This window comes from Psychrobacter sp. AT9, assembly GCF_047272965.1.
Classification (GTDB): Bacteria; Pseudomonadota; Gammaproteobacteria; order Pseudomonadales; family Moraxellaceae; genus Psychrobacter; species Psychrobacter glaciei.
Map to the genome: position 1 here is coordinate 1,671,932 of NZ_JBKOTW010000001.1, position 115,343 is coordinate 1,787,274.

At 42.7% G+C, this 115,343-nt stretch carries 84 protein-coding genes, 1 tRNA gene and 4 pseudogenes (2 of these 89 running past the window's edge); 50 read left to right on the plus strand and 39 right to left on the minus strand.

Annotated features, from left to right (window positions below):
* The 3 genes from ACMFL8_RS07075 to ACMFL8_RS07085 form a co-directional block, all read right to left on the minus strand.
* Positions 1 to 848, minus strand: the beginning of a protein-coding gene (locus ACMFL8_RS07075; RefSeq protein WP_413190521.1) for a CoA transferase. The gene continues 1,660 nt to the left of window position 1, outside the view; 848 of the gene's 2,508 nt are visible here — the first part of the coding sequence; its start codon is at positions 846 to 848; its stop codon lies beyond the left edge, outside the window.
* A gap of 234 nt (positions 849 to 1,082) precedes the next feature.
* Complete coding sequence (locus ACMFL8_RS07080; RefSeq protein WP_413190522.1) at positions 1,083 to 2,573, minus strand: CoA-acylating methylmalonate-semialdehyde dehydrogenase; 1,491 nt, start codon at positions 2,571 to 2,573, stop codon at positions 1,083 to 1,085.
* Between the two features lie 59 nt (positions 2,574 to 2,632).
* Positions 2,633 to 3,823 carry an iron-containing alcohol dehydrogenase gene (locus ACMFL8_RS07085; protein WP_413190523.1) on the minus strand — a complete coding sequence of 397 codons (1,191 nt, stop codon included), beginning with the start codon at positions 3,821 to 3,823 and terminating at the stop codon, positions 2,633 to 2,635.
* 241 nt (positions 3,824 to 4,064) lie between these two features.
* On the opposite strand from ACMFL8_RS07085, the gene ACMFL8_RS07090 reads away from it, so the two are divergent.
* Positions 4,065 to 4,835, plus strand: a complete 771-nt coding sequence (locus tag ACMFL8_RS07090; RefSeq protein WP_413190524.1) for an IclR family transcriptional regulator — start codon at positions 4,065 to 4,067, stop codon at positions 4,833 to 4,835.
* A 244-nt stretch (positions 4,836 to 5,079) separates the two neighbouring features.
* Here the strand turns inward: ACMFL8_RS07090 and ACMFL8_RS07095 are convergent, their stop codons facing one another.
* Together ACMFL8_RS07095 and ACMFL8_RS07100 are read right to left on the minus strand one after the other, a co-directional pair.
* Positions 5,080 to 5,694 carry a GNAT family N-acetyltransferase gene (locus tag ACMFL8_RS07095; protein WP_413190525.1) on the minus strand — a complete coding sequence of 205 codons (615 nt, stop codon included), beginning with the start codon at positions 5,692 to 5,694 and terminating at the stop codon, positions 5,080 to 5,082.
* A gap of 138 nt (positions 5,695 to 5,832) precedes the next feature.
* Positions 5,833 to 6,708, minus strand: coding sequence for an MBL fold metallo-hydrolase (locus tag ACMFL8_RS07100; protein WP_413190526.1), 876 nt, complete (start codon positions 6,706 to 6,708; stop codon positions 5,833 to 5,835).
* Between the two features lie 147 nt (positions 6,709 to 6,855).
* Here ACMFL8_RS07100 and ACMFL8_RS07105 point away from each other — a divergent pair, with 147 nt between their 5' ends.
* Entirely contained in the window at positions 6,856 to 7,749 is an 894-nt protein-coding gene (locus tag ACMFL8_RS07105; protein ID WP_413190527.1) for a LysR family transcriptional regulator, read from the plus strand.
* A gap of 499 nt (positions 7,750 to 8,248) precedes the next feature.
* Positions 8,249 to 9,865 carry an NAD(P)/FAD-dependent oxidoreductase gene (locus ACMFL8_RS07110; protein ID WP_413190528.1) on the plus strand — a complete coding sequence of 539 codons (1,617 nt, stop codon included), beginning with the start codon at positions 8,249 to 8,251 and terminating at the stop codon, positions 9,863 to 9,865.
* 154 nt (positions 9,866 to 10,019) lie between these two features.
* Here ACMFL8_RS07110 and ACMFL8_RS07115 read toward each other — a convergent pair.
* Positions 10,020 to 10,378, minus strand: a pseudogene (locus ACMFL8_RS07115) (DDE-type integrase/transposase/recombinase); the annotation flags it as partial.
* Positions 10,379 to 11,031: 653 nt separating this feature from the next.
* On the opposite strand from ACMFL8_RS07115, the gene ACMFL8_RS07120 reads away from it, so the two are divergent.
* The 7 genes and pseudogenes from ACMFL8_RS07120 to ACMFL8_RS07150 form a co-directional block, all read left to right on the plus strand.
* Positions 11,032 to 12,075, plus strand: a complete 1,044-nt coding sequence (locus ACMFL8_RS07120; RefSeq protein ID WP_413190529.1) for a histone deacetylase family protein — start codon at positions 11,032 to 11,034, stop codon at positions 12,073 to 12,075.
* A gap of 86 nt (positions 12,076 to 12,161) precedes the next feature.
* A complete protein-coding gene (locus tag ACMFL8_RS07125) occupies positions 12,162 to 13,253 on the plus strand; it encodes a beta-carotene 15,15'-monooxygenase (RefSeq protein ID WP_194618409.1) in 1,092 nt (363 codons plus the stop codon).
* A 32-nt stretch (positions 13,254 to 13,285) separates the two neighbouring features.
* On the plus strand, positions 13,286 to 14,536 hold the full coding sequence (locus tag ACMFL8_RS07130; RefSeq protein ID WP_413190530.1) for an NAD(P)/FAD-dependent oxidoreductase: 1,251 nt from the start codon (positions 13,286 to 13,288) through the stop codon (positions 14,534 to 14,536).
* A 63-nt stretch (positions 14,537 to 14,599) separates the two neighbouring features.
* Positions 14,600 to 14,938: a RidA family protein gene (locus ACMFL8_RS07135; RefSeq protein ID WP_210539266.1), complete on the plus strand. Its 339-nt coding sequence runs from the start codon at positions 14,600 to 14,602 to the stop codon at positions 14,936 to 14,938.
* A gap of 62 nt (positions 14,939 to 15,000) precedes the next feature.
* Positions 15,001 to 16,668: a thiamine pyrophosphate-dependent enzyme gene (locus ACMFL8_RS07140; RefSeq protein ID WP_413190531.1), complete on the plus strand. Its 1,668-nt coding sequence runs from the start codon at positions 15,001 to 15,003 to the stop codon at positions 16,666 to 16,668.
* A gap of 192 nt (positions 16,669 to 16,860) precedes the next feature.
* Positions 16,861 to 17,832, plus strand: a complete 972-nt coding sequence (locus ACMFL8_RS07145; RefSeq protein WP_413190532.1) for a LysR family transcriptional regulator — start codon at positions 16,861 to 16,863, stop codon at positions 17,830 to 17,832.
* 493 nt (positions 17,833 to 18,325) lie between these two features.
* Positions 18,326 to 18,481, plus strand: a pseudogene (locus ACMFL8_RS07150) (IS3 family transposase); the annotation flags it as partial.
* A gap of 224 nt (positions 18,482 to 18,705) precedes the next feature.
* On the opposite strand, the gene ACMFL8_RS07155 reads toward ACMFL8_RS07150, so the two are convergent.
* Entirely contained in the window at positions 18,706 to 19,506 is an 801-nt protein-coding gene (locus tag ACMFL8_RS07155) for an alpha/beta fold hydrolase (RefSeq protein ID WP_210539269.1), read from the minus strand.
* Positions 19,507 to 20,569: 1,063 nt separating this feature from the next.
* Between ACMFL8_RS07155 and ACMFL8_RS07160 the strand changes: the two genes are divergently transcribed.
* On the plus strand, positions 20,570 to 22,819 hold the full coding sequence (locus ACMFL8_RS07160; protein ID WP_413190533.1) for a LuxR C-terminal-related transcriptional regulator: 2,250 nt from the start codon (positions 20,570 to 20,572) through the stop codon (positions 22,817 to 22,819).
* Positions 22,820 to 22,864: 45 nt separating this feature from the next.
* On the opposite strand, the gene ACMFL8_RS07165 is transcribed toward ACMFL8_RS07160, so the two are convergent.
* The gene (locus tag ACMFL8_RS07165; protein ID WP_413190534.1) at positions 22,865 to 23,608 is read right to left on the minus strand and encodes an SDR family NAD(P)-dependent oxidoreductase; all 744 of its coding nucleotides are present in this window, start codon (positions 23,606 to 23,608) and stop codon (positions 22,865 to 22,867) included.
* A 378-nt stretch (positions 23,609 to 23,986) separates the two neighbouring features.
* Between ACMFL8_RS07165 and ACMFL8_RS07170 the strand changes: the two genes are divergently transcribed.
* The 3 genes from ACMFL8_RS07170 to ACMFL8_RS07180 all read left to right on the plus strand — a co-directional run bounded on the left by ACMFL8_RS07170 (position 23,987) and on the right by ACMFL8_RS07180 (position 27,326).
* The gene (locus tag ACMFL8_RS07170) at positions 23,987 to 24,496 is read left to right on the plus strand and encodes a 2,4'-dihydroxyacetophenone dioxygenase family protein (protein ID WP_194364384.1); all 510 of its coding nucleotides are present in this window, start codon (positions 23,987 to 23,989) and stop codon (positions 24,494 to 24,496) included.
* 543 nt (positions 24,497 to 25,039) lie between these two features.
* Positions 25,040 to 26,386 (plus strand): APC family permease, encoded by a 1,347-nt coding sequence (locus ACMFL8_RS07175; RefSeq protein WP_194618427.1) that lies wholly within the window; start codon positions 25,040 to 25,042, stop codon positions 26,384 to 26,386.
* Position 26,387: 1 nt separating this feature from the next.
* Positions 26,388 to 27,326 (plus strand): acetamidase/formamidase family protein, encoded by a 939-nt coding sequence (locus ACMFL8_RS07180; RefSeq protein WP_413190535.1) that lies wholly within the window; start codon positions 26,388 to 26,390, stop codon positions 27,324 to 27,326.
* A gap of 187 nt (positions 27,327 to 27,513) precedes the next feature.
* Here the strand turns inward: ACMFL8_RS07180 and ACMFL8_RS07185 are convergent.
* Positions 27,514 to 27,615 (minus strand): annotated as a pseudogene (locus ACMFL8_RS07185) (IS5/IS1182 family transposase); the annotation flags it as partial.
* Positions 27,616 to 28,083: 468 nt separating this feature from the next.
* Here ACMFL8_RS07185 and ACMFL8_RS07190 point away from each other — a divergent pair.
* Positions 28,084 to 28,626 carry a hypothetical protein gene (locus ACMFL8_RS07190; RefSeq protein ID WP_413190536.1) on the plus strand — a complete coding sequence of 181 codons (543 nt, stop codon included), beginning with the start codon at positions 28,084 to 28,086 and terminating at the stop codon, positions 28,624 to 28,626.
* A gap of 246 nt (positions 28,627 to 28,872) precedes the next feature.
* Here the strand turns inward: ACMFL8_RS07190 and ACMFL8_RS07195 are convergent.
* The 3 genes from ACMFL8_RS07195 to ACMFL8_RS07205 all read right to left on the minus strand — a co-directional run bounded on the left by ACMFL8_RS07195 (position 28,873) and on the right by ACMFL8_RS07205 (position 30,444).
* Positions 28,873 to 28,948, minus strand: a tRNA-Arg gene (locus ACMFL8_RS07195).
* Between the two features lie 73 nt (positions 28,949 to 29,021).
* Positions 29,022 to 29,816 carry a hypothetical protein gene (locus tag ACMFL8_RS07200; protein ID WP_413190537.1) on the minus strand — a complete coding sequence of 265 codons (795 nt, stop codon included), beginning with the start codon at positions 29,814 to 29,816 and terminating at the stop codon, positions 29,022 to 29,024.
* 79 nt (positions 29,817 to 29,895) lie between these two features.
* A complete protein-coding gene (locus ACMFL8_RS07205; RefSeq protein WP_413190538.1) occupies positions 29,896 to 30,444 on the minus strand; it encodes a hypothetical protein in 549 nt (182 codons plus the stop codon).
* Positions 30,445 to 30,884: 440 nt separating this feature from the next.
* Here ACMFL8_RS07205 and ACMFL8_RS07210 point away from each other — a divergent pair, with 440 nt between their 5' ends.
* From ACMFL8_RS07210 to ACMFL8_RS07225, 4 genes are all read left to right on the plus strand, one after another.
* A complete protein-coding gene (locus ACMFL8_RS07210; RefSeq protein WP_413190539.1) occupies positions 30,885 to 35,384 on the plus strand; it encodes an exodeoxyribonuclease V subunit gamma in 4,500 nt (1,499 codons plus the stop codon).
* A 70-nt stretch (positions 35,385 to 35,454) separates the two neighbouring features.
* Positions 35,455 to 39,981, plus strand: coding sequence for a UvrD-helicase domain-containing protein (locus ACMFL8_RS07215; protein WP_413190540.1), 4,527 nt, complete (start codon positions 35,455 to 35,457; stop codon positions 39,979 to 39,981).
* A 74-nt stretch (positions 39,982 to 40,055) separates the two neighbouring features.
* Positions 40,056 to 42,266 (plus strand): exodeoxyribonuclease V subunit alpha, encoded by a 2,211-nt coding sequence (gene recD / locus ACMFL8_RS07220; RefSeq protein ID WP_413190541.1) that lies wholly within the window; start codon positions 40,056 to 40,058, stop codon positions 42,264 to 42,266.
* 54 nt (positions 42,267 to 42,320) lie between these two features.
* Positions 42,321 to 42,842 (plus strand): MepB family protein, encoded by a 522-nt coding sequence (locus tag ACMFL8_RS07225; RefSeq protein ID WP_413190542.1) that lies wholly within the window; start codon positions 42,321 to 42,323, stop codon positions 42,840 to 42,842.
* Between the two features lie 78 nt (positions 42,843 to 42,920).
* On the opposite strand, the gene ACMFL8_RS07230 is transcribed toward ACMFL8_RS07225, so the two are convergent.
* Both ACMFL8_RS07230 and ACMFL8_RS07235 read right to left on the minus strand, forming a co-directional pair.
* Positions 42,921 to 43,484, minus strand: coding sequence for a hypoxanthine-guanine phosphoribosyltransferase (locus ACMFL8_RS07230; protein ID WP_189582132.1), 564 nt, complete (start codon positions 43,482 to 43,484; stop codon positions 42,921 to 42,923).
* A gap of 90 nt (positions 43,485 to 43,574) precedes the next feature.
* Positions 43,575 to 44,243: a hypothetical protein gene (locus tag ACMFL8_RS07235; protein ID WP_189582129.1), complete on the minus strand. Its 669-nt coding sequence runs from the start codon at positions 44,241 to 44,243 to the stop codon at positions 43,575 to 43,577.
* Positions 44,244 to 44,556: 313 nt separating this feature from the next.
* Here ACMFL8_RS07235 and ACMFL8_RS07240 point away from each other — a divergent pair, with 313 nt between their 5' ends.
* From ACMFL8_RS07240 to ACMFL8_RS07250, 3 genes are all read left to right on the plus strand, one after another.
* Positions 44,557 to 46,239 carry a carbon starvation protein A gene (locus ACMFL8_RS07240; protein WP_210539282.1) on the plus strand — a complete coding sequence of 561 codons (1,683 nt, stop codon included), beginning with the start codon at positions 44,557 to 44,559 and terminating at the stop codon, positions 46,237 to 46,239.
* A 115-nt stretch (positions 46,240 to 46,354) separates the two neighbouring features.
* Positions 46,355 to 46,648 carry a cory-CC-star protein gene (locus ACMFL8_RS07245; RefSeq protein WP_189582123.1) on the plus strand — a complete coding sequence of 98 codons (294 nt, stop codon included), beginning with the start codon at positions 46,355 to 46,357 and terminating at the stop codon, positions 46,646 to 46,648.
* A gap of 51 nt (positions 46,649 to 46,699) precedes the next feature.
* A complete protein-coding gene (locus tag ACMFL8_RS07250) occupies positions 46,700 to 47,725 on the plus strand; it encodes an ArsA family ATPase (RefSeq protein ID WP_210539283.1) in 1,026 nt (341 codons plus the stop codon).
* Positions 47,726 to 47,750: 25 nt separating this feature from the next.
* On the opposite strand, the gene ACMFL8_RS07255 is transcribed toward ACMFL8_RS07250, so the two are convergent.
* Positions 47,751 to 49,373 carry a DUF3482 domain-containing protein gene (locus ACMFL8_RS07255; RefSeq protein ID WP_413190543.1) on the minus strand — a complete coding sequence of 541 codons (1,623 nt, stop codon included), beginning with the start codon at positions 49,371 to 49,373 and terminating at the stop codon, positions 47,751 to 47,753.
* A gap of 66 nt (positions 49,374 to 49,439) precedes the next feature.
* Positions 49,440 to 50,822, minus strand: a complete 1,383-nt coding sequence (locus ACMFL8_RS07260; RefSeq protein WP_413190544.1) for a DUF2868 domain-containing protein — start codon at positions 50,820 to 50,822, stop codon at positions 49,440 to 49,442.
* Between the two features lie 261 nt (positions 50,823 to 51,083).
* Between ACMFL8_RS07260 and ACMFL8_RS07265 the strand changes: the two genes are divergently transcribed.
* Complete coding sequence (locus ACMFL8_RS07265; RefSeq protein WP_413190545.1) at positions 51,084 to 51,851, plus strand: SDR family oxidoreductase; 768 nt, start codon at positions 51,084 to 51,086, stop codon at positions 51,849 to 51,851.
* Between the two features lie 137 nt (positions 51,852 to 51,988).
* Here the strand turns inward: ACMFL8_RS07265 and ACMFL8_RS07270 are convergent, their stop codons facing one another.
* The 3 genes from ACMFL8_RS07270 to ACMFL8_RS07280 all read right to left on the minus strand — a co-directional run bounded on the left by ACMFL8_RS07270 (position 51,989) and on the right by ACMFL8_RS07280 (position 56,242).
* On the minus strand, positions 51,989 to 53,533 hold the full coding sequence (locus ACMFL8_RS07270) for a bifunctional 2-methylcitrate dehydratase/aconitate hydratase (RefSeq protein WP_413190546.1): 1,545 nt from the start codon (positions 53,531 to 53,533) through the stop codon (positions 51,989 to 51,991).
* A gap of 144 nt (positions 53,534 to 53,677) precedes the next feature.
* Positions 53,678 to 54,304, minus strand: a complete 627-nt coding sequence (locus ACMFL8_RS07275; protein ID WP_413190547.1) for a GNAT family N-acetyltransferase — start codon at positions 54,302 to 54,304, stop codon at positions 53,678 to 53,680.
* A gap of 72 nt (positions 54,305 to 54,376) precedes the next feature.
* A complete protein-coding gene (locus ACMFL8_RS07280; protein ID WP_413190548.1) occupies positions 54,377 to 56,242 on the minus strand; it encodes an ABC transporter ATP-binding protein in 1,866 nt (621 codons plus the stop codon).
* 114 nt (positions 56,243 to 56,356) lie between these two features.
* On the opposite strand from ACMFL8_RS07280, the gene ACMFL8_RS07285 reads away from it, so the two are divergent.
* Positions 56,357 to 56,821, plus strand: a complete 465-nt coding sequence (locus ACMFL8_RS07285) for a DMT family transporter (protein WP_189582101.1) — start codon at positions 56,357 to 56,359, stop codon at positions 56,819 to 56,821.
* On the opposite strand, the gene prpF is transcribed toward ACMFL8_RS07285, so the two are convergent.
* The 10 genes and pseudogenes from prpF to ACMFL8_RS07335 form a co-directional block, all read right to left on the minus strand.
* Entirely contained in the window at positions 56,818 to 58,086 is a 1,269-nt protein-coding gene (gene prpF / locus ACMFL8_RS07290) for a 2-methylaconitate cis-trans isomerase PrpF (protein WP_413190549.1), read from the minus strand. The genes ACMFL8_RS07285 and prpF overlap by 4 nt on opposite strands.
* A gap of 80 nt (positions 58,087 to 58,166) precedes the next feature.
* Entirely contained in the window at positions 58,167 to 58,427 is a 261-nt protein-coding gene (locus ACMFL8_RS07295; protein WP_413190550.1) for a Txe/YoeB family addiction module toxin, read from the minus strand.
* 113 nt (positions 58,428 to 58,540) lie between these two features.
* Positions 58,541 to 58,789, minus strand: a pseudogene (locus ACMFL8_RS07300) (type II toxin-antitoxin system Phd/YefM family antitoxin); the annotation flags it as partial.
* 90 nt (positions 58,790 to 58,879) lie between these two features.
* Positions 58,880 to 60,280, minus strand: coding sequence for an NAD(P)/FAD-dependent oxidoreductase (locus ACMFL8_RS07305; protein WP_413190551.1), 1,401 nt, complete (start codon positions 60,278 to 60,280; stop codon positions 58,880 to 58,882).
* 256 nt (positions 60,281 to 60,536) lie between these two features.
* Complete coding sequence (gene acnD, locus ACMFL8_RS07310; RefSeq protein ID WP_413191382.1) at positions 60,537 to 63,170, minus strand: Fe/S-dependent 2-methylisocitrate dehydratase AcnD; 2,634 nt, start codon at positions 63,168 to 63,170, stop codon at positions 60,537 to 60,539.
* 277 nt (positions 63,171 to 63,447) lie between these two features.
* Positions 63,448 to 64,587 (minus strand): 2-methylcitrate synthase, encoded by a 1,140-nt coding sequence (gene prpC / locus ACMFL8_RS07315; protein WP_210539296.1) that lies wholly within the window; start codon positions 64,585 to 64,587, stop codon positions 63,448 to 63,450.
* 91 nt (positions 64,588 to 64,678) lie between these two features.
* Entirely contained in the window at positions 64,679 to 65,329 is a 651-nt protein-coding gene (locus tag ACMFL8_RS07320; protein WP_189582086.1) for a DUF2059 domain-containing protein, read from the minus strand.
* A gap of 101 nt (positions 65,330 to 65,430) precedes the next feature.
* Positions 65,431 to 66,324, minus strand: coding sequence for a methylisocitrate lyase (gene prpB / locus ACMFL8_RS07325; RefSeq protein WP_010200405.1), 894 nt, complete (start codon positions 66,322 to 66,324; stop codon positions 65,431 to 65,433).
* 358 nt (positions 66,325 to 66,682) lie between these two features.
* On the minus strand, positions 66,683 to 67,954 hold the full coding sequence (locus tag ACMFL8_RS07330; protein ID WP_010200402.1) for an NRAMP family divalent metal transporter: 1,272 nt from the start codon (positions 67,952 to 67,954) through the stop codon (positions 66,683 to 66,685).
* A 286-nt stretch (positions 67,955 to 68,240) separates the two neighbouring features.
* Positions 68,241 to 69,251: a LysR family transcriptional regulator gene (locus ACMFL8_RS07335; RefSeq protein ID WP_413190552.1), complete on the minus strand. Its 1,011-nt coding sequence runs from the start codon at positions 69,249 to 69,251 to the stop codon at positions 68,241 to 68,243.
* Positions 69,252 to 69,493: 242 nt separating this feature from the next.
* On the opposite strand from ACMFL8_RS07335, the gene ACMFL8_RS07340 reads away from it, so the two are divergent.
* Complete coding sequence (locus ACMFL8_RS07340; RefSeq protein WP_413190553.1) at positions 69,494 to 70,516, plus strand: hypothetical protein; 1,023 nt, start codon at positions 69,494 to 69,496, stop codon at positions 70,514 to 70,516.
* Between the two features lie 333 nt (positions 70,517 to 70,849).
* Entirely contained in the window at positions 70,850 to 71,827 is a 978-nt protein-coding gene (locus tag ACMFL8_RS07345) for a DUF4062 domain-containing protein (RefSeq protein WP_352309137.1), read from the plus strand.
* A gap of 130 nt (positions 71,828 to 71,957) precedes the next feature.
* Here ACMFL8_RS07345 and ACMFL8_RS07350 read toward each other — a convergent pair whose 3' ends face one another.
* Together ACMFL8_RS07350 and ACMFL8_RS07355 are read right to left on the minus strand one after the other, a co-directional pair.
* Positions 71,958 to 73,085 (minus strand): zinc-binding dehydrogenase, encoded by a 1,128-nt coding sequence (locus ACMFL8_RS07350; RefSeq protein WP_352309138.1) that lies wholly within the window; start codon positions 73,083 to 73,085, stop codon positions 71,958 to 71,960.
* A gap of 118 nt (positions 73,086 to 73,203) precedes the next feature.
* A complete protein-coding gene (locus tag ACMFL8_RS07355; protein WP_413190554.1) occupies positions 73,204 to 73,881 on the minus strand; it encodes a glutathione S-transferase family protein in 678 nt (225 codons plus the stop codon).
* Positions 73,882 to 74,043: 162 nt separating this feature from the next.
* Here ACMFL8_RS07355 and ACMFL8_RS07360 point away from each other — a divergent pair, with 162 nt between their 5' ends.
* From ACMFL8_RS07360 to ACMFL8_RS07380, 5 genes are all read left to right on the plus strand, one after another.
* Complete coding sequence (locus ACMFL8_RS07360) at positions 74,044 to 74,967, plus strand: LysR family transcriptional regulator (RefSeq protein WP_413190555.1); 924 nt, start codon at positions 74,044 to 74,046, stop codon at positions 74,965 to 74,967.
* Positions 74,968 to 74,977: 10 nt separating this feature from the next.
* Positions 74,978 to 75,706, plus strand: a complete 729-nt coding sequence (locus tag ACMFL8_RS07365) for an SDR family oxidoreductase (RefSeq protein ID WP_413190556.1) — start codon at positions 74,978 to 74,980, stop codon at positions 75,704 to 75,706.
* On the plus strand, positions 75,707 to 75,943 hold the full coding sequence (locus ACMFL8_RS07370; protein ID WP_413190557.1) for a DsbA family protein: 237 nt from the start codon (positions 75,707 to 75,709) through the stop codon (positions 75,941 to 75,943). It begins immediately after the preceding gene.
* 66 nt (positions 75,944 to 76,009) lie between these two features.
* Positions 76,010 to 76,294 carry a hypothetical protein gene (locus ACMFL8_RS07375; protein WP_201590524.1) on the plus strand — a complete coding sequence of 95 codons (285 nt, stop codon included), beginning with the start codon at positions 76,010 to 76,012 and terminating at the stop codon, positions 76,292 to 76,294.
* Between the two features lie 156 nt (positions 76,295 to 76,450).
* Entirely contained in the window at positions 76,451 to 77,635 is a 1,185-nt protein-coding gene (locus tag ACMFL8_RS07380; RefSeq protein WP_413190558.1) for a Shedu immune nuclease family protein, read from the plus strand.
* Positions 77,636 to 77,692: 57 nt separating this feature from the next.
* On the opposite strand, the gene cueR is transcribed toward ACMFL8_RS07380, so the two are convergent.
* Together cueR and ACMFL8_RS07390 are read right to left on the minus strand one after the other, a co-directional pair.
* Positions 77,693 to 78,085 carry a Cu(I)-responsive transcriptional regulator gene (cueR, locus tag ACMFL8_RS07385; RefSeq protein ID WP_413190559.1) on the minus strand — a complete coding sequence of 131 codons (393 nt, stop codon included), beginning with the start codon at positions 78,083 to 78,085 and terminating at the stop codon, positions 77,693 to 77,695.
* 106 nt (positions 78,086 to 78,191) lie between these two features.
* Positions 78,192 to 80,654: a heavy metal translocating P-type ATPase gene (locus ACMFL8_RS07390; RefSeq protein ID WP_413190560.1), complete on the minus strand. Its 2,463-nt coding sequence runs from the start codon at positions 80,652 to 80,654 to the stop codon at positions 78,192 to 78,194.
* A gap of 422 nt (positions 80,655 to 81,076) precedes the next feature.
* Here ACMFL8_RS07390 and ACMFL8_RS07395 point away from each other — a divergent pair, with 422 nt between their 5' ends.
* Positions 81,077 to 81,607, plus strand: a complete 531-nt coding sequence (locus tag ACMFL8_RS07395; RefSeq protein WP_413190561.1) for an SMI1/KNR4 family protein — start codon at positions 81,077 to 81,079, stop codon at positions 81,605 to 81,607.
* Positions 81,608 to 81,778: 171 nt separating this feature from the next.
* Here the strand turns inward: ACMFL8_RS07395 and ACMFL8_RS07400 are convergent, their stop codons facing one another.
* The 3 genes from ACMFL8_RS07400 to ACMFL8_RS07410 form a co-directional block, all read right to left on the minus strand.
* Complete coding sequence (locus ACMFL8_RS07400; protein WP_404642340.1) at positions 81,779 to 82,144, minus strand: Imm8 family immunity protein; 366 nt, start codon at positions 82,142 to 82,144, stop codon at positions 81,779 to 81,781.
* A gap of 621 nt (positions 82,145 to 82,765) precedes the next feature.
* The gene (locus ACMFL8_RS07405; protein ID WP_413190562.1) at positions 82,766 to 84,037 is read right to left on the minus strand and encodes a tyrosine-type recombinase/integrase; all 1,272 of its coding nucleotides are present in this window, start codon (positions 84,035 to 84,037) and stop codon (positions 82,766 to 82,768) included.
* A gap of 663 nt (positions 84,038 to 84,700) precedes the next feature.
* Positions 84,701 to 86,017: an SIP domain-containing protein gene (locus ACMFL8_RS07410; protein ID WP_413190563.1), complete on the minus strand. Its 1,317-nt coding sequence runs from the start codon at positions 86,015 to 86,017 to the stop codon at positions 84,701 to 84,703.
* A gap of 194 nt (positions 86,018 to 86,211) precedes the next feature.
* Here ACMFL8_RS07410 and ACMFL8_RS07415 point away from each other — a divergent pair, with 194 nt between their 5' ends.
* From ACMFL8_RS07415 to ACMFL8_RS07480, 14 genes are all read left to right on the plus strand, one after another.
* Positions 86,212 to 86,976: an ABC transporter ATP-binding protein gene (locus ACMFL8_RS07415; RefSeq protein WP_413190564.1), complete on the plus strand. Its 765-nt coding sequence runs from the start codon at positions 86,212 to 86,214 to the stop codon at positions 86,974 to 86,976.
* Positions 86,977 to 87,026: 50 nt separating this feature from the next.
* The gene (locus tag ACMFL8_RS07420; RefSeq protein WP_413190565.1) at positions 87,027 to 88,073 is read left to right on the plus strand and encodes an ABC transporter substrate-binding protein; all 1,047 of its coding nucleotides are present in this window, start codon (positions 87,027 to 87,029) and stop codon (positions 88,071 to 88,073) included.
* Positions 88,070 to 90,211, plus strand: coding sequence for a Fe(3+)-hydroxamate ABC transporter permease FhuB (gene fhuB / locus ACMFL8_RS07425; protein ID WP_413190566.1), 2,142 nt, complete (start codon positions 88,070 to 88,072; stop codon positions 90,209 to 90,211). Before ACMFL8_RS07420 ends, fhuB begins: the two co-directional genes overlap by 4 nt.
* A 357-nt stretch (positions 90,212 to 90,568) precedes the next feature.
* On the plus strand, positions 90,569 to 91,918 hold the full coding sequence (locus ACMFL8_RS07430) for a diaminobutyrate--2-oxoglutarate transaminase family protein (protein WP_413190567.1): 1,350 nt from the start codon (positions 90,569 to 90,571) through the stop codon (positions 91,916 to 91,918).
* 115 nt (positions 91,919 to 92,033) lie between these two features.
* On the plus strand, positions 92,034 to 93,539 hold the full coding sequence (locus ACMFL8_RS07435; RefSeq protein ID WP_413190568.1) for a pyridoxal phosphate-dependent decarboxylase family protein: 1,506 nt from the start codon (positions 92,034 to 92,036) through the stop codon (positions 93,537 to 93,539).
* A gap of 1 nt (position 93,540) precedes the next feature.
* Positions 93,541 to 95,370 carry an IucA/IucC family protein gene (locus ACMFL8_RS07440; RefSeq protein ID WP_413190569.1) on the plus strand — a complete coding sequence of 610 codons (1,830 nt, stop codon included), beginning with the start codon at positions 93,541 to 93,543 and terminating at the stop codon, positions 95,368 to 95,370.
* Between the two features lie 102 nt (positions 95,371 to 95,472).
* Entirely contained in the window at positions 95,473 to 96,867 is a 1,395-nt protein-coding gene (locus ACMFL8_RS07445; protein ID WP_413190570.1) for a lysine N(6)-hydroxylase/L-ornithine N(5)-oxygenase family protein, read from the plus strand.
* 78 nt (positions 96,868 to 96,945) lie between these two features.
* Positions 96,946 to 97,548: a GNAT family N-acetyltransferase gene (locus tag ACMFL8_RS07450; protein ID WP_413190571.1), complete on the plus strand. Its 603-nt coding sequence runs from the start codon at positions 96,946 to 96,948 to the stop codon at positions 97,546 to 97,548.
* Positions 97,548 to 99,062 (plus strand): MFS transporter, encoded by a 1,515-nt coding sequence (locus ACMFL8_RS07455; protein ID WP_413190572.1) that lies wholly within the window; start codon positions 97,548 to 97,550, stop codon positions 99,060 to 99,062. The genes ACMFL8_RS07450 and ACMFL8_RS07455 overlap by 1 nt, the downstream gene beginning before the upstream one ends.
* 120 nt (positions 99,063 to 99,182) lie before the next feature.
* Positions 99,183 to 101,141, plus strand: coding sequence for an IucA/IucC family protein (locus ACMFL8_RS07460; RefSeq protein WP_413190573.1), 1,959 nt, complete (start codon positions 99,183 to 99,185; stop codon positions 101,139 to 101,141).
* Positions 101,142 to 101,145: 4 nt separating this feature from the next.
* Positions 101,146 to 103,269 (plus strand): IucA/IucC family protein, encoded by a 2,124-nt coding sequence (locus ACMFL8_RS07465; RefSeq protein WP_413190574.1) that lies wholly within the window; start codon positions 101,146 to 101,148, stop codon positions 103,267 to 103,269.
* A 97-nt stretch (positions 103,270 to 103,366) separates the two neighbouring features.
* Complete coding sequence (locus tag ACMFL8_RS07470) at positions 103,367 to 104,008, plus strand: RraA family protein (RefSeq protein WP_413190575.1); 642 nt, start codon at positions 103,367 to 103,369, stop codon at positions 104,006 to 104,008.
* Between the two features lie 206 nt (positions 104,009 to 104,214).
* Positions 104,215 to 106,608 carry a TonB-dependent receptor gene (locus ACMFL8_RS07475; RefSeq protein WP_413190576.1) on the plus strand — a complete coding sequence of 798 codons (2,394 nt, stop codon included), beginning with the start codon at positions 104,215 to 104,217 and terminating at the stop codon, positions 106,606 to 106,608.
* A gap of 156 nt (positions 106,609 to 106,764) precedes the next feature.
* Positions 106,765 to 106,998 (plus strand): DUF1272 domain-containing protein, encoded by a 234-nt coding sequence (locus ACMFL8_RS07480; RefSeq protein WP_413190577.1) that lies wholly within the window; start codon positions 106,765 to 106,767, stop codon positions 106,996 to 106,998.
* Between the two features lie 106 nt (positions 106,999 to 107,104).
* On the opposite strand, the gene ACMFL8_RS07485 is transcribed toward ACMFL8_RS07480, so the two are convergent.
* Complete coding sequence (locus ACMFL8_RS07485; RefSeq protein ID WP_413190578.1) at positions 107,105 to 108,055, minus strand: EamA family transporter; 951 nt, start codon at positions 108,053 to 108,055, stop codon at positions 107,105 to 107,107.
* Between the two features lie 168 nt (positions 108,056 to 108,223).
* Between ACMFL8_RS07485 and ACMFL8_RS07490 the strand changes: the two genes are divergently transcribed.
* The 3 genes from ACMFL8_RS07490 (at position 108,224) to ACMFL8_RS07500 (ending at position 113,284) form a co-directional block, all read left to right on the plus strand.
* Positions 108,224 to 109,624 (plus strand): PLP-dependent aminotransferase family protein, encoded by a 1,401-nt coding sequence (locus tag ACMFL8_RS07490; protein ID WP_413190579.1) that lies wholly within the window; start codon positions 108,224 to 108,226, stop codon positions 109,622 to 109,624.
* A gap of 330 nt (positions 109,625 to 109,954) precedes the next feature.
* The gene (locus tag ACMFL8_RS07495) at positions 109,955 to 112,312 is read left to right on the plus strand and encodes an ATP-binding protein (protein WP_413190580.1); all 2,358 of its coding nucleotides are present in this window, start codon (positions 109,955 to 109,957) and stop codon (positions 112,310 to 112,312) included.
* A gap of 33 nt (positions 112,313 to 112,345) precedes the next feature.
* Positions 112,346 to 113,284, plus strand: coding sequence for a response regulator (locus tag ACMFL8_RS07500; RefSeq protein WP_413190581.1), 939 nt, complete (start codon positions 112,346 to 112,348; stop codon positions 113,282 to 113,284).
* A gap of 268 nt (positions 113,285 to 113,552) precedes the next feature.
* Here the strand turns inward: ACMFL8_RS07500 and ACMFL8_RS07505 are convergent, their stop codons facing one another.
* Positions 113,553 to 114,050: a hypothetical protein gene (locus tag ACMFL8_RS07505; protein WP_413190582.1), complete on the minus strand. Its 498-nt coding sequence runs from the start codon at positions 114,048 to 114,050 to the stop codon at positions 113,553 to 113,555.
* Positions 114,051 to 114,252: 202 nt separating this feature from the next.
* Between ACMFL8_RS07505 and ACMFL8_RS07510 the strand changes: the two genes are divergently transcribed.
* Positions 114,253 to 114,924 carry a hypothetical protein gene (locus tag ACMFL8_RS07510; RefSeq protein ID WP_413190583.1) on the plus strand — a complete coding sequence of 224 codons (672 nt, stop codon included), beginning with the start codon at positions 114,253 to 114,255 and terminating at the stop codon, positions 114,922 to 114,924.
* A 145-nt stretch (positions 114,925 to 115,069) separates the two neighbouring features.
* Here the strand turns inward: ACMFL8_RS07510 and rhuM are convergent, their stop codons facing one another.
* Positions 115,070 to 115,343, minus strand: the 3' end of a protein-coding gene (gene rhuM, locus ACMFL8_RS07515) for a RhuM family protein (protein ID WP_413190584.1). The gene runs 722 nt beyond the window's last position; the window shows 274 of its 996 coding nt (coding positions 723–996); the start codon falls outside the window, past its right edge; the stop codon is at positions 115,070 to 115,072.

Genomic DNA, 115,343 nt, shown 5'->3' on the forward strand with positions numbered 1-115,343 from the left:
CCCAATACTTGCAAACAACGCTTGGCGTGATGTTTGTGGCTGGGGCATACAACGTAAAACATACGGCCATCTTTACACATGTAACTGCGGTAAAAAGGATCTAGCAGTTCCTGCAACGATTCGTAGTCCATATTCATGGGAATACCTTCAACGCGGCGACGTTGAATCTCAACTTCACGTTGGGTCAAATAGCGTTCAGGTAAGTTTTCGATATCTATTGAGTTGTAACAAAGGCCTTCCATGACAGCCGCAGCAAGTGGAACTTCAATAGCGTCGCCAAGTCCCGTATTTTCACGTGCTTGTAGTGCAAAAACAACGGAAGAGCCTGCCAGCATTGCGCCATAAGCAGAGGGCAATGGTAGGGGTGAGAACGATGGGTTAATGCCCATGAGCACACGGTTTAAACCCATGTCAGTAAACACGCCCGAGCTCGCTGCCACAATGCTTTCATAGGCACGTAACTCACGGCGATTTTCGTCATTCGATGCAAATCCAGGGATGGACAGCGTGATCAGCTGCGGACGCTCTTTTCGTAGCGCGACCAGATCTAATCCCATTTCTGCCATTTTTCCAGGGCGAAAGCCTTCGATAACGATGTCACTTTCTAAAATTAATTGCCTAGCTTGTGCCAAGCCTTCATCCGTCTTAAGATCGAGTGTTAACATCAATTTATTGCGATTCAATACCGCATTGGCTGGACTGTGCCACTTTGGGCCTGATGGCGGATCTATATGAACCACGGTTGCGCCTAAGTCGCCAAGCATCATACCGACAGCGGGACCAGCAATATATTGACCAAAATCGATGACTTTGACACCCAGTAATGGCAATTCAAAAGTTTCTCGCATAGTTATCTATCCTTAGAATTTTATGGTACGACTATGAAAAATTAGAATTCAGTCAGAGCACTTGCCGGTCGTCCACTATTGGAGAGAGTCAGAAGCAAGCAGCATTTTTTGAATACAAACGACTGCTTTTAAGCGCACTGATTATGCAGTGCGCTTAAAAGGTAAGAGCTTTATAATGTAGCGCCTTTATAATGTAGTGTTCTTAAAGGCTAGCGCCTTGAAAAGGCAGTGCTATTAAGTTGGCATAGAGAACTGTTTTTCTTCTCTCAATGCCGCACTAGGCCAGCGCTGCGTAATGGTCTTACGACGAGTGAAGAATCTCACGCCGTCTGGTCCGTACATGGCCAAGTCACCAAATAATGAACGTTTCCAGCCACCAAAGCTTTGAGACGCTACAGGTACTGGTAGTGGAATATTGACACCAACCATACCGACTTGAATGTTGTCAATAAAGTAACGCGCCGCTTCTCCATCTCTCGTATAAATACAGGTGCCGTTACCATATTCATGGTCGTTTATAAGTTGCACTGCCTCGGCCATGGTCTGCACACGCATCACCTGTAAAACGGGACCGAAAATTTCTGCCTCGTAGCTGTGCATCTCTTTTGTGACATGATCAATCAGAGTAGGACCTACAAAAAATCCATTCTCATTGCCTTCTGGTGCAGCATCAGAGCCATCGATGATGAGCTCTGCACCTTGATCGGCAGCACTTTTGATGTAATCTAAAATCTTAGATTTGTGCGCCGCTGTAATGACAGGGCCAAAGTCGTTGCTCTTATCTGAATGAAGCCCCAGTTTTAGCTCTTTAATAGCAGGCTGTAGGGCCGCAATCATCTTGTCAGCCGTTTCATCACCGACGGCAACAGCAACAGATAGCGCCATACAACGCTCTCCTGATGAACCAAAAGCAGCACCCAATAGTGAGGTGACGACGTTGTCTAAGTCTGCGTCTGGCATGACAATCGCGTGGTTTTTTGCACCGCCTAATGCTTGGCAACGTTTGCCTTGAGCAGCAGCTGTGGTATAGATGTATTCAGCGATAGGGGTCGAGCCGACAAAGCTAACGGCTTTGATATCTGGGTGATGCAAAATAGCATCAACGGCTTCTTTGCCACCATTTACGACGTTGATGACACCATCCGGTAGGCCCGCTTGCTGTAAAAGCTGCGCGATGAAAAGTGTGGCACTTGGGTCACGCTCAGACGGTTTTAGTACAAAGGTATTACCGCACACGATGGCCATCGGGAACATCCACAGTGGCACCATTATAGGGAAGTTAAACGGTGTGATACCAGCGACGACGCCTAGTGGATGAAACTCACTCCAAGAGTCTATATCGGTACCCACATTGCGGCTGTGCTCGCCTTTGAGCAGCTCAGGTGCGCCGCATGCATATTCGACATTTTCAATACCGCGCTGTAGTTCGCCTGCAGCATCGTGTACGATTTTTCCGTGCTCTTCGCCAACCAGTCTGCAGATTTCATCAGCATTTTGCTCTAACAGCTCTTTGAATTTGAACATGACACGCGCACGCTTTAGTGGCGAGGTTTTGCTCCATGCTGGGAAAGCCGCTTTAGCCGCAGCGACTGCTTCGCCGATTGTTTTTTCACCACCCAAAGCGACTTGCTTGCTGACTTCACCCGTTGATGGGTTGTAAACATCTTGAGTTTGGCTGTCATTATTTGACAGGCTGCCATTAATAAAATGTCCGATTATTTGCATAGGTTTAATTCCTTTAAACATGTGAATAATTAATAGGTTAATAGTAAATGAGGGCTTTTTTAACTGACTGAACTCTCAGCAACAGTGTTGTCAGCCCATAGCAAGGTATAGAGTTGAACCATCTCTTCTAGCGTAGGTATTCGAGGGTTGTTGTTGGGTGAACCTGATGCAAATGCTTGCTCGCACATTGTGTTTATTAATGCATCAAAATCTGCTTTTTGCACACCAAACTGTGCCAATGTGGGCACGTGAAGCTCATCATTTAAGCTTTTTAGATAATTGACCAAGCTAACGTTGGCCTGATCATCTGTCTCGCTATGATCCGCTATACCTAATGCACGCGCGCAGTCCGCATAACGGTCAGGCGTACTAGAGATGCCGAACTCTGTAATGGTTGGCAATAGCATCGCGTTTGATAGGCCATGAGGCACATGAAAAAAGGCACCAATTGGACGACTCATGCCATGTACCAGCGCAACCGAAGAGTTGCAGAACGCAATACCTGCTAAGGTAGAGCCCAGCATCATTGCTTCACGGGCGGTTTCATCTTTTCCCTCGTGATAAGCAGTTTGGATATTGGGTCCAATGAGGCGTAGGGCGGCGAGCGCCTGTTGGTCGCTATAAGCATTACGTTTGGGGCTGATATACGCTTCGATAGCATGGGTCATCGCATCGATACCCGTATCTGCTGTGGTACGAGGCGGTACGCTGAGCGTGAGGCTATAGTCGATAACGGCTGCGACGGGCATAAATCCCATACCCACGCACAACAGCTTTTCATTATTAGCCTCATCGGTAATGATGGTAAAGCGTGTCACTTCTGATCCGGTGCCTGCCGTCGTCGGTATGGCAATAATAGGCAAGCCTGCTTCATCAACTTGGCGAGGAAACCTATAATCGCGAATCACGCCGCCAAATTTTCCTAGAATAGCAATGGCTTTTGCACTATCGATAGGGCTTCCGCCACCTAAGGCAATCAGACCATCGTAATCTTGCGCTTTTACTTGAGACACGCCAGCCTCAATAGAGCTTTCAGTAGGCTCTGGCACCGTCTCTGAAAATACATCGGCATTGATTTGTGCTGCTTTCAAAATGGTTTGTATGTTATCGACATAGCCGAGTTTAACCATCATCTCGTCAGTGATAATAAGGGGGTTTTTTACCCCTAAGCTGGCCAATATTGCTGGCAGCTTTTGGCAGGCATCGCGTCCAATTTCCATCGTTCTTGGGAGCAGGATACTGTGTGACATAGTGACTCATCCTTGAATTAATGACTTCAGATATAAGCGTAGTAGTTCGCTCAATCGTCGTACGAGCTATTCACAAAAGTGTATAGTATTTAAATATTAAATTCATATAACGATAAATATCTTATCGATATGTAAAAGGTAACAGAATATTTTTGTAATAGCAAGACGCAAAAGCGTAAATTTTATCGTTATAATGAATAAATTTATTTGCTGCGAGTCAGCCAGAGGTTTAGACCAAACAATGAGCAATACTAAAAAGAAGGGTTCAAGCGTTGAGCGTGTTTTACAGATAGTAGAGGTGCTTGCCGGCTCGCAACGGCCAATGAGTGTGAGCGATCTAGCAGAAACCTTAGAAGTGCCAGTGCCGAGTATGTATCGGTTATTGGATCAACTGCAGAGTCTTGGGTTTGTGCAGTTAGATTTGCCAGGGAAGGTAACCTGTGGAAAACGTACCTATAAGCTTGCCATGAACTTATTGCAAAACAGTGACTTTAAAAATGAAAGGCTAGCGATACTGAACGAGCTGTCAGCGCAAATAGGGGAGACGGTGGGTATTTCGATTTTACAAGACTTAGATGTGGTTTATATCGATCGCGTTATGTCGGATTGGCCGCTACAAATATTTCTGCCTTCGGGCACGCATGTGCCTGTTTGGGCCAGTGCCAGTGGTAAATTATTGTTATCGCAGCTATCGGATGAGAAATGTACACGCATCGTTGAGAAAATGTCGTTACACGCACTAACGACTAAAACTCAAACTGATAAAAAGCAACTGATGCAAACGATAACTGCAACGCGTGAGACGGGAGTAGGCGTGGATAATGAGGAGTTTATTCCAGGAATGGTCGCGTGTGCGGTCATGATTCCTAATGGGGATCAACAGGCATTTGCGACGGTGTTTACCCATGGGCCGACCGTGAGAAAAAGTCTAGAGGAGCTGCTCAGCTATGTGCCTCTTATGCAAGAGGCGGCAAATGAGCTGTCTGTTATTTTCAATCAAAACTATGAATAGACAAGTAGGCGCAAAGCAGGGTGATAAATTACTATGAGTGTTAGTTGATCTTATAGCAAACCCCAGTCAGGACCTAATCACCTTAGTAAGATAAAGAGTAATAAAAAAGGTTGGTAACGCTACATATAATATGGTGTTACCAACCTTTTTTACTGCAAATCATATTTGGTAAGTAACAAGATATTGCATTATCCAACTTAGTATATCTATGATGTCAAAACCATTTGTCGTTTTTACAAACTCGTTAAGATAAAGGTTTGACATAGGTATAGTGCATTATTTGCGGGTTTAGGTGGTTGGGATACTGATCAACACGTTGATAGCCATTATTGTCGTAGTACTGATAAGTGCATAAAGTGTCTGTATGTAATGCATACATACCTGCGCTCTGTGCGACGAGATAAGTCTCAAATGCCTGAATTAGCGTCGCTCCAATACGGTGGCGACGATAATTTGGATCTACACAGAAAAACTGCAGCTCGCTATCAAAATCGATTTTCTTTCGTTTCGCACCAGCCGTTTCTTTTTCCTGTAACTCTCTCAATACTTGTCGTCCTTGTTCAGACAGACGCAGCTTGTTTTCTATCTGATCAATAATGGGCTTATCATCGAATGGTAGCGCCTTATATTGATCTTGTTTAGTGACCCCTATCACCACACCGCAAATAATGTCACCATATTCTGCAACTTGTATAAAAGTAGCATGATGATAGTCTTTAGCTAGAAATAGGGTAGCCAGTTGCTTTAGAACCCGCTTATCTGTGGCGCTAGTAAATACACTCAAATTCATATTGACGACAAAAAGGTCGACAATGGCTGAAAAGTCTTCAGGCGTAGCACGACGATATCGTATTGTCATAAGTTGCTCTCTTTTATCATTAAAAGTACTGGCGTATGCTTCTTGAAAAAGCATTCATACGGCAGCACCTTGACACTAACATCTGACTAATAGACATAGTTAGATGTTAGTATTTTTTACTTAATAGTTGTCCTATATTTACCACTCTATCTCACCTGTATTGACTTGACTGCTCAACTCTAAATCACTTCCTCCGGGCAAGGCTGGATAAGCCGATTTCATGGTGGCAATCACTTTTTCTGATTGCTTAGAATCTTGTCTTTTTGCCTCGTCGAGTGCTTGCTCAAAAGTTTTTAGATAATTGAGGGTAAAATCAACAGTGTAGTCTTTTTTGAGTAGGTTGCCTGAATAGTGACCTGGTATCACGACGTTTGGCTTTAATTGCTTCATTTGTTCTAATGATTGCATCCAAGCGCTACGTGCTTCTTTAGTTTGGGTATCAGCAGTCCACACATGCATGCCTGATGTTACCGACACGCCGCCGAAAACGGTTTTTGACTCTGGTACCCACATGTATGCTTGAGGGGTTCCGAACGCTTTGATTTCAATTTTATGGCCTTCTAAGGTCAGTGTAGACTGGTTAAGTGTTTGAGGTACTGTGATCTTGGTAGGCGCGTGTTTGCCAAGGATTGGGCTCCAATGCTTTAATTTTGTATCTTTGGTCGCCTCAATGTGTTCAACAATAGAAGGGCTAGACATAACCTTCACATTAGGGAAGGCTTTGACTAAAGGCTGAAGACCGAAATAGTAATCTGGATCGCCTGCCGTGATATAGATCATTTTAAGGTCTTTATTGCTTTTTTTGATCATATCAACCAATGCTTCACCGTCGCTAACACTAAACTGCGCATCGAACAAAATAGCATCTTTCTCGCCACTTGCCAGTACAGAGGTCACTGGGAAAATAGCATTTTGATCTGGTTTATATGCTTGTAGTTGTAGGTCGGCTGCGTTCGTTTGGGTTGCAAGCAGTAGAACACTGGCCGCCATAGAAGCTGTCATTAATTTTTTCATAATCCACCTGTATTTTTGTTTGAGTAAATAGACCGCGTTAATGGCGGTATTCGTTGTTAGTGGCTATTCTATTCGATTGTATTTCGTTTAAATACGCTATAATCCAGTGTTTACTGTTTCAGTTTTCGCGCAAATGAGGATGGATAAATGGATAGACTGACCGCGTTACAGGTGTTTGTTACTATCGTTGAACAAGGTAGCTTGAGCCGTGCTGCGGATAATTTAGATATGTCTAGAGCTAAGGTAACGCGCTATCTGACAGAGCTTGAGAGCTGGATGGATATACGCTTATTACATCGCACGACTAGAAGTCTGAGCCTGACTGCCCCTGGTGAGCAGACGCTTGAGGTGGCGTATCAGTTACTTGAATTGACCGATTCATTGGATCAGATACGCAATCAAAATACTTTGGAGTTAAAAGGTCAGTTGCGGATTACTGCTAGCCTTTCGCTGATTGATAGCCTTTTGATGGATGTGGTTGGTCGCTTTGTATCTCACTGGCCGCAGACAGCGATTGATATTCTTACCACTGATGACTCGGTTAATTTAGTTGATGCCCGTATTGACTTGGCGATTCGTATCACCAATGACTTGGAGCCAAATGTCGTTGCCAGACGTATCGGTGAGTGCCACTCTATCGTATGCGCTGCACCTGAGTATTTACAAAAACGTGGCAGACCTACAGATGTACAGTCGCTTGTACATCACAACTGTCTATCGTTTGCGTATTTTGGACGATCTGCATGGGTGTTTGATGGGCCAAATGGACCAGAATCTGTCCCTATCTCTGGCAATATCAGTGCCAATATCTCTGAGGTTTTACTTGCTGCCACGCTACGTGGACACGGGATCAGCTTACAGCCATCTGGCGCAGTCAAATCTTTGATTGCATCTGGACAACTTATTGAGTTATTGCCTGAATGGAAGCCCAAAACTTTGGGTGTTTATGTGGTTTATGCCAATCGAAAGCAGGTGACACCACTACAAAGAAGGTTTATTGATTTTCTCGCTGAAGAAATAAAGCATTCGCCTTACTGGTAGCAAGCAATGGATGAATATGGACTGTTTATAAAACCCAATATTAGCAACATCACCTAAAAACGTTTAAATTAGCACTTAATTCCTCAAATATAATAGGTACGTAGACACTTCTGCAACCTTTACGCTTTCTCATGCTAAAACTCCTTATCCATACCTTATAAGGAGTTCTGTTGTGAGCTTGATTATAATGAGGAGTGACTAGCAAAACACTGATTTGCAGCGACGTAAGATAAGAGCTGTGCTCGCAGTGAGACTAGGAACTAGGCTTAAAAAGGTTTGGGTTATCTATTGCCAAGACAGATGTGGTTTAATTATTATCGTCAGGTTGCGTGACTAAAGTCTCCCAAGTTTAAATATACAGATTTGATGGCAGAGGTTATTTTCAAACTACAAACCAAATACGCAAGTTTACCCTGCGTAAGTAAAATATTTATTCGCTTATTTGTATCAGTACCAGTAAAATGCGAGACTGTTTTCTACAAGAGTTTATGAGTAACCAATGATACGTTTAACTGAAATTAAATTGCCATTAAATCATGCACCTGAAGATTTAACGACTGCTATAACGACAAAACTTAAAATTTCTGCTGAGCAAATGGCGTCATTTGTGATGTTTAAACGTGGTTATGATGCTCGTAATAAAAGAAATATCCAATTGATTTATACGTTAGACATCACACTGACCGACTCGGATTTGACCAATGATTTATTGGTTCGATTTGAGTCAGACAACCATGTTAAAGCAACACCAGATACCAGCTACAAATATGTAGGTGAAGCGCCAGAAAATTTAACAGAGCGTCCTGTTGTTATTGGTTTTGGACCTTGTGGTTTGTTAGCCGGACTTACCCTTGCTCAAATGGGTTTTAAACCTATTATCATTGAACGCGGTAATGAAGTAAGACAACGCACCAAAGATACCTTTGGCTTTTGGCGTCAGCGCAAATTAAACACAGAATCAAACGTACAATTCGGTGAAGGCGGAGCAGGTACCTTTTCTGACGGTAAATTATATAGCCAAGTGAAAGATCCAAATCATTACGGCCGTAAAGTCATGACAGAATTTGTAAAAGCTGGCGCACCAGATGAAATTTTATTTGTCAGTAAACCGCACATAGGTACTTATAAGTTAGTCACCATGGTAGAAAAAATGCGTGCCGAGATCATAGCGCTTGGTGGGGAAGTCCGTTTTGCTACTCGCGTAGACGACTTGCACATCACTGACTCAAAAGTAACTGGTGTGACACTTAATACTGGCGAAACCTTAAAAACTAGCCATGTTGTTCTTGCTGTTGGCCATAGTGCCCGCGATACCTTCCAAATGATCCATGATAAAGGCGTGTATGTTGAAGCAAAACCTTTCTCGATTGGCTTTAGGATTGAACATAAACAGTCAACCATAGACCAAGCACGCTTTGGTGACAATGCTGGGAACGAAATACTTGGCGCTGCGGATTACAAACTGGTTCATCATTGCAAAAATGGTCGTTCTGTCTATAGCTTCTGTATGTGTCCAGGCGGAACTGTGGTTGCCGCAGCATCAGAAGAAGGCCGTGTTGTCACTAACGGCATGAGCCAATATTCAAGGAACGAGCGCAACGCCAATAGTGCTATTGTGGTAGGTATCGACCCAGAGCGAGATTACCCAAACCACCCTCTTGCTGGTATCGAATTACAAAGACAACTAGAAACCTTAGCGTTTGAATTAGGCGGCAAAGATTACAGTGCACCAGCGCAAACCATTGGCGACTTCTTAAAAGGTAAACCAGACTCAGAATTAGGCGATGTAAAACCCTCTTACACACCGGGTATTACCTTAACCGACTTAAGCAAAGCACTGCCAGACTTTGCCGTAGATGCCATACGTGAAGCCATTCCAGCATTTAATAAAAAAATCAAAGGGTTTTCATCTGACGATGGTTTACTAACGGGTGTAGAAACCAGAACATCGTCACCAATCAGTATTAAACGCAATAAAGAATTCCAAAGCATTAATACCAAAGGCTTATTCCCTGCAGGCGAAGGCGCGGGCTACGCAGGTGGAATATTATCAGCAGGGATTGATGGTATTAAAGTGGCCGAAGCTGTGGCGAAATCGATGTTGAACATAGAGTAAGAGCGGCTTTAGGCAAACCCCAATATCAAACCTCTTACCTAGATAAAAATATCTTACCGACAAAGCCTTTCAAGCTATAAAGTATAAAGCTTGAAAGGCTTTTTTTGTGTTTTGAGGATGGTGGACTATTTTTATTGACCTATGCTGTCAGTGTGATCTCTTTGATTGCTGTAAACCTTATTTTATAGTCTTGGTTATACACAAGCGCATTCTTTAATGAACTCAGAAGCTTTCTATGGGTGCTTTATCGAAGCATATGCTGCGTGATGATCTTGTGACACGCGTGGCTACAGTACTGACTGCCTCTATCAGAATGTACAATCAACCCTTGGCTTGACTCTTTATTCTTAATTGCCATGTTCAATGCATGGCAGACTAAATCAGCGGTCATGCGCTTGTCGATGGCAAGCCCACCAGATCTTTGGTGTATAAGTTCTTAACCCCTGCTAAATACAACCAGCGCTCATTTGTCCAAGTATAGGTAATATCACTGACCCAAGATTCGTTAGGACGGATAGTGTTTCCCAATCTCATCACTGGATACTCTGACTAACAATTAATGCTGCTATTTATCCTACTGTGATGGCCTAATTGTTTAAAACCTAACACGCGATACGGATATATGATTTAAATAACTTTTAATTATCCTTGATACCAGCGTACTTTACGAGCTGTACGTAACGAATTACGTTGTAGCGTAATTATGATTCCCCAATCTATCAACAATTCTCTTTCCTCATAAGTCAATTCAAGCTGTCAATTATTTACTTTATCTCTTCAAAAGTAGTATTAAGCGCATGACAATATCATCATGCTTACACGCTTTTATTGGCGTGTTCTATTCTACTAATTGAATAGCATTTGTATTGTTGCTAACTGGTAGGTATTTCAGTTTTATCTTCTGCGTATAAAAAACTTATTGAATATATTACATAGCTTATGGACAAACTTAATATAGTAGTCCAAAAGATATTAGATTTACTTATAAATACTATTAATTTATAACGTTTGACGGAGACTTTTCAACAACATATATTAGAGAAACATGAGTAATAACCATAATATACGGCTATTGGCAATCAGATGTAAAAAGATACACCTTAGTAAGTACATTAGAATTTTTAATATTATTTTTTAAGTATTTTAGAAACAAAGGAATGTTCAGAATGAAAGTTTATAGTCATGAAAATCAAAAGCTTCACCATCCAAAGACTTACTTTTCGCGTGGACAAATGCGCGAGCCTCAAGAAAAACCTGAGCGATTGATTGAGCTATTAAAGGCACCAGAAGCTTTAGACTTAGTAGTAACAACTGCTAAAGATATTGGCATCGCGCCAATTTTGGCTATTCATGATTTAGATTATGTTGATTTCTTAAAGCATGCTTATGATGAATGGATGGCAATAGATGAAGAGATGGGCGAGGAAGTTCAGACGACGATTTATGTTCAGAATAATAACCCAGGTCTTGGTATCTTAGCAAAAGCGGCCAAATATCAAGCCGATGGTAGCGCACCAATTGGCAAATACTCATGGACCTCTATTTATTGGTCAGCTCAAACAGCACTCAACGCTGCTGAAAATTTATTGAACGATGAAGACAATCAAAATAATATTCAAATATGTCTAACCAGACCTGCAGGCCATCATGCTCGTAAGAATGCGGCAGGCGGCTTTTGCTATTTAAATAATGCTGCAATCATTGCACAGCATCTCCGTCAAAAATTTCAAAAAATTGCCATTATCGATACAGATATGCACCATGGTCAGGGTATCCAAGAGATATTCTACGACCGCAAAGATGTGCTATACACCTCTGTTCACGGTAGCCCTATCAATTTTTATCCGGTAGTCGCCGGTCATGAGCACGAGAGAGGTGCAGGAGAAGGTTATGGCTATAACCTCAATTTTCCAATGCCTCATGATACTGATGAAAGGGGATTCTTTCATTATGTAGATCGCTCAATAGAAACCTTAAAATTATTTGATCCAGATGTCATTGTTCATGTCTTAGGGTTTGATGTCTATAAAGACGATCCACAAGCCAAATGTCACGTTAGTACGGAAGGCTTTAAAACTTTGGCACAGAAACTTAAGGCGTTAAATAAGCCTCTTATTGTGCTGGTCGAAGGAGGATATTGCATAGAAAAGCTCAATGAAAATCTGCAATCTTTTTTATCTGGGTTCATTTCAGAAAACAATAATGATTAATGAAAAATAAATGTTTAGTCGCTAACCGTTTAAAGGATTTATTAGGGTCATTACTCGATTAACTCACAACAACAGGGATGTTTCATATGAGTGTTTCAATTATTAAGGCGATCAGTTATGCCGGTGTGTATGTTGGGGCTGTCATTGGTGCTGGGTACGCAAGTGGGCAAGAGGTGCTGCAATTCTTTGCAGGTTACGGTTTTATAGGTATGCTGGGTGCTGTGATTACGATGATCATGCTGGCATGGTACGGTACGGTGTTTATGGAGTTGGGTCATCAGCTTAAAACCAATAGCCACCGTGTGGTTCTCAACTACTTATGTGGCAAAAAAATAGGTTTCTTCGCCGATTATATTCTTTTGTTTTTTATGTTCGGCGTCATTAGTATTATGTTTTCGGGTGGTGGTGCGGCTATCGAACAATACTGGGGTTTACCGTCCGTTGCTGGCAAGATACTGATTGCTATAATGACCTTGTCAACCGTCATATTTGGTTTTACATCTTCTGTTAGAGCGTTAGGGATTATTTCCCCGTTAATGATTTTGGCCGTGGTTGTCATCTCTGTCATTACCTTCACTAATTACTCTGACCAATTAGCCACTGTTGATGCCACTATTCAAACGCTTCAGCCCGACACAGCCACGTCTTTTTGGTGGACGTCAGCGATCGTTTATGTCTCATACAATGTCATTCCAGGCGTATCTACTTTTGCATCAATTGGTAATAAAGAGCCAAATCTAAAAACAGTCAGAATGGCCGGTGTAATCGGTGGTATGACATTGGGTATTTGCTTACTATTCATTATTATGGCGCTCTTATCGAATCTTGAAAACGTCATGAGTTATGAGCTTCCATTTTTAGAGATAGCACGTGGTATTAGCCCAATGACAGGGTTGTTATTTAGTGTAGTGCTCGTCGTTGCGGTATTTACGACAGCAGTATCCAACCTTTATGGTTTCGTTATTCGCTTCTTTGATTCTGATACAGAAACATCAAAGTTTCGTATTTTGACTATAGTCGTCGTGGTGCTGTCTCTACTGGCTTCACTCTTTCCATTCAGTACATTGGTCGGCACCTTGTATCCCGCTTTAGGTATTCTCGGTATGTATGTACTGCTCTGCGCGCTATATAAGACTTTTAAAGGTCAAATATTTATGGCTGAACGACCAAAGCTATAACAAAAGGCAAAGCAGAAACAAAAGGATATAGTATGCGATATGAAGTGATTGTTATTGGTGCTGGCATGGTAGGGACATCTATTGCTTGGCATCTGCAAAGTCATAACTCTCAGGTTTTATTATTAGACAAAAAGCCACCGGGTTCAGAAACATCATATGGTAATGCGGGATTGATTCAGAGAGAAGCTATTCATGTGCATCCTTTTCCAAGGCATCTTGCAGAATTAATAAGAGTATTACCGAATCAAAATACTGATATACGCTACCGTTGGCCTGCTGTCTTCCGTTACCATCAGGCATTATTAAAGTACTGGCAATTTTCTGCGCCTTCTGCTGTTCAGCAAATAGAAAAAGAGTGGCAGACTCTGATTGAGCATTGTACGAGCGAACATCAAGAAATGATTACGGCCGCGGGTGCTGAAGATTTGATCAGACGTGATGGTTGGATTGAAATGCATCGAGACGAAAATAAACTTAAAGCAGCAATTGTAGGTGCTAAAAATGTACTACAACAAGGTATTGAGCACAAAGTTCTATCTATTGCGCAATTAAAAGAATTAGAGCCCAATGGTAATTTCGATGATTTTATCGGTGCTATTCATTGGTCTAACTCTTGGCAGGTATCAAACCCTGGAGCTTTGGTAAAAGCCTATGCAAAAAGTTTCCAAGAAATGCACGGGTCAATAGGTGAGTGCACGGTCAAAGAAATACGACCTGAGGGCGATGGCTGGCAAGTGATAACTGATCTTGATACTTTTTATAGTGATGATCTGGTTATTGCAGCAGGTCCTTGGTCTAACCAGTTGATAAAACCTTTGGGATATGACTTACCTTTATTTCCTATGCGTGGCTATCATCAGCATTTTGAGACGACGCCACAGAACACGGTCAATCATAGTCTGGTAGATATGGATAAAGGCTTTGTCATGGGGCCGATGCAGCAAGGTATTCGCGTCACAACTGGCGCTGAAATGACTACCATCGATGCACCAAAGAACTTTGATCAGTTGAACGCTGTATTGGCTTTCGCTAAAAATATTTTACCATTAAATCAAAAAGTGGAAACAGAGGCGTGGGCAGGCTCACGACCGTGTATGCCTGATATGAAGCCGGTCATCGGAGCCGCTGGTAAACATAACAACTTATGGTTTGCCTTTGGACATGGTCATCAAGGCTTCACCTTGGGACCTATCACTGGACGTATTATAGAAGAGTTATTACACAACAAACCTACAGTAGTGGATATTGAACCTTTTGATGCTCAACGATTTTCTAACGCTTAATAATATTATTTTAACGAGATAATCTTAAATTTCGTTATTTCTAACATACAAGGATTAATCAACATGCGAAAACTTCATAGTAACCAACGTATGAGCCAAATTGTTATTCACAATCAGACCATTTATTTGTCAGGTCAAGTTGGAGGTATTGATGAAGATGTGGCTACTCAAACGTTGACATGTCTAAATAAAGTCCAAGCGCTATTAGAAGAAGTAGGTAGTAATAAATCTAAAATTCTATCAGCCACCGTTTGGCTAAAAAATATGGAGGATTTTGCAGCGATGAATGATGTGTGGGATGAGTGGTTTGCAGATACTCAACCACCTGCTCGAGCCTGTGGTGAATCAGTATTGGCGCATCCTGACCTATTAGTAGAAGTGACGGTCATTGCTGCTGAATAAGTTGTTTTGACACTTATAAGAAATAAAGACTTTTATTAAAATGAAAAATTAAGGGACTAACAATGAGCAACATTATCCATGGTGGTCGAGCAATCGTAGACAGTTTGCAATTACACGGTGTCAGTCGCGCCTATGTCGTTCCAGGTGAAAGTTATCTGTCGGTATTAGATGGGTTGTATAATGCTGATATTGACACAGTGGTGTGTCGTCATGAGGCAGCCTGTACTTACATGGCAGATGCTCATGGCAAATTTACGGGTCAGCCTGGTATTGCTATGGTTACCCGTGGACCAGGCGCGGCACAGGCTTATACTGGTATTCATACTGCATGGCAAGATGGTGTGCCGCTCATATTATTCGTTGGACTTATTCCTGTCGCAGACAGAAACCGAGAATCGTTCCAAGAGTTTGATCCCAATCAATGGTTCTCTAGTCAGTGTAAACGTGTACTGATATTGGATGAAGTTTCAAGAGCATCAGAGATTGTAGCCAAAGCTTTTCATGCTGCTTTAGAAGGACGACCAGGTCCTGTCGTTGTGGGACTACCTGAAGACATCATCCAACAGGAATTCCACGGACAATTGCATCCAGTGATTCCTGTTGCTGAAGGTGCTATATCTAATGACAAGCTTGATATAATATTAAATGCGTTATCTACTGCTGAAAAGCCACTGATTTTTGCAGGGGGACAAAATTGGACGACCGAAGCTTCTAAACAGTTAACCCAGTTTGCAGAGGACAATCACATTCCTGTCATCCATGATTGGCGCGCTTCAGATAGAGTGGCTTTTGATTCTCCTGCGCATGCTGGTTATTTGGGTTATGGACGCTCGGATGACTGTGCCGCATTAATCGAAACAGCTGATGTCGTGCTTACGATAGGTACTGTATTAGGGGACGTTGCTAGTGATGGGTATAAATTGCGCCAGTCCTTTGATAAGCCTAATTATATTGTTAATCTAGATACAAGCTTGCGTGGTCATAGTGGTGCAGTTACTGAGCATATCGTCGCTAGCCCTATTAGCTTTATCAAAGCGATTAGCCAAGTATCGCTGGCAAGCTCAGATTCACGTGATACTTGGTTTAATTATTGTCATAAGCAACAGAGAAAAGATTGTGCTTTTCCAGAAACGCCCGTAGCAACGAATAATATCGAGCAAACAAATGCTGATCAGACATACGCCAGTATGACCCAAGTTATCAAAGCGTTGACTGAGCAGTTACCTACCGATGCTGTCTACAGTTTTGGTGCTGGCAATCACTGTTTATGGGCGCAGCGTTATTTGCCCACAAATACCTTCCCAAGTCAGCTGAGTACTAGAAATGGTGCGATGGGTTACAGCCTGCCAGCGGGTATTGCAGCTGCATTAGAATCGCCTGAGCGTTTATCGATAGTGGTCACGGGTGATGGCGAATTCATGATGAATGAGGCGGAACTATCCACATCCATTCGTTATGATGCCCCTGTTTTAATTGTTTTGATGGACAATCAGCAATTTGGTACTATCCGTCAACACCAAGAAGCCCATTATCCCGATCGAGTGTCTGGTACGCAGCTACAAAACCCTGACTTTGCTGCACTGGCCAATGCTTTTGGTGCCCATGGTATACGAGTCGCTAATAACAAGGACATCGCAACCAGTGTGACCAATGCGCTGAGAATCGTCACAAAAGAGCGCAAGACAGTATTGCTGCATGTGATTACAGACCCTGATGAGCTAACACCTTAGGTATTAATTAGCTTGTCATGACAAGAAAAGGTGTTATGACAAGCCATACAATAAATAAGCATTTATACCGCCCCGTTATCCTTAGCTATATTGTATTATGAGCTGAGAACAATGATGAAAGGGGAGCTAAAAATTCAGAGGCTGAATATGTATCAAAAAGACTAAGTCTTCCTTATTTTTGGTAGTCCTTTCATGTTGAGTTGTTATCAATATATTTATAATACAAGTGCTGAAACTACTATGCTGCAACAGAAATTAGCCGATAGCTTGAATTGGACATTGCTTCATGTGTTAATAGCTATATATGAGGAGGGAAGCATTAGCGCAGCTGCTAATCGGCTAAACATTACCCAGTCAGCAGTCAGTCAAAACCTTAAAAAGCTTGAAGAGCAGCTCGAAAGTCAGCTACTTATTCGCAATACCAAACCGTTAGAGCTCACTCCAATTGGTCATTATTGCCTTCAAGTTGCACAAACGATTTTTACAGAAATAACCTCTATTGAAGCCATGAAAGGTAGCAATTCGCATCTACTAGAAGGCGAAATTAAATTGCTGGTAGCCAGTCGACTCCACAATCCAAAATACAATGATTTTTTAGTTTATTTCAAAAAAAAATATCCAAATATTACTTTAGATTTGACAGTGAAATCAAGTATGGATATTTTAAATAACCTCAAACAAAAGACGCCTGCTGTTGGTATCTGCTTAGCTCGACATATCCCGGAAACTCTTAATCAGCAGTTATTATTTACTCAGCGGTATTACCTATACTGCGGCTACCATCATCCGCTATTTTCAGTACCTAATTTGAGTTTTGATAGCCTATTAAAAGAGGATTTTATAGCTTTTAGTAGTGAAGATATTGGTGATGTGCTTTCACCAATTACGGTGTTTAAAGAAAGCCATAATATTACTGGCCGTATCAGTGCTTATACCAACAATTTAGATGAAGCGGTTCGCCTGATTTATACCGGCTATGGCATCGGTGCGCTACCTGATCAGTTCATTGCCGCAACGCACTTGGAGTCTAAGCTTAGACGTTTGCCGCCAAGCGAAGGTATTGCTGATATCCCTATTCGTCTCTTTTGGCATAAACACCGTGCTTTATCACCTATTGAAGCTAGATTTATCGAAGAAATTATAGAGTTTGATATGTCTTTTTAATCGAAACTCTGTAAAGACAATATTACCTAACTTGAGATAAGCTGTAACCATTAGACCTCCTGAAAAAGTCACATCTTAAGCTTGAAATTTACTAATCCTGAGAATTGAACCGTTCCGAATTTTTCGGAGGCAGATTTACTTGAGTCAGGCTGCAAACCCCGATTTCCACAAAGACACCTAACAAACCTTATTATTAGCAATTTGTGGTCTAAGCCTTATATAAATAGGCTTAGATAGATTATCAATATAGTGTGTTCATATCTTGGTTAGTGGTTAGTGGTTAGTGGTTAGTGGTTAGTGGTTAGTGGTTAGTGGTTAGTGATCAGCATATCTATAAGTACTATCTATAGACCCGTAGTATTATAGGTAGTCACACCGAATAATTTTTAAATATATGCATATAAGTTAATTCTGCAAAAGCCAATTATTTCAAAACTACCCTGCCAGCCATACCATTCATTCGATAGTTTTTAATATCCCATGTGATAACGACACTAAAGAGCTGGTTGGCTATGCCATCAATAAGCATGTGACAGCAGATTTAGTCTGTTGTGCACTCAATATGGAAATTAAGAATAGACGACCCAGCCAAGAGCTGATTTTGTATTTTGACAGAGATAGTCAGTACTATAGCTATCAACGATATCATTAAGTATATTGAGCTTGATTATAATGAGGAGTGACTAGCAAAGTACGTACTACCTTTACCGTCACGTAAGCCATTATCGTTCATGCAGTTGCTCTAATCATTGAGCTGTTGGAAGTGTCAAGCACATAGATAAATTCACTAATGACATGAATAAACATGCTTTATTAAATTCCATTAAGTGAGTAAAACACTAAAATCTCAAGCTATTTGCTATGAAGTCCGCATTATGAATGTGCTGAAATAAAATCTGCAATATATCTATTAACGATTTCCGGTTGTTCAAGTGCTACCGAATGACCGGCCTTTGGAATCACGAACATTTGGCCATCGGCTACTGTATTAGTAATATTTTCTGACAGAGGCACTTCATACGCATGATCCTGTTCGCCTGCCAATACTAGCGTAGGTACTTTGCACCCTTTAAGCTCATCTAATATGCCAGTGCGATGAATAACGCCATCAGCACTGCGCGCGATATCAGGTCCTAGTTTTAGCATATGATCACGCCAGTACTCACGCTCACTTGCTCGAGTGGCGTCTGCCAAATAGTCATCGCCAAACATGATATACATAAGCGTATCGATAAATGGTTCAGTACCTTGTGCACCTAAGCCTTCAACCAAAGGCGAAAAATCGGCCAGTTTGTATTCAAGCTCTCCGCTAGATCCAAGTATAATACAACCCTTTAGCAAATCTGGGCGGCGAGCGGCTAAACGTAGCGCAACAAACCCGCCCATAGAGTTCCCAGCAAAAAAGCAAGACCCTAGGTCGAGCTCCTCAATTAATGCTATGGCATCGTTGGTATGAGTATCCATATCAACGCTTTTCAATTCTGAACGGGCGCTTTGCCCTTGATCCCGATCATCATAGCTCACTACTCGAATGGTTTTAGATAGATGTTCTATTTGATGCGTGAACATTTTATGATCAAAAAATAGCGAGTGACTTAGTACCAAAACCGGGGCGTTTTTAGGGCCATTGTCACTATAAAATAGGGTAGTTCCATTCACGTTAATATTTGGCATGATCTTCTTCCTTGTGTAAACACTATTGACCTTTATGACTCTTATAATAAACAGAGCGTGATATTTACCTTAATCTTTTAACTTTAATACTTTTATCAGAATTTCTGAGTCATTGAAAGCGATGAATTGTGAGCGTACCGGTTGCTAGATAGTTTACTAATACGATGGTTCTTAGCTCTTAGATATGCGTACAGATACTTGATATCATAGCGTTGCTTGATTTCAATATAAGTTGATTTACCACTCATTCACTTTGATTACAGTGTGTTTTCTACTCACTAATGTTACGATTCAACGAGTCATGATAGCTAGATGGCATGATGCATAATACGTGATACATGTTATAGCCTAAGGTTAATGTGTTTCTTGCTATTGTGGTACATAGTCATTAGAGCTACTAGCTATTTGGCAACCAATTATTAAAAAAAATGAGGCAAGGATGCTGATTTTAAAAACAAAGATCGAACGACCACAACTGCAACAAGTCAGGCTGCTTGAGCGCCCCAAACTACTGCATCAGTTATTTGGAGATAATACTCATCGGTTGGTTTTGATACAAGCCGCTGCAGGGTATGGCAAAACTACTGTTATGGTACAGCAGAGTGAACAGCTAGAGATACGTCATCTCACGGTTGGTTGGCTAACTCTAGATAACGATGACAACGACCCTATACGTCTGTACCAATACCTGTGGACAATATTGACTCAGAAATCTGATGCACAATTATTAGTAGAAGACAGAGTAACAAAAAGTCATATTCATCATTTACTGTCTCAGCTTAATACGACAACTTCCCATACATTATTTATTGATGAGCTAGAGGTATTAACCAATCCTGATAGCTTGAATATTATCTGGTGGCTATACCTATTTTTACCCAGTAATTACCATTTAGTTATTGCCTCACGTGCGCTTCCAAACTGGGCACTTGCAAAAGGTGAACTACAAGGATTGGTCCACATTATTAGAGCACATGAGTTGCGTTTGTCAGCACTTGATGCGCATATACTACAGCAGTACCTACACAGTAATTTGATACAAAATACCACGCTTACACCTTACATGGCAGCCAATCAGTCATTATCAGAGATGACAGTAGATGCTGATAGCACCTTAACTTTGATTGATAACGAATTAGTATCAATGCTTATTGATAAAACGGAGGGTTGGCTAACAGGTATACAGCTCATTAATTTATGCTGTACGAATGAAAAAGATTTATACCAACTCGTACATCAAATGAGCGGCGCACAGCGGCAAATAGCTGATTTCTTAGCGGAGCAGGTATTTTTACAATGTGATGCGCATGTCCAAAATCTTTTGTTAAACATTAGCGTATTGAGAAAAATAAATGCCAGCTTGTGTCACGCATTAACTGGTGCAACTGATGCGCAGGTCTTGCTGAAAAATTTAAGTCAACAAGGACTTTTTATTCAAGCGATAGATGATCAGTATCAGTGGTTTCGCATACACCAATTAATGAGACAGTTTCTGCAAACAAGGCTACAAAACCAAGCACCAGAAAAGTATTTTGCCACTCATTCTAAAGCAGCAGATTGGTATCAAACAAATAGTATGTTTTTAGAGGTGATCTACCATGCACAGTTAATCGGTGATAACACACTGATTTTGTCAGCTTTAACAGCAGTCAGTCATGATTTGATACTAGAGGGGCGGCTTTATAGTTTGTTAGAGCTGACTGAGTCTTTAACTGATAGTCAGCTGTGTCAACATCCAGCCTTACTATATGATTTAATTTGGGGTTTGATTCTATCTCGTCAACATTATAAAGCAGCCCGCTATATAAAAGTGCTTGAGCAAGAAGAGCTTTATTTGTTAGATAATGACAACCAAACTTTTATTAGCCATAAAGATAAGCAGTTAGGACTGTCAGCAATGACTGCTTTTATTGCTGATGACTTACCCAAATCTTATCAGTTGGCGCAAATAGGTCTTCAACAACTGTCGCTAGAGGCGTATTTTTTTAGAGCACCGTTATTGGCCATCTGTGCTTTATATCAACTTAATAATGGCAACATCAGACATGCTCATTCGCTAATTTTTCAATCAAGAACCCTTTATATCAAGGATGATAATCCGTACGGCTTAACTTATATAGATAGTATTGATGCAACTTGTGACAGGCTATTAGGCGATATACCATCAGCCACCAAGAAATTTCAGCGCATTGGTATCAGTCCAGATTATGCTCAATTAGGGACCAATGATAGTAATCGCGATATGATGCTGAGTGTGGCAAGCAGTTTAAAAGCGAGCTTTTATTATGAGTGCAATCGTATTGAAGATGCCAGACAAGCACTTAGAGATTTCGACCAAGGTGAAAACATGGTTATCACAGATATGATTACGTTGGGTTTTTTGACAGAATTGAAGCTGGCATGTTTAGCAGGGATGGAGATTAGTGATCAAGATCTCTCAAAAGCCAATAACAAAGCGGATGAGTGGTCGCTCCCTCGGCTAACCAGTGATATACAGCGATGGGTTGACGAGCAAGATTTGAAAAAAATAATGCCAGTAATGGTAACAGGAAAATATGATGATAAGAACGATCGGCTTGGTTATCAAATAAAAAAACGAGCAAAAAGAGAGGACGGTGAGCTTAGTGATTTAACGTTGACTGAATTATTGACTGGACTGGATTTTCTACCATATCGGACAGCGATATTTTTGGGTAATGGTCAGCAAGTAGCGCAAGCAGTGGTGGAGCTGAATCAACTTCTAAAAGCTGATCTACCCTTTGTGATACGTAATGCCCGCATAAGGTTATTGTTGGCAATGGCCTATCACGTGTTGGATCAGCCTATACTGTCTTATAAGAGCTTATTAGATGCATTGGAACAATTTAAATCAACACAAACACATCGAATCATACTCGATGAGCATCCGCTAATTTTGGTGCTGTTGAGTAAGCTTTGTCAGTATCAGGGAAATGAGGTTGCCGTATCGTCTGATATCCAAAGATATATAGTATCTATACTAGAAATAGAGGGTCGTGATTTTTATGGAGAAGGTAGTTTTTCATTGAAAGATAAGCAATCTCAAATAGAAAGTGCTATGCAGCTATCTAGTAATAGTCAGAGTGATCCTAATAGTATGATAGTTTTATCAGAGCGCGAAATTGAAATATTATTATTGGTTGAAAGGGGTTTGAGTGATGGGCAGATAGCCGATAAGATTTTTTTGTCTATTCACACCGTAAAATGGCATTTACGTAATATTTATCATAAATTACAAGTACGCTCCCGAACACAAGCCGTTGCGCAAGCACATCAACAGTATATTTTAAAATAGGCCAAGTCGTAACAGGCCATGACCTATTTTTAGAGCATTCACATATTAAACAATAGAATAGCCACCATCGACGTTGACGATGGTACCAGTAATCCAACTGGCTGCATCAGAAGCTAAAAATAAAACCACGTTAGCCACTTCTATTGGGTTACCAAACCTTGCCAGAGGCGTTCTTGCCATAATACCATCGGTAAAACCATCTAATACTTTTAACTGTTGAATCATAGGAGTGTCAATCCAGCCGGGTGCTACAGCATTCACGCGAATGTTATCTTTTGCAAGGTGGATAGCATGAGATTTAGTCAATTGATCGATTGCGCCCTTGGATGATGCGTAAGCAGGCGTGAGTTGTGACCCAAATATAGAATACATAGATGAGACGTTAATAATAGAACCACCAGATGCTTTTGCCAATAGTGGTGCCGCGCATTCACTGATATGAAAAACTGCCGTTAAATTAATATCAACAACCTTTTTAAACATAGGTAATTCGTGTTCTGTTGTTGAGCCAATACCCGCGCCATTAAAAAGCACATCAAGCTGATTTAGATTTTTGAAAAAATCGGCGACTTTATCCTCATTAGTGACATCTAATTCCACTGACTCAATATCTAATTGCTGTGGATACTGTGCCTCCTTACTATTTAATCCCAATGCCCAAACTTTAGCGCCTTTTTGTGCAAAGGCAATGGCAACGGCTTGTCCAATTCCTGAAGTTGCTCCGGTCACAACGACAACTTTATGAGCAAATAAATCTTTTGAAAATGTATCTGATGCTTTCGTATCCATACGAAATATTCCTTTTATTAAACACCTATAACTTAAGTCGCTAGATAAGCTAATAAACTTACTCTGCTGATATATGACCATGAAGCAGGTTAAACAGTTATTAAATATCTCTGTCAGGGTCTACTATCAGACATGCCCTAGTCATATTGATTAAAATTAGCATAAATATTGATAATAAAAGGATGGTTGTATTCAGTATTGTGTTTATAAAAAACCATTCTTTTGAGTGGTTGGCAGCAAGTTGTAGGCGAATATACTAATAGAGTATCTGCAAGAGTTAGGTGCAGTCACGGCTTAACCTGTTCACAACTAGCAGCATCTGAAGGAAACTGATGCTGACTCCGACTATTAATCGTATATCGCAAAAGGAATTGCATTATGTCTATCGGCACCCATCAAGACTATCTATTGACGCTAAATATGAAAAAGGAAGGCGAGATAAAAAATGCCTTGCCAGGCGTTCATATCACGCCCTTTTATTTGAACTCTGAAACAGGGGTATGGGTTATTTACGCCCGTTTTGAACCCAATACTCAACTGCCAGAGCATTTTCATACGGGGATAGTACATTTTTATACCACAGCAGGATCTTGGATGTATTTGGAGTATCCAGATGATGTGCAAACAGCTGGGAGCTATTTGTTTGAACCAGCAGGGTCAACACATACACTCAGAAGTGATGAAGGTGCAGAGGGGTTCATCATGGTTGAAGGTGCTAATGTAAATTTCAATGAGGATGGCTCGCTTATGTTTATTATGGATGCTGGTTGGATTGAACAAATGCTACATACTGTTGCTAAAGAAACTGGACAAAAAATGCCGCGTTATATTAAGCCAAATGCTAATAATGATTTTAGTGATAAAGCTACGAATAATCCTACAGTCTAAATACCCATTTGATATCTACTAATAGTGAGAAACATCAAAATTTATACTGTGATTTTAGCTTCGTGAATGACAATCGTCTTAATAAGACATTCTCTTGAGTCAGAGCGAAGCCATAGTAGGTCTTCATAAACTAATCCTTCTGAGTGATATGCAACTTAGAAGGGTTAATTCAACTCTACAAAGAGCAGCTCGCGAAACACGCCTTTATCAAAGATAACAGGCGCTTTCTTAGTATTACTCGAATATGTCATATATTAGACGTGAAGCTATCAAGCTACTACGAGTAGGAAAGTTGTGGTATGAGCTTCAAGTAAATTTCTATACAAGACTTTAATAAAAGTTATGGAAGAAAATAATATAGAACAACAGTCTATAGAAAACATAATATCTCCTTAATTAATTAGTAATGTACCAAAAAGCCTACATAGACTTAGAGGCGTTTACTTATTTTAAAGGAAAAGTCAGCATTACTTTGCTGATCGAAGAAATAAAAAGCATTTTAAAATACTTAAAAAGGAAGTTACAAATAAAAGGAATTTATCAATGAGTGAGAATACTCTTGAAAGTCTTGGCTACAAGCAGGAACTTTCACGAACACTAGAGCTAAGAGATCTTGTGATCTACGGTCTTATCTTTATTGTTCCTATTGCACCCTTCGGCATCTTCGGGCACGTAATGAGTGCCAGTGGTGGTACGATTGTGACCGCTTATATAATAGGGCTGGTAGGTATGCTATTTACTGCTGTGAGTTACTCACAGATGGCTAAAGAGTTTCCTGTAGCAGGTTCTGTGTATTCGTATGTTTCTAAAGGAACCAACAGTTTTGTCGGTTTTGTCGCTGGTTGGATTATGTTGTTGGACTATGTTCTTATACCTGCATTGCTTTACGTTGTAGGCGCACTTGCTATTCACGACATTTTCCCTTCGATTTCACCAGTATTCTTGATCATCGCTTTCGTTATCTTTAATACTTACGTCAATATTCGTGGCATCAGCTTCACTGCATTGTTCAATCGTTGGATGTTAATCGCTGAACTTATCGTTCTTGCAATATTTCTAGTAGTAGGGGTTGTTGCCATTAGCAATAATGTCAACGGAGCTATGTTTTCGATAGCTCCTGTTTACGATGTAGACAACTTTTCAATGGGATTAATTATTTCTGCAGTACCTATTGCTGTACTAAGTTTCCTTGGTTTTGATGGTATTTCTACCCTAGCTGAAGAAGCTAAGGGAGGTGGTAAGGCAGTAAGTAAAGCGATTTTCCTAGTGCTGTTTATTATTGGTGGCTTATTTATTGCTCAAACGTGGATTGCGGCCTTGATACAACCTGATCCAGAACAGTTCAACAACCTTGATACTGCATTTTATGAAACGGCTCGTATCGCTGGTGGCGAATGGTTGGGAGTGCTGACAGCAGCAACGACAGCGATTGCTTGGGGTATCGCGGACTCACTAGTCGCGCAGATCGCAACAGCGCGTATTCTTTACAGTATGGGACGTGATCGCCTGTTGCCATCGGCACTTTCTCGTGTGCATTCCCGCTACAAGACACCATATGTCAGCACGCTGTTGGTAAGCGTGATATCTATTGTGGTTGCGATTGCTTTTATGTCTCATCTTGCTCTGCTGACATCTATTGTCACTATTGGTGCTTTAACAGCCTTCTTGATCCTAAATATTAGTACCATCTATTACTTTGTGCTTAAGAAAAAGTCTTATAACTTCTTTCTACATATTTTGAGCCCATTGCTTGGCATGGCTGTTGTGGGATACATATGGAGTGGCTTTGAAAGCTATACTATTATTATTGGTGCCATCTGGGCTGCAATAGGCGTTGGCATTTATTATTTGGCAAAAATGCGTGGCCGCCAAGTCAATATGGAGATTTAATATGAAATTCAAGACGATTCACGATTTTCATCATTGTTTTGATCATGATCTTAAGCCTGTTGAAACTATAAGTTCCGGTGATACCCGACGATTCGATATTCTCGATGCTAGCGGAGGGTTGATTACTCGTGACAGCAAGGCTGAGATTCTTACTCGATTGCCTATGGATGCTTTAAATCCTGTCTGTGGCCCACTGTTTATTGAAGATTCTGAACCAGGTGACGTTATCGAAATTGAGCTTTTAGATTTCGAACCTGGTGGCTGGGGATGGACAGGAATAATACCTAGTTTTGGTTTGCTGTCTGAAGAGTTTACAAAGCCATGGTTGAAAATTTCAGAGTATGATAATGAATCAGTATATTTTCATGATGATGTCGTTATTCCTTTCCGACCATTTGCAGGGACTATCGGATTAGCACCTGCTGAGCCTGGTGCGCACTCCATTGTTCCTCCGCGCATATGTGGCGGAAATCTAGATATTCGCGATCTAGTAAAGGGGTCTAAGCTCTACTTACCAGTTCAGGTGCCAGGCGGCCTTCTTAGCATTGGCGATACACATGCATGTCAGGGAGATGGAGAGGTATGTGGCACTGCGGTTGAAACGCGGATGGCAGCTACAGCGACAATCAGACTGCATAAGGGCGATAGTATTCCTGCCCCCATGTTTGATATGCCCGCTGTTGCCAGCGATAACCATAATGAGGGGTATATTGTTACCACAGGAGTGGGCCCAGACCTTATGGAAGGTGCGAAAAATGCCGTTCGCTTCATGATTGATCGGCTGAATAAAAAAGCTGGTATGGACGAAGAGTTAGCTTATGCCCTGTGCAGCGTAGCCGGACAGCTAAAAATCAGTGAAATCGTTGATCAGCCGAACTGGGTAGTATCATTTTACATTCCTAAATCAATTTTTAAGTCACATAGTCTCAAAGCTATGTAGATTTCAGTGAATTATTCAATCTTGGCCGGATTTACTATTTGGCTATGATTGAATACGCCATCTAGCGTATATCATCTGTTAAAAAGCAATTGACTTCTCACTACCGGCTCAAAGAGTGATACGCAGCTTAATTATCATTAAATAAGTGTCTTATATCTGTCATGACTATCCTTCTACCTAAAGTTATTTACCATAACCTCTCACAAGCGAGAGCGACCGTATTTTCATAACTCTGCTTAAGCTTATCAAATCTAGTTGCAACTACGCTGTAGTTTTTCAAACCCCCATATTAAGATCCTTACCCAGATAAAAACATGTGATCGAAAAAGCCTTTCAAGCTATGAAGTATAAAGCTTGAAAGGCTTTTTTGTGTTTTGAGGATGATGAATTGCTTTTGTGTTTTTAATGGACTTTTAGGTTCTAAGTGCCTTGAAATCAAAAGCTTTGACTCCCAACTCATTTTATAAAAACATGAATATCATTCACTATTTAATATAATACAACGAAAAATATTAAATTAAAACCAACTCAAAAATTTCTTATGTCAAATAAGGACAATCTATTTATTCATAGTGATGCTAGAAAGTAACCAACATAGACCTACCTTCAGATGATTTTTGAGGCCCGAACATTACTAATATTTTCAAAAGATTGTTACTGCTTGACCCTTGACAACAGTTGATGATATATTTTGTAGCGTGGCGGATTCCAACCAAATTTAGGGTGTTTCGATAAATAATCTTAGGAATAAAAATAAATGATAAAAAGATTTGATCGGGCGGATGTTGAAAAGCTTTCACTAGAGTTTGCTAAAGAGATGATCGATTTTAGCGATGGCGGTAGTAATGCCATGATTGAAGATCATTTAATCAAGCGTGCTACAAACATGGCTATTGCTTGGCTTGAAGGAGAGGATTTACGTTCGAAAATGTTTGAGCAGCAATGCGCTAACTGGATCGATTTGGCTGAGGTAGATATTTCAAGCCTTAATTTAGAGTCATATAGAAAATATTGGTTTATAGCGCGCGAGCACGGTTCTACTAATCCTCTTGAGTTGATTCATGGTAAATTTATAAAGCCAGTTGAAAGTAAGCTTGTAGATGCCGGAAAATACAACAAATACTATGCCTCGTTTGCTGATATTCAAGATGACAGAGGCACTAATTACATAGCTCAGTATATTATCCCTGCAGAAGATGGGGCGATATTTAATCAAGACTTTGAGCCATTAGCACCCAAAGGTGTAGTGGTTAAAAATAAAAGCTTTTCGTCCACTATACATATACAGCCGAAACACTAATTGAGTTCGAAAAACGGTATTATGATAATTTAACCCTGTTAGGCATCGATGCCTGACTCAAGTAAATCAGCCTCCGATATACTCGGAGCGGTTCAGTATTTGCAGATACCTGCTAGAATACCTTTAAAATGCTGTTATGCAAAGGTACAGTAAGTTATATAAAGTTAGGATGTAATATAGAAGCAATCAAAAGACCCCACAGCGTATAAGCTATGGGGTCTTTTGATTGCTTCTGATAATATTCGTTGGTGCGCCCACCAAGACTCGAACTCGGATCGATCGCTTAGGAGGCAACTGCTCTATCCTGTTGAGCTATAGGCGCATTATGGAGTGCTATTGTAAAAAAAAGCCTGTACAAAAGCAATGAAGAAAAGACAAATAGAGACAATTTAAATTTATTCGCTGTTGCTCAGGGCATCAGAGACATCTACTGGGTTGTTGCCTGTTGCTTTTTTTGCCCGTGATGTTGGTTTGAACAAGTCATTTACACTGTTTTTATAGCCACTGATGTTTTCATAATCATATTTCTTCAATATGTCTTGCCCTACACTCGAAAGTAAAAAGTTACGAAAGCCGATCGCTGTAGGGTTGTGTGTCAAAATAACGCCATCAAGCGCATGCTCGTCTTTTAACGCATAGCTGAAAGAATTCAGGCGACGTGCTTCAGTATTATCCGTTACCGCAATTTTATTTGCTTTCACGCTATCAGAGTTATCTTGAGCGGTACTATCAGTCTTAGCTTTGCGCTGGTTGTGCTTGCCCTGCTCGACGTCGATCTGGGTCTGTAAGGGTGACAGTCGCTCGGCTGACAAGCCATCATCAGCAATAATTATATCGGTATTGTTGATAACAGACGTGCCATTAGTATCGCCCTCTGGAAAAATCAAAAGCGCTCTCGAAGGTACATAGCTTGCCAACACCTGCACATGCGGATAGCGGGTTTTAAAGCGAGCGATAACATGGTCTAGTGGGGTTTGCAAACTGTCCTCTACTTGCAAATACAAAGTGCTATCGGTGGTAGTTTTAGCATCGTCTTCAGTTGCCCCAGCCATTGGCTCATTCTCGCTTGCCATAATGGGCAGCGGGTCTATGTTTTTACGATTGCTACTCCACAGCCAAGTAAAGACAGCGATAAGTATAATCAGCAGCAGCAAAAGCAGGCCAGCCAATAGCAGCTTGTAGTCTTTCATATATTATCGTTCTTGTTTTAGTGGATTTAATTAAATCTTCAAATGGCATATAGTGAGTGATTTTCTGCTAAATATAAAGCTATTTATACAACACTTCCTCTACCAAGTCTGCCAGCATATCAGCAAATACATCTTTTGCTTGCAAGTTATCATTTTGTTTGCGTGCTTTTTTAGTATCGCTATTTTGCACACGGCTCTGCTGTCCAGCGCTCTTGTTATCGACTGAGGGTGACTTGCTGTTTAGCGGTGCAGTAGAGTCAGTTTCGCCATTGTTGATAGCGCCTGTCTCAGTATGCGCTGCTAATGGTGATTCACCTGTTAATAGTCTGTCTTTTAACCATTTAAACCCATGTGCCTCCCACCATGCTTCAAAACGTGGCAACGTGCTACCACGTACCGCCACAGGTAGATCTAGCGTTCTCAATTTCTGCGCAAGTAGAGGATCGCTGATAGCTTGATGAATACTCAGATAAAGTGAGCTACTATCATCCTTATAGGGTCGTCTGTTCTGCCATGATCTGTCATCGATTTTCATACGTGGCAATTGCCACAACTCACCGCGATAATACACGACGTATAAGCGTTGTTTTGGATGGACAAAAATGGCATCAATGGGACGCAATGGCATAATATTAAGTAATCTCGTCAATAGAAAGTGTTATTTATATACAGGTTGTAAATGCCAATTTAAAAACCGCAATGAAATTATTTCATAGTAAATATGAATGATAGTATAAAACGACACTAAATGTCGCAAGCTTATTATAATGTCGGCATCCACACTAGTAAACGATAACCATCAATGGCACACTGATAGCGAATTCGGCATGTCAACGTCATCAATGGATATGTAGAATTTGCTACTATGGTTGTTTTTGTTTATGGCCCTCATGCTAGCAGAAATGCATAACAGTAACGACCATCAAACATGGATTGATGAGTATTGATTTTTGTTTTGTCTGGACGTTTTATAGAGATTTTGAAATTGGATACAGACATCCCATCTATAAATTAAGCCTTTTTTATCAATCCTAGTATCTCACCCTTATTCCAATCAGATTATTGTCTATGTTCACTATTATTCAGTCGCACCGTACCGAAAACCTTGTAGATCAATTGCTTGTACAATATCAGTCCAAGGATCAGCCTGTCTTTGAGCCTTTTATTGTCATTGTACCCTCAATGGTATTGGGCGATTGGTTGGATAAGACCATTGCCAGTCGCGCTGGTATTAGTACATTGGTGCGTACTAAGTTCTGGGGTCAGTATCAATGGACGCTGATGCAAGATGTATTGAGTCGCCATAATGCGTACTTACTGGGGCAAAACCCTGAAGCGACAACTCTAAACGTGCCCGAAGTGGCGGTGTTGTCACCGACAGTAATGCAATGGCGATTGTTTGGGTATTTGACTTACTATCAAGAGTCGATTGTTAAAGATGAGAAGCATCCAGTCAATCCACTACTGGCGTCTTTGATTGATGAACCGCAGGCAGATGCTCAGCAGGACAATGTGCGACAGGATAAGGCACAACAAGATGCCCGTATTTGGCAGCTGGCAAGTGATTTGGCGAGGGTGTTTAACCGCTATTTGACCCATCGTGAGGATTGGTTGTCGCTATGGTCGCACAACGAGCCGCTGAATGTAGATGAGTTGATAGCAGATAAAGATGCACTGTCACTGCGCTTTGATAAGTATGCGCGCGGCACGCCTGGGTGGTTGGTCGAGCATTATGTTGAGTTGGAAGTTGCCCAACGATTCTTATGGGCGCATTTGTTTGCTGATGTTCATCTACACCGTGTGGCACTGGAGCGCGCATTCTGGTCGGCCTTAAAAAATAACAAGGCAAATGAGCGTGACCAGTTGCCAACCATACTGCGTATCTTTACTATCCAGCAACTGCCACAGACCGAGTTAGACTTTCTACAGCGCCTGTCGCAATACATGAATATCACGCTATTGCATTACAATCCATCAAAGCTATTTTGGGCAGATATCGTCGATAAATCATGGTTACAGCGTCAGCAGATTATTAACCCTGAAAGTGTGTTTCTGCGTGATTACGGCCACAGTTTGCTATCACGTTTGGGTAAGCAATCGCGTGATGCGTTTGCGATGCTTGCTAACTTGTCTGGTAATGAGCAGTACGACGATGCACTGGTTGAATGGCAAGATAATTTTGATGATACGCTGAGCATTGATTTTAATGATGAGTTTGCTGCTGAGTACATCGATGATGCTAGTAGCGCTCAGAATAGTCCAAGTTTGTTAAAGCGTTTGCAGAACGATGTGCTGATGCTTGATGAGCAATCGACCCAGCAAGCAACGGCCGCTACAGTGTCGCAAGCAGTAAGTAAGCAACTAGAGCCAAGCTTTGATGAAGAGAAGCCAGCAACGGCTTGGTATGAAGATGAAGCGTTAGAGAATAAGCGCTTTGAAAAAGACCGTTTTTGGGCAATATCTTCGCAAGATAATAGCCTAAGCATTCATTCGTGTCATAGTTTGCAGCGTCAGCTTGAAGTGTTGCGTATTATGATCGGCCGTTGGTTGAACGAACCTATCAAACTTGGTGAAAAGAAACGCCATATCTCTGACATTGTGGTGTTGCTACCCGATGTTGAGCGTCATCATGCATTGATTGGTTCTATCTTCGTCAATGGTAAGGGTCAAGACGGTTTGACTTTGCCTGCCAAAGTGACTGGTGTTGTTGATGCGGACATTCGCCAGTTATGGGAAGCCATTATTGGTTTTTACAAATTATTAGGTAGCCATAGCGCCCGTTTTGAAGCCGCTGAAGTTTTAGACTGGCTCATGTTACCGCCTTTATTTGAAAGCTTTGGGCTGACTCATGAGCAGATGAGTCGTGGTTGTGACTTGTTGGTAGAGGCAGGATTTATCCGTGGGTTTGATGAGCTGCATCTTAAGCAAACTTTAGACAGTAATGATTACGACTATCGCTTTAGCTTTGCGCAAGCGTTAGACAGATTAACTTTAGGTCTGATCATGCCAGAGGCTGAGTTGAGCGACTGCTTATATGCTCTAAATGACGATGAATGGCCAAGTACAGCTTTACCAGAAATGACCTTGCCGCTACCACAAGTCAGCCTAAATGATGCGCTGATTGTTGAAGCGCTTTGCCGTATTTATACCGGCTTGGTCGCACGACGTGATGATCATACACAAAAAATGAAAGCGGAAGACTGGCTCGATCAGATTGAGACACAAGTTATCCATCGCTACTTTGGCGATGTGGACCAAACGCGTACCATGCGCGCTATTTACAACGCGATGAATGGTTTTAAATCAAGTCTGCGAGCCAATCGTCACTATAGGCAGTACGCTAGTGGTGATGTCGACAACAGAGAAGTAGAGCAAAGGCTGGCAGGTGTGGAGCAGTTGCCGCTCAAGCTGAGCTTTATGCTAGACAGTATCGAAAACGAGCTTGAAAGTCAGCAGGTCAGTGCGGAGCCAACTGGAGTAATTACCTTTGGTCGATTTGGTGCACTAAGAAACGTGCCATTTGAGCTAGTGGTGATGCTCAATATGGATCTCTCTGAGTTCCCAGGGCGTGATCGTGATAACCGCTATGATTTGATGAAAGCGACCAATGCCCGCCGCGGTGACAGAGTCAGCGAAGATGATGACAACGGCGCATTTTTAGATGCACTGCTATGCGCGCGCAGTGCATGTTGGATGTTCTACAACGGCCAAAGCTTGACGGACACGCATGAGCATCTGCCTGCCAACCCAGTGAGCGAGCTATTGCAATTCCTACAAGGTGAGGTGCAATGGCAGGTGAACTCGCTTGAAACGTTGCCTGAGAATATTGATCCTACCACCGAAAGTCTCAAACGCTATTTGCCTAAATTGATTAAGCAGTGGCTAGTGACTGAGCATCCTGCACTACCTTTTCATGAGAGTCTGTTTGAAACGGCAATCGAAGGCACTGATATTGATGACAATGCTAATGCCAACATTAATATCAATGCTCAGGATTCTAGCCCTGTCGATATGATTGATGAGCTGGATACTTTACTAAATACAGCCATGCGCAAAACCAAGCTGGCTCAGAAAAAGCAATTTCCGCCTGCGCCGCTTTGGCAAGCGGTGTTTGATACATTGAAAGGGCGAGTATCTAGTGTGCCTATGCAACTGGTGGGCTTACCCACGAAGGCGCAGTATGAGTCAATCGCTCAGGTGCTTGGCCAAGGCTTGGGTCAGCTAGGTCAAGTAGACAATCAAACCTTGTCTACATTGGCTGATATGCTAGCGCTAGATACAGTTGTTGATACTAGCAATGTTAGTAGCATGACAGAGGCGCTCATCCAAGCTTTATCTGATAGCGTATTTAATATTGGAGAGATAGACATTGAAGGGGTATTGGCTTACCAAGTACGCCATCCTGCCAAAGCTTTTTTGCGTACCCAAAAGGTGCATGTGGTACAAGGTGAAGAAGCTCTGTCGCATCAAGAGCCATTATTTTTAGACAGTTTGACTACCTATAAAATCAAAGACCATTTGATCAAGCAGTTGGTCGCTGATAAGACTGAGGCAGATAGCGGTCATATAAAGGCTGAAAGTACCACTCCAATTCTGATGTATCAAAAAATTATGCCTGCTGGTGTCGCTCGCCAGACCACGCTACCCAATCAACAAAAGAAACTGCAACAACAATGCTTGGAGTTCAAAGAACAATTAATTGCTAATGGCTTTGATGAGAGCAGTATTCTCAACGAGAGTGGAGCAGATAGCGCTACAGTATTACAGCTACTGACACCAACCGCCGAGCACCCTGTTCAGATAGAGCTAAAAAATATACTGAGTAGCATGGATAATGAGTCAAGCAATCAGACGAATATAGAGGATATAGAGACACTGCTTAAGCTGCTGCCGAAAGTTATTAAGATAAAGGGCTCAGTACCAATATTAGCACCAATATCAGTGCCGACAGATGCGCATAACAGTCACTCTCATATTCAGGCAGGCGTGCCTTATGCTCAGCAATCGCCTAAGCAATGGTTAAACATATTGCCCAATTCTGCCAGCCCTAGGCATTTACTTAAGTTTTGGTTGTCACATTTGTATTGGCAAGTGGCCAGACGTACCACTGCCGAGCAAGTGGTATTAAATGATGGCGTGAGTATTTGGCGCTTTAATAAGCCCAGCTCGCAAGTTAGTAACTATAAAGATGTAATCGCATTTAAACTAAGCCCGATCGTGTATGAAGACGCAGTAATTGAGCTGATAAAATGGGCTATTTTTGGTAAGTTAACGGGTCAAGTACCTATTACGTTACTGCCAGAATATGCACTTAATTACCTTGATAAGTATCTAAAGCCTGAAGAAGGTGCCGGTAATAGCTATTGGCCAAAACGTGCCGACTTCTCAGACTGGTTAAGACCTAACTACAATTCAGATACGGTATATGATACTTGTTCGCAGCATGCAATTTGGCAATATGTACTGCGTGACCAAGATGCGTTTAAGGCTTTGTCAGCAGCTCTGACTACATTAGCGCAGCCACTGTATGAGCCGATGTTTAATGCGTTAACTAACTTAGATGGTTAGCCCATTTAGATAACTATCGAGTGAATTGAAGATACGCCCTAATAAATAATAATTAAAAGTATGCGCCCATATGACAGACTTCATCGAACCAGCTAATACCATTGACTCGTCTACACAACCGAATTTATTTGATGAATATTCAGATGAGCTGCCTTCGTCTGCTGTTTCTGAACGTAAAGCTGATGTCATACCGGCAGTCGATGTTGACCTAACGGGCAAGCACTTAATCGAAGCCTCAGCGGGTACTGGCAAAACTTGGACGCTGACTGGTATCGTGCTGCGCATACTGATTGAGGCGCGACGTGCGCCAGAGCAGATCATCGCCACGACTTTTACTCGAGCTGCCGCTGCCGAAATGCGTCAGCGTATCCACGATCGTTTGGTAGATTTCTATCAGTTATTACAATGGGTCAATAGCCTAAGTGCTGATACTAGCAATAAAGAGAGTCTCTATCCCAACATACTACAAGTCATGCCTGAGGGTAATAAAGATACAAAAGCAGGCAGTAATTCAGACGTAGACGCAAACGTTGAGACAGGTATTGACGATTTAAATCAAGACCTTGCTGCTGATAAGCAAGTGGCGGTAGAGAAACGTAAACAAGCAAAGAAAGATCGTGAAGATTGGCTGGTTAATCAGGCCAAATATGTGCGCTTAGATGGCATCATGCAAGATCCTATTAACTTGCATCTTGTCGGTTATTTGCTAGATCACGTGTACAGTTACCCCATGGCGGAAGCTATCAGGCGTACGGCACTGGTACTAACCACATTGGATAAGCTATTTGTAGGCACGCTCGATAGCTTGGCGCAAAAGTGGCTGACAGAGTACAGCAGCGAAACTGGTCACCAGCAGGGTATGGGGATTATTGAAGACAGCAGTATTGAACAGGTGACTGACAGTATTATCCATGATGAGCTGCGTCAGTTTCAAAGCCGTTTGTATTATAAGCAGCCTAAACTTTACGCGCTAATGGATCAGCAAGGTAAGCTGACTGCAGTTGGCGATCATAAAAAGTATGTGACGCGCTCGCTTAATTTTATCTCTGCGCCGATTGACGAGATAAGGCATGAGAAAAGCTTTGATTTTGATACATACGAAAAGCTAATCAATGAGTTTTCTCAGTTAGATTTAGCCGATATTCAGCCTTACTTAAATCCTGATTATAGAAAGTCTCAAGGATTTCGTGGTGGTTCTAATTTAACCAAACAGTTTGATGCCATTATTGAAGTGCATCAAAAGATATCAGAGTATCAGCTGACATTTAATAGCTATTTAAATGAGAGCGAGAATAAGATTTTGACATCATTGCAAGATGCCAGATATCCAGATGAAGATGGCAAAATCAAGAACTTTAATAAGAATAAAGAAAAAGAGCACCAGACGCTTTTTGAGTTAGAGACCATTAGTAAGTTAATGGCTATCTTAGACATGCTTGATAGTTTAAATCAGCATATTTTGTTGGTATTAGCCAATCTTAACCGTCATATTGTGCTGGCTGTGCGCAATAGGCTACCAGTCATTTTGGAAGAGCGCGGCGAGACGACCTTTAGTTTGCAGATGGTACGCTTAAACCAAGCATTAACTGGTCGTCAAGGAGATAAGCTGGCGCGTTATATTCGTCATCATTATCCTGTGGCATTGATTGACGAGTCGCAAGATATCAATGGCGAGCAAGCCATTATGATTGAAAGCATCTACTTGCCAAAGAATAAGCGTAAACAGTCGGACAGTGACAAGCAATCAACCACTAAGAAAGCCAATCATGAATTTCTGCTATTGGTTGGTGATCCCAAACAGGCTATTTATGGGTTTCGTGGTGGCGATGTGGCCAACTATAATTATATGAAAGCCCAATTTGACAAGAGTACGCTTTGGACACTAGATATCAATCGCCGTTCTAATGCGGGTGTGATTAACGCATTGAACTGCTGGTTTGGTATGGCTGACGCCACAACTGCTGAGAATAGGCTGTCGCAGTTGGGTACTGGTATTCACTACCAACATATCAAAGCGGCAAAACCGGAATATGAGCTGTCTTGGTTTAATGCGTCAAATAGTCTAGATGATGTACTGGTGACAGAGGTGCTTTCTGCTCAGCCAGTAAGCTTATTGCACCTGCCTTATGACAAGGACAAAGAGTTTGATTACGATGAACATGAGATAACAGCTCGCCATATAGCCACTTTGCTTAATAGTGGTCAGACACTTAAAGGTAAGCCGATTCAGCCGAGTGATATTGGGGTGCTAGCACGTGCTAAAAAAGATCTGAAACGCGTTGAAGATGAGCTGGTAAAACTTAATGTGCCGACCTTGACTACCAGTGATGTCAGCATCTTTGAGACTATCATGGCAGAAGATGTGGCGGCGCTACTAAGTGCCATGCTATACCCATATCGTCATGACATGATTAATCGGGTGTTGACCAGTCATCTATATGGACTGAGTATTAAAAACATCAAAGCCATGATGACGGACCATGAGTCAGGCATTACTGAGGGCAGCAGTACAACAAGCTTCCATTCACAAAACTCTAATTCGAAAGACACATCAGTTAATGAAACAACTGATAATAAAAAGAGCTATCAAGACTTTATTACCTATTTAAAAGAAGGTGCACAGCGTTGGCAGCACTTTGGCATATTATCGGCGCTACATTATTTATTAGATAAAAGCCCTGTGCAGCCGCAAGGCGTATGGCAAGCCCTAGCTGCTCATCCAGAAGGCGATCGTCATATCATGGACTTGCGTCATGTGATGGATATCTTGGCGCAGTACGGCCTCGGTATGGGTGAGCATGAGCTACTGGCGTGGTTCAGGCAGCATATAGATGCAGCGCCTAATAGTGATTGGGCTAAGCAATATCCGCTACCGACAGAATCTGGCGTGCAACTGATGACCATTCATAAGTCAAAAGGGCTTGAGTTCCCTATTGTCTATGTATTGGGAATGGGTGATGCCAGTAGGAAATCTGGGAATAAGGAAGACTATGGGCTGTATCTATATAACGCGCAACAAGCGCCTTCAGCGCTAGTGCGGCAGTCGATAGAAGTACAGCAGTCGATAGACAGTCAATCAACAGGAAATCAGCGCCGCTTCTCACCATTGCAAGGCTCTGCCACGGATGAGGGTTACTATACCGATATCGAGACACAGGAGGGTTTTGATGAGATAAGACGGCTTGGTTATGTGGCATTTACTCGAGCCAGTGAGCAGCTTTATGTTGTGCTGCGAGATCCGAGTAACAAGACAGGGTTTGAGCTAAAGCCAGTGTTTTATTGGTTTGAATCGCCAGAAGCAAAGTTCGAGCTACCAGATAGGCTCAAAGGCATCGTAGGCATGCTCAGAGGGTATAAGGTTAATGAGTTTTATGACAATAATTACGCCAACTCAGCAGGCGTAAATGACAGTGCTCAGCTAGCCGCAACCAAATCAAGTGCTCATAAGCCTACAACAGAGGCTATTGAGTACGCGCCCTTTGCTGAGGTGATGAAAACCAATTATTTTTATGGTTGGGCTAAGACCAGCTTTACGGCTTTGGCACGTCAGCTAGATGAATCTACACAAGCAATGGCGATAGTGGATGAGCGTATTGATGATGCGATAGACATTGATATGACAGAGTCTTCTGTTTCAGACCTCTCTTCACTGAATAGTAAAGAGTCTCTCGAACAAGACAGTGAGCTAAGCCTCAAGTCAGAAGATGATATCCGCTTTACCTTTGTAAAGGGTGCTAATGCCGGTACGTTCTTGCATGAGATATTTGAACAAATAGACTTTACCAATAAAGCCCAGTGGCCTCAGGTTATTGATAGAGCGATTAGTAGCTATCAGTTGCCGCTTATATATAGCAGTGCTGAACAACAGAGCCGCAGATCGCAAGGCAACAAACAAAGAAATAGCGATGGGTTTGATCTTGAGTCAATAGATACAACGAAGCATGAGGCATTAATTAATTGGATTGAAGAGGTGCTACATGCGCCGCTATTATCTTCTAATCAATCCTTGATTTCTCTTGATAAAGGTAAGCGATTTGCTGAGTTAGAGTTCAATATGGGGTTGTCAGAGAACTTCAAAGCCCAGGATATCAGTAGGCTTTTTCAACAGTATTTACCTGATGAGATAGATAAGCATGTCACTCTAGTTCCGCAAAACAAGGCACATCTATATCGTTATCTGCGTGGTGAGATTGACTTAGTGTATGAGCATGCTGGCAAGTATTATGTGGTCGATTATAAGAGCAACTTTTTAGGAAATAGCCTAAGCGATTATAATGAAAATACGCTCAAACAAGCAATGTCTAAAGCGGGGTATTGGCTACAAGCAGCGATTTATCAAGTGGCATTACATCGGTTCCTTGCCATGAGAATCAGTGATTATACAGGTAACGAAGATAAGTACTTAGGCGCTGTAGAGTACGTGTTTTTGAGAGGTGTGTATGATCCAAATGCTAAGATCGCTGACTCTACATCTAAAGATAATAATAAGCCTAGCAGTAACAACTTAGAGAATCATAACTGCTATGGATTGGTCACTTGGAATATTCCCATCGACTTTATTAAAGGTTTAGACGCACTATTTGGCCTGCCGGATTAATAAACTTTATATAACACTTAAATGAGCAAAAATTGTTATAACATTTAATCAGATTAAAAAGAGACCAGAACACGATGAGTAATAATAACAATAAGAACAAGTCAGCCATCAGCTTACAAGAGAGCTGGGCCAGTAATCTCAGTGATTATATTTTGCTGCGCAGTCAGCAAACGCATGTAGCATATAACGTGACAGATATAAAGGTAGAGGCTGAGAGTAAACATATCGGTAAGACAGAGGATAACGGCTTATTTACGGCTCTATTCATTATGTTGGCCACTCATTTGGAGGAGGGCCATACCGTATTGACCATTGAGGCAGCTGAGCATGACACACCGCTACAAGGTCAAATCAATGGTGAGTTGGTCGCACTATATGCGTGGCAGCAAAACTTACTAGAGATGATGGCAACGCCGATACTCGCATTGATGGATGCTCAAATAGATACGCCATCAGAAGACGACTCTTCAATTGAGCTGTCATTATTTGGCTCATTAGATACTTTGTTTAGTAAACGAGCCCAGCTATGGGCGCAGCTAGCACTTAGCAACCATGAAAAAGAGATGATGGTCAAACGGTTTGATGCAATAGCTACGTTATATCAGCGTTTGAAAAATAGTGACTCAGTTGCTTTCGTTCAGTCAATTCATGAGAATACTTTATTTGCTAATGTTGATGCGAATACTGATAGTAATAATAATAAAAATAGCCTAAGCAAAAATAAACCTATCATATACCAAATGCAAAAAATCAAAACAGATAATGAAACGAAAATATCGTTCACCTTTTGGTTACACCGTGCTTGGCAAGCGGAATTTAATTTAGCGAAAAATATCAATAATATCTTAAGTCAGCAAGTAAGCCCTTTACAGATAGCAATACCTGAAAACCTTCATGAACACCAAGTGAAAGCGATCAATGTCGCTAATAATAATGCGTTTAGTATTATTACTGGTGGCCCAGGCACAGGTAAAACATACACCGTGGCTCAATTGGTCATTGCGCTGCAACAAGCGACAGAGAGTGGGGGAGAGGAGGCTGAAAATATTAGATTCAGTACGGACAGTGCCAGTCTGGCATTGGCAGCACCGACTGGTAAGGCTGCTCAGAGAATGCAGGAGTCTTTACAGGCAGCTTTAGATGCAGCAGATGTTAAGCTACAGTTGCAAGAAGCAAAAACCATTCATCGCTTGTTAGGTATTGGTCGGACAGGCAGACCTCGTTACAATGCTGATAATCCATTAGGGGAAGATATCATCATCGTTGATGAAGCATCCATGCTCGGGGTTGAGTTGGCCAATTATCTTGTGAGTGCGGTAAAACCAGGTGCAAGGTTGATACTATTAGGCGATGCGCACCAGTTAGCAGCGGTAGATGCAGGGGCTGTACTGGCTGATCTATGCCGTATTCCACTACTACAAGGCATTCATGCAGAGCTAACCGAAAGCCGGCGATTTAGCGCTGATTCAGGTATCGGCAAGCTTGCCTCGCAAATTAATAAAGCAGAGGTAGATACTCAGGTCATCTGGAAGTTGTTAAAACAAGATAAAGCATTGAGCTTTCAATATGTCAATACGCTGCAAACGGAGTCAATATTAAATGATAAAAAAAAAAATAGCCTAAGCAATAAAAAATTGTTATTAAAAATCACCCATAATTACAATCCGTACGTAAATAAAATTCAAAATTTACTGAAGAATCCGATAGAAAAATCCATGCCAGAATCAGTAAAAAGTACTGTAGCTCAATTAATGGAAACATTTAATAAATTTAGAGTTTTGAGTGCTGGCCATAATGGTGAGTGGGGCGATCATTATATTAATAACTATCTCACCCAGTGGCATCTGGCTGAACTAAAACTACCGTTGGGTCAAAACACATGGTTTCATGGTCGACCTGTCATGGTTCTACAAAACAACTATGAACTAGGATTGTTTAATGGTGACATTGGCTTTTGCTTGCAAACTGGCGATGAAAGAAGCCGACTAGAAGTGTTTTTTGAGAATAAAACACAGGGAATTGCGGTCAATTTACTGAATGAAGAAGTCATCGCCACCGCGTATGCCATGACCATTCATAAATCGCAAGGGTCTGAGTTTGATCATGTGGCTATTACTTTTGATAATAGTCATGCAAGATTATTGAGCAAAGAGCTTATCTATACAGCAGTGACTCGTGCTAAGAAGCAAGTGACCATTTATAGTACCAAGCAAGCTTTCGAACGCGCTGTCAAAACACCAACTGAGCGCCATACGGGCTTGGCATTACAGTTTTCTAAGCTTTAATAGATAAGTATTACAGGACATGAAAGTACAAGATGTATAAAAGGAGGGTTAAAGTTGCATACCTTTGATAGTGTGCTAGATCATATCAATGAAATCATTTATGAGCCTCACCAACTCATTGTATCCTCAATTAAACAGGAAGTACAAAACTCTGAATACGCAGCAGGATTATTTACCTTATCCTCTCGGTCGGCTATTAAAACAGCTAGAGGTAGAGTGGCTAAGCAAACAACTACCAAAATAGGGCAGTTCGTTACCTTTTGGGAAAAGGATTCTAAAGGCATTAATCAACCTTTCCAATATGATCAGTCACCAGACTTGTTAGTAATCACGACATTTAAAGACAATCATACATTTGGTCAGTTTGTTTTTCCGAAGTATGTCTTGCTTAAGCATAATATTCTTCAGTCTCATTTTACAAAAGGTAAGATGGGTATGAGGATGTATCCTAGCTGGGATAAGCCAACCAGTAATACTGCTGTAAAGACTCAGACTTGGCAGCTCGATTATTTCTTCACGGTTACTGATACAGGCATACTACCTACAGGAAAAATACGAGCATTGTATGAGTTATAAAATATAAGCAATAAAAAAGCATCCAATTTGGATGCTTTTTTAGAACTCAAATATTTTTAAGCATTTAAAGTATAAGACTTAAATTTTGCCTTCTTTGATTGCATAGATACCAGGCAGATGGCGCAAGTAGCCATGAAAATCCATACCACAACCATAAACATAACGGTCTGCAACATCAATACCCACAAAATCAACGTCAAACCCTTCAACTTTACGATCGTGTTGCTTATTGAGTAGGACGCAAGACTCGATAGACAATGGCTTTTCTTTACCCAGTTCTTCAACGATAGCTTTTAGAGTGATGCCTTCGTCAAAAATATCATCAATCAATAAAACGTGTTCGCCCTCGATGTTAACATCAGGCTTAAATTTCCAATCAAGCTCACTGGTACCTTCGTTATCACGATAGCGTGAGGCATGGATATAATGCATGCGATGATAGAAAGTAAGGTGAGTAAGCAGTTGACCGGCTGGAATAAGACCACCGTTCATAACGACCATAACGATTGGGTTTAAACCCACATAATGTAGGTTGAGCTGCGCTGCAAGGCGCTCATAAGCAGCGGCTACTTCGATACTGCTGATAAGGCACTCTGAGTTGCGTAGGGTTTTTTCAATTTCTTGATTACTAATTTGGGTCATGAGTTGCGCCTTGGATAAAAGTGCCGCCTATTTTAGCAAATTTTAGCAAATTTGCCCAACACTACCTTTTTAATAAGAATATAAATTTTATTATGATGGCTTTTTTACAATGAATGGACGGTAATAATTGGCCAAACGATTCAGTGATGTATCAGGTAGGTCCGGCAATAACTTGTTCAGCGCCATGCTCATTCCTTTATCAATGGCGGCTTTGGCAACTGGCACAGACTTACGTTTAATCATGCCGAGCTTCAGCGTTTCAGCAAAGCGACTGACAAAGTGGGTAAGCGTCTCTTCATTGACAGTTTCGAGTGCTGTTTTGAACTTCGCTCTATCCACATGCTCAGGTGTAATAGCGGCAAAACCTTCATCGATGGTTTTTGCATCTGAATCTGACAGTTTGAAACCTATACGCTTGACACCTTCATTGTCGATAAATGTGGCACGATCCCTTAAGAAATGAAAGCTAGGAAGCACTTCTTCATTGTTCTCTTTACCCAATAAAATATTGAGTAGGGTATCGGTCGCACGCTCAATCGTTACAACAATTTTTCGCATAGAGGCTTGACGCTCGGGATTAGGAATGATATCTACCAAGCCAACCAATAAGTTATCTGTAAGGTCGCGAGCCGTCTGATGCGTCAGCGCATCGCGATAAGGGTAATAATCCACTTGCTCATTTGAAGCAATGACTTGTTCGGCCTCAATGATTAATGCTTTTAATTTATCTGAAGGTACGAATCCAAAATAATGTTCCATGATACTTCCTTTATTTGTTGTTTTTTATGTCTTACTAGCATTACATTTATCGTCAAATCGGTTATTATTTAAACAAAGTCTTTAATCTCAGGCTCATCACACGAGATGCGAATTAGTGAAATGCCCTAGTTATAAAATATATGACTTTTGCATGACTTTGTTGATTGGCAATAGTTTTACAAATTGCTAGGATTTACCTAAACGATAGGTTAGCTGAGTCAATCATCGCATACTAATTTAGCATATTTTTCATATTTTAATTCAAAAAGCTTGAACTTATAAGGCTACCGATACTTGTCTAGGGAGAGATAAGATGAATAGTGCTATTGTACTGGTATTCGCTGTGGCTGCTATGCTCTGCGGCTACGTGTTTTACTCAAAATTTATCGCCACCAAAATTTTAGCATTGGACAACAGTCGTCCAACGCCTGCACATACAATGAAAGATGGGGTAGATTATGTGCCTACCAATAAGTATGTATTGTGGGGACATCATTTTACGTCAGTAGCAGGGGCTGCACCGATTATCGGACCTGCTATTGCTGTGATTTGGGGCTGGGTGCCTGCCATCATTTGGGTGGTATTGGGCACTATTTTTATGGCTGGTGTGCATGATATGTCGGCCATTTGGGCGAGTATGCGCAATAGAGGCCAGTCGATTGGCTCTATCGCTGGTAATGTTATGGGCACACGTGTCCGTAGTTTGATGATGGTCGTTATTTTCTTATTATTACTAATGGTGAATGCTGTATTTGGTGTTGCTATTGCTAATATGATGATCAAAACCCCATCTGCTGTGTTACCAGTCTGGGGTGCCTTAGTGGTTGCCTTTATCATTGGACAGTGTATTTATCGCTACAAGATGAATTTGGTCTGGGTATCAATTATCGGAGTAAGTGCTCTATACGGGCTGATCTATCTTGGCCCTATGTTCCCTATTGTGTTACCTGAAACCGTCATGGGTTTACCTGATAACGCTGTCTGGATTCTTATTTTGTTTGGTTATGCGGCGGTCGCCTCATTATTACCTGTCTGGATGCTGTTGCAACCACGCGATTATATCAATGGCCTGCAGCTATTTGTCGGTTTGATTCTGCTGTACGCGGCTATTTTTATTGCTACGCCAAATATTGTCGCGCCCGCTATTAACACCGCGTTGCCAATTGGCACGCCGTCACTCATGCCATTGTTATTTGTGACAATTGCTTGTGGTGCGATATCAGGGTTCCATGGTTTGGTCGCGACAGGTACGACATCCAAGCAGATTGATAAAGAAGAAGACGTTCGTTTCGTTGGTTACTTCGGTGCGTTGGGTGAAGGCATGCTCGCACTCGGTGCAATTTTGGCGGCAACAGCAGGTTTTGCTACTCTTGGTGATTGGCAAGCGGTTTATCAAAAATTTGGTGACGGTTCTATCGGTGCTTTCATCGATGGCGGCGCGACCATCTTGAATGCTGGTGTTGGTATCGATATGGTGCTATCACAAACGATGTTGACAGTAATGGCTGCGCTATTCGCAGGTACTACAATGGATACTGGCGTACGTTTGCAACGTTATATCTTCCAAGAAGTTGGTGAGATTTACAAGTTGCCTGTACTGAATAAAAGTGTCGTCGCAACACTATTGGCTGTCGGAAGCTGCTTGCTATTGGCATTTGGTGCCGGTGGTATCGATGGTGCTGGTGGTATGATTATCTGGCCACTATTTGGTACGACTAACCAGTTAATGGCGGCACTAACACTTATGATTGTCACTGTTATCTTGTTACGTAAAGGCAAACCAGTCTGGTATACCTTAGCACCATTATCATTTTTACTAGTTATGACCGTATTTGCACTGCTGATTCAGCTCAAAACCTTCTTTACTGATGGTAATTGGCTACTTATAATTATGGATATCATTATATTGGTGGCCACGATTTTAGTGACATTTGAGAGTCTATCGGTATTGCGTAAAGAATGGTCGCTACACAGAGGTAAAAGCGGCGACGCTTAAACGCTAAATCATACTGAATGTCTATCTAACAAAAAACGCTAGCAGCAATTGCTGGCGTTTTTTGTATCGGATAGGCATGATGGATTATAAGTATTAAATAAAATAAGAGGTCATTATGGACGACGAAAACACACCAAATGAGCTAGAAAACACCCAACCATGGTGGCAACGGTTTGTGGCTGGATTGAATGAGTTTTACCATGCGCCTTATCGACAGACGATGGCGCGCGCTGCTCGTGATGAAGAAGATTTTTTTATGTTGCTTATGTTTGCTGAGAGCTTGGGAATTGATAACCCAGCCAGCTTTTATACACTAGAGCTACAGCCATTGTTTTTAGAAAATTTCCACGAATGGCACACGCGTATGGGGATGGATAGATGTCCATTTGACCATGTTGGTTGCTGCTAACAATCTGTTGATTATAAAAAATAAGTATTGATTGAATAACGAGATAAAAATATGGCATTACACCCTTTACATGGATTGGTAGAGCAGCTGGCGACGCAGCCGATTATATTTATCGGTGGGAAGGGCGGCGTGGGGAAAACCACCACTGCTGCTGCACTAGCCAGCTATTATGCAAGCCAGCAGCAAAAAACACTGATTGTTTCGACCGATCCAGCACATAGCTTGGGCGATGTGCTCAATATGCGTTTAAAGAATGAAAAAACTACGATATCGCCTTATCTAGATGCTATTGAGTTAAACCCTGACGTGATCATCGATGCGCACTTTGCTCAAGTTGAACGTACGATTAAATCCTATGCCAATCCAGATATGATGCCAAAAATTCGTGAGCATCTACGACTATCTAAGTCGGCACCCGGCGCCCAAGAAGCAGCGATGCTTGAATCCATGTGCCACCATTTAGTCGAGGCGGCACATGCTGGTTATGATCATATAATATTTGATACCGCGCCGACAGGTCATACCTTACGATTGCTGGTACTACCAGAGATGATGGGTGCATGGACGGATGGTCTACTGGCTCAGCAACGAAGGCAGGCGAAACTGCGCTCGGTAGCAACACATTTGGACAGTCACAATCAAAAGGGCGATCAAACAGACAGCCTCAAAAACGATGTTGCCAATCCGTTTGCCGCAAAGAAATCTGATCGCTGGGAGCAAGCAGTATCGGTGCTGGAGAAACGTAAAAAGTTGTTTAGTCAGGCGGGAGCACTGCTACATGACCGTAAGCAGACTGCTATTGTATTGGTTATGACCGCCGATGTCTTACCATTGGCTGAGACCAGACGTGCTATCGAACAGTTAGAAGACAGCAAACTCACGCCAGCAGCGATAGTCATCAATCAGCTCATCGCACCCGCACAGTCTGATGAGTTTTGGCGCCATCGTGCTGAGCGCCAGCAGCAGCTGATGCAAGATATAGAGAGAATTTTTACCAAGTATCCGCTATATCCAATTTATCTGCAGCAAACTGACGTACGCGGCACTGAAGCATTGAGTGCGTTGTTAAATGCATAGAGTACATAGATAGTTCGCTAGCAATTTATGACTCACGCTTATGTGATTGTAGCTTTCCTGAAAGTGACCATGCCATGTCCAACCGTAAACTTTGGGCAAGCTCTGCTTTACCACTACTGAGCGATGACCATTGCGGTTTGCCCCGTGCTTTTTTTAGCTCGCTTGGTAGCTTATTCGTTGGCCATGGTGTCACGTTATTGTCTTCTCCAGACAGATCGTTACTATCTTTATCACCTTTGTATAATAGCTGCGTGGCATCAGTCGCAGCGTGACCACGATGGCGTAGGGCAGTGAGTAAATCTATCGCACGAGTGGCGAGCAAGGTTAGGGTAGCAGGGTCAATGTATAAGCGTTTTACCCCAGTAATCCGGTCGGCGATGCTACTGGTATTTGATAATAGCCCACCTGCGATACCACCTATTGCCGCACCCAATCCCAACGTCGTGCCAAGTGCTGCCGCATCAATGCCCAATCCGAGCAGTGCACCAGCTGCCGCGCCCGATGTCGTACGAATTCCATAGCTTTTGAGCAATTCAGGGTCAAAAGGATCTTGCTGATACGCTTGTAACTCAAGCGGAGTCGCTGCTACCGCATTATCATAAAATTTATATAAATTAAGCAGATTGTGCTGCATCGCGCGCTCACTTTGCCTAACGGCTTCTTGCATTTGCTGCAATACTGGCATCGGGTCGTCATCATCGCTAATCTCACGCACGAAAGCGGCAACGTTCAATAAAAAATCCGCAATGATGATATTAGCCTCATCGTATAGCTGTGCCCAGTCTTCTGTGCGTCTCTGCATGAGCTGTTCAAGCATCTCTGAATGGGTAAGCATGGTCGCAAGATTTTGCCACAAATGCATTTCATCTTCGAATTCAAAAGCGACTGAATCGAAGCGGGTAGAAATATGCAGATTGCGTCTTGCCAGCATGGTCTGCCACTCATCAATATTGGCATTTTGGCTGTCAGTGAAATTGAACACCGGCATAACAGGTATCGCTGCCCACGATAAAATGGCCAATTCGTCCTTGTATTTACCCAATACTGGTTCACGCGCATCGACGACATAAACCGCCATATCACTTGCCAGCAATTGGCGGATAACTTTGGCTTCTTGGCTATAGTCCTCATTGCTACTTAACGCATCAACACCTTGAGCGATATCTGCTGCCAAAAATTGCTGTAGACGTTCAATACCATCGCGACGACTAGCGGTATTGTCCTCCAACCAATCCATCAATCCCGATGCGTCCTCTAAACCTGGGGTGTCATATAACGCCACCAGTACTTCACCAGTCTGACTATCGGTCAGTTGGGCGCGTTCGACATGGCGTGTCGTCGCGGCTTCGTTTTTGACTTCACCAAAATACACGTCACGTAATAAGGTACGCAAAATAGAGGTCTTACCCGTATTGGTATGACCGACCACCGCCAATTTTAATGCCTCACCGCTGGCTATCGTAGTTTTCTTACTCTCGCGAGTTGTTGAATCTTCTGCTTCATTAATAGCATTAGAATTGGTATCGATGGAAGTGGTGACGTCGGCTGTATGGCTAGCACTGGTTTTATTAATATTAATAGGCTGGGTAGGTGCTGTCGTTGAATTTTCTACGTTGATAGGCTCATTCTTTGTTTTATTATTATCCATCATCTGATCCCGTATTATATTTATTAGAGTCTGGTGAAAATTTGAAAAAGTTATTATCATTTTTTATTAAGCAGTATAAGTACTTACCAAGCCAATATTTCGTGCTGATAGAGCCGTTTGCCATTGTTGATATCGCACATCTTGTTGCTGCAAAAATTTTTGTTGCAAGGCGTCAGTAGTGTCAGGCGCATCATTAAGTAGCTGCACAATCAGCCCGTCTTTAGCATGCGCCGCAATTTGATCGAGCTTGCGTAGCGTGCCACGATCAGGCAGTGCTTTACTATGAATACCGAGCAATACTTGTACTGGATGGATCTTTAGATACACGGTTAATCGATCCATATCATCACGGTCATCAACGATGCCGAAATTCTCTATCTCACTATTATCATCAGTATTGGCATCCAGACCTTTTTGCCACCAGTTATCTTGCTCTGAAGGATATTCCAGTAGCGCAACCAGCTTCTTGCCAGCGCTGACAGTTGCCTTTGGAGCGATAGGCGCCGCTACCTCAGTAAAATCGTCGGCATCAACCACATGACGCTGCCAAAAATTTAGGATTTTTTGATAATAAGGCAGCTTGATATCCAAACGCATTTTTTTACGACGGAACATGAAGGCACAAAACGCCCACGCTATCACCCGTGGCACGATACCATACATCAGCAAACTACCAATTAACAAGCTTGCCCATTGCCGCGCGACAGACAATGGCATGGCATCTGTCACCAGTCGGCTCTGCACGATAGCAGCATTGTCAGGTACACCAAATCCGACCATACTGGGTAGCCAGCCGAGCACTTGGGTGAGGGTAATCAGTGCCTGATCGGATAGCAGCGTCGACTCCCAACTAAAGCTATACTGGCGCACAATCAATAAGAATATAATCGCAAAGAGCATACCGGTTAAGGTGGCAAGCCATAACTGATGACTAAAACGACCCAAATACCAGCGCATACCGCTATGCTGTAATTGACGCTCGTACAAGTCAACCGCCGCTTGGGTGACATCGTCCTTACCACGGATAAGATAACTGGGGCTGACAAAACTGGCAAACCAGCTGGGCGACTGACGACCTTGGTTAAGCAAGGTCATGACCAGCCAACCAGCCAGCATAAGGGTATGAAACCCAAGCAAACAGACCAAGACATAAAAGAAATTGACGACATTGGCTTGTAGTAAGGTAAATAATCCTAAAAAACCCGAGATGCACCAGACCACACTCATGACTACCATGATGCCTTTGATGCGCCCATCAATCTTGCCGAGTACACGTGCCAGCGCGCCGTTACTATCGATACGTGAGGCACGGCGATGCAGTTTTTGGACGGGTTTTCCATCCTCATTTTGCAGTTTTTCCGTGATGAGTAGCGGGTCAGTGGCAAAGACATGCTGCTGCGTCTCAAGCGTGCGTACCAGCTCAGTCAATTGATCTTGTGATGAGAGCATAAGGTGATAATATCCGTATAAAGGCGTTCATTTAGAAGACAATTTTTGATTATTGTAGCGTATATATAATGACGATTACTGCTGTTATTTTGCAGCGTCATAAACCAATGCTAACTAAATGAGCCATTATTAAGCATTTTTGTCATGGTAAAGGTGATAAAAATCAGCCAGAATGAATGAGAGACAGGATAGTCATAATCATAAAGATAAGCCATACACTAGGCATGTCCTCATTTTAGAAATACAAAAAAAGGAATCGTTATGAGTACCAAAACCTATCTAATCATCGGCGGCACAGGTGGCATTGGCAGAGCCATGGTAGAGCAATTGGTAGAGAGCACGGACAACAATAATGATGGAGACAAGGACAACCTGCGCGTCTTTGCCACTTATCACAAAAGTGTTCCTGATTTTGCAGCGGACAATCTCTATTGGGTGCCCATGGACATCTGTGACGAACAGAGTATCAAACAAGCGGCGGATGTCATTAGCCAGCATACCAACCATATTGATTGGCTCATTAACTGTGCAGGACTCCTACATACCGCGACGCAGCAACCCGAAAAATCACTACGGCAAATTGAGACAGATTTTTTCTTAATAAATATGCAGGTCAATGCCTTGGCCGGTCTACTTATTGCTAAGCACTTTAAACCTTTATTGGCCAAATCTGAGCGTAGCAATGACAATCCTGCCGTTTTTGCCACCATTTCTGCACGAGTCGGTAGTATCAGTGACAATCAGTTGGGCGGTTGGTATAGCTATAGGATGAGCAAGGCGGCGCTCAATATGGGCATGAAAAATCTGAGTATCGAATGGTCACGGTCGCTAAAAGATGTGTGCGTGGTGGTCATGCAGCCGGGGACGGTCAACACGCAACTGTCAGCGCCTTTTCAAGGCAATGTGGCTGATGGGCAGTTATTTTCGCCAGCCTATAGTGCAGAATGCTTATTAGAAGTACTAAGGCGCATGACGGCTGCGCAATCTGGCAGCTTTGTTGATTGGGCAGGGGAATCTATACCTTGGTAGCGCCAAACGATTGAACATTAAAATTGATTCAATTCAATAGAACAAAATAGGGCGTGTCGTTAGTATGATGATAACGACACGCCCTATTTTATTGATAAGACTAGGATAAATATTGACAATATTAATTGTGCAAATACTTAGTTCGCCATAAACAAGTCCATAAACTCATGCACGGGTGTCTGCTCCAAGCGTTTTTGATCGCTGCATAACGAAAAAATAGCCTCGCAGCGACTGTCGATAAAACGTGTCGCCAGACTGGCTCGAAACTTGGCTTCTAATACAGGCAAACCTTCTTCACGGCGACGCTTATGACCGATAGGGTATTCTACAGCGACCTTATCGGTACTCGTGCCATCTTTAAAGAACACTTGAATGGCATTGGCAATCGAACGTTTGCTTGGGTCATGATAGTCTTTTGAATAACGCGGATCTTCCTCTACCACCATTTTGCGGCGCAACTCATCAATCAATATATGATGCTGCTCATGATAATCGTCTTCATAGTTCTCTGCCATTAGGTCTCCTGTGAGCAATGGCACAGCCACCATGTATTGCAAGCAATGATCCCTGTCAGCAGGATTGGCAAGCTCACCTTGTTTGGAGATGATCCGAATCGCTGAATCATGGGTCGTCAAAACGATTTTTTCGATGTCATCAATTCTGTCTTCGATACGTGGGTACAAAATAACCGCCGCCTCGCATGCCGTCTGCGCATGAAACTCAGCGGGAAAGCTTATTTTAAATAAGATGTTTTCCATGACATAGCTGCCAAAATCACGCTGGAAGGTAAAGCGACGCTCGCTTTCGGGTTTGGTGGCTAAGTCCTTATTGGTGTGGCTAAACAACACATCATAGAATCCCCACTGCGGTGCGGTTAGTGCGCCGGGGATACCCATCTCACCGCGTTTGGTGATATCTACCAAGCGTACGGCACGGCTAGTCGCGTCACCTGCGGCCCAAGACTTGCGGCTCCCTGCATTGGGCGCATGACGATAGGTGCGTAGTGCTTGTCCATCGACGAGGGCTTGTGAGATAGCCGCCATGATACGCTCACGGGGTAGGTTATAGAGCTTGGCGACGACCGCAGTTGAGGCCAATTTTACTAAGAATACGTGATCAAGACCAACGCGATTAAAGGAATTGTCTAGCGCCAATACACCTTGGATTTCATGCGCCATAATCATCGATTCGAGCACGTCTCTCATGGTGAGCGGTGCGCGACCTTGGCTGACGTTTTGCTGACTGATATAATCTGCGACTGCCAAAATACCACCGAGATTGTCTGACGGATGTCCCCATTCAGCAGCCAACCACGTATCGTTATAGTCTAGCCAGCGTACGATACAGCCTATGTCAAAGGCGGCTTTGATAGGGTCGAGGCGATAATTCGTGCCGGGCACACGCGCGCCATTTGGGGTGATTTGATCGGGGCAATCGGGGCCCAAGTGCTTGGTACATTCAGGGAAACGTAGCGCCAGTAAACCGCAGCCCAGTGTATCCATTAAACAGTAACGGGCAGTACTCCAAGCGTCATCACTGTTTTCGGAGTCTTTATCGATAGAGTAAGTTAAAACATAGTCGGCGATTTTTTGAATTTCATCGTCATATTCTGGACGGACGTTGCTTTCTACTGTCGCACTACTTATATCCGGATTGGTTGTATCTGAATTGGCATTTGACATGGTCGTCTCCTTTTCCTTGAGTGTGCTACTTCTTTAACCAATTATCTTGGTTATCCTTTTAAAGCAGTCATCATTTAAAAGTAGCATACTCAATATGGAACAACCAAATTGAATTATGTTAAGAATTAAGACGTTAGCAGCCGTTTAAATCATTAAATACAGCAGACCTAAAATAAACAAAGCAGCCATAATAAACAGCAAAAATCCCAAAATTTTGGTCGTCGTTGTCGCGGTATCCGTGCTCTCTTTTTTGACTTTGTTTTTCTTAGCAACGTATAGCACCATTTTTACATGCTCAATATTGTCCTCAAGATAATGCTCGCCTTCAGGCACAAAACCCAAAGACTCATAAAAGCTGAGTAAGTAAGCCTGTGCAGAGAGTATGATCGGGCGCTTCTTACCATACTTTTTGCGGCAGTGCGCAATGGCTTGATTCATCATCTGCCGTGCTAGGCCGTCCCCTCTATGCTCTGATAATACCAGCACTCTACCGATGGCAGGCATAGACGTATGATTGGTCTTAACCGCGGGATCGGCGGCTGATAGATTTGATTTCAGCTTATTGAATTCAGGTGGAATGATGCGGCAATAGCCAATTAGCGTTTCATTTTTATGCGCAACTAAGTGCAGACAATCAAAGTCCACCTCATCCATATCTTGATACGCACAGTTTTGTTCGACAACGAAGACCTGCGAGCGCGCTTTTAAAATATGATAAAGATCAACTGCGGTCAGCTCGTCAAAGGTTTTTATAGAAAATTCACAAGTCATAGTGGGCTAGCTTCTGGCAATAGGCGGTAAAATAATGGGCATTATAACGATTTAGGCAGGTATTAACCATTCCTAACCGTTTAGGGTCTGGCTGATCTTATCTAAGTTTAGGCTATCAGACATGGCGCTAAAGATTTCAAAGTATTTTCCACGCTGGGCATACAGCGCTTCATGCGTACCGGTTTCAACCACGCAACCATCTTCTATCACGACCAAGTCATCAGCATCGATGATTTGGGCAATATTGTGTGAGACCATAATCACGGTGCGATCTTTTTTGATGAGATCTAGGCTTTTTTTTACCTGTTGGCTGGCGATGGCATCGAGGCTGGCGGTTGGCTCATCCAAAAACACAATAGGCGGGTCTTTTAAAAACATCCTTGCCAAGGCAATACGCTGCTGTTGACCGCCTGATAGGGATTTTGCGGTGCTCTCATAACCTTTAGATAAATTAATGATTTGCTCATGGATGGAGGCTTTTTTTGCTGCAATGATAATATCTTCATCAGTCGCATTCATATCACCATAACGGATATTTTCGCTAATCGTACCGGAAAAAATATGATTGCTTTGTAGTACCAAACCGATATTTTGGCGCAATTCATGCGTATCGCAGTCGGCTAAATTATGCCCGTCTAAGCATATCATGCCAGCATCCGGCGCGTAAAATTTTACCAATAAGCTAATAATCGTACTCTTGCCAGCACCACTTAAGCCCACCAGTGCAGTGATACGATTTGGCTTAATAGTAAAGCTGACATTTTTTAGCGCTTGTGTACCATTAGGATAAGTAAAATCGACGTTTTTTAGCTCAATGTGACCTTTTAAATCTTGACTACTTCTGCCAGTGATATTTTCAACTTGCTCGTCATCTTCTAATATCTCAAAGAACCCTTCGGCATAGGTCAGGGCGTTATTAATCTGATCATAGATGCGATGCAATTGACGGATAGGGGCCGCGACGTTTTGGAACAGCATGACATGAAACAAAATCATGCCAATCGTCATCTCGCCTTTTAACACAAAATAAGCCGTGAGAAGAATGATAACCACCACACCAATCTGCTCGATAAAGGTCTTTATCGCATCATAAATAAAACCGATACTGCGAATACGCAGCTGATTATCTGTCATCTCTTTTTGAATGGTTAAATGCTTCTCCGCCTCAATAGATTCGCGGACAAAGGATTTTACTACGCTGATAGAGTTAATCAGCGAGATAACTAAACCACTCTTAGCTTCTCTATAGCCACGCATCTGCCGACGGAAGCCTTGCAGACGCCGCGCTTGTTTTTGACTGATAAAAAAGTAAATGGGAATGATAATAAGACCGACCAAGCCTATCCAAAAGTTGGTCGAAAACATGATAATAAGTGAGACGATCGCACTGGCAAACAGCGGCAGCATATCGATAAAGAAGTTTTGCACTAAACTGGTTAAGCTACTGACCCCATAATCAATACGCGTTTGCAATTTGCCGCTGTCGTTTTCGCTACTGGTATAAAACGCCATGCGATAAGTAAGGATGCGCTCAATGATTTTTTGGGACAAGTCGCGAGACAAGTTAATACGAATCTTTTCGCCAAAGAAGCGCTGACCAAAAGAGATAAATATCGACAGTATTTCTTTGGTCAAGAGCACTGCACTAATAATCCCTAGCATCCGAAGACCAGCCTGCCATGGATCAGCAAGCGTGGCAATTTCGGTCAAGGTATCAACGGTATAACGCAATACAAAGGCGTTGACCTGAGCGGTAAACGAGCCAAGCACTGTCAGTATTAAAGTGGCGATAATTAAGGTTTTGTAAGGCGCGGCAAATACTGCCAGTTTTTTTAAAATATCCCACAGCAACGCCCGCCGTTCAGTTTTCTTGATCGGAGGTTTCTTGTCTAGTGGCTTATCTAGTGACGCGCGGCTCGGTTGGGGAGAATTTGGCATAAACGCTTAACTCATAGGTATTAATATTTCACTAAATCGTATTTATATTAAATTTTTGAAATAAAGTTTAGTATTATATAGAGAGATTTTTTATTTCATTTTGGTGGATACCGTTTGAAAATCCTTCCTTACGTCTTAATCAGCCTTTTAGGTGGTGCTATTGTTCCGCTGCAACTGGCCATCGTCAATGCTTTTCGAGAAAGTACACAAGCCTCTCAAATACAATCTACCTTTTATTTATACTTAGGAGGTGCATTAGCTTCTTTAGTGCTGTCGTATATAATGAGTGGAGGTATCAAGCCGCCAATGATCGAAAACGCGACGTGGTGGATGTGGTTGCCGGGATTTTTGGGCAGTTTTTATATCTTATTCATGTTTATTGCCGCGCCAAAGATAGGCGCAGGTAATACACTGCTTTGGGTGTTTCTTGGGCAAATGTATTTTGCCCTGATACTAAGCCAAACTGGATTGTTTGGCTTAGAGGTTAAAGCGATAGATATCTATAAAATCGCTGGCTTAGCCTTAGTTACTATAGGTGGGATGTTAATGATATATGGTGAGACGAGAGTTAACGCTTAAAAAGCATCCGCTGGCACAAAGACCTCACCAACCATAATACGCCGCGCCGAACGACTCATCGATACCTTTTTGGCTTGCCAGCGTCCATCAACCAGTTCAGTTTTGCCACCGACAAGCAATGTACCTGATGGATGACCAAAACGCACTTCATTAAGCTTCTTTTCAGATTGACCTTCACCAGCTGCCGCTTGATTGACGAGCGTACCTTGTGTGGTTGCGGCGGCGGCGATAGCAACTGCTGCTGTCCCCATCATGGCATGATGCAATTGCCCCATACTCATGGCACGTACGACTAAGTCAATCTCACCTGCATCGACCGATTTACCACTAGAGGCCGTATAGCTCTGTGCTGCGCCCACCCAAGCGATTTTAGGAATGTGTTGGCTAGTCTGCGCCTCGCTCACATCTTTAAACAATCCCATTGCCACGCCGCCTGTGGCACGGATTTTCTCCAGCTTGGCAAGTAGCTCACCGTCACTGTTGATATCACCTTGCAATTCAGTACCCGTGAAGCCCAAATCTTCCGCTTTCATAAAAATGGTTGGGATACCTGCGCTAATAAAGGTGGCTTTGACACTATCAGCATCTAGACCGCAGCCAGTTACATCGAAGTCATCGACCAAGTTGCCAGTAGGGAACATATCGCTGGTGGCATCCACAGGGTCGATAAACTCAATTTTGACTTCAGCAGCAGGGAAGGTCACGCCATCTAATTCAAAGTCGCCTGTTTCTTGAACTTGTACTTTGTTTTGTGCATCTAAATAGACAGGTACATGCGCAATGATGGTTTTACCGATATTCTCTTGCCAAATGCGTACTTCACAAATACCACTTTCAGCACCTTCATCGATGCTGCTAGCAATTTTGTCAGCATCAACTAGACCCATATTAATGGCACAAGCACCAACCGCTGCAGTTAGATTACCGCAGTTTCCCGCCCAATCAATCATTGGCTTGGCGATATTGACTTGTCCAAACAGATAGTTCACGTCGTGATCTGATTTGTCAGAGGCCGATAAAATGACCGTTTTTGACGTACTAGAGCTACCATTACCCAAGCCATCGATTTGCTTGCCGTAAGGATCTGGACTACCGATGACACGTAGCAAAAACTTATCACGTGACTCGCCAGCGACTTGGCAATGCTCAGGTAAGTCAGACAATTTAAAGAATGTCCCTTTTGAAGTGCCACCGCGCATGTAGGTAGCGGATACGGAAATTTGTGGGGCAAATTTTGGTTTTGATTTAGAATTGGTTTGGGTCACTGTATTAAGTCCTTTTTATATGGTTATAAGATTGGGTATAGTTTAATCGACAAACAAACTCAAACGACTAAGAACGCTCATTAATAATGATAGCGACAAGAGATAATCGTGAGGTAATTATCATCGACGGCATATACCAAACGATTGGCGTCATCAATGCGTCGGGACCAAAACCCTGATAGATTCTCTTTTAGGGGCTCAGGTTTACCAATGCCTTCAAACGGATTACGCTTGCATTCGGTTATGAGCTTATTGACACGTTTGAGCGTTTTTTTGTCTTGTGTCTGCCAGTGCAAATAGTCCTTCCACGCAGCATCTGTCCATGCTAGTTGCTCACTCATTATCAGACCTTTTATGGTTAGTAAAGCCTTTGAGCTCAAGCATTCTCAATGTTGATATCCGTATGCTCATTGTCATCGCTGCTACCATCACTTTTATCACTGCCTTCTGCCGCATCAATTAGCTCACGCGTAACAGTCTTGCCAGATTGATACTGAGCGATAGACTCTGCTAAGTGCACCGCATTGGCAGGAGATTTTAATAGATAGACGGTTTCCATCAGGCTATTGTAATAATCAAGCGACATCACAACTGCATCATCAGCGTCACGGCGGGTCACGATAGTGGCGTTGGCATCATCATTTACCGTATCTAGGACAGACTTTAAGTGCTTTCTGGCTTCTGAAAAACTGACAACTCTCATGGCTTATTCCTCTCACGACATACTTCATAACTTGTACAATATATAGTACATATTACGCTATTAAGTACAACCATTCAATATCATTATGACTTACGACTCTTTTGCCGCTGTACTATCTTTGATTAGAGTGAACTTGTCTTCGTGAGGCTGAATGCCCATCCGAAACGACTGATTGCCAGTCAAAAAAGCTGTCATCCAATTCCAAGTTGTTGCCAAACGATTCTTGGCAGTGCTGAGCGACAAGATATGAATAACCACCCATGCAAGCCACGCTATGATTCCTCTTAAGTGCATGCCTTTTATATCGGCGACTGCTGTTAAGCGTCCAATCATCGCCATATCACCACTATGTTTATATTGAAATGGTTCAACTGTTTTGTCACTTAAGTATTTTCCAAGGTACGTACCCTGACTACTCGCAACCTGTCCCAATTGAGGATGACCATTCGGATAGTTGTCATCATGAGTCGCCAGTGCAATATCACCAAGCGCATAAATATCTTTGTGGTGTTGTAAGGCCAGATGACTATTGACAACTAAGCGGTTTCCTCGACCATAATCGTCTGGATTGAGACCGTTTATAGGCTCGCAAGTGACACCCGCCGTCCAAATCAGATTGTGTGTGTGAAGGGTTTTACCACTTTTTAGTGTGACTATATGACCATCGTAACGTGCTACAGGATCACTAAAAACAAGGTCAACTTTGAATTTTTCCATCTGTAATTGAGTATAACGTTGTGCCTCAGCACTCATCGGTGCGAGCAAAACGGGGTCAGCCGTGACCAGCGTGATACCACCGACATTTTCTAGTAGCTCAGGATATTCTTTATGTAGCGTATATAAGCGAATCTCGGACATTACACCTGCCAGCTCAACACCACTAGGACCACCACCTGCAATCACAATAGAGAGATAAGGCTCACGCTCTGCTACTGGCAAAGAGGCAGCGTAATTAAATTGCGCCAGCATATGATTGCGAATACTCAAGGCATCCTTGATCGTCTTCATAGGCAGTGCATGGGCTTCAATATCTTTATTACCAAAATAATTGGTCTCAGCACCAGTGGCGATAATCAAGCGATCGTAAGACACATTGCCTGTATCAAGGGTCACGACTTTATCTTTGGTATTGATACGAAGGAGATTGCCTTGACGGTAGCGCACATTGTCATAATTTTCGATGAATCGTCGTAGCGGATAACTAATATCTGATGACGCTAAAAATCCAGCAGAGACTTGATATATCAGCGGTGGGAAAAAGTGATAGTCATTACGGTCAACTAAGGTGATACGATCAGCGCTATATTTGGCCAATTGCTCAAGACAGCGAATACCGGCAAAGCCTGCACCAATCAGGATAATATGGCGACGGTTATCTGTTTTTGCAGTTAATTTTAGAGGTAGCTTTGGAGGTAATGATGCTTGATGACTGCTCAATGGCGGGTTGCTTTTATTCAGCTTGATTTCATTGTCTACGATAGGAGTGCTCATTATATTTCCTTTTTGTCTTTACAGTAATTTGTGAAATAACAAAAACTGATAAGAGGTCAATAAAATAATGCAATTATCAGGATAATACTTTGTGAACCAAACCAGTATATTATAAATCAATGGGGTTTGAAACCTATAGCAAGAGAACAAAGGCTGAATTTTGTTCATTAATTTAGCGAAAATTAAAAAAAGAGCCACTCTTAAAGTAGCTCTTTTTGTTTTTACGTTTTAAAAAACTTGAATCAAAGGCAAGGATTTACACAATATCTAGCGTACCCTCGATAAACTCTTTAGCAAAACGTTGTAGCATACCGCCAGCGTTGTACATTTTGACTTCATCAGCCGTATCTAAACGGCAGATAATAGGTGTCTCAGTGGTGCTGCCATCAGTACGATGAATAACTAGTGTCATCAGCCCGCCAGCAGAGACTTCGCCCGTGACATCAAAAGTTTCTGAACCATCAATGTTTAACGTATGACGAGTCGTACCTTCTTCGAACTGTAGAGGTAGCGCGCCCATGCCAACTAAGTTTTGACGATGAATACGTTCAAAGTCCTCAGCGACAACGGCTTCCACACCAGCGAGACGCACACCTTTGGCAGCCCAGTCACGGCTTGAGCCTTGACCATAGCCATCACCTGCGATGATGATGAGCGGCTGCTCACGGTTCATATAGGTCTCAATCGCTTCCCACATGCGCATGACTTGACCTTCTGGCTCTACGCGCGCCAGTGAGCCTTGGATGACTTCACCGTCTTCATCACGTACCATTTCATTAAGCAATTTAGGATTGGCAAAAGTTGCTCGCTGTGCCGTTAAGTGATCGCCGCGATGGGTGGCATATGAGTTGTAGTCCTCGGCAGGCAAGCCCATGGTATCAAGATATTCACCAGCAGCTGAATCACCCAAAATAGCATTCGATGGTGACATATGGTCAGTGGTGATATTGTCGCCCAATACTGCCAACGGACGCATACCTTTTAATTTGTTCATTGCTGCCATTTTGCCTTCCCAATACGGTGGACGGCGGATATAAGTGGTCTGATCACGCCAGTTGTATAATGGGCTTAAAGCCTTGCCAGTGTCTTTTTTGGCCTCATCAAACATCGGGATATAGACGGCATTGAACTGTTCAGGCTTCACGGCTTCTGCCACGATAGCATCCACTTCGTCATCGTCGAACCAGATGTCTTTTAGGTAAACCTCATTGCCGTTTTGGTCTTGGCCTAATGAGTCTTTTTCAATATCAAAGCGAATATTGCCCGCGATAGCATAAGCGATAACCAGTGGTGGTGACGCTAAGAAGGCTTGCTTGGCATAAGGATGGATACGACCATCAAAGTTACGATTGCCTGATAAAACTGCCGTGGTGAATAAGTCATTATCAATGATTTCTTTTTCGATATCAGGGTCAAGCGCGCCACTCATACCATTACAGGTGGTACAAGCAAAGCCAACCACATCAAAGCCTATTTGCTGCATCTCAGACATGAGACCAGCTTCTTCTAAGTACATCTTGACGGTTTTAGAGCCGGGCGCTAACGATGATTTTACCCAAGGTTTACGTAATAAGCCTTTTGCATTGGCATTACGGGCGACGAGGCCTGCGGCAACCATATTGCGAGGGTTAGAGGTGTTGGTACAGCTGGTAATGGCAGCAATGATAACCGCGCCATCTGGCATCAGACCGTCTTTTGGTTCAGGTAGTTTTTCGTCAGCGCCATGAGCAATGCCTTTGGCAACCAAATCCGTGGTCGATACCCGTGCATGTGGACGCGAAGGGCCAGCCAGATTACGTACGACGGCTGACAAGTCAAACTCAAGCACGCGCGCGTATTCGGCGTTTTCCATACCATCAGCCCATAGGCCGGTTTGTTTAGCATACTGCTCAACCAATTTGATCTGAGGCTCAGAACGACCCGTTAGACGCAAATAATCGATGGTTTGCTCATCGATATAGAACATCGCTGCCGTTGCGCCATATTCAGGGGTCATGTTAGAGATAGACGCACGATCACCAACGGTTAGCTGGCGTGCGCCATCACCGAAAAATTCAATATAGGTAGAGACCACGCCTTCGTTGCGTAAAAATTCAGCCATTGCCAAGACCAAATCGGTACCAGTAACGCCTTTTTGCAATTTACCGGTTAATTTTACGCCAACAAAATCAGGCAAGCGCATATATGATGGATTCCCCAGCATGACGCTCTCGGCTTCTAGACCGCCAACACCGATTGAGATAACACCTAAGGCATCAACCATAGGCGTATGGCTATCCGTACCAACAAGCGTGTCAGCAAAGGCCACTTCACGACCGTCTTTGCCTTTTACGACTTGTACCACTGGCGACATTTTCTCTAAGTTAATTTGATGCATGATGCCGTTACCAGGCGGTACGACGTTGACGTTATCAAAGGCATACTCGCACCAGTTGATAAAGTGAAAACGGTCATCGTTACGGCGCTCTTCAATGGCACGGTTTTTTTCAAACGCGTTTTCTTCAAAGCCGGCATGCTCAACAGCCAATGAATGGTCAACGATGAGCTGGGTCGGTACGATAGGATTAACTTTCGATGGATCGCCACCTTGTTCAGCGATGGCATCACGCAAGCCTGCCAAATCAACAAAAGCGGTCTGACCCAAGATATCATGACAAACGACGCGAGCCGGATACCAAGGAAAATCAAGGTCTTGCTTACCCTGAATATGCTGGGTCAATGCGGCGGTTAAGTCTTCAGGTGGGCAACGACGAACCAAGTTTTCACACAGTACTTTGGATGAGTACGGTAGTTTGTCATATGCGCCCACTTCGATATTCTCAACGGCTTCACGGGTATCAAAGTAATATAAATCCGTATCGGGTAATGGCTTTTTGAATTTTTCATTCATGGGTTGTACTAGGGCGTTGTCCATAAGTCACCTTTGGCGGTTGGCTGGTTAATTTAGGTTGAAATTTTTTTAGCAAAATCATTGCTATGCCGTTGTTATCGCTAATGTTGTCATTAGTAGTGCTGGCAGGCTTTGCTAAAAAAACGGTATAAATTTGCAAGGGAAATAAAGGTAAGAATAAGAAAACGTAGGGTGCGACCTGTGTACCTGAAAGTCGTTATTAATACGATGGAACACACCCTACCAAGCTAAAACTTACTCAACATTAAGTGCTAAATTAACGCGCACTCATATCTGGTACAGGACGTAACTCTTCACCAGTATATTCGGCACTTGGGCGGATGATACGGTTATTCGCACGCTGCTCAAATACATGAGATGCCCAGCCCGTCAAGCGTGAACAAACAAAGATAGGTGTGAACAATTTGGTTGGAATACCCATGAAATGATAGGCAGACGCATGGAAAAAGTCAGCATTACAGAACAATTTCTTCTCGCGCCACATGACTTCCTCACAGCGTACTGATACTGGATATAACACTTCATCACCGACATCCGCTGCCAGTTTCTCAGCCCAACCTTTAATCACGACATTGCGTGGATCTGACTCACTATAGATGGCATGACCAAAGCCCATGATTTTGTCTTTACGAGCCAGCATCCCCATCATTTCTTCTTCGGCTTCATCAGGTGAGCTAAAGCCTTCAATCATATCCATCGCTGCTTCGTTGGCACCGCCATGTAAAGGACCACGTAAGGTACCAATTGCACCAGTGATACAAGAATGGATATCAGATAGGGTAGAGGCACAGACGCGCGCAGTAAAGGTTGAAGCGTTGAACTCATGCTCAGCGTATAAAATAAGCGAAACGTTCATTACTTTGGTATGTAGCTCGTTTGGTTTCTCACCTTTTAGTAGATGTAAGAAATGTCCACCGATGGTTTCATCATCCGTCTCGGTTTCGATACGTACATTGTCATGCGTGAAGCGATACCAATAGTTAATGATAGATGGGAAAACAGCAAGCATACGATCAGCTTGGTCGTTTTCTTCGTCGAAACTCATTTCAGTCTCAAGGTTACCGAGCATAGAGCAGCCAGTACGCAAGACATCCATCGGATGGGCGTCAGCTGGGATACGCTCAAGCACGTCTTTTAGCGGCTGTGATAGACCACGTAGACCTTTTAACTTGGTTTGATACGCATCAAGCTCACTCTGCGTAGGTAGGTTGCCATAAAGCAATAGATAGGCGACTTCTTCAAAGATGCATTTGTCTGCCAATTCTGACACATCGTAACCGCGATACGTCAAGCCGGAGCCTGATTTGCCAACGGTAGATAAAGCGGTCTTGCCAGCGACTTGACCGCGTAGTCCTGCGCCTGACAATACTTTCGTTGATGGGTTCTGTGCTGCCATGATTAAATTCCTTTTGTGGGTAGCTTTTTTGAATTGAAAAGGGAGTATTTCTTACCGTTAATTTATGACTTACTATATCGCTGACTGACAGCTACGTAGGCTGTTCAGGCTGTGTATCATCTAAATCGACATTGCAACGCTCAAACTCAGCTTCAATAGGCACATTCAATACTTCCATCGCGCTGCCTGCGCCTTCTGCATTGTTAATTTTCATGTACTTGACGCCAAGCGGTGATTCCATAAAGGTTTGGATTTCAGTCATTTCTTCTGGGGTAGGGTCAGCCATTGGCGTTGCAACTTCTTCACCATTCATGACGCGCAATTGCTCATTGCCAAACGCAATCAGCTTTTCCCCTACATCTGAGGTATAAAACTTATCCAGCTCTTTTAACTCAGCATCGGTAAACTGACTTTTATAGAAACTATCGACTTCCGCTTTGCCCAAGTCTTTGTCGCGCGATTCAAGGCAGCTTACTTGCTCTGCACTGAGCGCACCGCTAGTGATAATCGGGGCGAACAACAGACTGTTGACGGTATCTAACGTAATTGTCGTCATCACAAGATCGTCTTGACTGGCTGGCTGCGCAGCAGACGTATCGGCAACAGCAACGTCACTTGCATTACTGGTCGTGTCATCAGCGGTTTCTGGTGTTTTATCACAGCCTGTTGTGAATAACAAAGCGGCAAGCGTGCTGCTAAGTAGTGAAGCTTTTACAACAGAACTAGAATTAAAAAATGACATAAATAACCTAAAATTAAATAAAGACGAATTTCATAGAGATAAAAACACCCAAAGGTGATTTATCTCTACGGCGTTGTCAGGTGCTAACTATTAATGACTAACTACTTATTATCAGCGAACAAGTTATCTAGCGTTTGCTCAAATTCATGATAATTCAAGAAATCATACAGCTCCATGCGGGTTTGCATGGTATCCACAACTTTGTCTTGGGTGCCATCATTCAATAGATGCTGATAAACGTTTAATGCCGCTTTGTTCATCGCGCGAAAAGCTGATAGCGGATACAGCACCATATCAACACCAACGGCATATAATTGCTCTGTGGTATATAAATCCGTCTGACCAAACTCCGTCATGTTTGCTAGTACTGGGATATCAAGTACATCAGTAAACTTACGATACATCTCGATATCGGTTAAGGCTTCTGCAAAGATCATGTCAGCGCCCGCTTCTTGAAAGGCAACGGCGCGCTCAACGGCTGCATCAAGTCCTTCAACAGATAAGGCATCAGTACGAGCCATGATGACAAAGTCCTTATCCGTTCTGGCATCAAGAGCGGCTTTTAAGCGGTCAACCATTTCTGAGATGCTAACGATTTCTTTATTTGGGCGATGACCGCAGCGCTTTTGAGCGACTTGATCTTCGATATGTACCGCTGCCACGCCTGCTTTTTCCATTTTTCTAATCGTTTGAGCAATGTTAAACGCGCCACCAAAGCCAGTATCAATATCGACAAGCAGCGGGGTATCAACCGCATCCGTAATACGGCGGGCGTCTTCTAGGACATTATCAAGGCTAGTCATACCCAAATCAGGTAAGCCGAATGAGGCATTGGCCACGCCAGCCCCAGAGAGATATAAAGCCTGATGACCGACCTGCGTCGCCATCATCGCTGTATAGGCGTTGATTGCGCCAGCGATCTGTAATGGTTGATTGTTATCATTTTTTTGTTTCATTGCACTGCGAAAGCGCGCGCCAGCGGATGGTGAGGTCATGTCGTAGTCCTTACGTGGAGGGATAGTGTTATCGTTGTTGTTGATTATACCCAATTAATCACCCCTGCAAAGGCTATGCATTGAATTATTGTTTATTTATTTTAATTAATAAATGTAGTATTTTTAATAATATTCATAAATCAAATAGCATTATGTATTTTATAACGATCTGCTTGGCTAACTATTCATTTTTCTCAAGCAATCAAAATTCTTATGACTAATTTTTTACATTTAGTTACAATTATTGGGGGCATTATTGCTTTGTCTACTTATCAGTAGCCATTAAAAAAGCCCTAATAACTCAGCTATTAGGGCTTTTATGACATACGACTAGACGCGTTAGATTGTCAGTGTTTGTTTAACCAAACAGACCCGCCAAATTAGCTAGGAATAGTAGCGCAAAGCCGCCTAAGAAGATTAAGCCTGCAACTGATAGCGCATTCATGCCTGCCGATAGTTTTTGATGACTACGAACCAACGAGTAGTTTAACCAGCCAAAGATAGGCGCGGAGACAAAAGCGGAGATCATGGCAAATTTCAGCATAGAGCCTAATTGTCCAGTAAAGAAAGTAATAATAACCAAGCCACCACCGATGGCATAGGTCGTCCAAAAAGCAATTTGTTTTTTGGTGATTTCACTTTCGCCTTTAATCAAACGCCAGCACTCTGCATTGGCGCGCCCATAGCCATCCGCACAGGTAATCGTGGTGCCAAACATACACATAAAGGCGACGAAGGCGACCAGTAATCTCGACCATTCACCAATGGTGGCGGTATACATGTTAATCAGCTGATTGATATATGCACCGCCGACCAGCTCAATCTCTTGACCCGAGCCATATTGCACAAAAACACCAAGCGATAAAAAGAACAACGCCAAAATAGCAGAAATTGAATAACCAACATTAAAGTCCAGTAACCCTTGACGCTTGGTTGTATGGTCGGCTTTGACTTTAGCAGACGTCCACATAGAGGTAATGGCGGCAAATTCGAGCGGCGCCGGCATCCAGCCCATTAGCGCGACGATGAAACCCAAGGTCGCCAAATTCCAAGGAGAGGCAGCAACAAAGTCAACGGTCATCACTGTCGGCTTGCCAGCAGCAATAATCACGGCAGCGACGGTCGCCGTCGTCAGCGCAATCATAATCCACTTGGTCAGGCCATCGAGCAACTTATAATGTCCTGCTATCAAAAAGAACCAAGAAACGGCAACGATGATTAACGACAACGCCATCGTTGATAACCCGAGGGAGGCGGGGAGCATAAAGCCCAATATCACTGCGGCGATCAAAGAGACTGCGCCAGTACTGATGACGGCTGATAAAATGGATAATATAAAGTAAATCCACAGATAGGCTTTTGAGCGTTTGGCATAGCCAGCGATTAAGCTCTCGCCCGTGTCATAGACATAATCTGTCGCGAAACGAAAGAACGGATACTTGAAGACATTGGCCAAAATAATCATTATTGCCAGCTGCCAGCCATAGATAGCACCCGCTTGCGTTGATGAAATTAAATGCGAGCCACCAATGGCAGCCGTTGCCATCAGAATGCCAGGACCAAAGATGCGCCAACTAAAGCCTTCCTGGGCAGTAGCGCTATCAGGGTTGTTCATACGTTGTGTGGTCATAAATACCTCGAAATGGTTAAAACGGCAAATTATCACTTTCCTGTGTCAGCTTGCCAATGATCATTAGAGAATCGGTATATCACTTGCTTAAATATAAAACGATTCATCTTGTATCGACTTTAGCACACCAATGCTACTCAGGAGAACGATTATTCTAGTCATTATTACTATTTGTTTGCATTGCCATTCTTTTTAGTTAGCATAATCAATCCATAATATCAAGCATTAGGATTGATTATTTTTTGGCGGTTCTTTATAACACAATATTCATTCGATAGCTGATAATTTAAGGCTCTGACACAAATTTCTGCTGCCGGTATGTGATGCCGCGCTGCTCATAGACATGATAAATGGCGACGAGCAAATCAGGTATTTTTGGATGCACAAAATCTTTGAGGGTGTGTAGAAAAATAGGCGAGGTGACGTTTTCATGAACCAAACGTTGATAGCTGATTTGTTCCGTGCGTACCGTTTGTAGGCTGGCAGGCACTAAGGTAATACCTTCGCCCGCAGCCACCAAACCAAGTGCGACTTGCAAGTCGCTCACTGTGGTGGTCATAAATGGCGAGATGCCATATTGTGCAAACAGATGTAGCAAAGGTTCGGTGATGGGCTCATTCAGCGGTGGCTGCTCACTATTGGCGTTTACTGTGCTACTTCCCATATCAGCTGTTAATGTGCTGGCTGTCGTCGTCAAGACTGGCAGATGCGTTTGATGATATAGAATCAAGCGGTTGTTTGCCAAATCAATCAAACGCTGCTCACGCACATGAGCCAACGGATGGGCTTTAGGAAGTGCCACCACATAACGCTCATGACGCAATAGTATCTGTTGAATCCATGCATCCTGATGAGCAAAACGACCAAAACCAATGTCAATTTCACCACTTTTTAGGGCATCCATTTGCTGATAAGAGCTAATATCCTTTAAATTAACATCGATATCAGGATTGGATTGCTTGAGCGTTGCAATTATTTCAGGCAGTAGTCCATACAGCACTGACGGCACAAAACCAATGTTTAAGACGCTGCTTGGCGCTGATAAGCGTTGCGTCATGCTGGTAACGGTATCGATCTCTGTCAGTATGGTACTGATTTTATCGTAAAAAAATGCTCCCGCCTCAGTCAGATGGAGCGGTCTATGGTAGCGATCAATGAGTACCACGCCCATATCGGTCTCAAGCTGTTTGAGCAGGCGACTCAGACTTGGCTGTGACAATCCAGTTTTAGTCGCTGCTGCGCTAAAGCTACGCAAATCTGCAACAGCAATAAACGCATTGAGCTGTTTTAAATCCATATTATTGCGCCTGTTATGGTATAGGGTGTCTCTATAGAGATCGGTTTTTCATACGTATTCACCTTACTGTTTGAGAGGCGACGTATAAATATTAGTGATATCGAATAAATTATGCTTGAAGATAGTGAGGTGAGCAACTATATTGAGGGTTGGTAACATTGTTACACTTGCGCAAGAAAAATTACAATTTCATTTTAGCAGTCATTTAACGCCAGTAGAATAAACTGGCTTGGTGTTATTCTATGAACGATGAAAAAAAAGACATCAGTACTGATTTCGACGAGGAGTTGGCCAAACTTGTTAATAAAAAATCGCGTAAGCTTGTCAAAAATAATATCTATGAACGCTTTATCAGTCGTGTTGACGGTACAGAGGATAACAATCAGGACGAGGGCAAGTCTGACCACTTAACGCCATGGGAAAATATACGACAATCTCCTAATTATGAGTCTTTAAGCTCAGAAGATTTGCAGTTTTTTGCCACCTCAGAGGGTAATGAGGGGATAGACATTGATATATCAGATACGACAACTACAGATGTCAGCTTTGACTTTATTAATGAAGAGGAAATATTTGGCAACGATGAGCCACTAGCAGATACGCCTCAATCATCCACTACTCAATCATCAAATAGAGACTATCCAGATAGCTATGATTTGGATGAAAATTCAGACCTTGAACTAGACAGCAGTCATGTTGAGCATACCAGTGATGATACTGATACTTTTCACCCAGCTCATAATGATGAGCAAGTGGTTGAAAGCAAAGTTGCTGAAAATACAGTCGTTGAAAATACGGCAGAACCTGCTAACAACGAAGCAGTAAAACCGCAGCGTAAGCTCGCCAGTAATAAAAAGCCTCTCATCATTGGCATTGCTATCGGGACATTATTGGCCGCTATTATTGTGTTAGCCATTAATGCCAGTGGCATCTTATCTCCTTCGACAGAAGGTACAGTGTCTGACGCCTCTAAAGAGGTGGCGAGCGCTATTGACACCAATGTCAGTAGCGCTACTCAACCTAAGATTCAGGCTAAGGCAGCTAAGGCGACAACCCTCTCGAATAATCCACCAGTGACTGACACTGAATCATCAGCAGTTATCAATCCCAATCAAACTGATGCACCATCAAGTGTCGCAGCGGATAAAGAGACAGAGCAGATAGTAGAAGCAACTACCGATGGCTTGGACAACGAAGCCGCGATTACTTACGAGGATTTTAGAGAAGAGTCACAAAATACGTTATATCGCGAAACCAATGATTAGTTAGGCTGGCAAGTCTTAACAAGGGCAATACGCGCTTTTGGCCGTTATAGCGGGCGATTTTTTAATCTGTTGCATGTAAAATCTTTCTATTATCTACAAGGTTATTTTTTGTCTAAGTAATAAAGGGATAATCTATCGCAAGCTATTGATGTAGTAGGGCACTGATTTCAGCATTTTCTATTTAATCTATTTTCGGTAAGAATCAAATTATAATAAATTGTTTATAAGTGGTCGATTTAATGGAATTATTGAGTAATATAAGATAACCCAGTCTGAAGTATCAAAAACAGTCAAAATTAAAAATATAACTTTACAAGCATCTAGGGGATTAGATTGAAAAAAAAGCTGCAAGTTTTCGTTTCTTCGACATATGAAGATTTAAGATCTGATAGGCAAGCAGCTGTAAGTGCCATATTGAAGGCAGGGCACATTCCTGCTGGTATGGAACTCTTTACTTCTGGAGATCAGTCACAGATGGATACCATTCGGCGCTGGATTGATGAGTCGGATGTATACATGTTGATTCTAGGTGGGCGTTATGGAAGCGTTGAATCGTCAACTCAAGTTAGTTATACAGAATTGGAGTATGATTATGCTTTAGAGCAAGGTAAACCTCTATTTGCTGTAGTTATTGACGAAGACGCATTAGAAGAAAGAGTAAAAGCATCTGGGACACCCTTAATAGAAAGAGACAATCCCAAGCAGTTGAAAGGCTTTCGTGAAAAAGCGCTCTCAAATATATCCTCATTTTTCTCAGATGAAAAAGATATCCGACTTTGTGTATACGAAAGTCTTTCAGATTTTGCCACTAACCGTGACTTAAAAGGTTGGGTAAGTTCAGATGAAGTAACAAACTCACAATCTTTGCTTGATGAAATATCAGCCCTTCGCTTAGAAAATGAACAGTTAAAGTCTGATTTATCAAATGCTGAGAAAAAGATATCTAAACCACAATATGAAATCTCAGATGATAATTACGATGAATTAATTTCGATACTAGAAGCAACTGAAGTTAAAATTCCAGCAAATTTAACAAGTGATGATCAAGATACAACTATAAGTTTGTTAAATATATTCAAACAAACTAGCAAATCATTTATTGTAGGTGTTAGCAATAGTAGAAACTCTTCTGATTTAGATACGTTTTTATACTATAACGTTTGCCCGAAATTACAAATACATGGTCTAGTCATTAATGAGAAAGTTGCAAGTGTTCAATGGCGTCGTTTTGCTATTACTCAAAATGGTATTCAACTACTAGCCTATCTTGATAAAGCAGAATTTTTAGCAAAAAAATCTATATCTGTATGACTTGTAGTATATTCCTCGATTACAATACTGATATTTTTTTAAATAACTTAGCTTACTATCAAACACAAAAAAAGCAGACATCATAATCGATATCTGCTTTTTTGTTTCTAAATTACTTTTTAAACAACAATTAAGCTTGAGGCGTGATTAAGTACTTCTCACCGGTCGCTTGTTTACCGTAAGCAGCGATTGATTGTAGTTTTAATGCCTCTGCTAATGACACTTCATGCGTATAGCTGCTGGCAAATGTCGTGGTGATTTCTTCTGCAACACGTTTGCGCATCGACATGACTGTTTTAGTGCCCAGTTTGCCTAGCGCATTGAACAATAAGAATCCATTAACACCCCAAGCAAAACCAAAGTTACGGTTCAATGTAATAGGGCCGCGGTTTAGTGCGCCATAAATATAAGCTTGTTTAAAAGTGTCAGACCCATAAACGCTGTATTCTTCTACATCACGAGTGATAGCCGTTTCCATACAGTTAAGAATATCGCTGCTTAACTGACCGCCACCGATAGGGTCAAATGAGATAGTGGCACCTGTTTCGATAATCGCTGCCGTTAAATCAGCAATGAAATTATCACTGCTTGAGTTGACCACATATTTTGCGCCCATATCACGCAATAGCGTTTCTTGCTCATCTCTACGTACAATATTGATCAAATCAATGCCATCAGCCATACAAATACGGTTTAACATTTGACCAAGGCTAGAGGCTGCCGCTGCATGAATGATGGCTTTATGCCCTTCCGCACGCATGGTTTCAACCATCGCTAACGCAGTAAGCGGGTTCACAAAAGAAGAGGCGCCTTCTTTAGCCGTGGTGCCTTCTTTTAATTCTAGGCAGCTTTGTACATTGACACAGTGGTATTGACGATAAGTCCCACCGCCAATCACAGCTACCGTCTTACCCATCAATGCTTGTGCGGCATCTGATGAGCCCGCTGCGACCACAGTCCCTGCGCCTTCATTGCCCACAGGCGTGGCTTTACCCACACGTGTTTTTAGCGATGGCATAAACTGGGCGGGGACATCAGCCGTGATGACTGGGTTTTCGTCGGTGCCTGATTGTACAGCGGTTGCCATATTGGCGGCGCTGAACATAACCCCCAAGTCAGATGGGTTCAATGGTGCCGCTTCAATGCGCACAACGACTTCATCGGCACCAGGCTGCGGCATATCAATCTCTTGTAATGCCAATGTTAATTTATTGTCTTCACTAATGGTTGAGGTCAGTTGGATATTTTTATCAGTCATAAAGTTTGCTCCTGCAAATCGTTATAGTTATTGAACCAATGATGGTATTGTATTGGCCCTATTTTTTGGTTATTGAATACAAAGGTTGTTCTGTAGTTAAGTACTTTTTAATATCAAACTAGCCAGCGTTTGCGGCTTTAATTTGGGCTGTCACATGCTGCATAAACTCTGGCATGTTTGCTAGACGACCTTCCTCTACTTGTTTGGCAGTATCAGACTTTTTCACAGCAGTATTCCACTCTTTCATACCTGGGATTTCTGCCAGCACATCCCAGTTAAGTTGGGTAGAGGCAAATGCGCTGACAATAGTATTCACATAATAAACATAGATGTCAGCCATCGTGAATTCGTCACCTGCAATCCAAGGCGAGAATTGACACAAGCGATTCAAGGCAATAATACCGCGGCTCAATACTTGGCGTACTTCATCCTTGACAGATTCAGGGGCATCAGTGCCTGAAAAAACATAAGGGATTAGCCTACGGCTTGGTAGCTCAAAATAAAGCTCTGATATCTTCATAATTTGACGCACAGTTGCGCGTTCTGCCGCATTTTTAGGATATAACGGCTTTTCTGGGTAAGTTGCTTCTAAAAAATCACAAATAACGCTCGATTCTGACAAGTTAAAGCCATCAGGGGTTGTGATGGCAGGTACTTTGCCAACTGGGCTGACTTTCATCAACTCGTCACTACTACCGTAGACAAGGTTTTCTTGGAATGATAGTTCTTTGAATAAAAGGGTGTGTTTCACGATATTGTAATAGTTGCTCGCAGCAAAACCATGCAAAGTAATCATAAGTCCATTTTCCATTGTTGATATAAAAGTTGTAATTTTTAAGTTAAACACATTATTACTGGTTTTAATATGGTTATATATAAGGTAAAACGTGAATCACTATTGTTATTAAGACAATAATAGAGCGAAAATACTCAAATATTTATTGAATGGAGAAATAGGTTGGATCAACTACGTGCAATACGATATTTTAGTAAGGTCGTCGAAATGGGTAGTTTTACCAAAGCGGCAAGTGCCTTTAATGTGCCGCCATCATCATTGTCGAGACGTGTTTCTGATTTAGAAAAGAGTTTGGGCGCGACATTATTAAAGCGTTCGACCCGCATCGTTAAGCTGACCGAAGTGGGGCAAGTCTATTACAACGACGTGCAGCAGATATTGAACCAATTAGAACAAAGTAAAGAGACGGTTCGCAGCTACCAAACGACGCCAATGGGGCGTTTGCGCATCAGCTCGATGGTGGGTTTTGGTGAAAAAATACTGCTACCTTTATTAGATGAATTTAGTCTGTTATACCCAGAGATTGTATTGGATGTCAGTTTAAGTGATGAGCTGTCAACGCTTGGGCGTGATGATGTCGATATTGCGATTCGCGGTGGCTACGCGCCCAATGAGCGAGTGCTCGCAATAAGACTCATGGACAATGGCTTTATTCCGGTTGCGTCCCCTAGTTATCTGGAAAAATGCGGTATACCTAGCCACGTGATGGAATTAAAGGATCATAAAGGCCTTTATTTTAAAGCACCAACAGGGCCAACGCCTTGGCTATGTCATGTGAACGATCAGTGGCATGATGTCTCAGGGCCTGCGGTAGCGATTTCAAACAACGGGCCGTGGCTGGCAAAAAAAGCTTGTGACGGTGACGGTGTTTTAATGTCAACTCGATGGGCGTTAGCGTCATATCTTGAGTCAGGACAACTGATAGAACTAAACTTTGAGCATACATTAACGATTACCCAACATGCTGATATGGCGGTGTATTTGTTGTACCAAAAACAGCGCTACTTAGTACCAAAAGTGAAAGCGGCTGTGGACTTTTTGGTTGAGAAAATAAAAATCGATAATGAATCTATGATAAACGTATAAGGAAATAGAGATGAATAGAGCACCCGTTGCAGTTGTCATTGGCGCAGGCGATGCCACTGGCAGCGCTGTTGCAAGACGTTTCGCGAAAGAGGGTTTTACCTTATGCGTGACCAGAAGGAGTGTCGAAAAACTGAGTGCTTTAGTCAGTGATATTGAAGCGGCGGGGGGAGTCGTCAAACCATTTGGTTGTGATGCGCGTGTCGAGCAAGAGATGGTTGAGCTGTTTGCTCATATTGAAAAAGACATTGGACCGATTGAAGTAGTGGTGTTTAACATAGGTGGAAACGTGCATTTCTCCCTCTTAGATACCACAGAAAGAGTTTATAGAAAAGTGTGGGAAATGGGAGCGTTATCTGGGTTTTTGACAGGGAGAGAGGCGGCGAAAGTCATGATTCCGCGTGAAAAAGGAACCATTATATTCACTGGCGCGACGGCTTCTGTGCGAGGTGCTAAAGGTTTTTCTGCTTTTGCTAGCGCTAAATTTGCGTTACGGGCTTTGGCACAGAGCATGGCTCGAGAGTTGGGACCAGCAGGCATACACGTGGCACATACTATTATTGATGGCGTGATTGATACGGCCTTTATCCGTGACAATTTTCCTGAGCGCTATACCCTAAAAGATCAAGACGGTATATTAAATCCAGAGCATATCGCTGAGCAATATTGGCAATTGCATTGTCAGCCAAAAGATTGCTGGACGCACGAGCTTGATCTACGCCCATGGTTAGAAACTTTCTAAATGTATGACGTGCCGTTTCGCTTTAATCCTTTTTTCCCGTTAAATACAATGCAGCTGATGCGCGGCGTTACCGTTTATCTAGAACAACCTGAGTTTCAGGCGTATCTAACAGCGGTGTTCAATGGTATATGGGCGGAAAAACTGAATATGAAATCACCAGAAGTAATCGCCGAAGTTCTGTCTAAAGCAGGGATTGAATACGTCTATTTGTTAAAAGTATATAAAGTAGAAAAATGAGTGTTGTATCAGCAGAAATATGTGGGATTCGCGCACTATTAAATCGTTAGGCACACAAGGAAAATTATGCAGTATCAATTATCAATCCGAAAAATCACAGAATCTGATTTAAGCGTATATCGTCCATTTATGCCTGAAAATGAGAATTATGAGATGTATTTATCAGCATTCGTTGAAGATATAAACAATCTAGAATTTGTTTCCAAGTTACAGCAAAATGGCAGTGACGTTATTGTTACCATCGAAAATGACTCTGACTTTGAGCAATTAGATAAAGCAGCTAAAAAACTATTAAGTGGTTCGTATTACGATAAACTAGTACTAAACAAACGGTTTACTAAAGTTGTGTAAGTATGCATAACAAGCTGTTAAACACGGACAAATAACAGTTGGTTTTTGGCGAAATCATCAGACTCTATAATATACGCCGTTTTGAGGTGCTATTATGCCCCAAAATAATGTTCAATACGCTGTTACACATGATCAATATTCGAGAGGGGTTTAAGTTTGGAATCTTTTTATACTAAGGAAGATGGTGAGATTTATTATTACAAGCTTCGCGAAAAAAGCGGACCTGACACAATTTACGTATCAAAGCTTGATGAATCTAAAAACAGTGTAACGGGAGAGCAAAACAGTCGACGGGTAATCCGTAAAGTATTTGGTGAGTCTGAGTCAAGCGAGATTGTTCGTGTGAAAGGTGAATTTATTCTCAGAAGTTCACCCACTGGGAGAGATCAGATTAAAGTTATTGTTCATGAAAATGACAATAATCGTCTCGGTTTCGTTCTTCAGAAGTTTAGAGGAGATACAGGGAACCCAACGAAAGAAACAAGCTTCAGCTTTTATGACAACGAATTCCATGGGCTATTAGAGTTTCTTAATCTTGTAAGATTTATCGACTTATCTAATACAAATAACTTCAAGCAAAGCCTATCTAACCTCAGAGATAAAGTTCTAGTTAATAAAGAAGATAAAGAGCTATTAGATTCATTTTTGCACCTTGATGGTGAACATCGCATTAACTTTCTCGAAAAAATGCGTGACAGTTCACTTACTAAACAGGATTTGGATATCCTAACCGGAAGAAAGGATGGACTAAGGCTTTTTCATCAGAAGCTATATGTCGACAAAGATTGGAATGAGGCTCAATGGCAAGGATTCTTCACAGAAAACACTTGGATATTCGGTTATGGTCTCGATTATAGGTTTCTTTCTATTTTACAGAAAGAGGCTGCTGTCTCTGGTGTTGATGTAGATGGAAAAAACACAGTAAATAGTGACTTTCTTATGGGAAGTACTGATTTTACAGTGCTTGTTGAGCTTAAAAGACCTGACACCTTGCTATTTGAACTAGGAAAGAACAGGTCGCATAGCTGGAGACTATCTCAATATCTAGTTCATGCAGTGTCACAAATATTGGCTCAGAAAGCAGCTTGGGAAATAAAGTCTCCGGTTACAAATTATGATGATCAGGGTTTCCCTATTCATCAAAAAACAAGTGATCCTAAAGCGATTCTAATTATAGGCCGGAAGGATGAGGTTTCTGGAAATCCTAGAGATTATGAAATTAAAATGAAAACATTTGAGTTGTACCGAAGAGATTCAAGAAATGTTGAAATACTCACTTATGATGAGTTATATGAGAGAGCATATTATATAGTTCATCAAGAGTTACCAAAAAATGCATAACAAGGGCATACAATCTGACAGCTTACTACGCAGTTGATGCCAGTGCTAGCATCCGCTTCATTTAGCTTGCCCTAGATCCTCTAAAATAGCGCAGTCTGCATTATCGTCGCCTGCGCAATGCTCAAAAGAATTCTGTAACGAATCGACCATCTCCTGCAATTGGGCAATTTTTTGGTTTAACGTTTCGATATGCTCTTGTGTCAGTTGCTTAACATCCGCGCTCTGACGATTGGCATTTTTGCGCAAATACAGTAACTCTTTCATTTGCTTGGATGAGAATCCCAAGTCACGAGAATGTCTTAAAAAGCATAAGTCGTCTATATCGTCTTTAGAATACAAGCGATAACCTGAGTTCGAGCGATTGACTGTTTCTAGCAAGCCAATCTGCTCATAGTAGCGAATCATTTTGGTAGAGATGCCTGATTGCTTTGATGCTTGACCAATATTCATATTTCTCCTCCTAACCTAGAAAGGGTTTAAGCATTAATATTTAAACCCTATATGGATATTCTTTACGATTCTATATTTACTCTGTAGCGGTTTAGTAGTTCGCTGACTATGCTTTAAAGTACTTGAGGCGTAAGGCATTGCCTAAGACAAAAACAGAAGACAGCGCCATGGCACCTGCCGCAAAAATGGGTGAGAGTAGGATGCCAAAGGCAGGATACAAGACACCTGCGGCAATCGGGATTAAAGCAACATTATAAATAAATGCCCAAGCCAGATTTTGTCTGATATTACTGATGGTAGCCTTGCTCAATGCAATCGCGGTAGGCACGCCTTGCAGACTACCTGACATTAGCACCACTTCAGCCGCCTCAATCGCCACGTCTGTGCCTGTACCAATGGCCAATCCAACATCGGATTGAGCCAATGCAGGGGCATCATTGATACCGTCACCAACAAATGCCACTCGGCCATATTGTTCTTGTAACTGGCGTATTGCATCTACTTTGCCTTCGGGTAATACTTCTGCTACTACCTGATCAATATTTAATTTTGCGGCAATCGCTTGGGCGGTATGGCGATTATCACCTGTAATCATAGCCACTTTTAAGCCCAACTGATGTAGTGCGGCGATGGCGGCATGAGTCGTCTCTTTAATAGGATCTGCAACGGCGATGATAGCGGCCAACTGCTGGTCAATAGAGACATAGAGTGGGGTTTTACCTTCTTGCCCCAAACGTAGCGCATCTTGCTCAAAAGGCGCAACATCAAGCCCTAATTGTTGCATATAACGATCTGCGCCAATGTGAATCACTTGGCCTGCCACGTTTGCTTGAATACCCAAACCCGTCATCGCCTCAAAGTCAGTGATAGGAAGCAGTTGAATAGTCTGTTGTTCTGCGGCCTGAACAATGGCTAAGGCGATTGGATGCTCAGATTTTGCTTCAACCGATGCCACCACACGTAGGACTTGTTCTTTCTCAAACCCTTGTTGAACTTGAAAATCTGTCAACGTAGGTTTGCCTTCAGTCAGTGTGCCTGTTTTATCAACGGCCACTACGCTCACATCCTGAAGCATTTGTAGCGCTTCACCTTTACGAAATAGCACACCCAATTCTGCACCACGACCCGTGCCGACCATAATAGAAGTCGGGGTAGCCAATCCCATTGCACAAGGGCAAGCCACAATGAGCACGGCAACCGCATTGATTAAACCAAAGGTTAAGGCAGGGTCAGGGCCAAAAATCAACCAAACTATAAAGGTTAATGCTGATAAAAACATCACCGCTGGTACAAACCACATGGTGACTTTATCCACCAATGCTTGAATCGGTAATTTAGAGCCTTGGGCTTGTTCTACCATACGAATGATTTGTGCCAATACAGAATCTTCACCGATGGCCGTTGCTCGAATATTCACGGTGCCATTTTGATTGATAGTACCGCCGACCACTTGATCGCCTGCTTGTTTTTTCACAGGGACAGGTTCACCAGTAATCATAGATTCATCAATATAACTGTGACCGTCAACGACTTCGCCATCGATAGGCACACGCTCGCCTGGACGAATCTCAACTATCATTTGTGCAGTGACGTCTTCTACAGGGACTTCAATGACTTTACCATCTTGCTGAACACGGGCGGTCTTTGCCTGCATGCCTACTAAATGCTGGATGGCTTGAGAAGTACGTCCTTTGGCCTTTGCTTCAAAATAGCGTCCTAATAGTATCAAGCTCACAATCATGGCAGCGGCTTCGTAATAGACGTGCACCGTGCCTTCAGGTAACGCTTGCGGGATAAAGGTCGCTATTAGAGAAAAGCCATATGCTGCGACGGTACCAATCGCCACTAGCGAATTCATATCTGGCGCAAAACGCAATAAGGCTGGCACGCCTTTTTGATAAAAGCGTCGGCCTGGGAAAAGTAGTACCAATGTGGTCAAAACAAACTGTATCAGCCAACTTTGCTGAGTGCCGAGGTTATTCACTACCCACATATGAAAGGCGGGAATCATATGCGAGCCCATTGCTAGAATGAATACGGGCAGTGACAGCAGCGCAGAAAGCCCTAAATCTCGTTTAAGCTGATTTTGCTCTGCTGCTTTCTTATCTTGTCGATCACTTTGGTCTTGTTCTACCAGTTTCGCCTCGTAGCCCGCTTTTTTGACGGCCTCAATTAAGTCACTAGTCTGTATTTGCGCATCGCCTTTAATCCAAGCGCGTTCAGTCGCAAGGTTTACAGTAGCTTGTTGCACGCCAGCGACTTTGGCCAAGGATTTTTCTACTCGTCCAACGCAAGAAGCACAGCTCATGCCTTCTATGGATAGTTCGATAGGCTTGGTTTCAGTCACCTTATAACCTGCGCGCTCTACCGCTTTGTTTAATTGGGCAACATCTACAGGCTGAGATGAGTAAACAGTCGCCTGTTCAGTGGCAAGGTTTACCTCGGCATTTTCAACATGCTCAATATTTTTTAATTGTTTTTCGATACGCCCCACACAAGAGGCGCAACTCATGCCTTCAATGCTCAGTACTTCATGATAAGTAGGGGCTTTAGTATTTTTTGTTTTCATAACAACCTCTGTCGTTTTTAATCTAATCTATAGTGACAGCATATAGGTTGACATCATGGTAAGGTCAAGCGTATTTCTACAATACTTTCAAAAAAGCATACTTGAGCCTTATTGCGGTGACGAGGTGAAGGTGCGGAAGGTTAAAATGAGAGGAGTGGTAGATAACAAAGAAGGATATTGCCGATAACTTATCTCATGGAAACAGGGGCAGTACCCTATTCAGGACTTGAACACTAGGCTGTAGGATGATGGTATCAACAGTTTGAGTTATTGAAATAATTCCAGTGTACTTGTGAGTGTACATATGGCTGATATTTCGAGGATAATAACAGAGATACACCTGATATTGATTGTGTTTCCTATTTCTTAAGATTTTGATAATGTAAGATGTGGAAGGTCAACTTAAATCAAGGCATCAATTCATGGAAATAAAGTATCAAAAAGCTAACCCTTATGGAGAGCTTAGCATCAAGACATTAGAAGATTTTGAACAAATAATACAGTATCGTTTACCAGAGGATTATCGCAAATACCTCCTTGATTTTAATGGCGCAGAGCCTATTAATACTGTTTGCAGTATATCAGATGCTGAAGGCGAAACGAGAATACACAGTATGCTAGGTATACATGACGGTCCTGAATACTGTAGATTAGAATCGAACTTTGGTGATGATAACAGCACAAGAAAGACAGGGTTGCTTGCATTTTCTGATGACACATTTGGAAATTATTTTTGTATTTACTTGCTACCCAAACATTATGGTGGAGTGTACTTTTATGATCATGAGTCCTCTTACGCTGATGATATTGATACCCTCATTAGAATAGCTGATAGTTTTGATTGTTTTATTGAGTCCTTGACTTCTGAAGAAGAGTATGAAAACAGCTTAGCGGATACTGATCCAGAGTTTTATGCGAGATTACAGCATGCTAAGAACAATCCTCAAATATAGTTTAGTAGGGTGTATAAAGGTCGATTTTTGATGGTCGCATTCATTTCTACTAATCCATGATCGGTGCGCTATACAGGCATCGAACTATTGGCTATAGACAAGGTATTACGTAGTTTTCATCTCTTTACTATCAACAATATTATTAACAACATTTCGCTGTCGATATCAGCACTACATATTATAGTCTTCATACTCCCAAGAAAAATACCTTTGAAGTACAGTACAGCTCTCCTCAAATGTTTCTCTGGTACAGTCGTCAAGTATTTCAAGAATAATATTCATAACTATCTGATAGCTATACTCGGATATGAGTATCGTCCTATTCTTTGCAAGACATGGCCCGACAACATATCGTCTTAATGACTCAGGAGTGGCTAGTGTTACATAAAATAAGTTAATTCCATCGCCTTGACCTGAAAACCCTATTTCCATATCCAAACAGATATATACATCTTCATTTGATGCAGGACTCCACTCTTCAAGAAGAGGAATCAATTGTGAAGATGAAAGATTTTTTAAAATTAGTCTCTTTTTCACTAGGTTGCCTTTTGTTTAAAACCTGAATAGTTAGTCAATACGCTGCATTATGACTGAGGGCTAGGCGATAAACATATTGAAAAATTAAATGAGTATACCCTTAGGGAACCAGCTACTTCAGCCTTCAAACCTATTAACAGACTACTCAAAACAGACCGATATAATGGAACCACTAATAATAGACCGCGAGCCTTGATACTCTAGATCCTCCTTAACTAGACGTTTCTCAAATTGTGAAGCGTCCTTAGAAAATTGTTTATTAATACTCTAAATTCACAGCATGACTTCATAACTCGTACTACGCCCTGAGGCATCAGATTTTTTTAACATACCTTTTTTTACCAAAGCATTAATGTCTCTTAATGCCGTATCAGCCGAGCACTTGGTTATCGTTGCTCATTTTTTGGTGGTCAGCTTGCTATAAAAACTCGTTAGTAAAGTATTGAGGAGGATGCGGTAATTAACAATGCTATTCGATGCATATTATGCGGAGATTATCGAAGTTATTCGAGATTATTCGATGCATTTTAAGTGTGCATATAGGTCGTACAGGTACGTTCTGTCATGTTTTGCTAAAGTTTATACTTGATTTATGATGATGTTATGACTGATGTATAATTTCTATTCAGAATGATTCCGCAGCCCATCTATATAATTGGCCCAATCCTGCATCATTTGCACTCTGGTATCGATCTCATCAAGCCGGTTATAAGCACCGCCATGCGTGTCTTTGATTCTATGGCCCAGCTGCAACTCTGTCACGATGTCCGAATAGCGCAGTTCGGGTTGCTCCATCAGCAAGGTTTTGGCCGATGCCCGAAATCCATGAGCGCATTGCACATCCTTATATCCAAGCCGATGAAATATCTGTACTAGGGTTGCTTTGCTAATATATGAATTGCTTGAGGCGCGCATCGATGCAAATACGCACTCTTTATGACCTGTGATTGACTGTATATTCCTTAAACGTGCAATTACTTGTGTCGCTAATGGTACAACTAAGTGCGACACCATGTCCTCACGACCTTCGCCCTTGGTAGGGGAGAACGCCCATAGCTTATTGTCCCAATCTATATCCTGCCAGCGCATAGATCGCAAATCGATACTACGCACAAACACATAAGGCAACAGATTCATTGCCTCTATCGTAATGGCGCTTGCGCCTTTAAATGAGTCCATGTCTCGTAACAATATTGCAAACTTATCAGGCTTAGTGATGGCTGGCAAATGATTGCCTGAATTGGCTGGGGCAAGCTCACCGCGCGTGTCCATTGCCACATTTTTGTCACATAATCCTCGCGCTACCGCGAACGAAAATACTTTTTCAGTATAAAGTCGGGTACTTGCGCCAACAAAGGTGGCTTGGTTTTCATTGTTTTGAATGGCCTCGCATACACCCAAAATAATTTCGCTAGTGATATCATTCATTTTTAGGTCGCCAATCTCACGACACATATATCCTAGACACAAATCCCAAAACTTGAGGGTCGACTCACTAAACGAGGGCTTTTTAGCCTTACTATGATGACGACTCCCTATCTTGTGGTCTCTCCAAGCCTGTGCAACCTCAGCAAACGTGGCGTTTTTTAGATGAGCATACTTATTAACTTGTTCTTGTTGCTGTATGGCCTTGGGGTCAGAGCCTTTTGAGACTAGAGTGAGTATGGACTCGGCTTTATGCTTAACTTCATACAAGCTAATATCATCAACCTTACCAAGCATCATTCTAGGTCGTTTGCCGTCGATATGTGGATGCGAATAACGAAGGTAGTATTCTTTTTTGCCATTTGGGTAAATACGAACACTTAGACCAGAAGTGCCTGAAATACTGATTGAATAATCTTTATCTCGGCATTCAAGTTTATTGATATCGTTTATAGTATTGACAGCCATTATGTATATCCGTAAATGTTGCAGGTGGAATGTGTCCAAAATATTTATAAGTTCGTTTGAGAGTATAGTTTCTAAAACAATGATGACTACTGAAAGTCATACTTTGTATAAACTAAAAAGATCATTGGACACTGGTATGGACACTAATTATTACCAGATATATGAATAAAACTATTTATTATAGTAACTTAAGTCTTAATTATTCCCAAGGCTCACTTGGGGATAATTATAGTATAGTGGAGACAGAGTGACTAAGCTATATTTCAATTGGCGTGCGGGCGATTAGTGAGTGGTGAGCACCATAAATATGGAGAAGCCTATCAAGGTTTGCATTCGATAAAAGAGGATTTGAGCGCCTTTAGGTAAAAACGCATGCTCCTGTACTTGCACAGAATCACTTAATCAGGGTCATAGTACTGTTCTGTGCAAATTTGGACGGCATCAAATTCAATCCTTTAGATTAAAATAGCTCAGTGGAAACAAGAGCCATTTAAAAGACCCCTAAGTGCTTCTCTAATAAGTGACTCTCTAATAAGTGATTCTCTAATCTGAAACACTTTTTGATGGTGCAAAGCGCTGAGTACTAGCGCAAAGCTATTGTGACTCCTTCTATCAAAATAAAGCGCTCCGGTATTGTCAGAGACATAACGTCATTTATGCAAACTAATCGTGACGCCAATATACTTTTACCACGACATCGGTACGACTGAGTTCTAGTCGCTCTCTCAACAATGGGCGCAGTGCTTTGGCAGTATTTGCTTCTAGTGCGCCCCAAACTTTATCAATCTGTAGAGGGTTGTCAGTTAAATAATCACCTAGTGTACTGTCAATCAGCGTGGCTAAATCTGATCCTGAGTTTGCCTGATTGGTCACTATAGGCAATACGGTAAAGTGGTCATTACCGTGGGTTTCGGTATCGCAATCAATTTTATTATCAATGTTACTGTTGTCATTACCAATGCTATCAAGGCTACTGCGCATTTTCACTGTATCAAAATAACTTTGATCGTCTGCATCTTGCGTCACACAAATAACTAATGGTGGCGTAGGATTGTTCCACAGCTCCAGCAGTCGTGCTGCCGTTGGCATCGATGTTTCATCGACAATCAATACCCCTTGACCACCTCGCAAGTGCTCCACCTTTTCTGGAAACTCTCGTTTTGTGACAACAGTCTCGCCTGTTTTTAGTGCTGCTGCCCAGTTGCCACCAGACGTATCCCCATGTAAAAAAACATCGACCCATGCTCGTATATCATCATCGGTATGCCATGCTTTTCTTAGCGTGTAATAACAGTGAAGACGAGTAGGACGTACGTTATTTTTTTCACTGTCATTAACCGCATTGCCATCAGCTTCATTGCCATCAATGCTGTCAGTCATCAATGCGCTCGTCATTGCATTGTGCTCTAAGTCAAACAAGTACGCGTAACCTGCTTCGTTGGTAGGTACTGACGTCGAGCTTGTTGCGTCCTTAATATCACTTGATTGAGCGTCATCTAATGACGGCATGCTCAACTCAAGGCGCAGCATATTTTTGCTGATTCTATAACTACTCTGCACATCAAATACTTGCTTGGTCAGTTTGATTGTTTTTTTGCCCAATTTTTTATCTGCTCTTTGTTTTAGCAAGATATATTGAGCTTGCAAGTCATCAAGCTGGGAGATAGGGGCAGCAAAAGCGATAAAGAAGATCTGGTCATGAAGCGAGCTATCTTGAGCATCAGTTGGTTGATTCTCTGAGCCTTTTGGACAAGTCTGTATAGCAATACCTTCAGCATAAATATCAGTTATTTGCGCATCGACCAGATCCAATTCGGCGGTAGATAATGAAGTAAACACACTCAAGAATCCAAGTAGTTCGTCGAGGTGCTCTTCATTAATATGAGCGACCACACTTGCTATTTCAGGGTCGTTTAGAGGAGTGTATTGTCTGTTTTGATTATCGGTGTTTTTTGTAGAAGCTAAAAGAAGGTTGGTCATATAAATACTCGCAATCAACAGAGCGTTGAAATTAAAGTGAATGATTTTATAGTTAATGATAATTGTTTTTGTTATCATTTACGAGTAAAATCAATTCTTATTGTGTTTCGGTCTCCAAAAAATTGGCCTATAACCAATGATCGATACACCATCATTCTTATGACATATTACTTTTATCAACAATGAGTGCTTATATGCTACGTGCAAACCAGCTGACTATCAGCCGTCAAGGAAATACTCTGTTAGACAATGTGAGCTGTGAGATTGATACCAATCAACTGGTGGCTTTGGTTGGGCATAATGGCTCTGGCAAATCAACTTTGATTAAAGCATTGGCAGGCGAGATGGCAAGTAGTAGTGGTGATGTCACATTAGACGAGCGCAGCATCAATGACTACGGCAGCAAGGAGTTGGCACGGCAAATGGCATATCTACCGCAGCAATTGCCCGAAGCGGCTGGATTTACGGTGCGCGAGCTGGTCATGCTAGGGCGCTATCCACATCAAAAATGGCTACAAAAGCCAACTCAAATAGATAAAGATAAAGTCGCGCAAGCATTAGAATTGACTCAAACCGAAGCGTTTGCTGATCGAATTACTGCCACGCTATCAGGTGGTGAGCGCGCTCGTGCTTGGCTCGCGATGTGTCTGGCACAGGATACGCGGTATTTGTTGCTCGATGAGCCACTTGCTGCCCTTGATATGCATTATCAAATTGAGGTCATTCAGCTTATTCGTCGTTTGGTGGATGAGCAAGGATTAAGCGTGGTGATTATTATCCACGATATTAATTTGGCCGCGCAGTATGCGGATCGAATTATTGCGCTGAAAAATGGTCAAGTATGTCACAACGGCGATATCGCCAGTACCATGCAACCTACCGTGCTACGCGATATCTTTAATGTCGATATGCAGCTGCTCAGTCATCCTATTACTGGACAGCCTGTTGCAATCGCTTAACCTCCTGGTTTCTGCTCCCTTTTCTAATTCGCCTACAAAGATATGCTTCTATGCCTCCCATTCTTTATACAGAACAATCATCGAAATGCCCAATAGCTAAGCTTAAGCCAGTATCAGTGACGCCAGTGCCAACAGTGCCAACAGTGCCAACACTGAAATGGTTCGCGCTCTCATTGTGCTTGGTATTGACCGCCTGTAATAATCAGACGTCCACACAAAAGACTACCGATCAGCTCGATGAGTTGCCATCAAGCATTACCTCAGCAGCAGAAAACAGTCATAGCGATAGGATGAACATCGTCTCTCCTGACTGGGGCAATGCGGCGACGTTGACAGCGATGGGGCATGCACCAATTGCGACAGGTGATATAAGGGTTTGGGATAGGTGGGTTAGAAGCCCTAAACTGCCATCATCAACCGTAGATTTGGGCATCCGCTATCAGCCCAATGCTGAGCTAATCGCCCAACTGCCTGTTGATATGGTTATAGACAATTACTTTTATGAGCATGCACGTAACTTATATGGCGATGTCCCTGCTGAGTCTGTGATGTTTGCCGCCAAAGGAGAAACGGCAACGTGGGCTGACTATACCGAACCGACGCGGGAGCTTGGCGTACTGATTGATAATCCAAAGATGGCTGAGGACTATATTGTACAAAGTCAAAAAGACATACAGCTGGCCAGTCAGCAATTGCAGCAGCGTTATCCAAGAGTCAAAAAGTTTGCGGTGGTACAGTTTGCAGATGCCAATAATATGCGTATGTATGTGGCAAACAGCTTATTTCAGCCTGCGTTAGAGCAAATGGGTAGAGAGCTTGTGGTATTGGGCAAAGGCAATAATTGGGGATTTGTGCCGATACGGATGGGAGATTTGGCGCAATTAGATGATGAGACTTGTTTATTAATTATCGATCCACTCAGTCCAATCACTAGAGCTGAAATTGATGACAGTTTGATTTGGCAGCGTTTAGGTTATGGCAATACCCGCTGTGTGGGGGAGCTACCTCCAGTATGGATTTATGGCGGTATGTCGTCATTGGTCAGCCTAGCAAATAAATTGTCAGAAGTATCATTAAAAGGCGGGGATGTACTATGAGCGCCAATGCAAATACTCACAACAATCATATCAATAACAACACCGACAGTGCTCATACGATGACATCAACTTCTGAAACCATAACGACTCCAAAACCATTATCGTCGTCATCTTCATCGTTGCCACCAAATCAACCCAATTCCCAGATTTCTTTGTTTGCCAGTATGTCTTGGCGACTGTGGGCCATGCTCATCGGATTAGCGGTTTTGTCATTATGGAGTAGTTGGGCACTGCTAGGTCAGCAGTGGACGCGCCCATTTAGTGACTTGCTTATACCTAGCTCGCAATTGGATATTGCCAGTATGGCGGTACAGCTACATATAGTGGCAACCAGCGTAGTGGCGTTGTTGGCTGGCGGGCTATTAGGCGTGGTCAGTATTCTACTACAGCAATTGGTAAAAAATCCCTTAGCATCAGATACGACGCTAGGTGTGGGCGTGGGTGCACAGTTGGCCATGCTTATCGTCACGTTATTTTTGCCAAGCTTGGCTATTTATGGCGGACTTTATGTAGCCTTTGTAGGAGCTATCATCAGTATGGGTCTGGTATTTGCCTTATCAGCACCCAGTCGATTTAATCCATTGATTTTGATATTGGCCGGTTTGGTGGTCAATATTTTGCTGGCAGCAGTAGCCAATGTACTGGTGTTGTTTTTTGCTGAGCGTAGCAATGGCATGCTGTCATGGGCGGCTGGGTTTTTGGCACAAAACAGCTGGCATACCAGTATCGCGCTAGTCATCACTGCTATTTTGATGGCGGTCGTATGTCTGCCATTACTGAAACCATTAACGCTGATGAGTCTAGATGACACGCAGGCAAAACGTCTGGGTGTGCCTATTAATGGGATTCGCGCACTTGTTGTATTGGTGGTCGCCGTGGTGACGGCCTTAGTGATTAGTGAAGTTGGTTTAATTGGTTTTATTGGTCTTGGTGCAGCAAGTTTGGTCAATGCGCTAGGTATTTCTGCTATTGGTAAGCGTTTGGCTACTGCTTTTGGGTTGGGGGCGCTGCTGTTATTGTTGACCAGTAATGTCGCGTTACTGCTTGAGCCGATACTTGATATGCAGATTCCAGCTGGTGCCATGACAGGCATTCTAGGCGCACCGTTAATCATTTGGTTAATTTTGCGTCAGCGCCGTGAGCGGATAGAGACAGTGACGCCGATGCTTACAGGTAAGCATACATCCATTGCATTTTGGCGATGGGGCGCTGGTGTGCTCGCTATCATCATGCTGGCTTGTCTGTTTGTGCAAGATATCAATGGTTGGGGGCTCAGTACAGACTGGGTGCTCACGCAGCAGTATCGCTTGCCTCGTAGTTTGAGCGCTGCGGCCACAGGCTTGATGTTGGCAGTGGCCGGTGTGCTACTGCAAACCTTAACGCGTAACCCCATGGCCAGTCCTGAGGTGTTGGGGGTCAGTTCAGGCGCGGCACTTGGGGTTATTTTAGGGTTTTTATTATTACCAAGTTTAGGGCTATCCGCTGGCGCAGGGACATGGCTGGTTTCAGGACTGTCAGGTGCGATGGCTGTGCTGCTATTGATTATTTGGCTAGCACGTAGGGTCAGCTCAGGTTATTTATTATTAGTAGGTATAGGTATTGCCGCCATGATGGATGGGGTGATGCATATGGTCAAGCTCTCAGGAGACCCGCGTCTAGAAGCAATGCTCAGCTGGTTATCAGGGACAACTTATAGCGCCCAGCCCAGTACAGTATGGTATCTCATTGGTATTGCCGCTATTCTATTTGTGCTCAGTTTATTGCTTATAAAACCCTTGCGTGTCCTTGGATTAGGTACAGGTGTGGCACGTAATCTAGGTGTGGCAGTCACGCCAGTTACCTTGTCATTACTGGTACTAGTGGCAGCGCTTAGTACGGCCAGTACGCTTGCCGTTGGTCCATTGAGCTTTATTGGTTTGATGGTGCCTCACTTAGCTACTTCACTGGGCGCTGTAAAGCTTGAACGGCAATTGCCATTAGCTGCACTTTTAGGGGCAGGCGTGATGGTGATAGCAGATTGGATTGGCCGTTATGTTATTTTCCCTTATGAGCTGCCTGCGGGCACGATTGCGGCGATTATCGGTGGTGGCTACTTCTTATGGCTCATTCGTAAGGTGCCAGCCACAGCAAGTAGATAGCTGATGTCTTTAGATAGCTATTAACCAACGATATAAGCGAGCACAGATAGTCCAAAACTGTCTGTGCTGGGTAGCTGTGTGTCACTGATCGGTTGACGGTTTGTGATGGTTTTCTTCATCTTTAATTCGTCATTCTTAACTTCGCGCTAACAGCTCTCTTTATCGTGTTCATCTACTGAAAAATTCGCAAACTGGGTTGACAGTCAGTTATTGGTAGTAGATACTACGCCTCATTAATAATAATGATTATCATTTACATTATCATTCAATACTAATAAGCAGTATTTTAAGAAGTAAGCGTCAAAACTTACTTTTGAATGTTTATCCAAGACGACTGACAATAACAAGGCTGAAGCTATGGACACGATCCTTTTAGACGAACCACTTGATAACGAATGCTACTTACACCGTCAAGAACAATTTGAATCAAAGGTTCGCAGTTATCCACGTAAGCTACCTTTTGCGATTCAATCAGCCAAAGGGGCGTGGATCACTGATGTGGAAGGTAATGAGTATATCGACTGCCTATCAGGTGCTGGCACGCTGGCACTTGGACACAATCATCCCGTAGTCACAGAAAGCATCAAAGCGCTATTAGACAGCAACCTACCGATGCATACATTGGATATCACCACTCCGTTAAAAGACAAATTTAGCGAGTTCATGTACAAGCTACTCGCTACCAATAGCGATGAGTATTGCTTACAGTTCTGTGGCCCGACAGGCGCTGATGCGGTAGAAGCAGCGATTAAACTCGCCAAACAAGTCACTGGTCGTTCAGGTGTGGTTAGCTTCAGCGGTGGCTATCATGGCATGACGCATGGTGCTCTGGCGGTGACAGGGAACTTGGCACCTAAACAAGGTATCGAAGGCCTGATGGGCTCGGTGCAGTTCTTGCCTTATCCCAATATGTATCGCTGCGCATTTGGCTTGCCTTTTGAGCAAAGCATTCATGCCCATATGAGCTACTTTGAAAACTTCTTAAAAGATGTAGAGAGTGGCGTGGTGAAACCAGCCGCAGTCATTTTAGAAGTTATACAAGGGGAAGGCGGTGTCAACCCTGCGCCCATAGAGTGGCTGAAGCATGTGCGCCGAGTGACAAAAGAGCTGGGCATTATGCTGATTATCGATGAAGTGCAAACAGGGTTTTGCCGTACAGGGCGTTGGTTCGCCTATCAATATGCTGATATTGATCCCGATATGATTGTGATGTCAAAAGCAATCGGTGGTGGGCTGCCACTTGCGGTATTGGGTATCAAAAAACAATACGATGTATGGCAGGCAGGCAATCATTCTGGCACGTTTAGAGGCAATCAATTAGCGATGGCGACTGGCCTTGCCACTCTCAATTACTTAAAAGACAACAACGTTGCTGATTATGTTTTAGAAATAGGTGCATGGTTCATGGCGCAGCTAAAAATACGCCAACAGCGCTATCCAAAAATGGGTCAAGTCAGAGGGCGTGGTCTCATGATTGGCATAGAGATTGTCAATCCCAGCCTACCTAAGCAAAATGACGGTAGCTATCCGGCAGACAGCGATGTGGCCGCCAAAATCCAGCAATCGTGTTTTAAGCATGGATTGGTGATTGAAAAGGGCGGGCGCGGTGGCACAGTATTGCGATTATTGCCGCCACTCAATATAACCAAAGATGAGCTGCAGCAAGTCTTGCAAAGGCTTGATATGGCGCTACAAGACAATCAATAGTCTTGCCAGCGCTTTAGCATGATTCACACATTTATAAAAAACTCTGATAACAACTCTAATAATAAGTCACTTATTTGCGATTTATACCATCGTAGAATAAACAAGTGAGGATATTTTGCATTTATTAAACCAGCAAACCAGTGAGCAATATGTCGCGCATATGCAAAAAACCAGCGCTGTCATCAAACAGTGGCTAGACGACAATAACGTGTATTTGGGCGGCACACCGCAACAAGTGCAAGCGACCAATACCTTTAGCATCCGTGAACAAGGGCGAGACATCGACACGATACTCGCTGATATTCAAAGTAAGTTTTTACCCAGTTGTGTGTCGACGGCCAATGCGAATTGCTTAGCCCACTTACATCCGCCCACACTGGTTATTGGTCAGATTGCTGAGATGATTATCGCGGCTACTAACCAAAGTATGGACTCGTGGAACCAAAGCCCAGCAGCGACCTATATTGAAAAAGACTTAATCCATTGGCTGTGTCAACGTTGTCAGTTTGGTGACATCTCTGATGCCTTCTTTGATGAACAGACAGACCATAACGCTGGTGGCGTCTTTACCAGTGGTGGTACGCAAAGTAATTTGATGGGATTACTGCTGGCACGCAATCAATTCTATAAGACTAAGGGCGTTGATGTGCAAAAGGACGGCCTGATGGGTCAGTCTAGCGGCAGTATTCTATGCTCAGATCAAGCGCATTTTTCTATCGAAAAAAATGCTGCTCTACTAGGTCTAGGCCAACGTTCCGTCATTAAAGTAGCGACAGATGCATCAGGTGCCATGCTAATGTCTGACTTACAACATCAGATAGATCAGCTAGGTACTGACAATGTGATGGCTATCATTGCAACTGCGGGCACAACGGATTTGGGTGCAATTGATCCTCTAATGGCTATTGGAAAAATTTGCCGTGATGCACAGATATGGCTACATGTCGATGCAGCATGGGGCGGGGCATTGCTACTATCACAGCGCTATCGACACTTGATTGAGGAGCTGAATCAGGCTGACTCTATTACCTTAGATTTTCACAAACATTTCTTCTTGCCGATTAGCTGTGGCGCTTTTCTCTTACGAGACAATCGAAATTTTGAGAGCATTCGCCATCATAGTGAGTATCTAAACTCTGCTGATGACGAACAAGACAATATCCCAAACTTGGTGACGTACTCTTTACAGACCACACGCCGTTTCGATGCCTTAAAGCTGTGGATGGCGCTGGACTTACTGGGAACGGATGGCTATGCAGCCTTGATTGATAGCTGTCTGGATACTGCTAAGCAGGCGGCACAGCTGATTGATGCAAATGAAAATTTTGTACTGGTACATGAGCCCATTATCAGCAGTGTTTTGTTTTACTTTATACCTAAAGATACCGAGCTATCTGATGAACAACTCGCACAGCTCAATCGCCACATCGCACAAGAATTATTGGTCAATAATATCGCCAATGTGGCCACCACCCAGTTTGAGCAGCGCCTTTGCCTTAAATTCACCATTCTAAACCCCAATACCCAAATCAATGATATTGCAGACATCATTGAGCAGATGGCTATTGCTGGTTTTAACCGACTCAATTCTGACAACCTGAACGTTGATGGGAAAAAATAACATGATGCAGCATAAAACGCTTGATCGACTTACACTACAAAATCTAATCAATGCTTACTGTTTTGAGACTGGGCGCGGCGATATTATTGCCGTAGAGCAGCAGGATGATATACAGAAGCAGGCCTCACAAAACAAGCCTCTATTAGTGCTAATGCTATTGCCTTCGAACACGGTAATGGTAGTACCTATCGATAGAGTGAGCCAATTGGGTCAGCATCGTTTGGCGGGCACGCCACTTATATTGAATAAGCAGGTAAGCATACGATCAGACTCGAAACTAGACACGCAACGGGACGACCTTTTGCAAAACAGCCGATGGATAAAATCCTCTGCTATGAGCCTAGCGTCTTTGATTATTGAAGACATCGTATATCGTTATAAAGACAAAGCGATGCTAGATGCCAATGGCGTATTAAAGCGCTGGATTGAGAGTTATGAAGGGCTACAGATTATTTTAGAGCATCGTAATGATGAGATTGATGACATCATTGACTATCAGCAAGATTTCATTCAAACCGAGCAAAACCTTATTTACGGTCATGCTATGCACCCTACACCCAAAGGCCGTGCTGGCTTTTATGGTGCCGAATGGGCTAAGTATGCGCCCGAGACCAGTAGCAAAACCCAGCTGCACTATTGGCTAGTGCATCCTAGCTGTATTACAGAAGAATTTGTAGATGGCGACAGTATTACCACAGCGCTCAAATCAAAGCTACAAGCTGATATGAGTGGCTATCAGCAGCAACTTGTCGATGAGCATCCAGACTATAAGCTGTTGCCACTGCACCCTTGGCAAGCAAGGTTTTTGCAGCAGCAGCCGTGGTATCAAAAGCTGCTAGAACAAGGTCAATTGTTCGACTTGGGTGAGCTCGGTTGGTATCTACACCCAACGACATCAGTACGCACACTGGCGGCCTTTGATGCGCCTTGGATGTTTAAACTGTCGTTGTCTGTAGCGATTACCAATTCTGTGCGGATTAACCTGCCCAAAGAATGCAAACGCGGTATGCATGCCTGCCGAATCTGGCGTAGCGACTATGGTACTCAGCTCAAAACCGAGTACCCTACAATTGCGGTATTGAATGATCCTGCTTGGATTGCCTTACGTGTCGACGGAAAAATCATTGATGAGACTATTTGTATCTTACGTGACAACCCTTTTACAGAGGATACGCAAGTCACCAATCTTGCCAGCTTAAGCCAAGACCATCCAACCCGTCTCACCAATCGCTTAGAGACTTTGTTTAAGTCCATCCATAAACGGACAGATGAACCTTTAGAGCAGGTGGCTATCCAGTGGTTTGACACTTATTTACAAGTTGGTTTTATACCGCTGGTTCATATGTATTATCAGCATGGTATTGGGTTTGAGGTACATCAGCAAAACAGTCTGATCGAGCTAAAAGACGGCTATCCCACTAAATTTTGGGCCAGAGACAATCAAGGCTTTGGCTATATTGCAGAGTATGCCACGCCGCTCATTGACGCTTATCCCGAGCTTATTAGCGAAGGAGAGTGTGTCATTCCAGAAGACTTTGCCGACTCAAGATTTGCCTATTACCTAGTTGGTAACAGTATATTTGGTCTTATTACTGCTATTGCTCGTACTCAGCTTGTGAGTGAGGATGCATTAATCACGACGTTTAAAGAATGCTTAATAGCGTTAGAGCAACAATACCCACATCGCTCGTTATTTGATTTGTTATTACGTAGTCCTACATTGCCGTTTAAGGGCAATCTACTCACCAGACTCTATGCACTCGATGAGCTGACCGCGCCTGTTGAGACCCAGTCTATTTATGTCGATATCCCAAACCCTATGATGACGTAGCACGTCATATTGGAACGGCAAAATTAGCACACGATAAAAGTTAGGGTTCGACAAGAACTAGCAGCAGAATTAACGTGACCACCAAATCACTAAGGGGCGACAGTGTTAGATATTATTGGTATTGGCGTAGGGCCGTTTAATTTAAGTTTGGCAGCATTACTGACAAAGACAAACGTAACCGCCAAGTTTTTTGAGCAAAAGGTTGAGTTTAATTGGCATAAAGGCATGATATTGCCAAACACTACGCTGCAAGTGCCTTTTATGGCAGACTTGGTGACGATGATAGACCCAACCAGTCCGTATTCTTTTTTGAATTATTTACATACTCAGCAGCGATTGCTCAAGTTTTACTTTTTAGCAGAGTTTAAAATTTATCGTAAAGAGTACAATCATTATTGCCAGTGGGTAGCAGGGCAGCTGGACAGTCTGAATTTTGATGCGGCAGTGATAGACGTGATGTTTGACGATAGCAATGATGGGTTTGTAGTGACAGTCTCTGAACAAGGCAAACAAAACACCTATCATGCTAAAAATTTAGTTATAGGAACGGGCACACAGGCCACGCTACCACCGTCGTTGCAGGACATTGCCAAGCAAGCGCCTAACCGCTGTATGCACACCGCCCATTTTGCAGACAATTTTGACTTGGACAGCCTCAATGCTAGTAGCCTTGATCTGAATAGTACCCAGGCAGACAACAAGCTGACCAAAATATTGGTGTTGGGGTCTGGACAGTCCTCAGCAGAGGTGTATCGAACGCTGTTTGATCAGCAGTTTGATGGCGATGATAGTACTAATGACAACCCTAAGTTTCAGCTAGATTGGATGACTCGCTCGGCAGGTTTTTTCCCCATGGAATACTCCCCATTAGGTTTAGAGCATTTTAGCCCTGCGTATACAGATTACTTTTATGATTTAGACTCAGCAACCAAACCTCAAGTCACTGCCAAGCAAGACCTGCTCTATAAAGGCATGGGCTTTGAGACCATACGTGATATCTATCATCGTCTCTATGAGCGTAGTATTACCAATCAAGATTTGTATTCGACGTTGCTATCCAACTGTGAAGTGGTTGAGGCAACGCTGACAACAATGCTAGAAGTGCCAGAGTCGACAGGCACCATAAAACTGGTAGGTAGACAGCGTGAACAGAATCAAGATTTTACTGCTGAGTATGATTGTGTGATTGCTGGTACAGGCTATCGTTACGGTCTGCCTGAGTGCTTAAATACGCTACTACCTAGCATCGCGCACGATGAGTTTGATCAGCCAGTTATTGATAGAGACTATGCACTGAAATATGTGCTGACGGATCAAAAAGACATCGCGACTGATGGCAATATTTTTGTACAAAACCAAGAGGTCCATACTCATGGCGTTGGCGCACCAGACTTGGGGCTGGGTGCTTATCGAGCAGGGTGCATCATCAACCAGTTGACAGGTGGGCAGACTTACGACACCGACGCCTTAAAAGTATTTCAAAATTTTGGCGCGTAATGTTTTATAAGACTCGTATTTCATAAAAATCCTATTAATCACATAACAATATAACTGTATAACAATCAGGAGTCAGTCATGCCGACCATTACCCAAAACCTACCCGATACCTTTAGTATTGAGGCTTATCAAAAGACGTTTGCGTTGAGACCTGTCAGCTATCCAGAAGACATGCCGCTACTATATAAATGGATGCATGCTGAGCATGTGGTTGATCAGTGGCAGCTACATCTCCCAATGCCGCAGCTAAAAACACATTTTGAAAAAATGTTGGCTGATGATCATCAGCGTCTCTACCTCATACTTTGTGATGATAAGCCGATTGGCTATACAGAGATTTATGAAACGGCTCGTGACCGGTTGTCTCAGTATTACAAAGCCAAAGAGACGGACATGGGCTGGCATATTTTGCTTGGCGATCCAGCAGTAGTGGGTAAAGGTTATCTCAAGCCAACAGGTATGATGATTACCAAGTTTATATTTGAGCATACTGAGGCCAAAAAAATCGTGGTCGAGCCGGATAATAAGGTTGAGGTGTATCAATGGATTGCTGATAGCTTCGCTTATCGCGTACAACGTCTGATTGAGATGCCAGAAAAGACCGCTGCTTTGTATTTTTGCAATCGCGATGAATTTCTAGAATCTAGAGGTTATCTCAATTTCTATGGTGCCACTGCTTAATGAGCAAAGCTCCTATAAATAAAGCTCCTATAAATAAAGCCCCTATAAATAAGGCATCTACCAATGAGTCGCCTATAAGCGAAGCCTCGAGTAATAGTAGTCATGGCTTGAGCAACAAACAAGTACAGCAGGTATTATTGACACTATTACTCGGCGGTACGGTTGTCAGCTTTAGTAATAGTGCGCTTAACCCAGCCATTCCTGTTTTTATGTCGGTGTTTGATGTCGATATCGTAATGGGCGGCTGGGTGTTAAATGCTTATGTCTTAGCCATGAGTGTGGGGCTAATGCTGAGTGGCTACTTAAACAAAAAGTTTCCTTTTAAGCATGTTTATTTGGCGGCCATTTTTGGGTTTATGCTAGGCTCAGCCATTGGCATGCTGGCCTCTAGTATGAGCCTTGTTATCATTGCTAGAGCCATACAAGGGCTGAGTGGCGGTCTGATTATTCCACTTTCTATTGGTATGCTGTATCAGATTTATCCGCAGCAGCAGCATGGCAGAGTAATGGCGCTATGGGGCATTGTTATTATGATGTCGTTGGCGTTTGGCCCTTTGGTAGGGGCTTATTTGGTTGAGCAGTTTGCGTGGTGGACACTGTTCGCCATTACCTTGCCATTAAGTGCGGCGGTCATGGCGATGGTGTGGTGGTTAATACCCGATATGCGCTCACATGATGAAAAAAGCCCTTTCGATACCATTGGGTTTGTCAGTTTACTCATTTGGCTGCTTGCGATGATGGTTTGGCTGAGCACGCTGAAAATAGATTTTACTGGTGGATTGTTCAGTAGTGACGGATTATTAAAGATAGCCACGTTGGGTTTGTTGTCTGTCGGATTCTTGCTGTCCGCAATGGTTTGGTGGGCATATGAGCGGCGGCAGCGTCATCCGTTATTGAACGTGCGCTTGTTCCGTAATAAAACCTATTTGCACAGTAATATCATTAGTATTAGCCAAACAGTTGGTTTGATGCTGTGTCTCTTACTATTGCCCGTATTGATACAAGACGTGATGGGCGAGAGTGCTTTATGGACAGGCGTTGTCCTAATGGTCGCGACCCTCGTGGCCAGTATCACCACGCATTACGCTGGCAAGATGGTAGATAAGCAAGGTGCCAGAGGGATTGGCATCGTAGGAATTGCGATTAGTGCGCTGTCTACCTTGATGCTGGCATGGTGCTTGTATCAGCCCACGCTTTGGCTATTAATGTTGATTATGAGTATGCGCGGTATTGGAGTGGGTCTAGCATACCTGCCGACCACGACGGTTGGTTTTAGCAGCTTACCCAAAGACTCGGTCACTGAGGGAGCGGCACTTAATAATATCAGTCGCCGCATCATCTCTACTATATTTATTACGCTGTCCACCCTTTATATAGGCAGTCGAAGTGCGCAGTTATTAGTAGCAGGTAGTAGTGATGGTATGGCAAGCGCGATCCAAGAAATACTGGTGGTCATCGCGGTGATTTTATTATTCACGATTCCTTCAGCGTGCAAATTACCACGATCCCCATAAACAAATACCCCGTATCGGGGTTTACTTTAACTTATTGACGTAAATAATTATCATTCGCTTTATATGCGTCTAAATTCATACTTTTATTTGATTCAATTTTCAGACAGGAAACTTATATCTATGTCCAATAATCTAGCAAACTCTACCAAAAACAATAATAGCAATCATAGTACTGACGTTACTTGTGCGACTAAACCGTGGCAATCACCTGTCGATTCTAAAATCATGGCACGCGCTGAGCAACGGGTGATTAAGCAATTGCTACAAGCGTTATTATATGAAAATATCATTGATTTTGAACCTGAAAGTGCGAACACCGCTCATGAAAGTACTGGTAACGAGGCCCTGCTGAATTTTATTATCAAAGCAGGTGATGATGTCAGTTATACCGCGCAAGGCTATATTCATTATAGTTTTGACATCATCCGTTTAAATGACTTGAATGTGCAGCGAGTGGTTAACGGTGTTCCTCAAGACGCCATTCTTGAGCATGTAATAAGTGATATCTTGCTCAATATTGAAGGTGCAGAACTCAAAGATAGCTTTATCAAAGAGCTGCGTCATACCTTAGTGAATGAAACACAGTCTCAGATACTGGCTTCTAATGTGCCTGTAGCTATTAATAAACTCACTTATGAGCAACTCGAAGGCTATTTGACGGCAGGGCATCCTTATCATCCGTGTTTTAAATCTCGTATTGGTTTTGATTTACAAGACAACTATGACTATGGCCCAGAGTTTGATCAAAACATCGACGTAGTGTGGTTGGCGGTCAAAAAAGAGCTACTGGTGAGTAATACCACTACCGGCATCGATATAAATGAATGGGTGAAAGATTATGTGGGTGTTGATGAATTTGATGCACTCAATGCCAAACTTACAGAAGTACTTACAATCGCAAATAAGCAAGACGAAGGTACAGCTAGTCATGAAGTAGACGAGACGGCTAATAATTATTGCTTAATACCTGCGCATCCTTGGCAATGGCAAAATACCTTAATTCAAGCATTACAGCCACTGCTTGCCACGCAAGAGGTTATCTACTTAGGTAGTGCAGGTCATCAGTACCGCGCTCAGCAGTCTATTCGCTCACTGACGATGCTTGGTAATGCTGATGACAATGTTAATACTGACACCAGTAATAATAAAGCCTACTTAAAGCTGAGTATGCACCTGATTAACACCTCAAGCACACGAATACTGGCAAAGCATACCGTGATGAATGCGGCTGTTGTCACCACTTGGTTAAACCAACTGATTGTAGATGACAAGACCGCCCAAGCATTACCCATTGCGTTTTTAGGTGAGACCGTTGGCGTTAGCTTAGATCATGAGGCGTTACGCACACGTGGCTACCAGCATCCAAATATGTATGGCGGGCTAGCTGCTATTTGGCGAGAAAACGTCAGTCAGTATCTATCAAAAGGTCAAACAGCATTCCCGCTCAATGGTGTCAGTTATATCAATGCTGATGGCTCGCATCTGATAGCACCTTGGCTTGACAAATATGGTGTAGAGGAATGGATTGCGCAGTTGATTAAGGTCACTGTCACTCCTTTACTACATATCTTATTTGGTTATGGTGTGGCATTAGAGTGCCATGCGCAAAACATCATCTTGGTACATGAAGATGGCTATCCCGTAAAAGTCTTATTAAAAGATTTGCATGACGGGGTTCGCTATTCACCTGAGCACTTAACCCAACAATACTTGCGTCCAGACTTTTATAGCTTGCCACCTGCCCATGCTGCCTTAAATAGAGGCTCATTTATCGAGACCGAAGATACAGATGGCATTCGTGATATGACGGTTGCTTGCTTATTCTTTGTGGCGTTGTCAGACATTGCGATTTTCATGCAGACGCATTATCACTATTCTGAAGTGGCGTTTTGGCAACAGGTTGCTGACTGCGTGACCGACTATCAAACCTCCCATCCAGAGCATCAAGTACGGTTCGGCTTGTTTGATGTATTCGCTAAACAAACGCGCATTGAGTCATTGGCTAAGCGTCGATTATTCGGAGATAAAGCATTCCCGATTAAATACATCAATAACCCATTGTTTAAAAGTCAGGGGTAAGACGATGCATACATTATTCCCTGTGCAAACTTCTGCGCAAAACAGCCACCTTGATGCAAACCCTGAGCTAGATGTCGAGGCTGTTCAATGGTCGCTGATTAGCCATTTAGTAGAGTGCTTTCTATTAGAGCAGTGGGTGGATGAGCACCTTATTCAAGTGACCACCACCGCTGAGTATTTAGCCAGTCATCAGACGATTCAAGCATCTCAAGCTCAAGATGCGCATCAATTTTTAGCGTCGCTACCACAGCAGTATCAAGATTTTTTTGACCAAGACAATCCGTTAATGGTAATGAAAGTTGACCAAGATAGACAGTTGTTACTATTGGTAGAGCCTGCTTACGCTTCAAAGTGGCGATTGTCTAAATTCTGTCTTCCTATCGTACATAACGTCAATGTCAGTCTTAACAGCAATCTTAATAGCATCCTTAATAATAGCCATCATGTAGATAGCGCTTTGCTAGAGCCAGTAAGCTCAGCACAGCAATTGTTAGATATCTTTTTATCAATGATGGATAGTGCCGCGTTGTCTGATATCGGTGTCTTAAAGTTAAAAGAAAGCTTAGAGACTTCTTTTATAGCTCAGATACAGTCGGCAGCAGCAAACATCACGACGGCAGTTTGTCAGTATCCGCATTGGCATCAAACCTTGATTGCGGCGGAGCAGTGGGCTTCGCTGATGGATCGTCCGTTTCATCCATTGGCTAAAGGCAAGTTAGGCTTTACGGCAACAGAATACAAACGTTATATGGCAGAGTTTAATCAGCCTATCACGCTGGTATGGGTCGCCATTGCCAAAAGCCATGTCATGGTGGCAGATCATGTCAAAGACACAACAACGCAAAATCCAGCGAAATATCTTTTGGATACTACGCAGCAGCAGAAGTTAATGCGAGAGCTAGACGATAAAGGTATTACGGAGACACACATTGCGATGCCTGTACACCCTTGGCAAATGACTCATGTAATTGATGAGATGTATGCCGACGATCTTGCCAATGGCACAATTGTCGCCCTTGTCGCCCTCAAGTTTGACGAGCTAATCACTTATGCCAGCTCATCGATGCGCAGTATGTTAATTGATGCTGATACACCAAATAGTATTAAGCTGCCTATAGGTGTGTACGCACTGAACTCAAAGCGTTACTTGCCAGCCCTCAAGCTGATCAATGGTGAAAAAAACCAAGCCATATTGATGCAGGCAAGAACAATAGACTCGGTACTATCAGCACAGCTACGGTTATGGGATGAACGTCTGTGGTGGGGTTATATGTCTCCGTCTCATTTGCATGATAAAAGCGCTATTAATCCGCAATTTTATCAAGAAAAGCCCACGCATTTAGGCGCGATGCTACGTCAATTACCAGCAGATCTGTGTGACGATAAGATTCAACTGTTACCCATGGCAAGCTTGGGTATGTTGGTTTACAAGCAGGGTGCCAGCCATCACATTTTTGACGGGATTGTTCAGGATAGCATTCAGCATGGTAGCCAAAACAGTGCTCAAGACAGCATCCAAGAAAGCGCGTTGCAGATCAAAAAACTCGCTACCATAGCGTGCTTTAAGAATCTTTGTGATGTATTTCTGGGGACGATGCTGCGCTGTTTACGCCTAGGGTTTGCACCTGAGATGCATGGGCAAAATATTGTTATTGTATTAAAAGACAATCGTTTTACCAGTCTGTTACTACGTGACCATGATTCCGTACGCATCCATATACCATGGTTGGCACGCCATAGAATATCAGATCCTGAATATCTAAGTCCGCCAGATTTTAAAAACCGTCTATATCGCGAGACGCCGCAAGCGTTAATATTCTATCTACAGTCGCTAGGGTTGTTAGTTAATATTCGGGCGATTATCGAGTCATTGGCTGAGCATTATCATATCAATGAAGAGACTCTGTGGCACGAGGCAATGATGAGTATTGAGCAGTCTTTGGTAACCATCGATTTTGATGATGATCAACGTCAGGTTATTCGTGACGAGTTATTGAATGGTTCACATTATCCGCATAAAACATTGCTATTGCCCGTGATTGCCCGTGGTTCTGACCCTCATGGCAGTATGCCAGCTGGAGAAAGTAAAACAATCAACCCGTTCAAGCGTATCAAGAAAAGCCGCTAGCCAATTAACTCTTTTAACTAACTAATAGCTACTTAGTGATGCGATAAAAGTTATCGAGAAACAAGCAAAAGCTAAAAAGTGTGATAGTGAGAACACAATGAATGACATCGATATTCACGACCTTATAGACGGTTATAAAGAGATAGGTACCTCAACCATTGGTCATCTGACTGGGGAAGGGTATTTACCAGATATTACGCCTCTCAATCCCTGCACGGCTACCATAGTAGGCCGAGTGTTAACAGTCCAGCTAGCCTCTGATAACACGGATGTGATCAACCAGGCATTGATTCAAGCAGCGCCAAATGATGTGTTATGTATTGATGCTCAGGTATTAGGCATTAGAGCATGTTGGGGAGCATTGCGCACTTGCGCCGCTATCTATGAGAAGCTATCGGCGGTCATTGTCATTGGACAGGCGACTGACTCGGTACAAATTCAGCAGCTGGGATTTCCGGTATTTGCACAAGGCATCAGTGCTGTGACCACATTTAAAAGCGATCAGGCACAAGGAACATTAGCCTCCGATATTTGCTATCGCTTTGGTGAGCAAACAACGATTATCCGTTCAGGCGATATCGCTATGATGGATAGTGACGGAGTATTCATATTGTCTGTTGATGTAGCACAGCAACTATTATCAGATTGTCAAAAGAAGCATAAAGCAGATGAGGTTAAGTTTCAGCTATTTTTTGAGGCATATCGTAATAATCAGTTAGATAAGTTGTTTGAGAGCTAGGGCGTGTCCTAGTGAAGTTATCAAAAATTAGATTTTCAGCTGAACCCAGAATCATCATAAGTAAGCACTTACTAACAAAGTATAAATACATATAGAAATAAAAACGATTATCATTTACAATATCGTTCACAAAGTTAGTACACACAGTATTGTTAGCTAAATATAACTGATACCACTATTTGACTATCCAACTAAGTGAAGTAAATATGAAAAGCCATCATCAAGTTGCTCTATCCGTTCTTACCCTTTGCATCAGTCAGCAATTATATGCACAAACCGATTTCAGTACTACGGGCGTTGCTGTCAATGCGGCTACGTCAGAAGCGTTGGCCTCAAATTCAACATCAAGTTCGGCATCAACTGAGACGCCCAATGTGACTTTAGACACTATCAATGTCACTGCTAAGGCCAGAACAGGTACGGCATTGGCGCAAAAAATTAGCGAGATGCCTGCCGTCACGCAAGTGATTACTGAAAATGAGATTCAGATGCAGGCAACGGGTGACCGTACCACTGGTGATATATTGGCGCAGCTGATTCCGAGCCTAGGTGCCAGTAGCGGCTCAACCAGTAACTATGGTACGACCATGCACGGCCGTCCAGTACAGTTCTTGCTGAATGGGGTGCCATTGAGCAGTTCACGTAGCCTCTCACGTGAGTTAAATAGTATTGATTCTGCACAGCTTGAGCGGGTAGAGGTACTCTCAGGCGCTACCAGTATCTATGGTGCTGGCGCGGCAGGTGGTCTTATCAATCTCGTGACCAAATCTTTGGTCGGTTATGGTCCTATCAGACAAACCAGAGTCGGCGTCAGTAGCAGTCGTGGCTTTGAGTCAGACTCATTGGGTTATCATGTAGGACAAACCTTAGGATATGGCGGCGAGCGAGTGTATGGTCGTCTAGATGTTGATTACGATAGCAAAGGCGGAAAGTTTGATAGCAAAGGCAACCGTATCAGCCCAGATGTGAACCAAACGGACCAACAAGATACCGAATCGCTAAGTGTTAATGGTAGCTTAGGTGTAGAGCTCACTGACAGCCAACGTCTTGACCTTGCAGTGACTTACTATAAAGATGAGCAGGATACGGACTACGGCCCAGACTATGGTGATGGTTTGGCAGTGTTGTTTGGTGCAAAACCTTCCTTAAAAGCCATCGATGGTGCCGACGTAGAAAACGAGCCTTATACCACTAAGACCTCAATGAACTTGAACTATAATAATGACGATATTGCAGGTTCTAGCTTAAGTGTGACGGGTTACTATCGAGACGAAAAAGGTCGCTTTTACCCTTCTGCTAAGAGCGCAGCAACCCAAGCAGCTGAAGTCTGGCAGGCCAATGGTTTGACTGATGAAAAAACCGTGAACAAGCTTACCAGTGCTGCAGTATTTGTAACCCAGTCAGAAGCTGATATCGAAGTAATGGGTTTGCGGGCAGCCATGCAAACCGAAACCGAAATCGCAGGAAAAAAGACACTGTTTAGCTATGGTGCTGATTTCGAACGTGAAAACAGTGAGCAGACCTATTATGGTCAAAACCTAAACACCTTTCTTGCCAGTAATGGCTTAAGCGCCCAAACCAATGGGCTTACTTATAACGGTGGACCAGATACTACCATCGATAAATGGGGCGCTTTTGTCAATGCAGATGTAGACATCACTGACAAATGGCATACCAGTGCTGGCGTGCGCTATCAAAAGCTTAAGTCAGAAACCGATGCTTTTACGCCCATCTATGAGCAGCTGCTTGAAGAGTATTTTAACGACCCTCGTATCAGTGGGACAAGCGCAGCTTATGGCATTGACTATCAAGCAGGCGACGTAGAAAAAGGCAACACAGACCACGACAAAACCTTGTTTAATCTCGGTACTAGCTATCAGTTAACCCCAAATGATCAGGTATTTGCCAATTTTTCACAAGGGTTTACCACAGCGGATATCCAGCGTGCGCTGCGTGATGTGCGTGCAGGTTTTGTGGTCAACTCAGACAACGTACAGCCGATTGCGATTAACAACTACGAGTTTGGCTGGCAAGGCAAGCATGGCGATACAGCAGCGCGCTTGAGCGGTTTTTATAATGAATCAGACAAAGTCGTACGTTTTACTGACAGCTATACTGTAGAAGTGGTCGATACTGATGAGCGTGTTTATGGTGTTGAAGGGTCGCTCAGTCACGACATTAGTGATAAATGGCAAGTGGGCGGTAGTGTCGCTTATACCCGTGGTCAGTATGACAAAGATGGTGATTGGTTGGAGCTAGATGCAGTACGTCTAACACCGCTCAAAGGTACCGCATTTGCGCAATACAACTTTGATGAAGGCAGCAATGTCCGCTTGCAGGCATTAGCGATAGGCGGTGATGATGAAGCCTTTAAAGACCAACAAAAAGACCCTGACTCTAGTGCCTTGCCTGTCACCGGCTATATGACACTTGATGTATTGGGACAAGTAAAAATGCCAGTCGGACGAGTAGATTATGGTGTTTATAACTTGCTCAATAAAGACTATTTAACAGTCTATCATCAAACCACATATGGCGACCTGAACCGTTTACCGGCATCAGGCACCACCTATGGCTTAAGCTACACCGTTGATTATTGAATAATAAGTACTCAAAAGCCTTTCATACTAATTGTTTGATAGTATGGAAGGCTTTTTTATTTAGGGCGTGTCCTCATTTTAAAAATGATGATAAAAATGAAATAAAGTCTCTCTATTTAATATTATTTAATACTACTACTGTAAATGGAAAATAATATGCTTGAGCTAAGACCCAATTGTGAACGCTGTGATAAGGACCTGCCGCCTAATGCTATAAATGCGATGATCTGTAGCTTTGAATGTACGTTTTGCACCTCTTGTGCGGCTAATGTTTTAAATAACTATTGTCCTAATTGTGGTAGTAATTTAACTAGCCGCCCTATACGTCCTACGTCTTTACTTAAGCAGTATCCGGCATCATTAAAGCGTGTGGTCAAAAAAGACAGTTAAAATGCAGTTAAAATATAGTGTTTAGATGTCTATTCATTGCCATGCCATTTACTAGGACGTGTCTTCAATTCAGGCGTTATCAATAAATGCGCTGCTTTATCCGCTACTAAGTAAGAACAGCCTTCCTTCCCAGTCCTATCTTCACATTTGCCAATATCAATCCAGATAAAATGAGCATCATCGCCAGCATCTTCCACCATGTCACCACCTCTCCTGTGAACAACACTGAGGTCGCCATACCGAATATGGGCACCAGTAGCGCAAAGGGCATAACCTTGGAGGCGGTATTTTGCGCCAGCAGATGTGCCCACAGTCCAAAGCCAATCAGGGTTGAGATATAGACTATAAAACCAAGCGATAGCCAAGACTTGAAGGATGCCTGCGTGAACGTTGCAAGCTGCCATGCTTCGGTTTCGAATAGTAGAGAAGATAACGTCAAAATAACACAGGCGATCAGACCGCCCCATACCACCAGTGCTAGCGCCGACAGTGCCGATGTCTTATTTGAAGCTTTGTTGTTGCTATTGACAGGCAAGGCAGTAGAAATATTACTGGTACTCTGCTGCGTTGAGGCTTGTTTTGAAGCAATATTGCCAAAGCTCCAGCCTATGGCCGCAATTAAGATACAGATGAAGCCGACCAAGGGCATATCACCGCCAAGGTTTAACGCAATCACACCCAGTCCTAGCACACCGACTACCATACCGATGATCTGCATGCGACTCACGGCTTCACCCAGTATGACAAAAGCCAGTAATACGGTAATAAAGATCTGAACTTGCAACAACAGCGCTGTTAATCCTGCCGATGCACCCAAATGCATGGCGGTGAATACAAAAGCATACTGCATGACAAAGGTGCCGATCGCATAAATAAATAGCGTACGGTTGAATTTAGGCGGCTTGAGAAAAAGAACCAGGGGCACAGCGGTAAAGAAAAAGCGTAGGGCAGTGAGCATTAATGGTGGAAAGCTTTCAAGCGCCCATGCAATAAAGGTAAAGTTCACGCCCCATATAAAGGTAACCAATACGGCTAAGGCAATGTGGATTGGGGTCATAGGATTATCCTAAATAATGATTGTTCGTTGTTGATGCACTCAACTATAGTTTAAATGTCCATAACAGACCCGATACAGTTTCACTAATGGTGAACAAAGTGTATAGTTATTCTCAGCATGACACTTCTTTTATTCATAAACCTCATATAAAAATAGGCGTCCTTCATTATGGTCGAAACCTATACACTCAATCTTAATTTAACCAAAACTGCCGCCGTCGCTGAATGGTTACAGCAGCGTATTGACTGGCAGATTTACCTGCCCAACCAACGCGTACCCTCGGTGCGAAAGTTAGCGAAACTATTAAATATATCAACCTTTACGGTGGTACAAGCTTACGAACAGCTGGTCGCTACCAACATATTAACCGCCAAACCCAGCTCGGGCTATTATGTCAATACGCAAGCACAAGTAGTCCAGCCCAATGATGATAAAAGAGTAGTCGTTAAGCACCCAGTAATAGATACGCGCTGGCTGGTACAGCAAGTCTTTAGCGATATTCCACATCATCGCTCGCCAGGAGTGGGAACATTACCGAGAGACTGGATACGTAATGATAAGATGGAATGGGCCATACGGCAGGTCACCCAGCAAGCCGATAGCTTTATCTATGATTATGGCAATGTTCACGGCTATCTACCGCTACGTCAACAGCTGGTTCAACACCTGCATACGCTAGGCATGCAAACTAATGCTGACCATGTAATTACTACAGCAGGAGTGTCGCAAGCCGTGACCATGGTGGCGCGGCTTCTTACTCAATCTGGGGATACGGTAGTCGTTGATGGGCCTGGCTGGTATTGGCTATCGAGCTGCCTGCAACAACAGGGCTTAAACGTCGTCTCTGTAGAACGTGACCATCAAGGGCCTAATATCGAGCACATGCAAAAACTGTTTGCCACGCATCGTCCTAAGCTATATTTAACCAACAGTGTGCTACATAACCCGACTTCTTATAATCTACATCCTGCGCGCGCGCACCAAGTACTCAATCTTATTCATGAGTACGATGCTTATATTTTTGAAGATGATTTATACGCTGCATTCGTACCGGGTGGCCAAGTGCTGCGTTATGCCAGTCTTGATCAGTTTGAACGGGTGTTTTATGCGACAGGATTTTCAAAGTCGATGGCGTCCGGCTGGCGAGTCGGCATGTTGGTCTGTCCTGATAACTATATCGATGATGTATTACGTATGAAAACCTTGAGTAATTCAAATACACCAGAATTTGGGGAACGAGTTTGTCATCATTTATGGACGCATGGTGAGTATCGTCGACAGATTAAAAAAGTGCAGCAGCATTTATATAGCGCTCATGAAAGAATCCGCCAAGCATTACCAAAGATAGGCCTTATCTACCCTGAGCATACACAAGCAGGTCTCTTTGTTTGGGTAGATACGGGGCAGGATACGAGCCAGCTGGCACTAGATGCCTACAAAGAAGGCTGGCTGGTCGCACCGGGGCAGTTGTTTTATCCAGATGCGAGCGCCTCAACTCATCTAAGACTCAATGTATCAACAACTGGCGATGATTTTTTGGCGTGGTTAAGGAAGTATTTAGATAATTAAATATAAGTAACTGTCTTCTATCAAAAATATAATTTTACCACTAGTAAGAAAAATAATAGTAAGCAAAATAATGTTCACACCTACCTAATTTATACTAAGCAAGTAGCAAAGACAAATGCTGGCAGGATTGTATCTCCTAACATCACCACAGTTGTCGCTAAAATTAAAAGCTACTGGTTAACACCTGATAAAACAAAACTTTTGTCATCATATTGTCATGACGGCATCGTATCCTTGAGCCCACTATAAATGGTGGTTGCGTATCACTGATGTCTTTATTCATTAAGTGATTCATTGATGTTGGTAGACGCATCAATATAAGGTTTATCTATGAGTGTTGCTGGTCGGCTTGGTAGTATTTCCACACGTATGCTGATTATTTTAGCATTGGCTTTTTTACTAATTATCCTGATGGTGTACTGGGTTATCGAAACCCAAGCTAAGCCGCGCATACTGGAGATGACCTCAGAGACAGTGGTTGAAACGGGTAACGAAGCCATTAATAGCATTATGGCGAATATCAGCCACGTCGACGGACTGGCAAAGGCAGCCAGTGCGATGGCTGGCGGGTTGCCAAAAGAAGACCGCCTTTATAAAGAAACCTTTGGCAATCTCATGCAACAAACCGATCAACGGATTGTGGGCGGCGGCGTGTGGTTTGATCCAAATATGTATGCTCAAAACCGAGAGCGGCAGTCGTTTGTGTGGGCGCGTGATGACTCAGGCAACATGCAGCCGTTAGAGTATTATAATCAAGTGCGCCAAACGCCGAGTCCCTATTATCGAGAGTGGTGGTACATTCCTGCGATGTACGCACGCCATGACCACTGTGTCTGGAGCCGTGCGTATGTTGATCCGCAAAGCAATCAGCCGATGATGACTTGCGCCAAGGCATTGTATGACAGTCGCAATCAAGCTTTTGATGGGGTAGTGAGTTTTAATTTGCTATTAGATAACCTCGATGACGCCATGAAAAAGTGGCAAGATAAGCTGGGTGGTTATGTCTTTTTGGTAGACTTGGACAATCGATTTTTGACCTTTCCTGATCAATCTATGGTCACGCAAGCGACTGAGGACAACCCCCAAGGCGAGATGGTAACTGCGCATCAATTGGCCGAGAAAAACCCTACCTTTGCGCCTATTGCGGACAGCCTAGATAATATTAACCAAACACTCATCGATGAGGCCGTTGCCAAAGATGAAAGCCGCTATACGCTCGCTGCTCGTAGTATTCTAAGTACGACCAATCTGAATAAAATCAGCGAGCAAGAGTCCAAATTGCTCTCAGCATTATTGCTGTTAAATATCGACCAAACGTTTAATTTGGTAGACAGTCATTTGGTCGACACCATCGCTGTGCCCAATGATTTTGTGTTGCAGCAGCCCGCCACCGCCTTCGTGTTTCGCATGCCGTTTACGTATTGGAAGATGGTCATCGTCAAGCCCAATAATGACCTGATGAGCGTGGCAAATGCGCTGTCTAATAAACTGATTCAAGCCATGCTGTTGGGCTTCATTCCTATCTTATTGTTGACCGCATGGGTATTTCGTCGCTACTTTACGCGGCCGCTAAAGCACATGGCACAGTCAGTGGCTGATATGGGAGTGTTAATTGAGCAGAAAAAATATCAACAATTAAACGCGCTTAAACTGCCTTATTCGAATGTCAGCGAGATTCAAATTATTAGTGAGCAGACCAATCAGCTGATTGATCGCGTCGTCGAGAATGAAGGCGCACTTGCTGAAATTAATGTTCATCTAGAAAAACAAGTCGCCGCCCGCACGCAAGACTTACAGCAAGCCATGGATGAATTAAAAGCCTCGCAAGTGCATCTGGTGCGTTCTGAAAAAATGGCTACGCTTGGCCAAATGGTGGCAGGGGTGGCGCATGAGGTCAACACACCGCTGGGCTATGTGCGTAGTAACATGGAATTGGTTGGCGATAATCTCATGCGTTTTGATGAGTTGCTACAACATACTGATCAATTATTGCAGGTCTTAAAAGCACCAACTATCAATCAAGAACAAGTCGAGCAACTGATAGAGCAAACCTTACAATGCTGCGAGGAAATTAAAGAAGATGAGGTCAGTGAGGATTTGGCCGATTTGATTAAAGATGGACTTTATGGCGTTGATCAGATTGCCGAGCTGGTCGTCAGCTTACGCGACTTTTCTCGAATTGATGAATCTAAGGTAAAGGATGTCGATATCAATGATTGCATCAATACCTCATTGATTATGGCGCGCAATAATTTAAAAACTCTAGACGTCAAAACCAATCTAGTCGAGCTGCCACCGATTCAATGCAATCCTTCACAAATCAACCAAGTATTATTAAACTTATTTAATAATGCCGCCCAAGCCATGCCGATTGACCATAAAGGGATACTGCAAGTCACGTCGTCTGTTGATAAGGCGCAGCAACATGTTGTGGTACGCATTATAGACAATGGATCTGGTATCAAAGAGGATGTTTTAAATCATATCTTTGAGCCGTTTTTTACCACCAAAAAAGCAGGCGATGGCACAGGGTTAGGATTGGCCATTACGGCAAAAATTATGGAGCAACACGATGGACGCATTGAGGTTAGCTCAATAGTTGGGGAGGGCACGACGTTTACCCTCATGCTACCGATACAGTCTATCGCTCATGAAAAGAAACCTTCGCAAGCCTTATTTGAAAGTTAAGAGACTTCCAGCCACTTATTTAAAGAGAGCGTCATGCAAAAACCAAAAATCGCTTTTATTGATGACGAGCCACGTATCTTGCGCAGCTTAAAAATGCATTTTCGCCAGTCACATGACGTATTTATTACTACCGATGCTACTGAGCTGATGGAATATGTCAGCCAGAATGAGGTACAAGTAGTCATCAGCGACCAACGCATGCCAGATAAGCAAGGTACGGAAGTATTGAGTGACATTAAAGCGGCTTCGCCAAATACTATTCGTATCTTGCTAACCGGTTATGCGGATCTAAATGCCGTGATGGATTCTGTGAATGAGGGCGAAATTTATCGCTATATCACTAAACCATGGCAAAATGATGAGCTTAAAAAAATCGTTAATAAAGCCACAGAAATTGCTCAGCAAACTCAAGAAATCACCCAAAATTCTATGGAAAAGGATGCGACTCAAAACCATGCTGGTAGTAGCACTGTTAGCAATCGCAATATATTGGTATTAGATGACGATGAGAGCGTCTATCAACAAATAAAAAGTCATTTTAAGAGTGCTTATACCGTGAGCTGGGCCAGTAACCTTGAACAGGCCGCGAAGCTATTACAAAAAAAATGCTTTGGCGTCACTATTACGGATTCGACGCTCAATAAAGAAAATATTACACCCATCGTTTATGCCTTAAAAAACATCCAGCCAGATCTGATGGTTCTAATGTTGACGGAGTTCAAAGATGCCCATATGGTCATTGATTTGATTAATAAGGGTCAGGTGTATCGCTGTCTACCACGTCCGACTAATTTATCTATCATGAGTATCAGTCTTGATCGTGCTTTTGATCATCACGAAAGATTGGTGCAGCAGCCAATACTGGCGGCTCGCCATCATGTCGAAGAAGTACCGGAGTCAGAGGCTTTTAATTTTTCTGAAAGATTGAAAGGTTTCTTTGCCAAATTCAGAGGTTGGCGCATTAGTAGATAGAAAGAATAGGGCGCACTAAACATTCTCTATTCATGGTTTGAAAAATCATTGCCTCATATAAGCATAAGAGCCATTACATATAAGTGTCAGCTCACTAAGTATTAAACTGTCTATTTAACATAATATACATTATGCGAAAACAAACCAACGGTTTCAAAAGAGAAGTTCATAATAATTTATCGCGTGTTATTTGCGCATTTTGCTAAGCCAAACTTTTAACAAAACGCCTCTTAGCTCAGACATTTTTGATATCAGTTCCAGATTTCTGCTAACGACAAGTCTCAAGCAAATATCTGCGTAAAGTTCTGCCATCGTCATCTAAGATTACATCTGCGACTTGGCAATCAGCACGCTTATCATTGTCATCACATGACAACTCATAATAGATATCGCTGCCTTGCGCTAAGCTGGCTTGAACCAGTCCTTGCTTAGTTATCGAAAACTTTTTGTCTTGTGTATAGTCAGGATCTTGAGAATCCCACAGCACATCATAATCGATATTGCAGGACGTTTGATTTTTATCAAAATAATCTTGTTCAAGCTTCATAGCTGCTTGTAAGTCAGCATTTGCATATTGCCGTAGCACAGCAGGATTGCTCAACCCTTGGTCATCAGCATCTTGTTGATACATCTTTGTGATGGTCGCAATCTTCATAGCAGCCATAACAGCTTGTTTCTGATCTGATTTTGTCACATCTGCTGTAGCGCTACCGACAGGCATCAGTCCTATGGTCAGCAGAAATATGAGTGATTTATATGTTGGCATGATGTTCTCTACAAGCTTTTATTCTATAAGTGTTACAACCTATTACATCATACCCATATTTGGACTCTGCTGTATTATCGTATCATTCAGGTTTACTTACCAAAAGAACCATTTCATAGCGCGCTTATGCTACTTTTTTATTTGTTCTCATGACAATTTTGAGTGATTTTTTATCTCTGATAATCGTGTTAAGGATGATTTTATGACGATATTACCTGCTTTTTTTAAGAAAAAATCTGCGATATTGGCCTCTAGTAGCCTTTTATTGCTTACTTTGACCGCGACTGGCTGCCAGTCTACTTCTGAGTCCAGCGAAGCCATTGTGTCTCAACCAACCAGTAGCTCATCAATGCCTAGCAATGCTGATATCAGTCAGCAAACGCTTAAACAGCAATCATTGCGCATTCAGCACGCACTGGCTAATGGCGACTATACCAGTATCACCAATGATATTCATCCCACACGTGGCGTCCGGTTCTCGATGTATGCTTATGTGCGCCCTGAGTCTGATAAAGTCTTTAGTCGCGGGCAGTATGCACAGTATCTACAACAGTCCAATATTCGCTTTACGTGGGGTGAAAAAGACGGCACGGGTGATTTATTGATCACGCCGCTACCTGACTATTTGAGCAATTGGGTCGCTGCTAGTGCATTTGATCAGAATGCAGAGATTGGTATTAATAGTAGTAAAGCGATGGGCAATAGTATTAACAACTTAAATAAAATATATCAAAATTCTGACTTCGTTGAGTTTTACAGTAATGGCAGTGAAAAATATAGCGGTATGGATTGGCGTGCGATGCGTTTGGTGTTTGAGGAATATCAAGGTAAGCGTTATCTGGTGGCTGTCATTAATGACCAGTGGACAGTTTAAAGTATATAAAAACGATTAACTGACCACTTTTGTAGGGCGCGTTTAGAATAGCAGACTACTCTACTTGGTTTATCATTAAGGATATATTCAAATATAAAGATATATATTGCAACTTATGCTACAGGATTGTTGACAATAATCCTGTTTATTGACCCTCTAACGACAACATATTCATAATCAGTTTGATTAAAGTCTCTTTTTGATTGGGGTCGGATTCAGCGACCAATAAGGTTAATGCCGCAAGCCCAGTATTATTGATGACCATGTCACCTTTATCAGTCAGCAGTCGATGATTACGATGCAAAAAATCCACGAATAGAAACGCACCGCTGCGTTTATTACCATCAGTAAAAGGATGGTTTTTTACCATAAAGTACAGTAGATGTGCCGCTTTACTCTCGATAGTTGGGTACGCAGGC

Excerpts from the sequence above, each read along its gene's own strand:
- ACMFL8_RS07080 (WP_413190522.1), bottom strand. The coding sequence starts at position 2,573 with ATGCAAATAATCGGACATTTTATTAATGGCAGCCTGTCAAATAATGAC.
- ACMFL8_RS07085 (WP_413190523.1), bottom strand. The coding sequence starts at position 3,823 with ATGTCACACAGTATCCTGCTCCCAAGAACGATGGAAATTGGACGCGAT.
- ACMFL8_RS07090 (WP_413190524.1), top strand. The coding sequence starts at position 4,065 with ATGAGCAATACTAAAAAGAAGGGTTCAAGCGTTGAGCGTGTTTTACAG.
- ACMFL8_RS07095 (WP_413190525.1), bottom strand. The coding sequence starts at position 5,694 with ATGACAATACGATATCGTCGTGCTACGCCTGAAGACTTTTCAGCCATT.
- ACMFL8_RS07100 (WP_413190526.1), bottom strand. The coding sequence starts at position 6,708 with ATGAAAAAATTAATGACAGCTTCTATGGCGGCCAGTGTTCTACTGCTT.
- ACMFL8_RS07105 (WP_413190527.1), top strand. The coding sequence starts at position 6,856 with ATGGATAGACTGACCGCGTTACAGGTGTTTGTTACTATCGTTGAACAA.
- ACMFL8_RS07110 (WP_413190528.1), top strand. The coding sequence starts at position 8,249 with ATGATACGTTTAACTGAAATTAAATTGCCATTAAATCATGCACCTGAA.
- ACMFL8_RS07120 (WP_413190529.1), top strand. The coding sequence starts at position 11,032 with ATGAAAGTTTATAGTCATGAAAATCAAAAGCTTCACCATCCAAAGACT.
- ACMFL8_RS07125 (WP_194618409.1), top strand. The coding sequence starts at position 12,162 with ATGAGTGTTTCAATTATTAAGGCGATCAGTTATGCCGGTGTGTATGTT.
- ACMFL8_RS07130 (WP_413190530.1), top strand. The coding sequence starts at position 13,286 with ATGCGATATGAAGTGATTGTTATTGGTGCTGGCATGGTAGGGACATCT.
- ACMFL8_RS07135 (WP_210539266.1), top strand. The coding sequence starts at position 14,600 with ATGCGAAAACTTCATAGTAACCAACGTATGAGCCAAATTGTTATTCAC.
- ACMFL8_RS07140 (WP_413190531.1), top strand. The coding sequence starts at position 15,001 with ATGAGCAACATTATCCATGGTGGTCGAGCAATCGTAGACAGTTTGCAA.
- ACMFL8_RS07145 (WP_413190532.1), top strand. The coding sequence starts at position 16,861 with ATGTTGAGTTGTTATCAATATATTTATAATACAAGTGCTGAAACTACT.
- ACMFL8_RS07155 (WP_210539269.1), bottom strand. The coding sequence starts at position 19,506 with ATGCCAAATATTAACGTGAATGGAACTACCCTATTTTATAGTGACAAT.
- ACMFL8_RS07160 (WP_413190533.1), top strand. The coding sequence starts at position 20,570 with ATGGCAGCCAATCAGTCATTATCAGAGATGACAGTAGATGCTGATAGC.
- ACMFL8_RS07165 (WP_413190534.1), bottom strand. The coding sequence starts at position 23,608 with ATGGATACGAAAGCATCAGATACATTTTCAAAAGATTTATTTGCTCAT.
- ACMFL8_RS07170 (WP_194364384.1), top strand. The coding sequence starts at position 23,987 with ATGTCTATCGGCACCCATCAAGACTATCTATTGACGCTAAATATGAAA.
- ACMFL8_RS07175 (WP_194618427.1), top strand. The coding sequence starts at position 25,040 with ATGAGTGAGAATACTCTTGAAAGTCTTGGCTACAAGCAGGAACTTTCA.
- ACMFL8_RS07180 (WP_413190535.1), top strand. The coding sequence starts at position 26,388 with ATGAAATTCAAGACGATTCACGATTTTCATCATTGTTTTGATCATGAT.
- ACMFL8_RS07190 (WP_413190536.1), top strand. The coding sequence starts at position 28,084 with ATGATAAAAAGATTTGATCGGGCGGATGTTGAAAAGCTTTCACTAGAG.
- ACMFL8_RS07200 (WP_413190537.1), bottom strand. The coding sequence starts at position 29,816 with ATGAAAGACTACAAGCTGCTATTGGCTGGCCTGCTTTTGCTGCTGCTG.
- ACMFL8_RS07205 (WP_413190538.1), bottom strand. The coding sequence starts at position 30,444 with ATGCCATTGCGTCCCATTGATGCCATTTTTGTCCATCCAAAACAACGC.
- ACMFL8_RS07210 (WP_413190539.1), top strand. The coding sequence starts at position 30,885 with ATGTTCACTATTATTCAGTCGCACCGTACCGAAAACCTTGTAGATCAA.
- ACMFL8_RS07215 (WP_413190540.1), top strand. The coding sequence starts at position 35,455 with ATGACAGACTTCATCGAACCAGCTAATACCATTGACTCGTCTACACAA.
- recD (WP_413190541.1), top strand. The coding sequence starts at position 40,056 with ATGAGTAATAATAACAATAAGAACAAGTCAGCCATCAGCTTACAAGAG.
- ACMFL8_RS07230 (WP_189582132.1), bottom strand. The coding sequence starts at position 43,484 with ATGACCCAAATTAGTAATCAAGAAATTGAAAAAACCCTACGCAACTCA.
- ACMFL8_RS07235 (WP_189582129.1), bottom strand. The coding sequence starts at position 44,243 with ATGGAACATTATTTTGGATTCGTACCTTCAGATAAATTAAAAGCATTA.
- ACMFL8_RS07240 (WP_210539282.1), top strand. The coding sequence starts at position 44,557 with ATGAATAGTGCTATTGTACTGGTATTCGCTGTGGCTGCTATGCTCTGC.
- ACMFL8_RS07245 (WP_189582123.1), top strand. The coding sequence starts at position 46,355 with ATGGACGACGAAAACACACCAAATGAGCTAGAAAACACCCAACCATGG.
- ACMFL8_RS07250 (WP_210539283.1), top strand. The coding sequence starts at position 46,700 with ATGGCATTACACCCTTTACATGGATTGGTAGAGCAGCTGGCGACGCAG.
- ACMFL8_RS07255 (WP_413190543.1), bottom strand. The coding sequence starts at position 49,373 with ATGGATAATAATAAAACAAAGAATGAGCCTATCAACGTAGAAAATTCA.
- ACMFL8_RS07260 (WP_413190544.1), bottom strand. The coding sequence starts at position 50,822 with ATGCTCTCATCACAAGATCAATTGACTGAGCTGGTACGCACGCTTGAG.
- ACMFL8_RS07265 (WP_413190545.1), top strand. The coding sequence starts at position 51,084 with ATGAGTACCAAAACCTATCTAATCATCGGCGGCACAGGTGGCATTGGC.
- ACMFL8_RS07270 (WP_413190546.1), bottom strand. The coding sequence starts at position 53,533 with ATGTCAAATGCCAATTCAGATACAACCAATCCGGATATAAGTAGTGCG.
- ACMFL8_RS07275 (WP_413190547.1), bottom strand. The coding sequence starts at position 54,304 with ATGACTTGTGAATTTTCTATAAAAACCTTTGACGAGCTGACCGCAGTT.
- ACMFL8_RS07280 (WP_413190548.1), bottom strand. The coding sequence starts at position 56,242 with ATGCCAAATTCTCCCCAACCGAGCCGCGCGTCACTAGATAAGCCACTA.
- ACMFL8_RS07295 (WP_413190550.1), bottom strand. The coding sequence starts at position 58,427 with ATGAGTGAGCAACTAGCATGGACAGATGCTGCGTGGAAGGACTATTTG.
- ACMFL8_RS07305 (WP_413190551.1), bottom strand. The coding sequence starts at position 60,280 with ATGAGCACTCCTATCGTAGACAATGAAATCAAGCTGAATAAAAGCAAC.
- acnD (WP_413191382.1), bottom strand. The coding sequence starts at position 63,170 with ATGAATGAAAAATTCAAAAAGCCATTACCCGATACGGATTTATATTAC.
- prpC (WP_210539296.1), bottom strand. The coding sequence starts at position 64,587 with ATGGCAGCACAGAACCCATCAACGAAAGTATTGTCAGGCGCAGGACTA.
- ACMFL8_RS07320 (WP_189582086.1), bottom strand. The coding sequence starts at position 65,329 with ATGTCATTTTTTAATTCTAGTTCTGTTGTAAAAGCTTCACTACTTAGC.
- prpB (WP_010200405.1), bottom strand. The coding sequence starts at position 66,324 with ATGACCTCACCATCCGCTGGCGCGCGCTTTCGCAGTGCAATGAAACAA.
- ACMFL8_RS07330 (WP_010200402.1), bottom strand. The coding sequence starts at position 67,954 with ATGACCACACAACGTATGAACAACCCTGATAGCGCTACTGCCCAGGAA.
- ACMFL8_RS07335 (WP_413190552.1), bottom strand. The coding sequence starts at position 69,251 with ATGGATTTAAAACAGCTCAATGCGTTTATTGCTGTTGCAGATTTGCGT.
- ACMFL8_RS07340 (WP_413190553.1), top strand. The coding sequence starts at position 69,494 with ATGAACGATGAAAAAAAAGACATCAGTACTGATTTCGACGAGGAGTTG.
- ACMFL8_RS07350 (WP_352309138.1), bottom strand. The coding sequence starts at position 73,085 with ATGACTGATAAAAATATCCAACTGACCTCAACCATTAGTGAAGACAAT.
- ACMFL8_RS07355 (WP_413190554.1), bottom strand. The coding sequence starts at position 73,881 with ATGATTACTTTGCATGGTTTTGCTGCGAGCAACTATTACAATATCGTG.
- ACMFL8_RS07365 (WP_413190556.1), top strand. The coding sequence starts at position 74,978 with ATGAATAGAGCACCCGTTGCAGTTGTCATTGGCGCAGGCGATGCCACT.
- ACMFL8_RS07370 (WP_413190557.1), top strand. The coding sequence starts at position 75,707 with ATGTATGACGTGCCGTTTCGCTTTAATCCTTTTTTCCCGTTAAATACA.
- ACMFL8_RS07375 (WP_201590524.1), top strand. The coding sequence starts at position 76,010 with ATGCAGTATCAATTATCAATCCGAAAAATCACAGAATCTGATTTAAGC.
- cueR (WP_413190559.1), bottom strand. The coding sequence starts at position 78,085 with ATGAATATTGGTCAAGCATCAAAGCAATCAGGCATCTCTACCAAAATG.
- ACMFL8_RS07390 (WP_413190560.1), bottom strand. The coding sequence starts at position 80,654 with ATGAAAACAAAAAATACTAAAGCCCCTACTTATCATGAAGTACTGAGC.
- ACMFL8_RS07395 (WP_413190561.1), top strand. The coding sequence starts at position 81,077 with ATGGAAATAAAGTATCAAAAAGCTAACCCTTATGGAGAGCTTAGCATC.
- ACMFL8_RS07405 (WP_413190562.1), bottom strand. The coding sequence starts at position 84,037 with ATGGCTGTCAATACTATAAACGATATCAATAAACTTGAATGCCGAGAT.
- ACMFL8_RS07410 (WP_413190563.1), bottom strand. The coding sequence starts at position 86,017 with ATGACCAACCTTCTTTTAGCTTCTACAAAAAACACCGATAATCAAAAC.
- ACMFL8_RS07415 (WP_413190564.1), top strand. The coding sequence starts at position 86,212 with ATGCTACGTGCAAACCAGCTGACTATCAGCCGTCAAGGAAATACTCTG.
- ACMFL8_RS07420 (WP_413190565.1), top strand. The coding sequence starts at position 87,027 with ATGCCTCCCATTCTTTATACAGAACAATCATCGAAATGCCCAATAGCT.
- fhuB (WP_413190566.1), top strand. The coding sequence starts at position 88,070 with ATGAGCGCCAATGCAAATACTCACAACAATCATATCAATAACAACACC.
- ACMFL8_RS07430 (WP_413190567.1), top strand. The coding sequence starts at position 90,569 with ATGGACACGATCCTTTTAGACGAACCACTTGATAACGAATGCTACTTA.
- ACMFL8_RS07440 (WP_413190569.1), top strand. The coding sequence starts at position 93,541 with ATGATGCAGCATAAAACGCTTGATCGACTTACACTACAAAATCTAATC.
- ACMFL8_RS07450 (WP_413190571.1), top strand. The coding sequence starts at position 96,946 with ATGCCGACCATTACCCAAAACCTACCCGATACCTTTAGTATTGAGGCT.
- ACMFL8_RS07455 (WP_413190572.1), top strand. The coding sequence starts at position 97,548 with ATGAGCAAAGCTCCTATAAATAAAGCTCCTATAAATAAAGCCCCTATA.
- ACMFL8_RS07460 (WP_413190573.1), top strand. The coding sequence starts at position 99,183 with ATGTCCAATAATCTAGCAAACTCTACCAAAAACAATAATAGCAATCAT.
- ACMFL8_RS07465 (WP_413190574.1), top strand. The coding sequence starts at position 101,146 with ATGCATACATTATTCCCTGTGCAAACTTCTGCGCAAAACAGCCACCTT.
- ACMFL8_RS07470 (WP_413190575.1), top strand. The coding sequence starts at position 103,367 with ATGAATGACATCGATATTCACGACCTTATAGACGGTTATAAAGAGATA.
- ACMFL8_RS07475 (WP_413190576.1), top strand. The coding sequence starts at position 104,215 with ATGAAAAGCCATCATCAAGTTGCTCTATCCGTTCTTACCCTTTGCATC.
- ACMFL8_RS07480 (WP_413190577.1), top strand. The coding sequence starts at position 106,765 with ATGCTTGAGCTAAGACCCAATTGTGAACGCTGTGATAAGGACCTGCCG.
- ACMFL8_RS07485 (WP_413190578.1), bottom strand. The coding sequence starts at position 108,055 with ATGACCCCAATCCACATTGCCTTAGCCGTATTGGTTACCTTTATATGG.
- ACMFL8_RS07490 (WP_413190579.1), top strand. The coding sequence starts at position 108,224 with ATGGTCGAAACCTATACACTCAATCTTAATTTAACCAAAACTGCCGCC.
- ACMFL8_RS07495 (WP_413190580.1), top strand. The coding sequence starts at position 109,955 with ATGAGTGTTGCTGGTCGGCTTGGTAGTATTTCCACACGTATGCTGATT.
- ACMFL8_RS07500 (WP_413190581.1), top strand. The coding sequence starts at position 112,346 with ATGCAAAAACCAAAAATCGCTTTTATTGATGACGAGCCACGTATCTTG.
- ACMFL8_RS07505 (WP_413190582.1), bottom strand. The coding sequence starts at position 114,050 with ATGCCAACATATAAATCACTCATATTTCTGCTGACCATAGGACTGATG.
- ACMFL8_RS07510 (WP_413190583.1), top strand. The coding sequence starts at position 114,253 with ATGACGATATTACCTGCTTTTTTTAAGAAAAAATCTGCGATATTGGCC.